Raw genomic sequence first — 115,343 nt, 5'->3', positions numbered from 1 at the left:
CGACGCGGATCAGGCGCAGGTCTGCGGGAACCTTGTCGCCGGCCTCGAGGACGACGAGATCGCCGGGTACGAGGTCGTCCGACGGCAGGGTCTGCTGGCGTCCACCGCGGATCACGCGTGTCTGTGTGCGCACCATGGACCGGAGTGCGTCGAGCGCCGCTTCGGCCTTGGACTCCTGGACGAAGCCGACGGTGGCGTTGACCAGGACGACCGCGAGGATGACGGCCGAGTCGACGTATTCGTCGAGCCACAGCGTGATCGCCGCTGCGGACAGCAGCACATAGATGAGGGGATTGTGGAACTGGCGCAGAATCCGCCGCAGCAACCCGTGGCCCGAGGCCGCCGGCAGCACGTTGGGCCCGAATCGTTCCAGCCTGCGGGTGGCCTCGTCCGCGTCGAGGCCGCGATGCGGATCGGTCTCGTGCAGGAGGACGACCTCGTGGACCGACAGGTCGTGGTGCGTATTGACGGGCGACGGATCGACGGGCAGGACCATGATGCGACCTCCGGCATCGGTTGCGGGCGCGACGGGGGCAGGAACGGGATCAGTCCGGCACGCGCCGGATGCAGAGCAGTCGGTCGTCGGCTCCGATGGTGGCGGCCTCCGGTGATCCGACGTGCAGCCGCCGGCCGTCACGGACGATCCCGAGCACGATGTCGGTCAGGTGGCGGGGGGATTCGCCGATCTCGGCGGCCTCGGCCGCCCGTTCGGTGATGGCGAACCCGGCCTCGGGGGTGAGCAGGTCTTCGACCATCTGCACCACGCCGGGTGTGGCCGTCGCGACGCCCAGCAGCCGCCCGGCGGTTTCGGAGGAGACGACCACGGTGTCGGCCCCGGACCGGCGGAGGACGTGGGTGTTTTCGGACTCGCGAACGGCGGCGACGATCTTCGCAGCGGGCGCGAGTTCGCGGGCGGTGAGGGTGACGAGCACTGCGGTGTCGTCGCGATCGGCGGCAACGACGATCGAGGTGCAGTGCGGATCCCCGGCCAGGCGCAGCACGTCCGATCTCGTGGCCGAGCCCTGCACCGTCACCAGACCCTGTCCGGCGGTGGCCTCGAGTATCAGTGGGTCGGTGTCGACGACCACGATCTCGGACGGCGGGACGCCGTCCCCGAGCATCGCGTCCACTGCGGCACGGCCCTTGGTGCCGTAACCCACGACGACCGTGTGGTTGCGCGCCCGGCGTCGCCACTGCTGGATACGGAACGCCTGCCGCGAGCTCTCGGTCAGAGCCGAGAGCGTGGTGCCGACCAGGACGATGAGGAAGAAGACCCGTAGCGGAGTGATGATCAGGATGTTGACCAGGCGAGCCTGTTCGGTGATCGGAGCGATGTCGCCGTAGCCGGTGGTCGACAGCGACACCGTCGCGTAGTAGATGCAGTCCAGCAGGGACAGCTCGTCGTCCTGGTTGTCGGTGTAGCCGTCGCGGTCCAGGTAGACGACGAGCACCACCAGGGCCAGGGCGATCAGGGCGTAGCCGATCCGGCGGACGATGGCCCGGCCGGGACTGGTCTGCGACTGCGGGACCCGCAGGACGCCCACCAGCGCGAAGCCCGGGCGTTCGGTGAGCACGTCGGCGCCCGTCAACCGAGCACGCCACCTAGCCGGCATCGTGAAACCTGTGCATGCGTGGTCGCGCGATGTTCGATGTGCTCATCCGCCGAGTACCCGGCTCGGAACCCGACCTGCGAACGAATCCTGGTCCACGGTGCCCTCCCTGGTCGTGAAATGCGAACGCCACTCGCCGACCAGACTTCCCGGCACTCCGGGCATCACCCTATCGTGCGGGCGGTCCGGATCGACGGGACTTCGGCCCCTTGGGGAGTCCTAGTGCACGAGGGCGAGCCGGCGCCACGACCACAGCGTCAGGCCCGCCGAGACGGCAGGAACGACGAGGGCGAGCGCGAGTTGCGGACCGGTGACGGAACCGGCCTGCGGTCCCGCCGCCCACAGGCCCGGAGCCGAGAACGGGAACCAGCCGCCCGCTCCGGCCATGACCGCCATCTGGGCGACGACCACCACGGCGATGATCGTCCCGACCGCGGGCAGGTATCCCCGCGCAACGGTGGCGACCCAGGCGCAGGGGAATGCGAGCCCCGCGGTGAGCAGGGCGACGGCGAGGAATCTGCCCACGAGCGCCGGCGTCCCCGGGTCGAGGGGCTCGTCGTCGACGAGCGTTCCCGCCACCACCGCCAGTGCGGCGCCCAGCGCGAGGCTGGTGGCGGCCGCCCACGACAGCAGGATCAGCAGCTTTGCGGCGGCGAGGGCCGGGCGGGAGACCGGCGCGGCCCACAGACCGGTGATCGTTCCGTCGGTGAACTCGCGGCCGAAGACCCAGCCGATGACCACACCGAATCCGAGAAGCCCGCCCACCGAGACGATGGTGTCGGCTGCGGCGAACAGTCCCGCTCGGCCGCCGTCGCCGACGATGGTCTGCGCCTTACCCGCCATCACCGCGTTGGCACCGTGCACGGACTGCAGGGTCAGCACGCACATGGTCACCACCCCCGTCGTGAGAAGGGCGGGGGTGACCCATACGGGGCGTGCCCGCCGGAACTTGGCCCACTCGACCGTCAGCGCGGCCCGGATCTGCTCGGAGGTGGTCATCGTCGCGCCTCGCTGTCGCGGTACACCAGGTCGAAGAACTGCCGCTCGAGATCGATTCCGTCCGGGTCGAGGGAGCCGACGACGCGTCCCTCGTTGACGGCTGTGATGCGGTCGGCCACGCGGGCGACCTCGTCGAGATGGTGGCTGGACACCAGCGTCGCCGCGCCGCGCTCCCGGCTGCGCTGCAGCAGCGTGCGCAGCAGCATGATCCCGGCCGGATCGAGCGCATTGGTCGGCTCGTCCAGGATCAGCACATCCGGGTCCGCGATCAGCGCCGCGGCCAGACCCAGCCGCTGCCGGTTGCCGAGGGAGAGTTTCCGTGCGCTGGTCCGCGCCCACCGGGACAGGACCAGTTCCTCGATCCACCGGTCGGCCGCGGCGGTGGCGCCCGCCGCGGACAGGCCGGCGAGGCGGCCCGCGATGCGCAGGTTCTGCGCGACGGTCAGTTCGGGATAGGCCAGCGGTGTTTCGACCAGGTGCCCGACGCCCGTCCAGTGCCGCGCCGGCATCGTCGACGGCGCCAGGCCCCGCACGCGCACGATTCCGTCGTCGGGCTCGATCATGCCGAGGAACAGGCGCATCAACGTCGTCTTTCCCGCCCCGTTGAGGCCCACGAACGCGTGTACCTCGCCCGCCCGCACCTCGGTGGTGACGCCCTCGAGTACCGGCGCGGAGCCGTAGCGTTTGCACACGTTCCGGCACTCGAGCACGACGTCGCCGACCTCGGTCACGGCACCTCCCGTGGCTGCCGTGAGGGACGGGCCTCCGGTGCGAGCTGGTGCAGGGCCGACGCAATCCGGTTGCCGAGAGCCTCGTCGCCGGTTTCTGCCCAGTCCGTCAGCGCCGCCATGAGTGCGCCCATGCAGGCCCCGGCGGCCACTGCGGCCTCGAGTCGTCGTGTCCCCGGTTCGGCGAGCGCGGCGGCGACGGCCTCCTGGGTGCGCAGGGTGTTCTCCCACATCCGCGCGCGCAGCCGGGGGTGTGCCGCGACGATCCGCAGGCGAGTGCGCACGTCCCCGAGATCCGTCTCGGGAATCAGCGCCCAGGCGTCGAGGATCCCCCGGCACGCCCGTTCCAGCGGGCTCCGGTCCGCCGGCTGCGCGGCCACGGCGTCCGCAATGACAGGGTCGTAGGGATCATCAAGCAGAACAGCGTCTTTGGATGGAAAGTACCGGAAGAAGGTCATGTGCGACACCCCGGCGGCGGAGGCGATCCGGTCGACGGTGACGGCGTCGTAGCCGTCCTCGGTGAACAGCTGCACCGCCGTTGCCTGGATGCGCTGCCGGGTCCGCTCGGACTTGGACACCCCATAATGTTAGCCACTAACAGTTCGGGCGATCAAGGGGTGTGCCGCCACTGCCCGGTCCACCCGGCGGGTTCTCACGTACTCACGACGTCGCGCTTCCGGAACGCGGCCAGCCCTGCCGCCGTGACGAGCGCGGTGAGAACGACGAGAGCGACGAAGGAGCCCGCGGCGAACGGTTCGAGCGGCATCTGCCGGACATGGTTCAGCGGGGAGAGGACGCCGGCGCTGTCGGGCAGGTCGAGGATCGGTCCGAAACTGCCCACCAGGTAGCCGTAGACGACCAGCACCCAGACCAGATCGAAGGCGCGGGGGGCGAGACCGAACAGCGCCGCTCCGATCGCCGCGATGCCGAGGACGGCGGGGGCGTATCCGAGATGCGCCCATACCGATGCGGGCACCCGAGTCGGCTCCCCGGTGGACGCCGCGGCCCCGAGCCCGGTCCCCACGCCGGCGAGTGCGAGGAGTGCCACCACGCCCAGAGCGGTCACGGACAGCCCCGCTGCCATCCATCCGGCACGGCTCGTAGCTGTCGCCAAAACGGGCTCGATCCGGCCCGACTGCTCCTCGCCCCGCAGGCGGCGGACGGACAGGATCGCGAAGCAGGAGGCGAGGAAGGCCGTCGTGTATCCGGTCAGGCCCAGGAAGCCGTCGACGAGATTCGCGGCCGAACCACCCATGAGCGCAAGAATGTCCTCGGGCAGGTTCGCAAAGCTCTCGGCGATCGAGCCGGTCAGGGAGCCGTAGAACGACCCCATCAGCGCCAGGCCCGCGCCCCACCCGGCGATGCTGCCGCGCTGCTGCCGTAGCGCCAGGGCGAACGGGTTCGCCAGCGCCGGTGCCGCCTCGGCCCGGCCCGGCCGTGGCGGCACCAGTCCGGCCCCGAGGTCGCGACGGTCCACGACACGGTACGCGGCCGCCGCGGCGGCCGCCGCGAACCCCAACGACAGGGCCAGCGGGCCCCATCGCGGATCGACGAATGCTCGCGTCTGCTGCGACCAGGCGACGGGGGACAGCCAGGACACCGCGCTGCCGTGCCGCTCCAGGACGTCGCCGACGCCCCGCACGACGAAGGCCGTTCCCAGCGCCGCTGCGGCCAGTCCTGTGGCGGTGCGCCCGTGTTCGCGCACCTGGCACACCAGGGCGGTGAGCGCGGCGAAGAACAGCCCCAGCGCCGCGAACCCGGCCGTGAACAGCACCGCCCCGCCGGCGTCCACCCCGGTGGCCGTCATTGCCGCGCTGCCCGCCACGACGAGGGCGGCGTTCGCGACGACTGCGGTCGCCAGGGCCGCGGTCAGCGGGGCGCGCCGGCCCACCGCGCCGGCCAGGACGAGTTCGGTGCGACCGTTCTCCTCCTCGCCCCGTGTGTGCCGGACGACGAGGAGAATGTTCATGAACGCGGCGGCGACCAGCAGGTACAGCCCGTACTGGTTCGCGACGAACGCCTCGAGCGTGGGGTCGTCCATGCCGTAGCCGGGACCCGACATCATCACCCCTGCCGGGTTGTCGGCGAAACCGGCCACGCCGCGGAGGTCCTCGGCGGCCGGATACGCCAGCTGCAGGGCGGCGACGAAGTACGCCGCCAGGGCCGAGATGCCGATCACCCACAGCGGCAGCTTGATTCGATCCCGGCGCAGGTCGAAGCGGACGAGGGACGCGGTCCCGGTGAAGGTGTTCATCGCACGCCGCCCACGCCGGCGATCTGTCGATCGCTGCCGTAGTGGCGCACGAACAGCTCCTCGAGCGACGGCGGTGCGCTCTCGAGGCTGCGGACGCCGTACTCCGCGAGCCGGCGGACCACCTCGTCGAGGTGAGCGTTATCGACCTCGAACACGGTGTGCCCGTGCTCGTTTCGCAGCGCGTGCACGCCCTCGGCCTGCGCCAGGCCGGACGTGTCGAGGTCGGTGCGGACCGTGATCGTCGACCGGGTGAGATGCCGCAGCTGGGCCAGCGACCCGGATTCCACGGTACGTCCGTCCCGGATGATGGTCACGGTGTCGCAGAGCTTTTCCACCTCGGCGAGGATGTGACTCGACAGCAACACCGACGAGCCGCGCTGCTTCGCTTCGGCAACACAGTCCTGAAACACCCGTTCCATCAACGGGTCGAGGCCGGACGTCGGTTCGTCGAGGACGAGGAGCTCCACGTCCGAGGCGAGTGCCGAGATCAGCGCCACCTTCTGGCGGTTGCCCTTGGAATAGGCGCGGCACTTCTTGCGAGGGTCGAGTTCGAAGCGTTCGACCAGCTCGGTGCGGCGCGCACGGTCGGCCCCTCCCCGCAGGCGGCACAGGAAGTCGATGGCCTCGCCGCCGGTGAGCGACGGCCACAGGTCGACGTCGCCCGGGACGTACGCGAGGTGCCGGTGCACTTCGACGGCGTCGCGCCACGGATCGAACCCGAGCACGGATGCGGAGCCGCCGTCGGCGCGCAGAAGCCCGAGCAGGATCCGGATGGTCGTGGACTTGCCGGCACCGTTGGGGCCGAGGAAGCCGGCCACTTCACCGCGGCCGACGTGCAGGCTGAGACCGTCCAGCGCGGTCGTGGCGCCGAACGTCTTGGTGAGGTCGTGGACCTCGACGATCGTGTTCATGATTGTGTCCTGGGGTAGGCGGGTTCCGGATCAGGAAGGGGGAGCCGCGGATTCGCCGCCCCCGGCGCCCGCCGGCGGGTCCGGGACGTACATCAGGTAGTCGTCGAGCAGCTTGCGGCTGGTGAGCAGACCCTCGGAATACAGCTCGAGGGCCGGTGCGGTGACGGTCTCGGTCAGGTGCCGGAAGAACCCGGTGAAGTCCCCGCCCCGCAGGAGTTCCGGGTGCAGGGTCATCTGCAGCAGCATCGACCCCACGCTCATGCCGGTGAGCAGGCGGGCCCGGGCGCGGTTGTCCCGGGAGGGCCGGATCAGCCCGTTGCGTTCGCCCTCTGCGAGGTAGTCGACCACGTCGTCGACCAGGTGATCGAAGAACTCCGCCGCGCTTTCGCCGCCGGCCTGGAAGGTGCGGGCGACGTAGACGGCGAGCGGGGCGTACTGCTCGGCCCGCCCGAGTTGCGCCAGCCACGGACCGGAGTCGCCGGTGGCGAGGGTCGTCCGCTTGGAATCGCGGATCTGTCCCAGGACCCACTCGTCGCACGCACGTCGCAGGTCCTTCTTGGACCCGAAATGGTGCACGATCAACGCCCCGCTCACCTCCGCGTCCGCGGCGATGGTCCGCAGGCTCGCGTCGAAGCCGTCGCGAGCGAAACGGAGGATTGCGGCCTCCCGGATGCGCGCCGCGGACGTGAGGTCCCGGCGATCGGCTGCCGAGAGGCGACCCGGCGTTGAACGCATGGTCAGTATATTAACCGCGTGTTCAATCGTCGGCAAGAGCCGGGAGGAGGCCCGCCCCGACGCGCCTACGGCGGACCCTTCACGCGGGCGTTGTCGAGCATGCGCATCACCCTCGTCGCGCTCACCCCGTGCACGAGGACGGAGAGGACGACGGTGAAGGCGACGGCGGCCCACAGCTCCTGCTCCTGCGCGATGTCGAGCTCCGCCGCCGCGTACGCGAGGTAGTAGACGGAGCCGATCCCGCGCACGCCGAAGAAGGCCGTGACGCGGCGTTCGCGGACATCCATCTCGTCACAGCCCAGGAGCGAGACCCAGCCGACCACCGGCCGGATCACGAGGACCAGGGCGGCGCCGACGAGAACCGACCCCCACGACAACTCGGCGAGCAGGCCGGTGGTGAGGCCCGCCCCCAGCAGGAGCAGGACCGCCAGCGTGAGGACGTGCTCGAGCTGCTCGATCAGGCTGTGCATCTCGGCGTGGTACTCGTGTGCGCGTTCGATGCGCCGCATGGCCACGGCACACACGAACACGGCCAGGAAGCCGTAGCCGCCGACCAGTTCGGCGATTCCGTACACCGCGAACGTGGCGGCGAGCGCGACGATCGGTTCGCCCCGGTCGGCCAGCCGGACGTGCTCGACGGGGAAGTGGAACACCGCCCGCCCGACGAGATGGCCCGCCAGCCCTCCCACCACGGCGCCCAGGACGATCTTGCCGAGCAGCTCCCACAGCACCCAGGAGATGATCCAGTCCTCGATCGGTCCCTTCGTGAACAGGAACAGCGCGAGGTAGACGAACGGGAACGCCAGCGCATCGTTGAGGCCGGCCTCGGAGGTGAGCGCGAACCGCACTTCGTCGTCTTCGCGGTGGGAACCCTCCCCGGACGTGGGGCCCTCGACCTGCACGTCGGACGCCAGCACGGGATCGGTGGGAGCCAGGGCGGCCCCGAGCAGTACCGCGGCCGCGGGGGTGAGGGCCGCGGCCCACCAGCCCAGCACCGCGACGGCCGCGATGCCGAGGGGCATCGCGATCAGCAGCAGCCGCCGGGTGGACTTCCACGACCGCCACCCGAGGGGACGGTCGATCGCGAGGCCCACGCCCATGAGCGCGACGATCACGCAGACCTCGCTGAGGTACTCCGCCACGGCCGGGTGCCCGCCGGGAGTGAGGGCTTCGGCGTTGTCGAACAACAGCCCCAGCACCGCGCCGGCCACCAGCACGATCATGGGTGCCGAGATCGCCCGGTTGTGGAACAGCCGCGGCACGGTGACGGCGAGAAGCAGCGCGAGCCCGGCGGAAACGTAGATGATCGCGGTGTCCAGTGCCGTGGCCTTCGTTCGCTGCGACGTGGTCGGCGCAAGGATGCCCAGGCGACCGTCGTCCGAAACGCGCGCCCCCGCGCCACCGGGTCCCGGTCAGATGTCGAAGAACACGGTCTCGATCCCGCCTTCCGGGGTGTCCTGCAGACGCACGTCGAAGGTGTAGACCACCTTGCCGTCGCGTTCGGAGCGCTTCGCGATCAGCGTGTCGCGGCGGACCTCCCACTCGATCCCGTCGAGTACGGGGTCGGCGGCGTTGGCGTCGGCCTCGTCGTCGAAGTAGACCCGGGTGTGCAGGCCGATGTTGATGCCCCGTGCGAACAGCACCATGAGGATGTGCGGGGCCTGGAACCCGCCGACGTTCGCCGGCACCGGTCCCGGTTTGATCGTCTCGAAGGTGTAGACGCCGGTGTCGAAGTCGCCGCCCGTGCGGCCCCAGCCGCGGAAGGTCGGATCGATCGCCCTGTCCTGGGCGTGTCCGTCCTGGGTGTCGCCGGGGTGGGCGTACCTGCCCGCGGCGTTGGCCTGCCAGATCTCGATCAGCACGTCGCGCACGGGCGTGCCGGTGCCGTCGAAGACGCGGCCCTCGAGGGTGATGTGCTCGCCCTTCGTCTCCGGGGCGGTCAGCACGTTGCCGAAGTTGTTGTCGAAGATGTCGAACCCGGCCTGCTGCGGTGCGAGCCCGATGTGGACGTACGGGCCGCCGGTCTGCGAGGGGGTCTCCGGGCGGCGCTCGATCATGCTGTGCGGGGAAAGGCTCATCGGGGGGCTCCGGGGAGGTTGGCGTTGTCGAAGAAGGTGGCGCGGCGGCCGCGCAGGGTGAGGTCGAAGCGGTAGGTACGCGCGTCGAAGGGGGCGTTGTTGGCGGGATCCTCCTGCGCGATCAGGCTGCGCAGCTGGTCCAGCGTCGGGATGGTCTTCGCGATGGGGCAGCGCTCGATGAGCGGGTCGCCCTCGAAGTACATCTGGGTGATCAAGCGCTGCGCCCAGCCGGTGCCGTGGATCGAGAAGTGGATGTGGGCGGGCCGCCAGGCGTTGGTGCTGTTGGCCCACGGGTACGGCCCGGGCTTGATGGTGCGGAAGAAGTAGTAGCCGTTGTCGTCGGTGATCATGCGGCCGCAACCGCCGAAGTTCGGGTCGATCGGCGCGAGGTAGCGGTCCTTCTTGTGGCGGTAGCGTCCGCCGGCGTTGGCCTGCCACGCCTCGACCAGGGCGCCCTTCACCGGGTTGCCGAACTCGTCGCGGACGTAGCCGTGCACGATCAGGCGCTCGCCGATCGGCAGGCCGTCCTTGGCGAAGTTGAGGATGAGGTCGTTGTCCTTCTCGCCCAGCTCGCGACGGTCGAAGACCGGCCCGGTCGTCTCCGAGAGCGTGTTGCGCGGCGCGATCAGGGCATTGCGCGGGGAGCGCAGCACCGACGTGCGGTATCCGGGGGTGAGGGCGGGCGGGTGCTGAGTGTGGTCGCGTTCGACGAATTCGCCGGACGCGGCGCCGGGGGCGGCGATGATCATGAGGCGGTACTCCTGGGGGGCTGTCGCACTGCGACGGACTGGATGTGATCCACGTTATGGGTGAGCATGAGTCATGTAAATTGACGGTTTCGGCCGAATTTCATAACCTGCAGTGATGGAACGCGGTTTCGTGCCCCCGGTCGACCGGGCGTCGCGGCTCCTGGATCGCATCCGGTTGCGCCACCTCACGTGCTTCGTCGCCGTCGCCCAGGAGGGCAACCTCGGCCGGGCCGCCGGCCGGCTGCATCTGAGCCAGCCGGCGGTCACCAAGACCCTCAACGAACTCGAATCCCTGGCCGGCCTGCGCCTGGTGGACCGCGGGCGGCACGGCGCCCGGCTCACCCCCGCCGGCGAGGAGTTCCTGGGCCACGCCGTCGAGGTCACGGACGCGTTGGCGTCCGCCGCCCGTGCCCTCTCCGGGACCGGGCAGCCGGCCGTCGCCCCCGTGCGGGTCGGCGCCCTGCCCACCGTCGCGAGCACCCTGCTGCCCGGTGCGGTCACCCGGCTGCGGGACCGGCGTCCGCACGTCGGCGTGCAGATCCGCACGGCCCCGAACGCCGCACTTCTGGGCGCGGTGCGCGCCGGCGAGCTCGACTTCGTCCTCGGCCGGATGGCCGACCCGGAGACCATGCAAGGGCTCTCGTTCGAACTGCTGTACGCCGAGTCGCTGGCCCTGATCGTGCGCCCGGGGCATCCGCTGGCCGGGGGTCCGGTATCGGTGCCGGCGGTGCTGAACCACCCCCTCGTCGTCGCCACCGCCGGAACCGTGCCGCGGCACCACACCGAGGGCTTCCTCGCCCGGCACGGCCTGCGGCTGCCGTCCGGCAGCGTCGAGACCCTCGACGTCTCGGTCGCGCGCGGGCTGGTGCGCGCCGGCGACGCGGTGTGGCTGACACCCGAGCGAGTGCCGCAGGACGACCTCGACGACGGCACGCTCGTGCGGCTGCCGGTACCGACCCCGGGCACCGCCGAACCCGTCGGACTGCTGCGCCGCAGCAGCGCGGACACCCCCGTCGTCGCGGACGAGCTCATCGGGATCCTGCGCGAACTGGCCGTCGGGTGATCATGGCAGGATCTCCCGCATGGCTGAACAGACTTCCGACACGCCGACGACCGAACTGTGGGTCGAGCGCACCGGCACCCGCCGCTACACGGGCCGCAGCTCCCGAGGTGCCGAGGTCCTGATCGGGTCGGAGACCGTCGAGGGTGTCTTCACCCCCGGCGAGCTGTTGAAGATCGCGCTGGCGGCCTGTTCGGGGATGAGCTCGGACTTCCCGCTGTCGCGCCGGCTCGGCGACACCTACGACGTCACGATCCGTGTCTCCGGCGCCGCGGACCGGGAGAACGAGGTGTACCCGCACCTCGTCGAGGAGATGGCGCTGGACCTGAGCGAACTCGACGAGGAGGCGCAGCAGCGCCTCGTCGCGCTCGTCGAGCGATCCGTCGACAAGGTGTGCACCGTCGGCCGTACGCTCGAGGCCGGCACCGAGGTGACGCTGAAGATCGTTCCGGACGCGTGAGCGGTGGATCTCGGCAGGGAGGGCGGATGATTCGTACAGCGGCCGGACTCGCGCTCGCCGTGGGGTTCCTGGCGGGCGGGGCGCCGGCGACGGCCGCGCCCGCTCCGGCGGACTGCGCGCCGTGGCGGGTGGACGTCGTCGCGTCCGGGCTCGGCGTGCTCGAGAATCTCGCGTTCGACGGTCGCGGCCGGCTGCTGGCCTCGGCGTCCACCCCGGCCGGCGGCGGGTCGCTGCTGGCGCTCACGCCCGAGGGACGGGCCGACGCCGTGGTGGCCGAGGTCCCGGCGCCCGGCGGCATCGTCGTCGACGACGGCACGGCGTACTTCACGACCGGCAACGGCACCGTCTCCGGACTGCTCGGCCGCACCGACGGCACCCTGGAGGCCGTCGACCTCGACACCGGGACGCGGCGCACCGTCGCGTCGGGTCTGACCATGCCCAACGGTCTCGTCCGCCTGCCCGACGGGGACTTCCTCGTCAGCCGGAACCTGGGCAGCCCCCCGGGCCTGACGCGCGTCCCGGTCGAGGGTGGGGCCCCGGAAACGATCCGCACCGACCTCGGCTCCGTCAACGGACTCGCGGTCGACGGCGAAACCGTTTATGCGGCTACGACTTTCGATCCGACTACCCGAATTCACGCGTTGAACGCCGGCGACCTCACCGGTCCGGTCCGGACCCTGGACCCGTCCGGGCCCGGGCCCCTCGAGACCGCCGACGATCTCGACGTCGGACCCGACGGCGCGTTGTACGTCCCGCTCAACGTGGCCGGGAAGATCCTGCGGGTCGACCCGGTCACCGGCACCGGCTGCACGGTCGCCACGGGGGTGCCCTTCGTCTCCGCGGTCGCATTCGGCGAGGGCCCCGGCTGGGACCCGGACGTCCTCTACACCACCGGCTTCGACGGCGCCGTCCACGCCGTCCGTCCGGTCCGCAGTTCGGGGGAGCAGCCATGACGCAGTCGCCGCCGGACGCCGTCCGGCTCACCGCCTGGGTGCACGGGCGCGTGCAGGGTGTGGGGTTCCGCTGGTGGACGCGGTCGCGAGCCCTCGAACTCGGCCTCGCCGGTCACGCCACCAACCATCCCGACGGGCGCGTGCTCGTCATCGCCGAGGGCCCCCGCGACGCCCTCGAACGACTCCTCGCCGCGCTGCGCTCGGGCGAGACCCCGGGAGAGGTGCGGCTCGTGGTGGAGAGCTGGGAGCCGACGCGCGGTGACCTGACCGGCTTCGTCGAGCGGTGACGGCCCGCCGGTAAGGTTTTCGCACATGTATTTGAAGGGTCTGACGCTCAAGGGCTTCAAGTCTTTCGCGTCCGCGACGACTCTGCGGTTCGAACCGGGCATCACGTGTGTCGTGGGGCCGAACGGTTCCGGCAAGTCCAACGTCGTCGACGCCCTCACCTGGGTGATGGGGGAGCAGGGCGCCAAGGCGCTGCGCGGCGGCAAGATGCAGGACGTCATCTTCGCCGGGACCGCCGGCCGGCAACCCCTCGGCCGTGCCGAGGTCACCCTCACCATCGACAACTCGGACGGCGCGCTGCCCATCGAATACTCCGAGGTGTCCATCACCCGGCGGATGTTCCGCGACGGGGCCGGCGAATACGAGATCAACGGGAACTCGTGCCGGCTGATGGACGTGCAGGAACTGCTGTCCGACTCCGGCATCGGCCGCGAGATGCACGTCATCGTCGGTCAGGGCCGCCTCTCCGCCATCCTCGAGTCCCGGCCGGAGGACCGCCGCGCATTCATCGAGGAAGCCGCCGGAGTCCTCAAGCACCGCAAGCGCAAGGAGAAGGCGGTCCGCAAGCTCGACGCGATGCAGGCCAACCTCGCGCGCCTGACCGACCTCACCGCCGAGCTGCGCCGGCAGCTCAAGCCGCTCGGCCGCCAGGCCGAGGTGGCGCGCCGCGCCCAGACCATCCAGGCGGACCTGCGCGACGCCCGGCTGCGGCTCGCCGCCGACGACCTCGTGACCCGGCGCTCCGAGTTCGCCGACCAGGACGAGCAGGAACGCGTCCTGCGCGAGCGACTCGACCACGTCTCCGCCGAGCTCGACGACGCCAACGCCGAACTCGCACGCCACGAGGAGGCGGTCGCGCGACTCACTCCCGGCGCCGAGGCCGCGTCACAGACCTGGTTCCGGCTCTCCGCGCTCGCCGAACGTCTCGGCGCCACCGTGCGCATCGCCCAGGAACGCGCCCGCCACCTCGACACCGCCCCGGCGGTCCGCGACGGCCAGGACCCGGACGAGATGGAGGCCCGCGCCGACCGCATCGCCGAAGAGGAGGCCGAACTCCTCGAGGCCGTCGAGGTCGCCCACGGCACCCTCGAGGCCGCGAAGGAGCAGCTCGCCGTCCAGGAGGAGGCCGCCGCGGCCGCCGAGCGGGCGCACCTGGCCGCAGTGCGGGCCGTCGCCGACCGGCGGGAGGGACTCGCGCGCCTGGCCGGACAGGTCGACACCGTGCGCACCCGCGCCGAGTCCATCGACGCGGAGGTGGCCCGGCTGACCGTCGCCATCGAAGAGGCCCGGCTGCGCGGTGTCGCCGCCCAGGCCGAGTTCGAGACGGCCCAGGCCCGCATCGACGACCTCGACGCCGGCGAGATCGACGCCGACGCACAGCACGAACGCGCCCTCGAGGCGCTGCGACTCGCCGACGCCCGCCTGAAGGAACTGCAGGACGCCGAGCGCGCGGCCGGCAAGGAGGTCGCCTCCCTCGGGGCGCGCATCGAGGCGCTGGCGATGGGTCTCGAACGCAAGGACGGCGCCGCCTGGCTTCTCGAGCACCGCCCCGACCTGGGATTGTCGGGTCCCCTCGCGGAACGCGTCCGGGTCGAGGCCGGCTACGAGGTCGCCGTCGCAGCGGCGATGGGCCCGGCCGCGGACGCGCTGGCCGCGGATTCGGTCCCGGCGGCGGCCGCGGCCGTCGCCGCGCTGGTGGACGCCGACCAGGGCCGGGTCGCGTTCGTCGCCGGGGGCACCACCGCGCCGGCCGAGCCGGCGAGCCTGCCCGACGGGACGCGCTGGGTGCGGGACGTGATCGACTGCCCGCCGGAACTGCGCGGCGGACTCGACGCGCTGCTGGCGCGCACCGTCGTCGTGGACGACCTGCGCTCCGCGATCGAACTGTGCCACGTGCGCCCCGAACTGCGGGCAGTGACCCGGAGCGGTGACCTCGCCGGCTCGGGCTGGGTCGTCGGTGGATCCGGGCGCGCGCCGAGCACCCTCGAGGTCCAGGCCGCGATCGACGCGTCCCGCGCCGACCTCGACCGCGCGGTCCGGCGCTCCGAGGAACTCTCGGCGGCTCTCGCCGGCGCCCTGGCCGAACAGGCGGCCCGCGCCGAGGTGGCCGAACAGACCCTCGCGGCCCTCAACGAATCCGACGCCGCGATGTCCGCGGTGTACGAGCAGCTCGGCCGGCTCGGGCAGGCCGCGCGCGCCGCCCACGCCGAGTCCGAGCGCCTCGCGGCGCAGCGCACCAACGCCGAGACGGAGCGTGACACGGCCCGCCGCGAGGTCGTCGAGCTCGAGGAGCGGCTGCGACTGGCCGAACAGGAACAGAGCGACGCGGGCGCCGATCCGGGCACCGACTCGACGGCAGTCGACCGAGAGGTCGCCGCCGCTGCCCTCGCCGAGGTCCGGGCCGTCGAGATGGAGGCGAGGCTCGCGGCCCGCACCGCGGAGGAGCGCGCCCAGGCGCTGCGCGGCAAGGCGGACTCGCTGCGCCGCGCAGCCCAGGCCGAGCGCGAGGCGCGGGCCCGGGCCGAACGGGCACAGCGCGCCCGCAAGCAGGCCGCGGCCGTCGCCGCGGCCGTGGCCGAGTCCGGCGCCCGGGTCGCGGCCCACCTGGACGAGGTGGTCGCCGCGGCCTCCGCCCACCGGGACGAGCTGACCCGTCAGCGCGCCGAGCGGGCCGAACAGCTCGACAAGGTCAAGGAGCGGGTGCGCGACCTCTCCGCGCAGCGGGCCCAGCTCACCGACGCGGTGCACCGGGACGAGGTCGCCCGCGCGCAGGCCGCGCTGCGGATCGAACAGCTCGAGCAGGCCGTCGTCGAGCAGTACGCCATCGCGCCCGACGATCTGGTCGCCGAGTACGGCCCCGAGGTGCCGCTGCCACCGTCCGACCTCGAGATCGCCGAGTTCGAACAGGCGCGGGAACGCGGAGAACAGGTCGTCGCGCCGCAGCCGCAGCCGTACGACCGCGCCACCCAGGAGCGGCGCGCCAAGCGCGCGGAGAAGGACCTGACGACCCTCGGCAAGGTCAACCCGCTGGCGCTCGAGGAGTTCGCCGCGCTCGAGGAGCGGTACAACTTCCTCGCCACGCAGCTCGAGGACGTCAAGAACGCCCGCAAGGACCTGCTCGGCGTGGTCGCCGACGTCGACGCCCGCATCCTGCAGGTGTTCACCGAGGCGTACGCGGACGTCGAGCGCGAGTTCGAGCAGGTGTTCGCCAAGCTCTTCCCCGGCGGCGAAGGCCGCCTCGTGCTGACCGATCCGTCGGACATGCTCACCACCGGCATCGAGGTCGAGGCCCGGCCGCCGGGCAAGAAGGTCAAGCGGCTGTCGCTGCTCTCCGGCGGCGAGAAGTCGCTGACGGCGGTGGCCATGCTCGTCGCCATCTTCCGGGCCCGGCCGTCCCCGTTCTACGTCATGGACGAGGTGGAGGCCGCTCTCGACGACACCAACCTGCGCCGGCTCATCGGGCTGTTCGAGCAGCTTCGGGAGAAGTCCCAGCTCATCGTCATCACCCACCAGAAGCCGACGATGGAGATCGCCGACGCCCTGTACGGGGTCAGCATGCGCGGCGACGGCATCACCCGCGTCATCTCGCAGCGGATGCGTGGTCAGGATCTTTCTCGCCCAGAGCTGAGCGCGGCCGTTGCGCCTGACAGTATGGGGGCGTGAGTACCGGAGCCTGGATAGCCATCGCGGCGGCACTTGCCGTCCTCCTCGTCGCGCTCGTCGTCGGCCTGACCCTGTACCGGAGACGGCGGGTGTCGCTGACGGCCGAGCAGACGCCGCAGCTCGGCACCGCCGAGCAGAAGGATCGTTCCGGCGGTTACAAGGCCGCGGGCGGCTTCAGCTTCACCCAGGGGGCGACCGCGACCGCGCCGCCCCAGCCGGTCGAGCGGCCGGTTCCGAGACCGCCGGTGGTCCCGGAACCGCCCGCGTCCCCCAAACCGCCGGTCGCTCCGGAATCGACGGTGGTGCCGGAACCGAAGGTCGTGCCGGAACCGAAGGTCGTGCCGGAACCGAAGGTCGTGTCACTGCCCCAGGAGGTGTCGGAGGCTCCGGCGCCGACGGTCGAACCCCGGGTGGAGCCCGAGCGGGCCCCGGAGGCCGGCGCCGCCCCCACCGTGGAACCGGCCCCCAGGGTCGAGCCCGTCCCGGGCATCGAGCCGGAGACCGCCCCGGCGCCGTCCGAGGTCGTCCCGCCGGTCGAGGAAGTTGCGCCGGTCGAGGAAGTTGCGCCGGTCGAGGTCGTCCCGCCGGTCGAGGAAGCTCCGCCGGCACCCGCCGTCGAACCCGAGGTGGCCCCGCCGCCGACCGCCGAGCCCGAGGTAGCGGCTGTCCCGCTCGTTCCCCCGATCGAGGAGATCGCCCCGACCGAGGGCCGGCTGGACCGGTTGCGCGGCCGACTTGCCCGGTCGCAGTCGGCGGTGGGCAAGAGCCTGCTCGGCCTGCTCGGCGGCGGCGACCTCGACGAGGACTCGTGGGAGGAGATCGAGGACACCCTGCTGATCGCCGACCTCGGTGCCGCCACCACCACCCAGATCGTCGAGCGGCTGCGGGTGCAGATGGCCGCCCGCAGTGTGCGCACCGAGGCCGAGGCCAGGGCCGTCCTGCGGGACGTGCTGGTCGAGGCGCTGCACCCGGAGCTGGACCGGTCGATCAGGGCGCTGCCGCACCAGGATCACCCGGCGGTGCTGCTCGTCGTCGGGGTCAACGGCACCGGTAAGACCACCACCACCGGCAAGCTCGCCCGGGTCCTCGTCGCCGACGGCCGCCGCGTCCTGCTGGGCGCTGCCGACACCTTCCGTGCGGCCGCCGCCGACCAGTTGCAGACGTGGGCCGAGCGGGTCGGCGCCGAGGTCGTGCGCGGCAAGGAGGGAGGCGACCCGGCCGCGATCGCCTTCGACGCCGTCGCCAGGGGCACCGATCAGGGTGTGGACGCCGTGCTCATCGACACCGCCGGCCGGCTGCACACCAAGACCGGTCTGATGGACGAGCTCGGCAAGGTCAAGCGGGTCGTGGAGAAGAAGGCCGCGGTCGACGAGGTGCTGCTCGTGCTCGACGCGACGATCGGGCAGAACGGCCTGATGCAGGCGCGCGTGTTCGCCGAGGTCGTGGACATCACCGGCGTGGTGCTGACCAAGCTCGACGGCACGGCCAAGGGCGGGATCGTCTTCCAGGTCCAGCACGAGCTCGGGGTCCCCGTGAAACTCGTCGGTCTCGGTGAGGGCGCGGACGACCTCGCGCCGTTCGAGCCGGGCGCATTCGTCGACGCCCTGCTGGGCTGATCCACCGCACCACCGCCAGCTCACCACCGGCCACCCGGCCTCCGACCGGGTGGCCGGTTTTGGTCACGGAAAGGTCACAAATCGTCACTCGGTTCCCATCTGCCACTCCGGTTCGGTAGAAACAGGTGCCGGACGGATCCCGCGGGGCGGGTGGCGACGGGGAAGCAGCGACGAGAGGCTCCTGCGGGAGCTCGCCGCGCTGGCCACCCGGCCCCGCCGGGTCCGTCCCGGCTCGGGTCGCGATCCGTCCCGATCCACCCCCTCCCGGCTCGCGGGAGCACCGCCGCGAAACGCCGTGCGAGGGACCCGGTTCGGCCGCCGGCGCCGGTGGATGCGCCGCGAAACAGGAACGAAACACATGTCCGATTTGCGTTCACTCCGCCGAAACAGCGCGGCGCTCCGGCCGAAACATCACCACAGCATTCTTCTCTCGACGACGCGCTGACCGGCGCGGCCAACAGGGAGGTTGCAGTGGAGGAAGTGGTGAACACCGGCGACGCGGCATGGATGCTGATATCGGCGTCCCTGGTGCTGTTGATGACGCCCGGTCTGGCGTTCTTCTACGGCGGCATGTCGCGCACCAAGGCCGTCCTGAACATGATGATGATGTCCTTCGGGGCAATGGCGGTCATCGCGGTGATCTACGTGCTGTGGGGCTGGTCGATGTCCTACGGCACCGAGGACATCGGGGGCATCTTCGCCAACCCGTTCCAGATGTTCGGTCTGCAGGGTGCCATCTACGACGACGCCGGTGAGTTCCTGCCCGGCCTCGGCGACTACCCGCAGATCATCGACATCGGCTTCCAGGTCACGTTCGCGGTCATCACCACCGCTCTCATCAGCGGTGCCCTCTCCGAACGCGTGAAGTTCGGCACCTGGCTGGCCTTCTCCGGAATCTGGGTCACCCTCGCGTACTTCCCCCTCGCCCACATGGTGTGGGGCGGCGGCCTGCTCTCCGGCTCCGCGGACGGCCTCGCCGCCAAGATCTTCGGCACCTCCGACGACGGAGAAGGCGGGCTCGTCGCGACCGTGGCGCCCATCGACTTCGCCGGCGGCACCGTCGTGCACATCAACGCCGGCATTGCCGCGCTCGTCCTGGCGCTGATCATCGGCAAGCGCGCGGGCTTCGGCCGCACCGCCTTCCGTCCGCACAACCTGCCGTTCGTCATGCTCGGTGCCGCCCTGCTGTGGTTCGGCTGGTTCGGCTTCAACGCCGGTTCCGCGTTCGCCGCCGACGGTGTGGCCGGCCTGGCCTGGGTCAACACCACCACCGCCGCGGCCGCCGCGATCCTCGGCTGGCTCCTCACCGAGCGCATCCGCGACGGCAAGGGCACCAGCCTCGGTGCCGCCTCGGGTGCCGTCGCCGGCCTCGTCGCCATCACTCCGGCCGCCGGTGCGCTCAGCCCGGTCGGTTCGATCGTGCTCGGCGCGATCGCCGGCGTCCTGTCCGCCCTGGCGGTCGGCCTGAAATACAAGTTCGGCTACGACGACTCGCTCGACGTCGTCGGCGTGCACCTCGTCGCGGGCCTGTGGGGCACCATCGCGATCGGGTTCCTCGGCACCGAGACGGGCCTGTTCTACGGCGGCGACTACAAGCAGCTCGTGATCCAGATCGTCATCGCAGTCTTCGCCCTGGTCTACACCGGCATCATCACCGCGATCGTCGCCTTCGCGCTCAAGCCGCTCGGCTGGCGGGTGTCGGAGGAGGAAGAGGCGCGCGGCATCGACGAGGCCGAGCATGCGGAGTCGGCATACGACTTCGCCGCCGCCCTCAAGTGATAAGAAGACATCAGGGCACTGGAGACTGGGAAGGGATGAGGATATGAAGCTGATCACGGCAATTGTCAAGCCGTTCACCCTCGAGGACGTCAAGGCAGGCCTCGAGCAGGCGGGTGTGCTTGGCATGACCGTCAGCGAGGTGCAGGGATACGGTCGCCAGAAGGGCCACACCGAGGTCTACCGCGGAGCCGAGTACTCCGTCGACTTCGTTCCCAAGGTCCGCGTCGAGGTCGTCGTCGACGATGCCGCCGTCGACAAGGTGGTCGAGACCATCGTCGAGGCCTCCCGCACCGGCAAGATCGGCGACGGCAAGGTGTGGGTCACCCCGGTCGAAACGGTCGTCCGAGTGCGCACCGGTGAACGAGGCGCCGATGCACTCTGACCCGAAGGGGTCCGGAACTCGCGGCCCTGGTCCCGCTGCCTCCGCGGCGGGATCGGGGCCGCCGGTGTCTCCGGGGCCGGCCGGATCCGGCACCGCCGCCACCGACCTCGCCCGGGCTCGTACCCAGTTGCTCGCCGGCGGCACCCGCAACCGCCGGCTCGACGCCCCCGCCCTCCGTCACGCCCTCGTCGATCTCCACGAGTTCTGGCTCGTCACCAAGGGAACCGAACTCGGAATCAAGCCCGACTGCGGCTTCGCCATCGTCGCCGTCGGCGGCCTCGGCCGCCGCGAGATGCTCCCCTACTCCGACCTGGATCTGGTCCTGCTGCACGACGACATGGACCCCGCTGTCGTGTCCCGGGTCGCCGACCGGCTCTGGTATCCGCTATGGGACGCGCACATCAAGCTCGACCACAGCGTCCGGACCGTCCCGCAGGCCCTGCAGGTCGCCGCGTCCGACCTGACCGCCGCGCTCGGCCTGCTCGAAGCCCGGCACATCGCCGGCGACCTCGAATTGAGCAATCTGCTGATCGGCGGCGTGCGGCGGCAGTGGCGCACCGGCATCCGCAGCCGGTTCGAGGAGCTCATCGCCCTGACCGAGGCCCGGTGGGAACGCAGCGGGCAGATCGCGCACCGGGCCGAACCCGACCTCAAGAGCGGCCGCGGCGGGCTGCGGGACGTGCAACTGCTCAACGCACTGTCCGTCGCGCAGCTCACCGACGGCATGCCCGGGCTCGGGCCCGACGTTCCCGGCGGCGGGCTCGCGGCCGCGCACCGCCGCCTGCTGGACGTTCGCACCGAGCTGCACCGCGTCGCCGGCCGGGCCCGCGACCAGCTGCGCGCCCAGGATGCCGACGAGATCGGCGCCGCCCTGCGCATCGGGGACCGGTTCGACCTGGCCCGCGTGCTGACCGAGGCGGCCCGGACCGTGAGCTACTCGGTGGAGGTCGGGGTACGCACGGCAGGAAACTCGCTGCCCCGCAAGGGCCTGTCCCGGCTGCGCCGCGTCCCCGTCCGGCGCCCGCTCGACGAGGGTGTGGTGGAACACGGCGGCGAAGTGACGCTGGCCCGCGACGCGCACCCGCGCAAGGACCCCGGCCTGATCACGCGGGTCGCCGCGGCCGCAGCGCAGCACGATCTGCCGATCTCCGCGTCCACCCTCGGCCGCCTGGCCGACAGCGCCCCCGAACTGCGGGAACCGTGGCCGCGCACCGCGCTGAACGACCTGCTCGTGCTGCTCGGCTCGGGAACCCGCGCGATCGACCCGATCGAGGCGCTCGACCGGACGGGACTGTGGGGCCGGCTGCTCCCCGAATGGGGGGCGGTGCGGGATCTGCCCCCGCGTGATGCCGTGCACACCTGGACGGTGGACCGGCACCTGGTGGAGACCGCGGTGTACGCCGGCGGGCTGACCACCCGCGTCGCACGCCCCGACCTGCTGGTGCTCGGGGCGTTGCTGCACGACATCGGCAAGGGTCGCGGCGGCGACCACAGCGTCGTCGGCGCGGAACTCGCCACCCAGATCGGCCGCCGGATGGGCCTGTGGCCGTCCGACGTCGCCGTGCTGTCCGCGCTGGTCCGCCACCATCTGCTGCTTCCGCACACCGCGACCCGCCGTGACCTCGACGACCCCGCCACGGTGGAGTCCGTCGTCGAGGCCATCGACGGCGACCCGGTGCTGCTCGAGCTGCTGCACGCCCTCGCCGAGGCGGACTCGCTCGCGACGGGCCCGGGGGTGTGGGGCGACTGGAAGGCGGCGCTCATCCGGGAGCTGGTCCGGCGCTGCCGGCTGGTGATGGCGGGGGAGGAGCTGCCGAGACCGGACCCGATCGACCCCCAGCTCGCCGAGCAGGCGGAACAGGGCGGCATCCACGTCGAGCTCCAACCCGGCGAGAACCCGCACGCCTACACGGTGACGGTGGTCGCGCCCGACGAGCCGGGCCTGCTGTCCGACGCCGCCGGGGTGCTGGCCCTGCACGGCCTGCGCGTGCTGTCCGCCTCGGTGGGCAGCCACGCCGGTAGTGCCGTCAACAGCTTCGCCGTCGCGCCGCTGTTCGGGGCCCCGCCGCCGGCGGGTCTGCTGCGGCAGGAACTCATCCGGGCCCGCGCCGGGGACCTCGACCTGCTCGCCACGCTCGACGCGAAGGAGCAGGCGGCGAGGGAGGCGCAGCTGCCCGAACGCCCGGAGCGGGCCGTGCCGGGCACCTACGCGCAGGCGCCGCCGCACCTGATCTGGATCGACGCCCCGGATCCGGGGCAGGCGATCCTCGAGCTGCGCGCCGAGGACCGGCTGGGCATGCTGTGCCGGCTCGCGGACGCGTTCGAACGGTGCGGCACCGACGTGCGCTGGGCCCGGGTTTCCACCCTCGGCCGCACCGTCGTGGACGCGTTCTGCATCGATCTGGGAGGTTCCGACACCCGGGAGAACCGGGAGCGGGTCGAGCGGGCGGTGCTCGCCGTGGTGCCCGCTCCGGAGCCGAAGAATCCCGAGGACAAGGGCTGAGGGCGGGGCGGCCGCTCGTGCACGTGCGAGAACTCGTGCCGCGAGCGGCTACCCTGGAGCGCAGAACTGTCCGCATCTTCGCCAGACCCAGGAGCGCATTCGGTGTTCGAATCCCTTTCCGACAGGTTGACCGGAGCCCTCAAGGACCTGCGCGGCAAGGGGCGCCTCTCCGACGCCGACATCGACGCGACCGCCCGGGAGATCCGCCTGGCGCTGCTCGAGGCCGACGTCGCCCTGCCCGTGGTGCGCTCGTTCATCGCCAAGATCAAGGAACGAGCCAAGGGCGCCGAGGTACACGGCGCGCTGAACCCCGCCCAGCAGGTCGTCAAGATCGTCAACGAGGAGCTCGTCGGGATCCTCGGCGGCGAGACCCGGCGGCTGCAGTTCGCCAAGACCCCGCCCACGGTGATCATGCTCGCCGGCCTGCAGGGTTCCGGTAAGACCACCCTCGCCGGCAAGCTCGCCAAGTGGCTCAAGGACCAGGGCCACACCCCGCTGCTGGTCGCCTGTGACCTGCAGCGGCCCGGCGCGGTCACCCAGCTGCAGATCGTCGGTGAACGCGCCGGTGCGTCCGTGTTCGCCCCGCACCCCGGCACCTCCATCGGCGGCGGCGAGAACCCGCTCGGCATCACCGCCGCCGACCCGGTGAACGTCGCCCGCGACGGCGTCGCCGAGGCCCGCGCCAAGCACTACGACGTGGTCATCGTCGACACCGCCGGCCGCCTCGGCATCGACGAGGAGCTGATGGCCCAGGCCGCCGGCATCCGCGACGCCGTGCAGCCCGACGAGACGCTGTTCGTGCTCGACGCGATGATCGGCCAGGACGCCGTGAGCACCGCCGAGGCGTTCCGCGCCGGTGTCGGCTTCACCGGCGTGGTGCTCACCAAGCTCGACGGCGACGCCCGCGGCGGTGCCGCGCTCAGCGTCCGCGAGCTGACCGGTCAGCCGATCCTGTTCGCGTCGACCGGTGAGAAGCTGGAGGACTTCGACGTCTTCCACCCCGAGCGCATGGCCAGCCGCATCCTCGGCATGGGCGACGTGCTCACCCTCATCGAGCAGGCCGAGCAGGTCTTCGACGCCGAGCAGGCCGAGGCCACCGCCGCGAAGATCGGCTCCGGTGAACTCACCCTCGAGGACTTCCTCGAGCAGATGATGGCCGTACGGAAGATGGGCCCGATCGCGAACCTGCTCGGCATGTTGCCGGGTGCGGGACAGATGAAGGACGCCCTCGCGAACGTCGACGAGAAGCAGCTCGACCGGATCCAGGCGATCATCCGCGGCATGACGCCGGCGGAACGCGCCAACCCGAAGATCATCAACGCCTCCCGGCGGCTGCGCATCGCCAACGGCTCCGGCGTCAAGGTCTCCGACGTCAACCAGCTCGTCGACCGGTTCTTCGAAGCCCGCAAGATGATGGCCGCGATGGCCGGGCGCATGGGCATGCCCGGGTCCCGCAAGCCGCAGCGCGCGAAGAAGGGCAAGAAGGGCAAGAAGGGCGGCCGCGGGCCGACCCCGCCGAAGATCAAGGGCGGATTCCCCGGTGGCATGCCCGCCGGCATGCCCGGCATGGGCGGGATGCCCGCCGGGTTCCCGGACCTGTCGAAGATGCCGAAGGGCCTCGACGAGCTGCCGCCCGGTCTCGAGAACTTCGACCTCTCGCAGCTGAAGTTGCCGAAGAAGTAGTCCGCCGTGGCGTTCACCCTGCGCGGACGGTCCCTGCCGGACGGCGAACCGATCGAGCTGTGGATCGGCGACGACGGCACGTTCGCCGGCGAGCCGATCCCCGGGGCCGAGCTGCTCACCGCCGACGGCTGGATCCTGCCCGGTCTCGTCGACGCCCACTGCCACGTCGGGATCCGCTTCGGCGGCGGCGCGGAGGACGCGGACGGGCTGATCGCGCAGGCCGTCACCGAGCGCGACGCCGGGGTGCTGCTGCTGCGCGACGCGGGATCCCCGGTCGACACCCGGCACCTCGACGAGCGGGCCGACCTGCCGCGGATCGTGCGCGCGGGACGGCACATCGCCGCCCCCAAGCGCTACATCCGCGGGCTGCCCGTCGACCTCGAAGACGAATCGCAGCTGCCGGACGAGGTGGTTCGCCAGGCCCGCGCGGGGGACGGCTGGGTCAAGCTCATCGGCGACTGGATCGACCGCGGCACCGGCGATCTCGCGCCGCTGTGGTCGGACGGGATCCTCGTCGAGGCGATCGCCGCGGCCCACCGCGCGGGAGCGCGCGTGACCGCCCATGTGTTCGGGGAGGACGCGCTGCCCGGCCTGCTCGCCGCCGGCATCGACTGCCTCGAACACGGCACCGGGCTGACGGACGACACGATCGCCACCATGGCCGCGCAGGGCACGGTCCTCGTGCCGACCCTGGTCAACATCGAGAACTTTCCCGAGATCGCCGACTCGGCCACCCGGTTCCCGGTCTACGCGGCGCACATGCGGGACCTGCACGCCCGTGTCGCGGACACCGTCGGCGCCGCCCACGACGCCGGGATCCCGATCTACGCCGGCACCGATGCCGGCGGCTCGGTGCGGCACGGTCGCATCGCCGACGAGGTCGCCGCCCTCGGCAAGGTGGGGCTGACCCCGACCGAGGCGCTCGGCGCCGCCAGCTGGACGGCCCGGGCCTGGCTGGGGCATCCGAGCCTCGAGCCGGGCGCCCCCGCCGACCTGACGGTGTACGAGCTGGATCCGCGGACCGGGCCGGACGTGCTGGCCCGGCCGGGCCTGGTGATGCTCCGGGGTGCCGTCGTCACCCGCCGCGCCGCCTTCGCATGACCGTCCCCGAGCCACCCGACCCGGAGACCGCTGCGGCCCCGCCCCGGCCCGCGCCCTCGCCCCCCGCGCACCGGTGGGGCCTCCCGGCCGCGCTGGTGGTGCTGGCCGTGAACCTCGCCGGCTTCACGCTGGGACCGGTCCTGGCCGGGGAGGGCTTCGTCGCCGAGACATACGTGCTCGCCATCATGGCCCCCACCCTGCTCGCGGGGGCGGCGGCCGTGGCGTTCAGCGTGTGGCGTGGCTGCGGACCCGTCGCCGACTTCGGACTGCCGCGGTCGTGGCCCGAGTTCCGCAACCAGCTCGGAATCGGTCTGCTCGGCGGGGGAATCGCGCTGCTCGGCGCGCTGATCCTGGCAGCGATCCTCGTCGTCGCCCTCGGCATCGACGCCGCCGATTCCCCGCTCACCGCCCTGGTCGGGTTGCCCACGGTGTGGAAACTGCTGCTCGTGGCCTGGGTGTGGTTCGGCGCCCCGCTCGGCGAGGAGCTGATGTTCCGCGGCATGCTCTGGGGGGCGCTCGAACGCCGGCCCGAGCGATGGTGGGGACGCCCGATCGGCGTCCTGACGATCACCACCGTCGTGTTCGCCATGTGGCATCAGGAGTGGTGGCGGCTGCCGGTCCTGTTGTGGGGCGGAGCGGCGATGGGGTTCGCGCGGCTGCGCGGCGGGTCGGTGTTCTCCTCCTGGGTGGCGCACTCGCTCAACAACACCCTGCCCGCGCTGAGCCTGCTGTTTCTGCTCTGACCTCCCGTTTTCGTCCCGGCGGGCGGATCTGGCAGAATGGATCGCTGTCGTCGCATCCGGTTACGTACCGCGCGGCGGTCACAGGATAGAGGCAAAACCGGACGTGCCAGAAGGGCACGTCGTCCGAATTGCACGTGACAGGCGTATTTCGCATGCGCCGAAGGAGATTCACAGCAGTGGCTGTCAAGATCAAGCTCACCCGTCTCGGCAAGATCCGCAACCCGCAGTACCGCATCGTGGTTGCCGATTCGCGCACCCGCCGCAACGGCCGCGCCATCGAGACCATCGGCAAGTACCACCCGAAGGAAGAGCCCTCGCTGATCGAGATCGACTCGGAGCGGGCCCAGTACTGGCTCGGCGTCGGTGCGCAGCCGACCGAGCCGGTCGAGAACCTCCTCAAGATCACCGGCGACTGGCAGAAGTACAAGGGTCTCCCCGGCACCGAGGGCACCCTGCGTAAGGCCGAGCCGAAGCCGTCCAAGCTCGAGCTGTTCCAGGCCGCCCTCGCGCAGGCCGAGAACGCGCCGGCTGCCGAGGCCGTCACGCCCAAGAAGAAGAAGGCCGCCAAGGAAGACACCGCGGAGGAGTCCTCCGTGTCCACCGAGGCTGCCGAGTAATGAGCACCGTTGTCGCCGATGCCGTCGAGCATCTCGTCCGTGGGATCGTCGCCAACCCCGACGACGTGCGCGTCGAGCTGATCACGGGCCGTCGGGGGCGCACCGTCGAGGTGCACGTGCACCCCGACGATCTCGGCAAGGTCATCGGCCGCGGCGGCCGCACCGCGACCGCCCTGCGGACCCTCGTCTCCGGCATCGGGGGCCGTGGGATCCGCGTCGACGTCGTCGACACCGACCAGTAGGCGCGCCGCGGTGGAGCTCGTGGTGGGCCGTGTCGCCAAGTCGCACGGCATCAAGGGTGAGGTGGTCGTCGAGGTTCGCACCGACGAACCCGAGGAGCGCTTCGCCGTCGGCGCCGTGCTGCACGGCCGCAAGCCCCGCGAGCAGACCCTGCAGACGTACACGGTGGAAGCCGCCCGGGAACACTCCGGGCGGCTTCTGCTGCGCCTGCGGGGGATCGCCGACCGCAGCGCCGCCGACGCCCTGCGCGGCACCCTGTTCCTCGTCGACAGCGCCGACCTGCCGCCGTCCGACGACCCGGACGAGTTCTACGACCACGAGCTCGAGGGCCTGGCCGTACGCATCGTCGCGGGACGGCCCGACGCCGGCACCGAGATCGGTACCGTTCGCGAGGTGCTGCACACCGCCGCCGGCGAACTGCTCGCCGTCCGCCCGGCCGGCGACGAACGGCGCGAACTGCTGATCCCGTTCGTCACCGCGATCGTGCCGACGGTGTCGCTCGCGGGCGGCGTCATCGAGATCGACCCGCCGGAGGGTCTGCTCGACCCCGACTTCGGCTCGGAGACATAACCTCCCGTGCGATTCGACGTCGTCACCATCTTCCCCGAATACCTCGAGCCGCTGCGCGTCGCGCTGCTCGGCAAGGCCATCGACAAGGGCCTCGTCTCCGTCGGGATCCACAACCTGCGGGACTGGACCCACGACGTGCACAAGGCCGTCGACGACTCCCCGTACGGCGGGGGACCGGGCATGGTCATGAAGCCCACGGTGTGGGGGCCCGCCCTCGACGACGTGCTCGCCGGCCCCGACGGCGAACCCGACCCCGACGTGCTGCTCGTCGTCCCCACCCCGGCCGGCGTGCCGTTCGACCAGGCCACCGCGCAGCGCTGGGCCGGCGAGAAGCGCATCGTGTTCGCCTGCGGCCGCTACGAGGGCATCGACCAGCGCGTCTTCGACGACGCCGCCCGCCGGGTCCGGGTCGAAGAGGTCAGCATCGGCGACTACGTCCTCATCGGCGGCGAGGTCGCCGTCCTCGTCATGACCGAGGCCGTCGTGCGACTGCTGCCCGGCGTTCTCGGCAATCAGCAGTCCCACCAGGAGGACTCCTTCTCCGACGGCCTCCTCGAGGGCCCCAGCTACACCCGCCCCGTCAGCTGGCGCGGCCTCGAGGTGCCGCCGGTGCTGCTGTCCGGGGACCACGCCAAGGTCGCCGCATGGCGCCGGGAGCGGGCGCTCGAGCGCACCCGCGAACGCCGACCCGACCTGCTCGCCGACTGACCGGTCACGGTCAGTGCGCGCCGGCGCCGCCGAACACCGTGCGGACCACCTCGGTGACCGTGTCCCGCGCGTGCTGCGCACTCGCATCCCCGGTCACGTCGAACAGCGCCGTGTCCGGCAGATCGGCCCACCGGTCGTCGCCGTCGTCGTAATGCACGAGCTCGCGGGCGAGCACCACCAGCACATACCGCTCGTCCTCGCCGACGAACCCCGTGGACAGGTGGATCCAGCGCCCGTCGAGGCAGCACATCCAGCCCTGCTTCACGCCGAGTCCCGTCGTGTCGACCAGCCCGTCCGGCAACCCGAAATGCTGGTCGTACCCGTCGGCGCCGACCGGAGCGGCGGCCCGCAGGTGCCCGACGATCGTCGCGCGGCCCCACTCGTCCAGCCCGCCCGTGCCGTCGAGCAGGTCCGCGTACCAGGTGAGCAGGTCCGACGCGGTGGTGACGGTGTTCCACCACAGCCCGTCCGCGGGCGCGACGGTGCCGGTGAACGCGTGCCGTGCGGCGGTGCGCTCGACGATCTCCGAGTCGCCGTGCCGGAACCACAGGTCGTTCGCCGCCGAGTCGTCCGACGACTCGAGCATCGCGGTGATCCGGTCGTAGTCACTGCCGCCGAGCGGCAACTCGCCGGTCGCCGCCCGGTACAGCAGGTCGTCGGCGATGAACAGCTTGGCCACCGACGCGGTCTCGATCGGCGCGTCGACGCCCCCGACGACCCGGCGCCCGGTCCGACGATCGAGCGCGGCGATCGTCACGTCGGCGCCGCGTCCGGCGGCGGTCGCCGCCGCGGCCGTCATCCGGTCGGGCAGCGAACCGAACGGTTCCAGCGGGCCCGGGGACTCGACGGCGGCGGACGGCAGGGCGACCGGCGACACGACCGGCTCCGGGCCGCACGCACCCACCGTCGCCGCCGTCAGCAACGACAGCGCCAGCACCGCCCAGCGGCCGCCGCGCACCCGGGACATTCCCACGCTCCTGTAGTCGATTGTCCGGCGAGCTCGCCCCACCGTCCACCTCGGAGACGGGCGCGCCCACGCGCGTCACCGAGGGCGGAGGAAGGATAACGGTAGGGTCGACCGCTGTGACGACCGCTCTCAAGACCGTGAATCAGCGCATCGCCGAGGAACTCGACGTCCGGGAAGGTCAGGTCGCCGCGGCGGTCGACCTGCTCGACGGCGGCGCAACGGTGCCGTTCATCGCGCGCTACCGCAAGGAGGTCACCGGCGCGCTCGACGACGCCCAGCTCCGGCAGCTCGAGGAACGCCTGCGATACCTGCGTGAGCTCGACGAGCGCCGCACCGCGGTGCTCGAATCCATCGAGTCGCAGGGCAAGCTCGACGACGAGCTGCGCACGCAGATCCTCCTCGCCGACACCAAGGCCCGGCTCGAGGACATCTACCTGCCGTTCAAGCCGAAGCGGCGCACCAAGGCGCAGATCGCGCGGGAGGCCGGCCACGAGCCCGTCGCCGACGCCCTGATCGGCGACCCCACCACCGATCCCGCGCAGTACAGCGCCGAACAGCTCGACGGCGCCCGCGCCATCCTCGTCGAACGCTTCGCCGAGGACGCCGACCTCGTCGGCGAACTGCGTGACGCGATGTGGACCCGCGGACAGCTGAAGTGCACCGTGCGTCCCGGCAAGGAAACCGAGGGCGCCAAGTTCGCCGACTACTTCGACTTCTCCGAGCCCTTCACCGACCTGCCCTCGCACCGCATCCTCGCGGTGCTGCGCGGCGAGAAGGAGGAGGTACTCAGCCTGTCGCTCGAGCCGGACACCGAGGAACCCGAGCCCGGGCAGCGCACCTACTTCGAAGGCCGCATAGCCGCCCGCTTCGGCATCGCCGACGAGGGCCGGCCCGCCGACAAGTGGCTCCTCGACACCGTCCGCTGGGCGTGGCGCACCAAGCTGCTGGTCTCCCTGGCCCTCGACACCCGTATGCGGCTGCGGCAGTCCGCCGAGAAGGACGCCGTCGACGTGTTCGCCGCCAACCTGCGCGACCTGCTGCTCGCCGCCCCCGCCGGCACCCGGCCGACGATGGGACTCGACCCCGGCTTCCGCACCGGCACCAAGGTCGCCGTCGTCGACGCCACCGGTAAGGTCGTCGCGCACGACACGATCTACCCGCACCAGCCGCACAACAAGTGGGACCAGGCCCTGGCCACCCTCGCGCGGCTCGTCGCGCAGCACGGGGTGGAACTGATCGCGATCGGGAACGGCACCGCCTCCCGCGAAACCGATGCCCTCGCCACCGAGCTGATCGCCAAGTCCGGCGCCACGAATCTCACCAAGATCGTGGTGTCCGAGGCCGGCGCGTCCGTGTACTCGGCGTCGGCGTACGCGTCGAAGGAACTGCCGGATCTCGACGTGTCGATCCGCGGTGCGGTGTCCATCGCCCGGCGCCTGCAGGACCCGCTCGCCGAGCTCGTCAAGATCGATCCCAAGTCCATCGGCGTCGGCCAGTACCAGCACGACGTGTCCGAGACGATGCTCGCCCGCTCCCTCGGCGCGGTCGTCGAGGACGCGGTGAACGCCGTCGGCGTGGACGTCAACACCGCCTCGGTGCCGTTGCTCGCCCGGGTGTCGGGCATCGCCTCGTCCCTCGCGGAGAGCATCGTCGCCCATCGAGACCAGCACGGCCCGTTCCGCACCCGCAAGGCCCTCACGGACGTGCCGCGCCTCGGTCCGAAGGCGTTCGAGCAGTGCGCCGGCTTCCTGCGGATTCCCAACGGCGACGACCCGCTCGACACCTCGAGCGTGCACCCCGAGGCGTACCCGGTGGTGCGGCGCATCGTCGAACGGAACGGCGGCGACGTGCGCGAGCTCATCGGCAACACCGCGGTGCTGCGCCGGCTGCGGCCGGCGGAGTTCGTCGACGACCGCTTCGGCCTGCCCACCGTCACCGACATCATCGCCGAGCTCGAGAAGCCGGGCCGCGACCCGCGCCCGGAGTTCAAGACCGCGACGTTCGCCGCCGGCGTGGAGAAGGTCGCCGACCTGAAGCCCGGCATGGTGCTCGAGGGTGTGGTCACCAACGTCGCGGCGTTCGGCGCGTTCGTCGACGTCGGGGTGCATCAGGACGGCCTCGTGCACGTGTCCGCGATGTCCCGCAGCTTCGTCCAGGACCCGCACGACGTCGTGAAGTCCGGCGAGGTGGTCAAGGTCAAGGTGCTCGACGTGGACGTGCCCCGGCAGCGGATCAGCCTGACGCTGCGCCTCGACGACGAGATCCCCGCCCCCGGTGCCCCCGCCGGCGGTGCCGACCCGGGCGGTCCGCAGGACCGCGGCGGGCGCCGGCCCGGCGGCCAGCGGCAGGGTGGGAAGCGGCAGGGCGGACAGCGGCAGGGGCAGGGCGGCCGCCGCGGGGACCGTCGCCAGGACGCCGCGCCCGCCGCCGGATCGATGGCGGACGCGCTGCGGCGTGCCGGATTCGGCAAGTAGATGCGCCCCGGGCCGCGCCGACTACCGGCGCGGCCCGGTTCCTGACATCCTCGGGAGCATGCAGCCCACGGTGACGACCGGCCGCGCGCCGAAGGACCCGCTCCGCCTCGTCGACGGCGTTCCGAGGGCGATCGCGCGGTGACTGCGGTGACCGAGTGGCTGCAGCGCGAGATCATCGAGCGCGGGCGGCTGCCGCTGCTGTTCTTCCTGCTCGGCTTCCTCCTCGCGTTCCTCTTCATCCGATTCAGCGTCCGCATGATCCGCGCCCAGGTGCGCTGGTGGCCCGGCAATGTCACCCCCGGCGGACACCACGTGCACCACGTGGTGTTCGGCGTGGTCACCATGGTGATCGCGGGCGGGTCCCTGATCGCGGTCTACGAGGACGGCACGCAGACCACCGGAGCGGCCCTGGCCACGCTCTTCGGCATCGGGACCGCGCTCGTGCTCGACGAGTTCGCCCTGATCTTCTATCTCAACGACGTGTACTGGGAGCAGGAGGGACGCGTCTCGGTGGATGCGGTCTTCGTCGCGATCGCCGTCACCGGCCTGGTGTTGCTCGGCCTGCAGCCCCTCGAGTTCGCCGACGTCACCAACTTCCGGGAGGACCCGTCGTGGGTCACCCGCACGCTGATCGCCCTCTCCGCGCTCGCAAATCTCGCCCTCGCGGCGGTCGTGCTGGCCAAGGGCAAGATCTGGACGGGCCTGATCGGCCTGTTCGTCTTCCCGCTGCTGCTGATCGGCGCGGTGCGCCTGTCGCGGCCCGGCGCCCCCTGGGCGCGGTGGCGCTACAGCGGCAAGGTCCGCAAGATGCGCCGCGCGATCGAGCGGGAGAGGCGCTATCGGCGCCCGGTGATCCGGGCGAAGATCTTCGTGCAGGACCTCGTCGCGGGCAAACCGACGATGGACACCGTGCACGGGGCCGTCGAGCACTCCCGCGTCGCCGCCGAAGCCGAACTGGCCCGCAAGGTGCACGCCGCGCCCCCGCCGATTTCCGCCACCCCGGCACCGTCTGGCACAATTGACGGGTTGCCCGGCTCGGGCACGCATACCTGACCTGGGCACGAACCAGTCGAGCACCGCCTTCCGGCGGCTGCCGCTCGGTTCCTCTGCTCATGCGAACAAGCGAGGATGACAACCGATGAACACCCTGGACTTCCTGGACGCCAAGTCCCTGCGCGACGACATTCCGGACTTCCGTGCCGGCGACACCCTGAACGTGCACGTGAAGGTCATCGAGGGCTCCAAGGAGCGCGTGCAGGTCTTCAAGGGCGTCGTGATCCGTCGCCAGAACGGTGGCATCCGCGAGACCTTCACCGTGCGCAAGGTGTCGTTCGGCGTCGGCGTCGAGCGGACCTTCCCGGTGCACAGCCCCAACCTCGCCAAGATCGAGGTCGTCACCCGCGGTGACGTGCGTCGCGCCAAGCTGTACTACCTGCGCGAGCTGCGTGGCAAGGCCGCCAAGATCAAGGAAAAGCGCTGACCTCGTCGCGCTGACCGCCAGGCCCCGAGTAGCCCGGTCCGGATTCGTTCCGGGCCGGGCTACTCTGATTCGGTGGCAGATTCATCGCGAGACCCGGCCGTGCCGGAGATGCAGCAGCGCAGCACCGACGACACGCCCGAACGCGATCGGAAACAGGACAAGAAGGAGAAGTCGTTCCTGCGGGAACTGCCCGTCCTGATCCTCGTCGCACTCGTGCTGAGCTTCCTGCTCCAGACCTTCGTCGCGCGGGTCTACCTCATCCCCTCGGAGTCGATGGAACCCACGCTGCACGGCTGCCCCGGCTGCACCGGCGACCGGATCGTCGTCGAGAAGATCGGCTATCGCTTCGGCGACCCCCGGCCCGGCGACGTCGTGGTCTTCCGTGGCCCCGACTCCTGGTCCACCGGCTACGTCTCCACCCGCTCCGACAACGTCGTGATCCGCGGCGTGCAGGAGGTCGGATCCCTCGTCGGACTCGTCCCGCCCGACGAGAACGACCTCGTCAAGCGTGTGATCGCCGTCGGCGGGCAGACCGTCGAATGCTGCGACGACCAGGGCCGCGTCCTCGTCGACGGCAAGCCCCTCGACGAGCCGTACATCGAGATGGACTTCCCGTTCACACCCGGCGTGGTCACCTGCGAGACCGAGGTGCGCTCGGGCCGGTGCTTCGGGCCGGTCACCGTGCCGGACGGTCACCTCTGGGTCATGGGCGACAACCGCTCGAACTCCGCGGACTCCCGTTACCACGTCGCCGACGAGAACCAGGGCACCATCCCGATCGACAACGTGATCGGCAAGGCCCGGTTCATCGTCCTGCCGCCGTCGCGGTGGGGCACCATCGATTCCCCGGAGATCCAGCAACCGTGACGTCGTGGCCGCCGCGTGCCGTGATCCGCAGGTCCGCGGGCCTGCGCACCATGGAGTCGACGCTCGTGCGGTGCGGGCTCGGGCCGGTCGCGGGTGTCGACGAGGCCGGGCGCGGCGCCTGCGCCGGGCCGCTGGTCGTCGCCGCCTGCATCCTCGATCCCAAACCGCACCCGTCGCTCGCGCGCCTCGACGACTCCAAGAGGCTCACCGAGAAGACCCGCGAGGAGTTGTTCCCGATCATCCGCCGTCGCGCGGTGGCGTGGAGCGTGGTGATCGTGCCGGCGGCCGAGATCGACGTCATCGGCGTGCACGTGGCCAACATCGAGGGCATGCGCCGCGCGGTGATGCGGCTGTCCGTCGCGCCCGGGTACGTCCTCACCGACGGCTTCCGCGTGCCCGGCCTGCCGGCGCCGTCGTTGCCGGTCATCGGCGGCGACGCCGCGGCGGCCTGCATCGCGGCGGCGAGCGTGCTCGCCAAGGTCACCCGGGACCGGATCATGGTCGACCTCGACGGCGAGCTGCCCGGCTACGGCTTCGCCGTCCACAAGGGCTACAGCACCCCCGCGCACATGGCGGCATTGCGGGAGCTCGGCCCCAGCCGGGAGCATCGGCTGCGGTACGCCAACGTTGCCGCCCTCCTCGGCGACGACGCCGGCCCCGGCCGATTCGGCTCCGACGAGGCGGATGCGGGATGATGGATCAACACACCAGAACGGGAGGACACCGAGACCGATGAGTGCCGAGGATCTCGAGAAGTACGAAACCGAGATGGAGCTCTCGCTGTACCGGGAGTACCGGGACATCGTCGGTCAGTTCGCGTACGTCGTGGAGACCGAGCGACGGTTCTATCTCGCCAATGCGGTCGAGCTGCTGCCGCACAACTCCGGCGGCGAGGTGTACTTCGAAGTGCGCATGTCCGATGCGTGGGTGTGGGATATGTACCGCCCCGCCCGCTTCGTCAAGCACGTCCGGGTCATCACCTTCAAGGACGTCAACATCGAAGAGCTCGACAAGCCGGACCTGCGCCTGCCCGACAAGCTGGGGTAGCGCCCCTACGACCTCCCGTACGTGGCCGAATGTCACATTCCTTCGATCTGGGCGGTTTCAGGCGGCCGATGCGACAAGCTCGGTGAACGCTTCGGTTGGCGTGCGCCAGCGTAGCGTCTGCCGGGGGCGGCCGTTGAACTCGTCCTGGACCTGCTGCAGGTCCTCGGGCGTGTACACCGACAGGTCGGTGCCCTTGGGGAAGTACTGCCGGAGCAGACCGTTGGTGTTCTCGTTGGTGCCGCGCTGCCACGGCGAGTGCGGATCGCAGAAGTAGACAGCGACGTCGGTGGCCATGGTGATCTGGGCATGAGCACGCATCTCGTGGCCCTGATCCCAGGTCACCGACCGCTGCATCACCTCCGGCAACGACCGCATCGCGGCGATCATCGCATCGCGGACGCCGGACACGTCGCGGACCTTCGGCAGGTGCAGCAACACCACGTACCGGGTGGTGCGCTCGACCAGGGTGCCGATCGCCGAGCGGTTGCGCGCCCCCATGATCAGATCTCCCTCCCAGTGCCCGGGCACCGCCCGGTCCTCGACCTCGGCGGGCCGCTGGGAGATGAGGATCTTGTCGGGAATATGGCGGGCACTGCTCGGCACTCGCCCCTGCGGCACCCGACGGGTGTGCCGGCGCCGCAGATACTCCGAAAGCTCTTTTCGCAGTTCGCCTTTCAGTTGCACATACACGGCCTGGTAGATGGTTTCGTGGGACACCCGCATCTCCGCTCGGTCGGGGAAGTCGACCACCAGCCTGGCCGAGATCTGCTGCGGGGACCAGCGCAGCTTCAGCCTGGCGACGACATACGCGCGCAACTCGGGTGCGGCCATCAGCTTGGCGACTTTCGGTCGCAGTGCTCGGGTCCAGGCCCGCGCGTGGGCCGACACGGCGCGGTAGCTACCGTCGCGGTTGCTGTTGCGTTCGATCTCCCGGTAGATCACCGACCGGTGCCGGCCCAGGTGCGCGGCGATCGTCTGGACCGACTCGTTGCGGGCGAGTCCGAGGGCGACAAGCTCCCGCTCGCCCAGGGACAACGACCGTCCGCCGTGCTCCCAGTGCGGGGCACGGCGGACGGTGCCGTTGGCCTCGTCCTCCCACCGGTAGCCGGTTTGTCGGCTGACACCGACCGCGGCTGCGGCCTTGGCGATCGACACCTTCGTCATGCGCATGGCGAAGAACCTAGCCTTCTTCGCCTCTCGTGCTGCTCGACCCACTGACATCTCCCCTGGTCAGGGAGCGTGTCGCATGGACCACCTGAGTCAGCCCTGATCGAAGCGGTGTGACATTCGGCCACGTGCCGTTCCGGGCCTCCTCCGCGTCGGCCGAAGTTGTCCACACCCGGCGAGTTCATCCACAGATTTCGTGATCCGGCCCGGTGCGGACCGCGGAGGACCTTCGCGTGGCGCACAGTGGTCGCCACACAGGGAGGGACGGGGATGGGACGCAATCAGCAGGTGGGGGCGCTGGGGGAGGACCTGGCGGCCGAGTTTCTCGAGTCGGCGGGCATGGTGGTGCTCGCGCGCAACTGGCGCAGCCGGTACGGGGAACTCGATCTGATCGCCGAGGACGGCGACACGGTGGTGTTCGTGGAGGTCAAGACCCGCACCGGCCTCGGATACGGCACGCCCGCCGAGGCGGTGACCGCGGTGAAGGCGGACCGGATCCGCCGACTGGCCGCGTTGTGGTTGTCCGGCCGGCAGCAACGGTGGCGGCGGGTGCGGGTCGACGTGGTCACGGTGCTGCTTCCACAGCGGGGCGAACCCTTGATCACCCACCGGCGGCAGGTGCTGTGATGGCGCTGGGGAAGGCGTACTCGGTGGCCGTCACGGGGGTGGACGGGCAGGTCGTGGAAGTCGAGGCCGACATCGGCCGCGGCCTGCCGGGAGTGAAGATGGTGGGCCTGCCCGACACCGCGCTGCAGGAGTCCCGGGATCGGGTGCGCGCGGCGGTGACGAATTCCGGTGGTGAATGGCCGGATTCGCGCGTGGTGCTGGCCCTGTCGCCGGCGACGCTGCCGAAGGTGGGCAGCGTGTACGACCTCGCCCTCGCGTGTGCGGTGCTCAACGCCGCCAAGTCGATTCCGCCCGAGGGTGTTTCGCGGACGGTTCTGCTCGGAGAGCTGGCGCTCGACGGCCGGGTGCGGTCGGTGCGCGGGGTACTGCCGGCGGTGCTGTCCGCCAAACGCGCCGGGTGGGAGCGGGTGGTGGTCCCGGCCTCCACGATGTCCGAGGCCGGGCTGGTCGACGGCATCGACATCTACGGGGCGGACACCCTCACCGAGGTGGTGCTGTGGCTGCGCGGAGACGGCCCCCTCGAGCGGCCCGGTCCCCGGCCGGTGGGGGAGCGGCCGGGGCGGGCGGACATGAGCGAGGTGGTCGGTCAGCACGAGGCGCGACGGGCCATCGAGATCGCCGCCGCCGGCGCGCACCACCTGATGCTCACCGGCCCACCCGGAATCGGGAAGACGATGCTCGCCCAGCGGCTTCCCGGCGTGCTGCCGGCGCTGACGGAGGAACAGGCGCTCGAGGTGACCGCGATCCACTCCGTCGCCGGAACCCTGTCGGCGGACCGGCCGCTCGTCACCGACCCGCCGTTCATCGCTCCACACCACACCGCCTCGGTCAGTTCGCTCGTCGGTGGGGGCAGCGGCATGGCCAAACCCGGCGCGGTCAGCCGTGCACACCGGGGCGTGCTGTTCCTCGACGAGGTCGCCGAGATGGGCACCAAGGCGCTCGAGGCGCTGCGGACCCCGCTCGAGGACGGCGAGGTGCGGATCGCCCGCCGCGACGGCGTCGCGCGCTATCCGGCGCGGTTCCAGCTGATCCTCGCCGCCAATCCGTGCCCGTGTGCCCCGCCGCGCGACGCCGACTGCGTGTGCCCGCCCACCGCCCGACGTCGCTACCTGGGCAGGCTGTCGGGTCCGCTGCTGGACCGGGTGGACCTGCGGGTCCGGATGGAGACGGTGGCCACCGGCGCCCTCATGGGGGAGGCGGGGGAGAGCACCGAGGACGTCCGCGCCCGAGTGGCCCGCGCCCGGGCCGCGGCGGCCGAGCGGTGGGGGGTCCACGGCTGGAGCACCAACGCCGAGGTGCCCGGCCCTGCACTCCGGCAGAAGTTCCGCCTGCCCGCCGCGGCGCTCAAGCCGGTCGAATGGGCGCTGCGGAAGGGCGCGATCACCGCCCGCGGGGCCGATCGGGCGTTGCGCGTCGCCTGGACGTTGGCGGACCTGGCCGAACTGGACGCACCGGGTGAGGTGCAGGTGGCGGCGGCGCTGGATTTCCGGGATCGGGGGACGGCGTGAGCGCGGCGGAGCCGCGCCGGCTGGCGTGGGCGTACCTGTCGACGGTCGCCCAGGGTGCGTCGCGGATGCTGAATGCTGCGATCGAGGCGGACGGCCCGGAGGCGGTCGCCGCGGCCGTGCGCGACGGCTCGATCGGCGGCGCGTTACGCCGTCGCACCCTCGCACGTGCCCATCTCGACTCGGCGGCGCAGGATCTCGAGCTCGTCGCGCGGCTGGGTGGACGGTTGGTGACGCCGGACGACGCGGAGTGGCCGGCGTGGCAGTTGCTGGCGTTCGACGGCCTCGACGGCGCGGACACCGATGCGGCGCCGGTGGCGCTGTGGGTGGTGGGTCGGCGGCGCATCGACGAGCTGGTCGAGCGGTCCGTCGCCGTGGTCGGCACGCGTGCGGCGAGCGGCTACGGGGAGAACGTGACCGCGGAGATCGCCGGGGACCTGGCGATGGACGGGTGGGCGGTGCTGTCGGGGGCGGCTTTCGGGGTCGATGCCGCGGCGCATCGGGCGGCGCTGGGGGTCGGCGGCGCGACGATGGCGGTGCTCGCGTGCGGGGTGGACCGGGCGTATCCGGCGGCGCACACCGGGTTGCTGCGGCAGATCGCCGAGCACGGGGCGGTGGTCAGCGAGTATCCGCCCGGGACGGTGCCGGCGCGGTTCCGGTTCCTGGCCCGCAATCGGCTGGTCGCCGCGCTCGGCGGAGGTGTGCTGGTGGTGGAGGCGGGGTGGCGCAGCGGGGCGCGGAACACGGCGGCGTGGGGCCGGCGGCTGGGGCGTCCGGTGCTGGCGGTGCCGGGGCCTGTGACATCGGCGGCGTCGCAGGGCTGTCATCGGATGATCCGGGAGCAGGAGGCGCGGCTGGTGGGCACCGCGCGCGAAGTCGTCGAGGAGATCGGCCAGATGGGCGTGAGCGACGACGGCGACGGGCGGTGGGCGCGTGCGCTCGACGGGCTCTCGGGCGACATGGCGTCCGTGTACGAGGCCCTGCCGGCGGTGGGGGCGGTGTCGGTGCAGCAGCTGTCGGAGGCGTCGGGGCTGCTCGTGGAGCGGGTGCGGGCGGCGTTGCCGCTGCTCGAGCTGGAGGGACACGTGCAGCGGGAGGGGGCCGGCTGGGCGCGCAGCGTGTGACGGTCAGGACTGCTCGTGCCCGCGCAGCTCCTCGGCCTTGGACAGGATTGGCTTGTAGTACCTGTCGCCGAGTACCTTCGTCACCTGGGCCGCGAGCTCGGTCTCTCCGGTCTGGAGCAGGACGTACTCGAGTTCGGCCAGCTGTGCGCCGATCGTTTCGCGCCGGCGGTCGGTGTCCTCGAGGGCGCCGACCAGGCTGGTCAGGTACTGCGACGTGACGGTGTTCATCGTTTCTCGCATACCGCAACGATGGCGGAATTCCGTCGTGATTTCGGCGGATCGGGCGATCCCGGTGGTGCCACGGCGAGGCGGTGCTGTGGCTGCGGCCGGACCGCACGCGTAGGCTGCCATGGTTAGGTAAGCCTGAGCAAATATGGAGGTGGGCGTGGCCCCGAAGACCCCGCGATCGACGACCCTGACAGTGACGGGCAGCGAACGCCTGACCCCGCACCTGGTGCGGGTCCACTTCGGCGGTCCCGGATTCGACGAGTTCGAACCCGGCCCGTACACCGACTCGTACGTCAAACTCGAACTGGAGGCGGGCGGCGGGACGGTCCTGCGCACCTACACGGTGCGAGCAGTGAACCCGCGGTCCAGGCAGATCGCGATCGACTTCGTCGTCCACGGCGATCACGGTGTCGCCGGACCCTGGGCGGCATCCGTCCGGCCGGGGCAGACCGTCGTGGTCCGCGGGCCGGGCGGCGCCTACCGGCCCGATCCGGAGGCCGACTGGCACCTGCTCGCCGGTGACGACACCGCGATACCGGCCGTCGCTGCGGCGCTCGAGGCGCTGGCGCCGGACGCAGTGGGCCGGGTGTTCCTCGAGGTCACCGACGCCGCCGACGCGATCGACCTCGCGGCGCCCCCCGGCGTCGAGGTCACCTGGCTGCACCGCGGCTCCGGTGCCGGGGCCGTCGGGCCGGACCTCTCCGGCGCGAACGCGCCGCTCGTCGCCGCGGTGACCGGCGCCGAGTGGCTTCCGGGAGATCCGCACGTGTTCATCCACGGCGAGGCGGAGACCGTCATGCACCACCTGCGGCCGTACATCCGCAAGACCCGCGGGGTTCCGGCGGCACGCGCGTCGATCTCCGGGTACTGGCGGCGCGGCCGCAGCGAGGAGGGCTTCCGGGAGTGGAAGCGCGAACTCGCGACGGTCGAGGCGCGGTGACGGTGCTCAGGCGCGCTCGCGGGTGAGGGTGAGCAGCGCGGTCATGGAGAGCGCGGCCGAGATCGCTATCGCCAGCGCCATCGGCAGCGCGGTGTCCTCCCCGCCGAGCCCGACCAGCGGCGACACCAGGGCGGCCAGGCCGAACTGGGACGCGCCCATGACCGCGGAACCGGTGCCCGCGGCCTTCGGTACCTGCCCCTGCGCCAGCGCCGTCGCGTTGCCCATGACGAAGCCCAGGCTGGAGACGACGAGGAACAGCAGCGGCAGCACCAACCAGCGGTTCGTGTCGGCCACCAGGACGGCGAGCACCAGCAGCACCCCGGCGGTCAGCATCTGGGTCACGCCGTAGCGCAACAGGTCCCGCACCTCGAAGCGGCCGATGAGCCGGGTGTTGACGATGTTGCCTGCGACGAGGCCCACCGAGTTGGCGGCGAAGATCAGGGAGAACTGTCCCGGCGTCATGCCCAGGACCTCCTGGACCACGAACGGTGACGCGGAGATGTACGAGAACATCGCGCCGAAGCCGAGCGCGAACGTCGCGGCATAGCCCACGAACCGTCGGTTGCCGATCACCGTGCCGAAGTTGCGGGCGAGCATCGCCAGGCCCCCGCTGTGGCGTCGCTCGGGCGGCAGGGTCTCCGGGACGACCGTGAGCACCGCGACGATCATCAGCACGGCCAGGCCCGTCAGGACCCAGAAGATGCCGCGCCAGCCGATGGGCCCCAGGAGGACGCCGCCCAGCAGGGGCGCGACGATCGGTGCCACACCGCCGATGATCATCATGACGCTGAACAGGCGGGCGGCCTCGTTGCCGCGGGCGCGGTCCGCGATCACCGCGCGCGCCAGCACGATTCCTGTGCCGCCGCTGAAGCCCTGGATCAACCGGGCCGCGATGAGCACCTCCACCGTCGGTGCCGTCGCGCACAGGGCGCTGCTCAGGGCCAGGACGACGGTGCCCGCCAGCAGCAGGCGGCGCCGGCCCCACCCGTCGGAGAGCGGGCCCACGATCAGCTGCCCGACACCCAGGCCGGCCATGAACGTGGTGAGAGTGAGCTGGATACCGACCGTGCTGGTGCCGAGGCTCTCCGACATGACCGGCAGTCCGGGCAGATACATGTCGGTGGCCAGAGGCGCGGTGGCGGAGAGCAATGCCAGTCCGAACAGCATCGGCAACGGAATCGTTTTACTCACGAACTAACCTTAGTGTGCCCTCGGTCGGCGTGTTCGGTTGCGTGGGCGGTGCCCACGGCGCACGGTGACGGCCATGGACACCGCGCTGCCGCCGCCCCTCGCCGTGCACCTCGAGGAGTTCGTCGAGCACCTCGACCTGCAGGGCGGCCGGTCGGCCCACACGATCCGCGCGTACACCACCGACATCCGCACCCTCCTCGCTCACCTCGAGGCCGGCCACCCGGATGCGCGGATCGCCGACCTCACTCTCGAGGTGCTCCGCTCCTGGCTCGCCGGCCAGGTGACGAGTGGCGCCGCCCGCACGACCCTGGCGCGGCGCACCTCGTCCGCCCGCACCTTCTGCGCGTGGCTGGCTCGCACGGGCCGGCTCGACCACGATCCCGCGGCGCGGCTGGCATCGGCCCGCACCCATCGCACTCTCCCGCCGGTACTGCGTGCCGACCAGGCCTGTGAGGTGATGACCGCTGCGGAAGCCGGTGCGCGCGAGATGGAGCCGGTGGCACTGCGGGATCGGCTCGTGCTGGAACTGCTGTATGCGACGGGTATCCGGGTCGGTGAGCTGTGCGGACTCGACGTCGACGACGTCGACACCGAGCGCAGGGCGCTGCGCGTGGTCGGCAAGGGCAACAGGGAACGGACCGTGCCGTACGGGGCGCCCGCGGCCGCCGCGCTCGACGCGTGGCTGCGCACCGGGCGGCCCGCCCTCGCGCGCCCGGATTCGGGGCCCGCCCTGCTGCTCGGCAAACGCGGCGGTCGGCTGGGCCCGCGCCAGGTCCGTACCGTGGTCCACGAGACCGTGGCCGCCGTCCCTGGCGCGCCGGATCTCGCGCCGCACGGGCTGCGGCACAGCGCCGCAACACACCTGCTCGAGGGGGGCGCCGACCTGCGGGTGGTGCAGGAGCTGCTGGGGCACTCGAGCCTGGCGACGACCCAGCTCTACACCCATGTCTCGGTAGCACGGCTGCGTGCGGCACACGAACAGGCGCATCCGCGGGCGTGACCTGTACGCGGCGACGGCCGCGGCGCGGTTTGGTACGGTCGCCGCCGCATCTGCTGTGCAATCCGGGGGGATAAGTGGCATACGACGAGTCGACGCACGCTCTGCCGGCCTGGCTTCGGGACGAGCCGGCGCCCGACCCGGCGCCGACCGGTCGCCGGGGCAGGCGACGGGGGAGTGACCGGACGGTCGGGGGGCCCGTCGAGGCCGAGCCGCCCGTGCAGCCGCCGGCGGCTGCCGAGCCCGTTCGCCTCCCGGCTCCGGTGCCGTCGATTCCGTTCGGCATGCCACCACGACGCCGTCCCGACTCCGTGCCCGAATCGCCGGTCGTCGAACCCGCGATTCCCGAACCCGCGATTCCCGAGCCGGCGACGACCGAGCCGGCGACGACCGATCCGGCGGCGACGGAACCGGTGGTCGCCGAACCACCGGTAGCCGAAGCCGCGGTCACCGGGCCGGTAGCCGCCGAGGGTCCGGAAGAGGCCGTGCCGCCGAGTGATCCGGCGGGGCGTCGCCCCGCCGAGCCCGTGCCGGCTTCGCCGGAGTCCGGCTCGGAACCCGACGAGGTGCACCCGCGAATGTCGGAAGATGATGCGGGGCAGCGTTGGTCGACCATATCCGCGTCGTCCCGAGGGGTCTCGTCGGAGCTCGACGCGTCGGAGCCGCGGCCGTCGAACCTGGACCTGACCTCCGGTGCGCTCGTCCGGCGGTCCCGTCGCACCCCGGTGACCGGCTGGCGGCGCGGCGTGCACCGGCTCACCGGGGGAATCCTCGCGCCCGGCGAATCGGCCGACGAGGCACACAGGCGCGAGCTCGTCGACCGGGTCCGGCAGCCGATCAGCGGCGACAACCGGATCGCCGTGCTCTCCCTCAAGGGCGGTGTCGGAAAGACGACGACCACCGTCGGGCTCGGCGCCACGTTCGCCTCGTTGCGGGGCGACTGCGTGATCGCGGTGGACGCGAATCCCGACTTCGGCACGCTCGCACAGCGGGTGCCGCAGCAGACCGAGTCCACGGTGCGCGACCTGCTCGCCGCGGCCCCGCGGATCTCCCGCTACTCCGATGTCCGCGCGCACACTTCCCAGGCACCGAGCCGCCTCGAGGTGCTTGCGAGTGAACGCGACCCGGCCGTGTCGGAGGCGTTCAGCGAGGACGACTACCGCCGGGTCGTGGACATCCTGCGGGTGTACTACAACGTCGTCCTCACCGATTGCGGCACGGGCATCATGCATTCGGCCATGCGTGGTGTGCTCGCCCTCGCCCACGCCCTTGTGCTGGTCGCGTCCCCGGCGATCGACGGCGCCCGGAGCGCCGCGGCGACCCTCGACTGGCTGCAGCACCACGGGTTCGGGGCGCTCGTCGAACGCACCGTCGTGGTGATCAGCGCCGCCCGGCCCGGGGCCACCAACATCGACATGGAGGCTGTGACGGGCCACTTCCTCGCGCGGTGCCGGGCCGTGCAGGTGGTGCCGTTCGACGAGCACCTCGCCGAGGGGGCCGAGATCGACCTCGGCCTGCTCCGCCCGGCCACCCGCCGGGCCTTCCTCGAGCTCGCCGCCATGGTCGCCGACGACTTCGCGACGGTGTCGGGGCGTCACGCCGCCGGCCGTCGCGCGTAGCGGAGCGGAGCCGCGACCTGATCGGCCGTCGCGCGTAGCGGAGCCGCGGCCTACGGGAAACCGGCTGGAGACGGATCACCGACCGCACGAGCGGCAGAGGGTCGAGGTAGTCGTCGCGGTCCCGGCGCAGACCCCAGTGCAGGCAGGCCGGGGCGCGGCAGCCCTCGTGGCCCGGTTCGAGGGTGCCGAGCGGATCACCCCGTTCCACGCGCCGGCCGGCCGTCACCGTCGCGGTCACCGGCTCGTAGGTGGTGCGCAGCCCGCCGGCGTGCGCCACCGAGACGACGGGTTTGCCGGCGACGGTCCCGGCGAACACCACCACCCCGGCGCCGGCGGCGAGCACCGGCTGACCGGGCCGGCCGGTGAGGTCGGCGCCGCGGTGTCCGGGAAGCCAGTCGTGCTCGGGACCGTCGAAGGGGCGGGCCAAGGTCGGCCGTGGATGCAGCGGCCAGCCGAACTCGCGCGGGGCGGCCGCGGCGGGAACCGAACCCGCGAGCGCGGTGAGCGCGGTCAGGACGGCGATCCCGGCGATCTTCATCCGCCCAGCGTGCCGGGCGGCGCCGGCGTGCGACAGGGCCTCGTCGACATTGTGGACAACCACCCGATCCATCCACAGATCGGCCGAACCGGCCTGCTGATCAGGCAGTTGTGGTTCCCGCGGGGCAAGGCCGTACACTGTTCGAGCGGTCTGTGTTCGCAGATCGACTTCGCGCGTCCGCGCGCTGATCGCCGCCCGGTGTGCCGGGCGCCATCGGAAAATGGCCGTCGGCCGGTCCCGCAAGGGTCCGACGGGCATGCGGACGCCAGGGCGGGGATCACCCGATCTCCCGCGGCAACCGAACCGAAAGAGAGAACAGCCATGGCTGTCGTAACAATGAAGCAGCTGCTCGACAGCGGCGCCCACTTCGGCCACCAGACCCGTCGCTGGAACCCGAAGATGAAGCGGTTCATCTTCACCGACCGCAACGGCATCTACATCATCGACCTGCAGCAGACCCTGACGTACATCGACAAGGCGTACGAGTTCATCAAGGAGACGGTCGCCCACGGTGGCACCGTGCTGTTCGTCGGCACCAAGAAGCAGGCGCAGGAGTCCATCGCGGAAGAGGCCACCCGGGTCGGGATGCCTTACGTGAACCAGCGCTGGCTCGGCGGCATGCTCACCAACTTCTCCACCGTCCACAAGCGCCTGCAGCGCCTGAAGGAGCTGGAGTCGATGGAGCAGACCGGTGGCTTCGAGGGTCGCACCAAGAAGGAAATTCTCATGCTCACGCGTGAGAAGACCAAGCTCGAGCGCACCCTCGGCGGCATCCGCGACATGGCCAAGGTGCCGTCGGCGATCTGGGTCGTCGACACCAACAAGGAGCACATCGCCGTCGGCGAGGCCCGCAAGCTGAACATCCCGGTCGTTGCGATCCTCGACACCAACTGCGATCCCGACGTCGTCGACTACCCGATCCCGGGCAACGACGACGCGATCCGGTCGGCCGCGCTGCTGACCAAGGTCGTCGCCTCCGCCGTCGCCGAGGGCGTGCAGGCCCGTGCCGGCCAGAGCGCCGACAAGGACGCCAAGCCGGAGTCCGGCGCCGGCGAGCCGCTCGCCGAGTGGGAGCAGGAGCTGCTCGCGCAGGCCACCCCCGCCGCCGAGGCCGAGGCTCCGGCCGCCGAGGCCGAGGCCCCCGCCGCCGACGCGGCGCCCTCCGCCGACGCGGCGCCCTCCGCCGAAGCCTGATCCGATGCGCGGCCCCGACCGGTAGATCCTGAGATCATGGTCGGGGCCGTCGCACGCGACCGCGCCGCATCAGTGCACACGCACGCGACCGAGCCGCATCAGAGGAAACTCCCGCGCGAGCACCCATCGCGCACAACAGACACAGGAGGCTCGCTTCCCATGGCGAACTACACCGCCGCCGACGTCAAGCGTCTGCGTGAGCTCACCGGCTCCGGAATGCTGGCGTGCAAGAACGCGCTCGCCGACAACGACGGCGACTTCGACAAGGCCGTCGAGCAGCTGCGCATCAAGGGCGCCAAGGACGTGGGCAAGCGCGCCGAGCGCTCCACCGCCGAGGGCCTGGTCGCCGCGAAGAACGGCGTGCTCATCGAGCTCAACTCCGAGACCGACTTCGTCGCCAAGAACGACGAGTTCCAGGCTCTCGCCGAGAAGATCGTCACCGCTGCGGCCGAGGCCAAGCCCGCCGACCTCGAGGCCCTCAAGGCTGTCGAGGTGGACGGCAAGACCGTCGACACCCTGGTGCAGGAGCTCTCCGCCAAGATCGGCGAGAAGCTCGAACTGCGCCGCCTCGCCGTGTTCGACGGCCCCGTCGCCGTGTACCTGCACAAGCGTGCGTCCGACCTGCCGCCGGCCGTCGGCGTGCTCGTCGAGTACTCCGGTGAGGGCGACGCCGCCGCCGAGGCCGCCCGCGCCGCCGCGATGCAGGTCGCCGCGCTGAAGGCGAAGTACCTCACCCGCGACGAGGTCCCGGCCGACACGGTCGAGAACGAGCGCCGCATCGCGGAGGAGACCGCCAAGAACGAGGGCAAGCCGGAGGCCGCCCTGCCGAAGATCGTCGAGGGCCGTCTCAACGGCTTCTTCAAGGACGTCGTGCTGCTCGAGCAGGCCTCGGTCACGGACTCGAAGAAGACCGTCAAGGCGCTGCTCGACGAGGCCGGCGCCACCGTCTCGCGCTTCGTGCGTTTCGAGGTCGGCGCCAGCTAGATCTCTCGTTTCCTCGACCCCGTCGGCGCTCGCCGGCGGGGTCGAGGCGCGTCGGCGGCTCGATATCCGGGCCGATCGGACACTCGCGCCCCCGTCTCGGTTCCACGGGGTCGGATGAGGCAGGATGAAAGGGCCGATCCACCGCTCGACCCGAGGAGAACCATGTCCGAACACGCCCAGGAACGTCCCGGTTTCCGTCGGGTGCTGCTCAAGCTCGGCGGGGAGATGTTCGGCGGGGGCAAGGTCGGTCTCGACCCGGACGTGGTGACGACCGTGGCCGAGGAGATCGCCGAGGTCGTCCGCTCCGGGGTGGAGGTGGCTGTGGTCATCGGCGGCGGCAACTTCTTCCGCGGCGCGGAACTGCAGCAGCGCGGCCTCGACCGCGCCCGCTCCGACTACATGGGCATGCTCGGCACGGTGATGAACTCTCTTGCGCTGCAGGACTTCCTGGAGAAGCAGGGCGTGGACACCCGGGTCCAGACCGCCATCACGATGGGGCAGGTCGCCGAGCCGTACCTGCCGCTGCGGGCCCGCCGGCACCTCGAGAAGGGCCGCGTGGTGATCTTCGGCGCCGGCATGGGCATGCCCTACTTCTCCACCGACACCACGGCCGCGCAGCGCGCCCTCGAGATCGGCGCCGAGGTGGTCCTGATGGCCAAGGCCGTCGACGGTGTCTACTCGGCCGATCCGCGGATCGACCCCGACGCGACCCTGTTCACCGAGATCACCCACCGCGAGGTCATCGAGAAGGGGCTCAAGGTGGCGGACGCGACCGCGTTCAGCCTCTGCATGGACAACGACATGCCGATCATGGTCTTCAACCTGCTCACCGAGGGGAATATCGCTCGGGCCGTCGCCGGTGAGAAGATCGGAACACTCGTACGGTCATGAACGGACAACGGAACATGGAGGAACTGCCGTGATCGATGAAGCTCTCTTCGAGGCCGAGGAGAAGATGGAGAAGGCCGTCACGGTGGCTAAGGACGATCTCGGATCCGTCCGCACCGGCCGCGCGAATCCCGGCATGTTCTCCAGGATCGTCGTCGACTACTACGGCGCGCCCACCCCGGTCACGCAGATGGCCAGCATCAACGTCCCCGAGGCGCGCATGGTGGTCGTCAAGCCCTACGAGGCATCGCAGCTCGGTCCGATCGAGACCGCGATCCGCAACTCCGACCTGGGCGTCAATCCGACCAACGACGGGTCCCTGATCCGCATCTCCATCCCGCAGCTCACCGAGGAACGCCGCCGCGAGCTGGTCAAGCAGGCCAAGGCCAAGGGCGAGGACGCCAAGGTGTCCGTGCGCAACGTGCGACGCAAGGCGATGGAGGAGCTGCACCGCATCCAGAAGGACGGCGAGGCCGGCGAGGACGACGTCACCCGCGCGGAGAAGGAACTCGACAAGACCACGGCGAAGTACGTGGCGCAGATCGACGAACTGGTCAAGCACAAGGAAGCCGAGTTGCTGGAGGTTTAACCGTGGGTACAGCCGCCGGGTCGTCCGACCCGCAGCTCCCCTTGGGCGTCACCGACGCCGACTCGGCGGCCGAGGCCGCGAAGGCGGACCCCGAGGTCCCGCCGGTGCGGCCCGATGCCACCCCCACCGCGGAGCCGGCGAAGAAGTCCTCCCGGGCGGGCCGGAACCTGCCCGCGGCCGTGGGCGTCGGCGCCGGTCTCGGCGCCCTCGTCATCGTGGTGCTCGCATTCGCTCCCAAGGCGTGGCTCGTCGTCGTCGCGGTGGCCATCGCGATCGCCACGTGGGAGGTCACCAAGCGCCTGCGTGAGGCGGACGTCCTGGTTCCCCGGATCCCGCTCCTGGTCGGGGGGCAGGCGATGATCTGGCTCGGCTGGCCCTACGGCACCACCGGTGTGCTCGGCGCCTTCGCCGGCACCACGGTCGTGTCGATGCTGTGGCGGTTGTTCGACCGTGGACTGCGCGGCCGGCCCCGCAACTACCTGCGCGACACCGCGGTCACCGTCTTCACCGCGGCGTGGGTGCCGTTCCTCGCGTCGTTCGCGACGCTGATGGTCCTCGACGACAACGGCGCCGCACGCGTGTTCTGCCTGATGATCGTGTGCGTCGCGTCCGACGTCGGCGGGTATGCGGCGGGGGTGCTGTTCGGCAAGCACCCGATGGCGCCCGCGATCAGCCCGAAGAAGTCCTGGGAGGGCTTCGGTGGCTCGGTCCTCGCCTGCACCGTCGCCGGAATCCTCACGGTGACCCTGCTGCTCGACGCCGCCTGGTGGATCGGTGCGCTCCTCGGCGTCGTCCTCGCCGCCACGGCCACGGCGAGCGACCTGATCGAGTCACAGGTCAAGCGCGACCTCGGCATCAAGGACATGGGCACCCTGCTGCCCGGCCACGGCGGCATCATGGACCGGCTGGACTCGATCCTGCCGTCCGCGTTCGTCACCTGGCTCGTCCTCGGCGCCTTCGTCTAGGCCGGTGGCGAGGAGACAGCGGTCCGACGCGCACGGGGTGGTCCCCAGCCCCAACATCTGGCACTGGCCGGAGGTCTACGAGGAAGAGAACCGCGCCCAGGACGTCCACGGCGTGGTGTACGCGGCGCTGCGCGAGGCGTGCGACTGGGCCGGTCGCGACGTCCTCGACGTGGGCTGCGGCACCGGCTTCCACCTGCCGATGTTCGCGGCCACCGCGCGCACCGTGACCGGCATCGAACCGCACCCGCCGCTGGTGGAGCTGGCCCGCCGACGTGTGCGGGACCAGCCGGGCGTCCGGGTGGAGGCCGGTTCGGCCGAGCAGTTGCCGCTTCCGGACGGCACCGTCGACGTCGTGCACGCGCGCACCGCCTACTTCTTCGGGCCCGGGTGCGGGGCGGGCATCGCCGAGGCCATGCGCGTGCTGCGGCCCGGCGGCGCGCTCGCGATCGTCGACCTCGACGCGACCGCCCATCCGTACGGCGAATGGATGCGCGCGGACCTGCCGCACTACGACCCGGCGGCGGTGGAGGCGTTCTTCGCCGCCCAGGGCTTCGACCTGCGCCGGGTCGACACCGAATGGCGCTTCCCGGACCGTGCGACCCTCGAGCGCGTACTCGGCATCGAGTTCGGCCCGCGCGTCGCCGAGCGAGCGGTGCACGGCACCCCGGGCACCACCCTCACGGTGCGCTACCGGCTGCATGTGCGCCGCAAGCCCCGGGGCCTGGAGATCCCCTGAGCGTGCGGCGCGTGCCGCGTACCTAGCGGTGGTGGTGGGTGCCGCGGATGCGGAACACCCGCGCCAGTTCGCTGATCCTCTTCGCCTTGGCCAGGCGGGGCAGGTCGCTGCCGTCGCGCACCCCGCGGCCGTCCTCGCCGAGCGTGTCGATCACCTCGTGTGCCCAGCCGACCTCGTCGGAGCTGGGGCTGAGGGCGGCGTTGACGAACGGTGCCCGGGCCGGAGTCATGCACAGCTTCCCGGTCATTCCCATCGAGGCGGTCAGCTTCGCCTCCCGCTCGAGGACCTCGGGGTCGTCGGTCAGCGACGGCCCGTCGACGGGACCGGGCAGGCGGGCCGCCCGGCTCGACACCACCAGGCGGGAACGCGGGTAGGCCATGGCGAGGGGGGAGTCGTCCATCCCGGTGTCGCGGCGGAAGTCGCCGCTGCCGAACGCCAGCCGGAACGTACCGTCGGCGCGGGCGATCTCGGGTGTGGCCTCGAGGCCCACCGCCGATTCGATGAGCACGAGGATGCGGGTGCCGGCCGGCAGCTGAGCGGCCGTGGCGTCGACCTGCTGGCCGCTCTCGGTCTTGGCGAGCATCACGCCCTGCAGGCCGGGCACCCCGGCGAGCGCGGCGAGATCGTCGGCCCAGTGCACAGTGGTGGCGTCGTTGATCCGCACCCAGGCACGGCCACCACCGCGCAACCATTCGACGACGTCATCGCGCGCGGCGGCCTTACCGGCCGCCGGTACGGCGTCCTCGAGGTCGAGGATCACGGCGTCGGCCGGGGACGCGGCGGCCGCGGCGAACCGCTCCGGGGCGTTGCCCGGAACGAGCAGCCAGGATCGGGCGAGCTCGGGTGCGACGGTGGCGGAGGCGGGGGCATCCAGGTGGGCGGTCACGTCAGGCTCCTCGGGTGAAGGTCTTGTCTCCAGGGTGCCCTGTTGTCGCCGCCTTGGGGAAATTGGGTGCGTTGTGTTCGTCACCCGCCGCCGGGCGGCACGGTGTTACCGCCGCTGCGCGGCGCGGTGTTACCGCCGCTGCGCGGCGCGGTGTTACCGCCGCTTCGCGGCGCGTTGTTACCGCCGCTTCGCGGCGCGTTTGATCTGCAGGATCCGCACACCGCCCGCCAGTGCCATGACGAGGGCCCCGGCGATGGCCGACAGGAGCAGGCTCACCCCGAGCGGCAGGGTGAACTCCCACACGAACATTTCCATGGTGACCGGGTCGAGGTTCTGCAGGATGAACACGAGCAGCAGGATCAGCACCAGAACACCGATGACCAGGCCGGTCCACGTGGAGGCCGCCCGGCTGCGGTCGAGGGGAATCTCCGGTGCCGGGCGGACGTTGGACTCGGGCGTGGCCTTCGTCGCCCCCTGAGGCTCGAGCTGGCCCCGGACCGGAAGGTCCGGTGGCGGTTCGGGGAGATCCGCAGGGCGTTCGGTCATGGCTCGATCATCTCGCTCCGGCCGCCGGTGCACACCGCATTCGGCGAGGAAAACCGGCGTTGCCGCCCTGATGGATAATGGTTCATTATGCCCTCCTCTCTTCCCCTGGTTTTCGACGCGCCCAAACGCGGCATGCCGCCGCGCCACCTCGCCGATCTCGATGCCGAGCAGCGCCGCGAGGCCGTGCGCGAACTCGGCCTGCCGGCCTTCCGCGCCGATCAGTTGGCCCGGCACTACTACGGGCGCCTCGAGGCCGATCCGGAGAAGATGACGGATCTGCCGGCGAAGGTGCGCGAGCAGGTCGGGGCCGCGTTCTTTCCCGCGTTGCTGACCCCGGTCAAGCACGTGGCCTGCGACGGCGGCGAGACCCGCAAGACGCTGTGGCGCGCCGGGGACGGCACCCTCCTCGAGAGCGTGCTCATGCGCTACCCCGACCGTGCCACGCTGTGCATCTCGAGCCAGGCCGGCTGCGGTATGGCCTGCCCGTTCTGCGCGACGGGCCAGGGCGGCCTGAACCGGAACCTGTCGACCGCCGAGATCGTCGACCAGGTGCGCGCCGCCGCCGCGGCCCTGCGCGACGGTGACGTCGCCGGGGGACCGGGCCGGCTGTCCAACGTGGTGTTCATGGGCATGGGGGAGCCGCTGGCGAACTACAAGCGTGTGGTGGCCGCCGTGCGGCGCATCACCGCGCCGCCCCCGGAGGGACTGGGCCTGTCGCAGCGGTCGGTCACCGTCTCCACCGTCGGCCTCGCTCCGGCCATCCGCCGGCTGGCCGACGAGGATCTGAGCGTGACGCTCGCCGTGTCGCTGCACACCCCGGACGACGAACTGCGCGACACGCTGGTGCCGGTCAACAACCGCTGGCCCGTCGCCGAGGTGCTCGACGCCGCGCGCTACTACGCCGACCGGACCGGTCGCCGCGTCTCCGTCGAGTACGCCCTGATCCGCGACGTCAACGACCAGCCGTGGCGGGCGGACATGCTGGGCAAGAAGCTGCACAAGGCGCTCGGCCCGCTGGTGCACGTGAACCTGATCCCGCTCAATCCGACGCCGGGCAGCGAATGGGACGCCAGCCCGAAGCCGGTCGAGCGCGAATTCGTCCGTCGCGTCCAGGCGCAGGGGGTCTCGTGCACCGTGCGGGACACCCGGGGGCAGGAGATCGCGGCCGCGTGCGGTCAGCTCGCCGCCGAGAACTGAGCGCCACCCCCCCGGGACGCGAAGGGCCCGTCCGGACGAACCGGGCGGGCCCTTCGACGCTGCTGCGGGGGTGCGGCTACCGCCGGCGCCGCCGCTGGACGATGTCGCGCACCAGGATGGCGACGAGCGCCGCGGCGAAGCCGATCAGGAACCAGTTCTCGACGTTGCCGTTGTGGTTGCCGATGATCATCGCCAGCAGGAACAGTGCGACGAGCCAGCCCATGACGCGGAACAGGCGGGGGGCTTCGCCACTCCAACCCCACTCCGCCGACGGCACCTCGGCCGTGTCGACGCCAGTGGTCTTCAACTCGGTACCGGCCACCGCTTGTCCTCCTGCTCGCAAAGATCTTCGCTGTTGGGCCAATCGTGACATACGACCGTCCGTCGTACGAAGTGGGGGCGCTCTCGCGCGCGCCGGACGGGTGATTCAGCATCCCCTCAGGACGGTCGGGGACAATGTCGGCGTGGTCGACTCGCAACCCAGCTCCCGCACCCGTGTCCTGCTGCTCGGCAGCACCGGCTCCATCGGCACCCAGGCCCTCGAGGTGATCGCCGCCAACCCCGACCGGTTCGAGGTGGTCGGTCTCGCCGCCGGTGGCGGCAACATCGATCTGCTCGCCGAGCAGATCCGCGTCACCGGTGTCGCCGAGGTGGCCGTCGCGAACGCGCAGGCCGCCGCGCGGCTCGACGTCCCGGGTCTGCAGGTGCGCAGCGGGCCCGACGCGGTCACGCGGCTGGTGCGCGACGTCGAGGCCGACGTGGTGCTCAACGCCCTCGTCGGGTCCCTCGGCCTGGAGCCGACGCTGGCCGCATTGGCGACGGGCGCGCGCCTGGCGCTGGCCAACAAGGAATCGCTCGTCGCCGGCGGCGCGCTGGTCACCGCGGCCGCGGCCCCGGGCCAGATCGTGCCCGTCGACTCGGAGCACTCGGCGCTGGCCCAGTGCCTGCGCGGCGGCAGCCCCGACGAGGTGGCCCGGCTCGTGCTCACCGCCTCGGGCGGACCGTTCCGCGGTTGGCCGGCCGAGCGGCTCGAGTCGGTCACCCCCGAGCAGGCCGGCGCCCATCCCACCTGGTCGATGGGCCCGATGAACACCCTGAACTCGGCGACGCTGGTGAACAAGGGCCTGGAGCTGATCGAGACGCACCTGCTGTTCGGCATCGGTTACGACCGGATCGACGTCACCGTGCACCCGCAGTCGATCGTGCACTCGATGGTCACCTTCACCGACGGCTCCACCCTGGCCCAGGCGTCACCGCCGTCGATGAAGCTGCCCATCGCACTCGCGCTGGGCTGGCCGCACCGGATCGCGGACGCGGCGCCGGCCCTCGACTTCGCGACCGCCTCGACCTGGGAGTTCGAACCGGTGGCGCACGAGGTGTTCCCCGCGATCGAACTGGCGCGGGCCGCCGGGGTGGGCGGCGGATGCCTGACCGCGGTGTACAACGCCGCCAACGAGGTGGCCGCGGAGGCCTTCCTCGCCGGCGCCCTGCCGTTCCCGGGGATCGTGCGCACGGTGGCGGCGGTCCTGTCCGACGCCGACGACTGGTCCGCGGCACCCGCTACCGTGGAAGATGTGCTCGCCGCCGACGGCTGGGCTCGGGACCGAGCCCGCGCGCTCGTGAAGTAGGAGGACCGGCCACCGATGATGTTCGTTCTGGGCGTCGTGCTGTTCGCCCTCGGCATCGCCGTATCCATCGCCCTGCACGAGGCCGGGCACATGTGGACCGCGCAGCGCCTCGGGATGAAGGTGCGGCGCTACTACATCGGGTTCGGGCCGCGGCTGTACTCGTTCCGTCGCGGCGAGACCGAGTACGGCCTCAAGGCGATCCCTGCGGGCGGCTTCTGCGACATCGCGGGCATGACGGCGCTCGACGAACTGGCCCCCGACGAGCACGAGCGCGCCATGTACAAGCAGAAGGCGTGGAAGCGCGTCGTGGTGATGTCCGGCGGCATCGCGATGAACTTCGTCCTCGGCATGGTGCTGATCTTCGGGCTCGCCGTGGCGTGGGGTCTGCCCCGTCTGGGGGAGACCCCGGCGGAGATCGGGGAGCTCTCGTGCGTCGCACCGACTCAGGCCGGTGAGGCCGGGGGCTACGAGCTGGCGCCGTGCAGCGGGCCGGGTCCCGCCGCGGCCGCGGGCCTCGAGGTCGGGGACGTCGTGGTCTCCGTCGGCGGCACCGAGGTAGCGACGTTCGGGGACCTGGTCGAGGCCACCCGCGCCGCGACCGGGACGGTGGATTTCGTCGTCGAACGCGACGACCGCACGCTGACGATCCCGGTGCCGGTCGAGTCCGCCCAGCGGTGGGTGCAGGATCCCGAGACGGGCGAGATCACCTCGGAGACCGTCAGCGCAATCGGCGTCGCTGCACCGCCGTCCGTCACCGAGTACACCGCGTTCACCGCGGTGGGTGGCACGCTGCGGTTCACCGGTGACATGTTCGTCCTGACCGCGCAGGCCCTCGCCGACCTGCCGAGCAAGGTGGGGGCGCTGTGGGAGTCGGTGACGGGCGGCGAACGCGATCCCGACACCCCGATCAGCGTCGTCGGCGCGTCCGTCATCGGCGGGCAGGTCGCCGAGCGGGGCATCTGGCAGATGTTCGTCCTGCTGCTCGCGCAGCTCAACTTCTTCCTGGGCATGTTCAACCTGCTCCCGCTGCTGCCGCTCGACGGCGGCCACATCGCCGTGGTCGCGTACGAGAAGGTCCGCAACTGGATCCGGGGGCTGCGCGGGCTGCCGGTCGGGGGTCCGGTCGACTACACGAAGCTGCTGCCCGTCACCTACGTGTTCGTTCTCATCGGCGGCGCGTTCATGCTGTTGACACTCACCGCGGACATCGTCAACCCCATCCAGCTGTTCTGACCCGCATCGCTAGAATTGCCGCGTAGCTACGAAAGAAGGCGAAACGTGACCAGCCCCGTCGGTTTGGGCATGCCCGAAGTCCCCGCCGTCCTTGCGCCCCGGCGCAAGACCCGTCAGCTGATGGTCGGCGACGTCGGCGTAGGCAGCGACCACCCGGTGTCGGTGCAGTCGATGTGCACCACCAAGACGCACGACATCAACGCGACGTTGCAGCAGATCGCCGAGCTCACCGCGTCCGGCTGCGACATCGTCCGCGTCGCATGCCCGCGGCAGGAGGACGCCGACGCGCTCGCCGCGATCGCGAAGAAGAGCCAGATCCCGGTCATCGCGGACATCCACTTCCAGCCGCGCTACATCTTCGCCGCCATCGATGCCGGGTGCGCCGCCGTGCGCGTCAACCCCGGCAACATCAAGGAGTTCGACGGCCGCGTCAAGGAGGTCGCCAAGGCGGCCGGCGAGGCAGGCATCCCGATCCGTATCGGCGTCAATGCCGGCTCGCTGGATCCGCGCATCCTGAGCAAGTACGGCAAGGCCACGCCGGAAGCGCTCGTCGAGTCCGCGCTGTGGGAGGCGAGCCTGTTCGAGGAGCACGGCTTCGGCGACATCAAGATCTCGGTCAAGCACAACGACCCGGTCGTGATGGTCGAGGCCTACCGCCAGCTCGCCGCGCAGTGCGACTACCCGCTGCACCTGGGCGTGACCGAGGCCGGGCCCGCCTTCCAGGGCACGATCAAGTCGGCCGTCGCGTTCGGTGCGCTGCTGAGCGAGGGCATCGGCGACACCATCCGGGTGTCGCTGTCGGCGCCGCCGGCCGAGGAGATCAAGGTCGGCACCCAGATCCTGCAGTCGCTGAACCTGCGGCCCCGCAAGCTCGAGATCGTCTCGTGCCCGTCGTGCGGCCGGGCGCAGGTCGACGTGTACACCCTGGCCAACGAGGTCACCGCCGGCCTCGAGGGCATGGAGGTGCCCCTGCGGGTCGCGGTCATGGGGTGCGTCGTCAACGGCCCCGGTGAGGCCCGCGAAGCCGACCTCGGTGTCGCCTCCGGCAACGGCAAGGGCCAGATCTTCGTCAAGGGCAAGGTCGTCAAGACCGTCCCCGAGGCCCAGATCGTCGAGACGCTGATCGAGGAGGCCATGCGCATCGCCGAGGAGATGGAGGGTGACGCCGGCACCGGAAACCCGGTGGTCTCCGTCGGCTGAACCGGTTCGGCGGGCGCAGGACTCCCGCGCGGCCCCGGCTTCTGGCAGTCTGATTGCGTATCCGCAGTCGACAGGTGGTGGGACGTGCTCAAGCTTCTGGGAGTCCGGTCTCTCGGTGGCCGTGACACCGCACACGTGTTGCGGGTGCTGGCCCGCGATCCGGTGGCGGCGTGCATGGTGGCCGGCCGGATCGAGGAGTACGGCCTCGATTCCCGCGCCGTCGGCGGCGACATGTGGAGCCGGGGCGGGCCCGACGACTCGTTGTGCTTCTCGGGGGCGAACCTCGTTCCGCTGCTCGGCGACCGCGACGATCTGCACGCCTTCGCGGACCGCGCCGCCCGCGGCCCCCGCCTGTGCTCGTCGCTCGTCGGCCGGGCCGAACTCGCGTTGCCGATGTGGGAGGTCCTCCAGCCGGAATGGGGTCCCGCGCGCGAGGTGCGGGCCGAGCAGCCGCTGCTGGTACTCGACCGGGAACCGTGCGTCGTCCCCGACCCGCTGGTGCGCCGCGTGCGGCCGGAGGAGATCGACGCCTACATGCCGGCCGCGATCGCGATGTTCCGTGAGGAGGTCGGCGTCGACCCGTGCGCGGGCGACGGGGGCTCGGGCTACCGCCGCCGGGTGCAGAGCCTGATCGCCACCGGACGGGCGTGGGCCCGCTTCGAGCACGGCCGGGTCGTGTTCAAGGCCGAGATCGGCTCCCAGTCCTCGTCGGTGGGGCAGATCCAGGGCGTGTGGGTGGATCCCGGCAGGCGCGACGCCGGCCTCGGCTCGACCGGCACCGCGGCCGTCGCCGCCGCCGTCACCGCCGGCGGCCGGCTGCCGAGCCTGTACGTCAACAGCTTCAACCACCGGGCCCGCGCGGCCTACGCCCGCATCGGTTTCCGTCAGGTCGCGACGTTCTGCACCGTGCTGCTGGACTGAGGGGCCGCTCCGCCCGGCCCGTGTCGCCTCCCCGATCCGCGTGGCCGCCGGTCCTACGATGACGGCGATGAGAACTCGATCCGCCCGCGTCTCGGCCCCGCTCGTCCCGGCACCGCGTCGACTGCTGCGGCGCGGGGCGGTCCTGGTGGCCGCCGTCGCGCTGGCCGGCGGTGTCGTCGCGTGTACCCCGAAGCCGGCCGGCCCCGAGCCCGCCGCACAGGAGTTCCTCACCGACTTCGCCGACCGGGACTTCGCCGCGGCCGCCGCCCTGACCGACCGTCCCGAGCCGGCCGAGGAGGCGCTGGCGGAGACGTGGGCCGGACTACAGGCGGAGACGCTGGCGGTGGACACCGACGGCGTGCGGATCGACGGGGACACTGCGACGGTCACCTACGTCTACGAATGGGGCCTGCCCGGTGAGCGCGTGTGGCGGTACTCCGGCGAGATGAACATGGGCCGCAGCGGGAACGACTGGGTGGTCCGCTGGACCCGGTCGAACCTGCATCCCCAGCTCGGCGATCGGCAGCGGATGCAGCTGCGGACCAATCCCGCCCCCCGCGCGCGCGTCAACGAGCATTCCGGCTCGGATGTGCTCGTTCCGGGCATCGTCTACGGTGTCGGTTTCGACGCCACGGCGGCCGGCGACGTCCGGGGTGCGGCGCGGGCGTTGTCGGCGGCGCTGACACAGTTCGACCCGTCGCTGACCGCGCAGTCGATCGCCGAGACCGCGACCGCCGCCGAGGGCGCCCACTCGGTGGTGCGGCTGCGTGAGGAGGACTACGAACGCGTCGCCGGCACCCTCGCGGCGATTCCCGGCGTCACGATCACCGAGCAGGCCGACCTCGTCTCCACCGACCGCAGCTTCGCCCCCGATCTGGTCGGCCAGATCAAGAAGACCGTGATCGACGAGGTGGACGGCAAGGCCGGGTGGAGCGTGGTCGCCGTCAACCAGAACGGCGTCGACACCGGTGTGCTCACCGAGACCCCGCCCGAGCCGGCGCCGTCGTTCTCCATCAGCCTGGACCGTCCCATCCAGGTGGCGGCGCAGGCCGCCGTCGACGCCCGCGCGGAACAGGCGATGATGGTGGTGATCGAGGCGTCCACCGGCGCGGTCCTCGCCGTCGCCCAGAACGAGGCGGCCGACCGCGACGGACCGGTCGCGCTGGCGGGGCAGTACCCTCCCGGCTCCACCTTCAAGATCATCACCTCGGGCGCCGCCATCTCCAGCGGTCTCGCCACGCCCGGCACCATGGTGGCCTGCCCGGGACGGATCACGATCGGCGAGCGCAGCGTCCCCAACTACAACGAATTCTCGGTCGGCACCGTGCCGATGGCGACGGCGTTCGCGCGCTCGTGCAACACCTCGTTCGCCAAACTCGCCTCCGAGATGGCGCCCGACGCCCTCACCGTCGCGGCCGCGCAGTTCGGCATCGGACCCGAGTACGAGGTGGTGGGCATGCCCACGTTCTCCGGGTCGGTGCCGCCGGCCGAGGACCTGGTCCAGCGCGCCGAGGACGGCTTCGGTCAGGGCAAGGTCGTCGTCAGCCCGCTCGGGATGGCCCTGGCCGCCGCGACCGTCGCGCACGGCAGCGCACCCGTGCCCTACCTGTTGCAGGGACGCGAGACCGCCGTCACCGGCGACCGGCCGCCCGTCACCCCGGAGATGATCGACGGCCTGCGCGGCATGATGCGGCTGGTGATCACCAGCGGCACCGCCGACCGCATCCGCGACCAGGGCGAGGTCTACGGCAAGACGGGTGAGGCCGAGGTCGAGGGTGGCTCCCACGCGTGGTTCGTCGGCTACCGCGGCGACCTGGCCTTCGCCACGCTCGTCGTGCGCGGCGGCAGCTCCGACAACGCCGTCGCCGTCACCCGCGACATGTTCGCGGCCCTCCCGGAGGGGTACTGACCGGCCCGGGCGGGGGTTGCCGGCCGGCACCCGGACGAGCCACCGGCCGGGTCGCTCAGGGCAGCAGACCCAGGCGCCGCGCGGACACCACCGCCTCGTGCCGGGTGTGGGCGTCGAGCTTGCCCATCGCGCTGCGCAGGTAGCTCTTGACCGTCTCCGGGCCGACCGACAGCCGGTCGGCGATCTCGGCATTGGTGCATCCCAGTGCCACGTGCGCGAGCACGTCGGTCTCGCGCGGCGAGAGCACCACGTCGGTCGGTTGCGGGGCCGGGCCGCCGAGCGCCCCGGCCAGCCGGTCCGACAGCGCCCGCAGCTTGCGCTGCAGGCCGGCGTCCTCCACGGACTGGGCGAGGCCGCGCAGTTCCGCGTGCACGTCCCGGATCTGGGCCGCCGCGACCGGGTTCTCGGACGGCCGATCGAGGGAGCCGAGCAGCGCCAGCCGCCGGTCCACCTCGTCCCGGATGGCGATCTCGCTGCTGAGCCGGCGCGCCGCCTGCACGAACGCCCCCACCGCGCGATCGCCGAGCGGTGAGCACTCACGGATCGCGCCGTAGAGGACGGCGCGGGCCGCCCCTCCCACCATCACCGGCACCGCGAGGATCGACCGCAGCCCCTCGCTGAGCACGGGCCGGTCGAAGTGGTGGGTGATCGACGACGACCGGCCGTAGTCGGGCACCGTCGCCGGCCGGGCCCGGTCCACCACGAGGCCACCCAGGCCCGCCCGCGGCGGCACCACGACCCCCTCGAGGCCGTTCGTGCGGGTGCCGAAGAACTCGGTCAGGTGCAGGTTTCCGTCGCGGACCTCCCCGGCGAACACGACGGGAATCAGTGCCTCCGCCGCGGTGCGGCGGAGCTCGCCGCGTAGTGCGTCGCTGTCACGGGGACGAAGGAGAGGCGAGGTGCCGGCCGGCGCCATCGGTCACCCCTTTCCGGGGGTATCGGGACGTACTTGTGACTTGGATCATAAAGGAATCGATCCTCGGGACGTTCACCCCGGGGCGCTTCACGAGAGGACGGATTCGATGACCACCGAGACCACCGCGCGTGCGTATTCCGAGCAGGAGGCACGAGTGCGGGAACTGCTGGACCGCTACGACACCGCCGACGCGTGTGCCGCACAGCTGCTGTGCGACGGGCATCCCGCGGACGCCGTCGCGTTCACGGTGGTCGAGGCGGACCTGAGCGCGACCGATCTGACCTTCGGTTACCTGCGCGAGCAGTCCTCCCGCTTCGCCGCGGCCCTGGCCGACCTCGGCGTCGAGCCGGGCGACCACGTCGCCACCCTGATGGGCAAGTCCGCGGACCTGGTCGTGGCGCTGCTCGGCATCTGGCGCCGCGGTGCCGTGCACGTGCCGCTGTTCACCGCGTTCGCACCCCCGGCGATCGGTTTCCGGCTGCAGGCAAGCGGCGCGAAGGTGGTGGTCTCGGACGCCGACCAGGTGGGCAAGCTCGCGCCCGGCGAGGACATCCCCGCCGACGCGCCCTGGCAGATCGTCGTCGCAGGTCACACCGAGGGCGGTGCCGCCGGCATCGGAGTGAGCTTCGCCGACCTGGTGGCCTCGCACGACGCGGACGATCCGCGCGGTGCCGCGGTCGCCGTCGGCGGGCACGGCGGACTCGTGCAGCTGTTCACCTCCGGCACCACCGGCACTCCGAAGGGCGTGCCCGTGCCGGTACGGGCGCTCGCGTCGTTCCACGCCTACCTGGACTTCGGCCTCGACGTGCGTGAGGACGACGTGTTCTGGAACGCCGCCGATCCCGGCTGGGCCTACGGGCTGTACTACGCGCTGCTCGCGCCGCTGGCCGCCGGGGTGCGCAGCCTGCTGCTGCATGCCGGGTTCTCCGCCTCCCTCACCTGGCAGGTGATGGAGAAGTTCGGTGTCACCAACTTCGCGGCCGCGCCCACCGTCTACCGCAGCCTGCGAGCGGACTCGGCGCCCGTGCCGGAGTCGATCTCGCTGCGCCGCGCGTCCTCGGCCGGCGAGCCGCTCACGCCCGACGTCGTGGCGTGGTCGGAGCAGACCCTCGGCGCGGTGGTGCGCGACCACTACGGGCAGACCGAGCACGGCATGTTCGTCGTCAACGCGTGGGCCGACGGGCTGCGCGAGGAGGTGCGGCCCGGGTCGATGGGCAAGCCGCTGCCCGGTTGGTCCTGCGCCGTGCTGTCCGACGACTCCGACGAGATCGCCGCCCCCGGCGTGCCCGGGCGCGTGGCGATCGACACCCACGCCAGCCCCCTGCTGTGGTTCACGGGTTACGTGGACGCCCCGGAGAAGACCGCGCAGCGGTTCACGGAGGATGGCCGCTGGTACCTCACCGGCGACGCCGGGCAGGTCGACGAGGACGGCTTCTTCTACTTCTCGGCCCGCGACGACGACGTGATCATCATGGCGGGCTACCGGATCGGCCCGTTCGACGTCGAGAGCGTGCTGGTGATGCACGAGCACGTCGTCGAGGCCGCCGTCGTCGGCATGCCCGATCAGCTGCGCGGTGAGGTGCTCGAGGCGTTCGTGGTGCTGCGCGACGGTGTCGACGGCACCGACGAGCTCGAGGCGGAGCTGCAGCAGCTGGTCAAGCGCAAGTTCGCGGCGCACGCCTACCCGCGGACCGTGCACTTCGTGCCCCAGCTGCCGAAGACGCCCAGCGGCAAGATCCAGCGCTACATCCTGCGCCAGGGCTGAGCCCCCGGGTGGGGGCGGTGCGGCCGCCGGGCCGCGTCGCCCCCCGCTGCGCGGGGCCTATTCTGGTGGGCATGCCTGTTCGCACCGCACTCGTCCCCGGAACCGTCTCGCCTGTCCGTGCCGTCCCCAACGGGATCGAGCGACCGGAGTACGCGTGGAAGCCGACGGCGAAGGAAGGTCACGAGCCGTGGGTGCAGACCCCGGAGACCATCGAGAAGATGCGGGTCGCCGGCCGCATCGCCGCGCAGGCACTGGCAGAGGCGGGCAAGGCCGTCTCGCCGGGCGTGACCACCGACGAGCTGGACCGCATCGCCCACGAGTACATGTGCGACCACGGCGCGTACCCGTCCACGCTGGGCTACAAGGGCTTCGCCAAGTCGTGCTGCACGTCGCTGAACGAGGTGATCTGCCACGGCATTCCGGATTCGACGGTGATCGAGGACGGGGACATCGTCAACATCGACGTCACCGCCTACATCGGGGGAGTGCACGGCGACACCAACGCCACGTTCCTGGCGGGGAACGTCTCCGAGGAGCACCGCCTGCTGGTCGAGCGGACCCGTGAGGCGACGATGCGGGCGATCAAGGCCGTCAAGCCGGGCCGGGCGCTCAACGTCGTCGGCCGGGTCATCGAGGCCTACGCGAACCGGTTCGGGTACGGGGTGGTGCGCGACTTCACCGGTCACGGCATCGGCGAGACGTTCCACAACGGGCTGGTGATCCTGCACTACGACCAGCCGTCCGTCGACACCGTGCTCGAACCGGGAATGGTGTTCACGATCGAGCCGATGATCAACCTCGGCACGGTGGACTACGAGATCTGGGACGACGGCTGGACCGTGGTCACCAAGGACCGCAAGTGGACCGCCCAGTTCGAGCACACCATCGTGGTCACCGACACCGGGGCGGAAATCCTCACGCTGCCGTGACTCGGCCGGGTGCCGGCGGCGGCGCCGTGTCGCGTACCGTGCTTCGGCATGGAACCGACTGACGTGGCGATCCCGGCCGGCACCTTCACCGTTCGCATCGACGGCCCCGAGAGCCGGCACGCGGTGCTGTTGCTGCCCGGCGCCGGGGAATCCGCCGACGTCTACGACGCGGTGTGCGAGCGGCTGCACCATTCGGATCTACGCACGTTCGTGCCCGAGACCATCGAGGGTCTCGACGTCGCGGGCGTGCACGCCCTGCTCGACGCCCTGAAGCTGCCGTGGGTGCACCTCGTCGGCAGCGGCGCCGGGGCGGAGCTGGCGTGGGCCGTCGCGTCGGGCCGGTTCGGCCGGTTCGCCAGCCTCGTCGTCGCCGACCGGGGCCATCCGGCGGTGCCGGACGCCGAGGGCGTCGTGCGGGACGCGAACGCCGCCCCCGCCGAGGTGCCCACCACCGTGCTCGTGGGCAGCGCGGCGCGGCGCGCGGAGGCCGACGCCTCGATGCGGTACGTCCTGTCGGAGTTCCGCGTCGTCGAGCTGAGCGGGGTGGGCAACATCCCGGCCGAGGCGCCGGCGGAGCTGGCCAGCGCGATCGCCCTGCGCACCGGCAGCTGGTAGCAGCGGGCGGCTTCGCCGCCGGTGTGTCCTTCGGGAGGCCGGAACCGCCCGAAGGACGCACGCGGCCTACAGACCCAGCAGCGCGTTCTCGACCAGTTCCGGCAGGGCCGGGTGGATCCAGTACTGGCCGGTGGCCGTCTCCCGCGCGGTGAGACCGAAGCTCATCGCCTGGATCAGCGGCTGGATCACCGACGACGCCTGGGCGCCCAGGATGTGCGCGCCGAGCAGCTTGCCCGTGGCGCGGTCGGCGATCACCTTGCAGAAGCCCTCGGTGTCCTCCATCGCCCAGCCGTAGGCGACGTCGCCGTAGTACTGGATCTTCACCGCGACGTCGTAGCCCTGGGCGCGGGCCTGCTCCTCGGTCAGCCCGACCGTCGCGATCTGCGGGTCGGTGAACACCGCGGACGGCACGAAACGGTGGTCCGAGCGGCGCAGCGCGGAGGTGTCCCCGCCCCACGCGTCGTGGAGCAGGTTGTGCTGCACGACCCGGGCCTCGTGGTTCGCGACGTGCTTGAGCTGGTGCGACGACGAGACGTCACCGAGCGCGAAGACCCCGCGCGCGGTGGTCCGCTGGAACTCGTCCACGACGATCCGGCCGTCCTCGTGCAGCGCGATCCCGCCGGCGGCGGCGTCCAGTGCGTCCCCGTTGGGCGTGCGTCCCACCGCGACGAGCAGCGCGTCGCCGCTGACGGTGGTGCCGTCGGCCAGGTCCACCTCGACGCCGTCGCCGACGGCGCGGAAGGCGGTCGCGGGGTTGGACAGGTGCACGTCCCACCGGTCGGTGGCCAGACCGGTGAAGTGCTCGGCGAGGTCGTGGTCGAGGTGCCGCAGCAGCCGACCGGTGCGGGCCAGCACCGACACCCGGGTGCCGAGGGCGGAGAAGACGTGGGCGAACTCCATCGCGATGAACCCGGAGCCGAGGATCACGAGCGACTCGGGCAACTTCGGCAGCCGCATGATGTCGTCGTTGGTGTAGTAACGCACCCCGCCGTCGAGTACCTCCTGCGGGATCACGGGCCGCGCGCCCGCCGCGACGACGACCTGGTCGGCGGTGATGATCTCCCCGGTGCCGGTGTCGAGGGTGCGCTCGCCGACGAACCGGGCGTGCCCGCGGTGGACGGTGACGTTCGCGCAGTCCTCCGTGCGGTAGCGCTCTCCGCCTGCCGCGATCGGGTCGATCCGGCCGAACACGCGGTCGACGATGTCGTTCCACCGGACCCCGTCGACCGTCGCGTCCACCCCGTACTTCGCGGCCTTGCGCACGGTCTGCGCGACCTCCGCCGCGTAGACGTACATCTTGGTGGGGATGCAGCCGACGTTGAGGCAGGTGCCGCCGAAGGTGCCCTGCTCGAGGATGGCCACCTTCTTGCCGTCGTATCGCTCGTCGACGATCGAGTTTCCGGATCCGGTGCCGATGATGGCCAGGTCGTAGTGGCTCACTGTTCTCCCGTAGTCAGGTTCGCGCGGACGGTCACAGGGTTCTGCTGTGACCGTCCAACCAGTCCAGCCACAGATCCAATTCCCGGAATGCCACCTCGAGGACCTCCGGTGTGGAGAGGAACACATCGTGGCGGGCACCGGTGATCGGGACGATCGTCGTGCGGTCGCCCAGGCACCCGGCCCAGCGGGCGATCTGCTTGACGTCGAGGACCGCGTCGGCGGTGTCCACCGCGGGGTCGTACGCCGGGGCCCAGCGCGTGTCCTTCGACCGCAGTATCAGCGACGGGACCCCGACGTCGAGGCCGCGGTGCAGCCGCGCGTGGCCGCGACGGACCGCGCGGAGCCAGCCGAACGTGACGGGGAACCCGGCCAGCGGCTTCCAGTCCAGGTCGTACTCCCACTGGCCGTTGGCGTTCCTGTGCAGGCTCATCCCGTAGGTGTCCAGGCTCTGCCCCGGGATGACGGCTCGGCTGCGGACCCGGCCGACGGTGTCGACGGCGACGGTGCCGAGGCTGCGCAGGATCGAGGGCCCCTGCAGGTCGAACCACGGGCTGTTGAGGATCAGGCCCTGGATCCCGGCGCCGCCTGTGCCGCCGGGCCGGCGGTTCAGCCGGTCGAGCCACAGCGGCAGGACCAGCCCGCCGGTGGAATGCGCCACGAGGAGGATGCCGCCGCCGACCTCGCTGCGGACGACCCGCAGCGCCTCCTCGAGCTCGGCGTCGTAGTAGGTCAGGTCGGTGACGAAGTGCGGCGTCTGCTCCGGTTGCCGGGAGCGGCCGCACTTGCGCAGGTCCAGGGCGAAGAAGCGGTACCCCTGGGCCGCGAAGTGCTCGGCGAGGTGCTGCTGGAAGAAGTAGTCGGTGAATCCGTGCACGTAGATCACGGCACGGTCCGGGGCGGACTCGCCGCCGGGGTAGACGGACGGCTGATAGCGGACGAGGGTGGCGGTGACCTCGCCCTCGCCGTCCGGATCGGGGCCGAGAGGCAGCGTGAGCTGCTCGTATCCGTCGCCGAGGATATCGGGCATCCAAGTAGTCACGATCACACTGTATTGGTCACTACGCGGACCTGTCGTGGGGGCACAATTGGGTGAAGACAAACGCCGGACAACGCGCGGGTAACCTGTTCGTCGCAGTCGGCGCGGCCGCGACGTCGCCGGGATCCGCGAGTGCAGCGAGACCCGGCCGACGAGCACGGACGTGCACGGGACACTCACGCGGAGCAGTGCGGAACGCAACGGCGCGTGCGAACAGACAAGGAAGTCGATCCTCCAGTGTCAGAGAACGTGGTAGAGGCCAAGACCGATGTAGTGCTCGTGGGTGCGGGCATCATGAGCGCGACGCTCGGCGCAATCCTGCGCCGGCTGCAGCCCGACTGGTCCATCACCGCCTTCGAGCGGCTCGACGCCGCCGCGGCGGAGAGCAGCGATCCCTGGAACAACGCAGGCACCGGTCACTCGGCGCTGTGCGAGCTGAACTACACGCCCGCCAAGCCGGGCGGTGGCGTGGACATCACCAAGGCGATCAACGTCAACGAGCAGTTCCAGGTCTCGCGCCAGTTCTGGGCGTTCGCGGTGGACAACGGCATCCTCACCGATCCCAAGAACTTCATCAATCCCGTTCCGCACGTCAGCTTCGTCCACGGCGCCGACAACGTGAAGTACCTGCGTGCCCGCTACGACGCGCTGGCCGGGCACCCGCTCTTCGCCGGCATGGAGTACTCGGAGAGCCCCGAGTACTTCTCCGAGCGGTTGCCGCTGATGGCGCAGGGCCGTGACTTCTCCGAGCCCATCGCGCTGAACTGGACCCAGGACGGCACCGACGTCGACTTCGGTGCCCTCACCAAGCAGCTGCTCAACAACGTCGCCGCGTCGGGCGGCACCGTGCACTTCGGCCACGACGTGACCGACCTGGACAAGCAGTCCGACGGCAGCTGGATCGTCAAGGTCCGCAACCGCCGCACCGGCCAGGCCCGCAAGGTGCATGCCCGGTTCGTGTTCGTCGGTGCCGGCGGCGGAGCGCTGCACCTGCTGCAGAAGTCGGGTATCGCGGAGGCCAAGGGCTTCGGCGGTTTCCCCGTCTCCGGCCAGTTCCTGCGCTGCACCAACCCGGAGCTGATCGCCATGCACAGCGCGAAGGTGTACGGCAAGGCGGCCGTGGGTGCGCCGCCGATGTCGGTCCCGCACCTCGACACCCGCGTGATCGGCGGCAAGCAGGGCCTGCTGTTCGGCCCGTACGCCGGCTGGTCCCCGAAGTTCCTCAAGAACGGCAAGCTCACCGACCTGCCCGGCTCGGTCAAGCCCAACAACCTGCTGTCGATGATCGGCGTCGGCCTTACCGAGATGGGTCTGACCAAGTACCTGATCGGTGAGCTGATGCAGTCGCCGCGCGACCGCATCGGCACCCTCGGCGAGTTCGTGCCGCGGGCCCGCATGGCGGACTGGGAGCTCATCACCGCCGGTCAGCGGGTGCAGGTGATCCGCCGCAAGGGTGCGGGTGGAGTGCTCGAGTTCGGCACCGCTGTGGTCAATGCCGGCGACGGTACGATCGCCGGTCTGCTCGGCGCGTCCCCCGGCGCCTCGACCGCCGTTCCGGCGATGCTCGACGTCCTCGAGCGCTGCTTCCCCGACCGGTGGACGGCGTGGCAGGACACCCTCAAGGAGATGGTGCCGTCCCTCGGGGTCAAGCTCTCGGACGATACCGCGCTGTTCGACAAGGTCTGGCGCTGGGGCACCAAGTCCCTGCAGCTCGATGTCGCCTCCGCGGTGGAGGCCACCGCCCCGGCGGAGCCGGCGACGGTCTGACCGCCCGTCCTCCGATGCGGCCTGCGAGGGTCTCGGCCGGGTCCGGCCCTCGCGGGCCGCGCCGTCCGCCGGAACGCCGTGGCGCCCGCGCCCCGGCGGGATACCCTGATCCCAGTCGCTGAGAGGGGCGGGGCTGTGGGCACCGGTATGGAACGGATCTGGCTCGACAGCTACGCCGAGGGGGTGCCGTCGGACATCGCACCCCCCGAGCACTCGCTGGTCGACATGCTGGAGGCGTCGGTCGCTCGGTTCGGGCCACGTCCGGCGCTCGAGTTCTTCGGCGCGGAACTGACCTATTCGCAACTCGGCGACCGGGTGCACCGTGCCGCGGAGGGGCTGCGACGGCTCGGCGTGCGCCCCGGCGACCGGGTGGCGCTCGTCCTGCCGAACTGTCCGGAGCACGTGATCGCGTTCTATGCGGTCCTGCGGATCGGCGGCGTGGTGGTCGAGCACAATCCGCTCTACACCGGCGAGGAGATGGCCCACCAGTTCGCGGATCACGGCGCCACGGTGGCGATCGCCTGGGACAAGGTCTGTCCGCTGCTGCAGCGGATCGCCGGGGACACGGCCGTCGAGCACATCGTGGCGGTGAACATCACTCGTTCGATGCCGTGGTCCAAGCGGCTCGCGCTCACCCTCCCCGTCCCGAGAGCGCGCACGTTGCGGGACGCGCTGACGGGGCCGGCGCCGGGAACGATTCCGTGGCAGCGGTTGCTGGCCGACGGACCCCTCGACCCGGAGCATCCGCGCCCCTCCGTCGGCGATCTGGCGGTCGTCCAGTACACGAGCGGCACCACCGGCACCCCGAAGGGCGCGATGCTCACGCACTCGAACCTCGGCGCCAACGCCGCGCAGGGCCGCGCCTGGGTGCCGGGGCTGGTCGACGGCGCAGAGGTCGTCTACGCGGTGCTGCCGATGTTCCACGCCTACGGGCTCACCCTGTGTGTGACCTTCGCGATGAGCATCGGCGCCCGTCTGGTGCTGTTCCCCAAGTTCGACGTGGATCTGGTGCTCGCCGCCGCGAAGAAGCACCCACCCACGTTCATGCCCGCGGTGCCGCCGATCTACGAGCGCCTCGCCCGCGCGGCCCGGGAGCGGTCGGTGGATCTGACGTCGGCGCGCTGGTCGATTTCCGGGGCGATGCCCTTGCCGACGGAGACACTGGAACTGTGGGAGGCGGTCACCGGGGGCGTGCTGGTCGAGGGGTACGGGCTGACCGAGACGTCGCCGGTCGCGGTCGGCAATCCCATCGGACTCGCCCGCCGGCCCGGTGCCGTCGGAGTTCCCTTCCCGAGCACCGAGATCCGGGTGGTCGATCCGGCCGACCCTGAGCGCGACGTCGAACCCGGGCAGCGGGGAGAGCTGCTGATCCGCGGACCGCAGGTGTTCTCCGGATACTGGAACAAGCCCGAACAGACGGCGGAGGCGCTGCTCGACGGCGGCTGGTTCCGGACCGGTGACATCGTCCAGGTCGACCGCGACGGATTCGTCACGGTCGTGGACCGGATCAAGGAACTGATCATCACCGGTGGCTTCAACGTCATGCCGTCCGAGGTCGAAGCGGCGCTGCGGCTGTTCCCGGGAGTAGTCGACGCCGCCGTGGTCGGTCTGCCGACCCCTGACGGCAGCGAGGAGGTGGTGGCGGCGGTGCTGGTCTCGGGCGACGACTTCGACCCCGAGGCGGCGCGGGAGCACTGCCGTTCGCGCCTGGCCGCCTACAAGGTCCCGCGGCGTGTGGTGGTGGTGGACGACCTGCCGCGGTCCCTGATCGGGAAGGTGCTCCGCCGGCAGGTCCGCGAGTCCCTCCTCGTCGGCTGAGTCCTTCGGACGCCGTGCGTGCCGGGCCTGCGGCGTCCCTCACGATGTTCGTACGGCGGATGGCGCCGCGATCGGCCCGGCCCGTAGTGTTTGTGCGTTCCCCGCAGCGTGATGCGCGTTGCACAGTGCCGAAAGATGGGAAGTGCCGGTGTCCAGTGCTGCCGATGACGAGACCAACTACCTGGTCGGGCTCAATTTGCGGGGCCGGCGAGTAGTGGTGGTCGGGGGCGGTACCGTCGCACAGCGACGGCTCGGTCTGCTCGTGGCCGCCGGTGCCCACGTGCACGTGATCACCCGTGCGGCGACGCCCGCGGTCGAGGGCATGGCCACCGCCGGGCAGGTCACCCTGGAACTGCGCGACTACCGTGACGGGGATCTCGACGGCGCCTGGTACGCCATCGCCTGCACCGACGAACCGGACACCAACGCCGCGATCGTCGCCGAGGCCGAACGTCACCGCATCTTCTGCGTCCGGGCCGACAACGCCCGCCGCGGCACGGCCGTCACCCCGGCCACCGCCCACTACGACGGGATGACCGTCGGTGTGCTGGCCGGCGGCGACCACCGCCGCTCCGCGGCCGTGCGCACCGCGATCCGCGAGGCCCTGCAGTCCGGTGCCGTCGTCGCCGACGCCGAGCCCGCCCGCCCCGGGGTCGCGCTGGTCGGTGGCGGCCCGGGCGATCCCGACCTGATCACGGTCCGCGGGCGGCGCCTGCTGGGTCGCGCCGACGTCGTCGTCGCCGACCGGCTGGCCCCGCCGGAACTGCTCGCCGAGCTCGGCCCGCACGTCGAGGTGATCGACGCCGCCAAGATCCCCTACGGCCGGGCGATGGCGCAGGAGGCCATCAACCAGGCGCTGATCGACGGCGCCAAGGCCGGAAAGTTCGTCGTCCGGCTCAAGGGCGGCGACCCGTACGTGTTCGGCCGCGGCTACGAGGAACTCGAGGCGTGCGTCGCCGCCGGAGTGCCCGTGACCGTCGTCCCCGGCATCACCAGCGCCATCTCGGTGCCGTCCGCGGCCGGGATCCCCGTCACCCACCGCGGCGTCACTCACGAGTTCGTCGTGGTCAGCGGCCACGTGGCGCCCGACCACCCGGATTCGCTCACCGACTGGGGTGCGCTCGCCCGCCTGCGCGGCACGCTCGTGCTGCTGATGGCGGTCGAGCGGATCGAGCAGTTCGCCGCCGCCCTGCTCGAGGGCGGCCGGCCCGCGCAGACCCCGGTCACCGTGATCCAGGAGGGCACGCTGCGCACCCAGCGGGTGCTGCGCGCCGACCTGAAGACCGTCGCCGCCCGCGTCCGGGAGGAGCAGATCCGCCCGCCGGCCATCATCGTGATCGGGCCGGTGGCCGGGTTCGACATCGGGCCGGTGGCCGGGGTCGCCCCGGGCGCTCGGTAACGTTGATCCACATGGCCGAAACCTCCTCGCCCGTGAGCTACCCCGTCACCACGCGTGCGCTGGGCCTGGCGATCATCGTCCTCAGCGGTCTGCAGTTGATGGTCGTGCTCGACGGCACGGTCGCCAATCTCGCGCTGGCGCCGCTGCAGGAGGACCTCGGTCTGAGTGACGCGGGCCGCAACTGGGTGCTCACGTCGTACGCCCTGAGCTACGGGGGGCTGATGCTCCTCGGCGGACGTCTCGGCGACGCCTTCGGCCGCAAACGCATGTTCATCGCCGGCGTCGGCCTGTTCACCGTCGCGTCGCTGCTGTGCGGCCTCGCCGTCAACGAGGGCACCCTCGTCGCGGCCCGCGCGCTGCAGGGCGTCGGCGCCGCCGTGGCCTCGCCCACGGCCCTGGCGCTGGTCGCCACCACCTTCGCGCCCGGACCGGCACGCAACCAGGCGATCGCCATCTTCGCGGCCATGACGGGCGTCGGATCGATCGCGGGGCTGATCATCGGCGGCGCCCTCACCGAGGTGTCCTGGCGCTGGATCTTCCTGATCAACGTGCCGATCGGGATGCTGATCGTGAGCCTGGCGGTGGTCGCGCTGCGCGAGACCGCGGCCGAGCGGCTGCCGCTGGACGTGCCGGGCGCGGTGCTCGCCACACTCGGCTGCACCGGTCTCGTCTTCGGGCTCACCGAGGGCCCGGAGATGGGGTGGACCAGTCCTGCGGTGGTCGGCGCGCTGATCACCGGTACCGCGCTGCTCGCGGTGTTCCTCGTCGTCGAGCGCCGCGCCGAGAACCCGCTGCTGCCGTTCGTGCTGTTCCGCAACCCGGACCGGGTCGCGACGTTCGTGTCCATCTTCTTCGCCGGTGCCGTCATGTTCAGCCTCGCCGCGTTCGTCGCCCTGTTCGTGCAGGACATCCTCGGCTATTCGCCGCTGCAGGCCGGCCTGGCGTTCGTGCCCTTCGCCTTCGGCCTGGGCGCCGCCGCGGCGGTCGCGTCGAAGCTGGCGGTGCGGGTGCGGCCCCGCTGGCTGGTCGTCACCGGGGCGCTGATCATGGCGGTCAGCCTCCTGTACGGCTCGACGATGTCGCACACCGTCGCCTACCTGCCGACGCTGTTCGTCCTGGTGCTCGTCGTCGGGTTCGGGGTGGGCCTGGCCGTGGTGCCGCTGCCGCTGTGCGCGATCGCCGGCGTCGGCTCGCACGAGATCGGCCCGCTCGCGGCGATCGCCCAGGTGGCGCAGACCCTCGGCGGCCCGATCGGCCTGGCCGTGATCGGCGCGATGGCCACGTCGCGGACCCTGTCGCTGGGCGGCACGTCCGGCGCCGTCGCCGACATGGATCCCGGCCAGCTCTACGCGCTGGGGGAGGGCTACCTCTTCGCCCTCGTCGGCTGTGCGGTGTGCGCCGTGATCGCGGGTGCCGCGGCGCTGTTCATCCGCTTCACCCCCGAGCAGGTGGCGCAGGCCCAGGTGGCGGAGAAGGCGGCGCAGGGCGCGTAGCCCCGTACCGGCCCTGCCGCCGAGGTGTGCCCGGCCCCAGCGGCGGGGTAGCCGACGGACATGTTGTCGACCATCACCGAGTGGATGCGGTTCCCGGCGACGTGGACCGCACGCGCGGTACGCGTGCGCGGGCACGAGCGGTACGTCGCCGCGCAGGCGCTGAAGTCGGCCCTCGCGGCGGTCCTCGCGTGGCTCGTCGCCGCCGAGTGGCTGACGCTGCCGCAGGCCTTCCTCGCCCCCTACGTCGCAGTGTTCCTCGTCGAGACCACGGTGTTCCGGTCCCTCCGGCAGGCGGTGGTGCAGATCGGAACGGTCGTCGCCGGCGTGCTGCTCGCGGCAACGGCGGAATGGCTGGTGCCGGGGCAGACGGCGGCGATCGGCGTCGTGGTGCTCGTCGGCTGGTTCGTCGGCCGCTGGCGGCGGTTCGGTTCGAACGGGATCTGGGTGGCGATCACCGCGTTGCTGGTGATCGCGACGGGCGCCGCCGGCAGCCCCGTGATGCTGGGGGAGCGGCTGCTCGAGACGGCGATCGGGGCAGCGTGCGGACTCGTGGTGACCGCGGCGCTGTTCCCGCCGGTCTACCCGGTCGGGGACGAACTCGGGGTACTCGCCCGTGAGGCCCGATCCCTGCTGTGTGACATGGCCGCCGGGCTGGGCCACGAGGCGGGTCCGGGGCCCGGGGGCTGGGTGCGTCGCACGGGGGAGATCGACCGGATGGTGGACCGCGCGGCGGAGTCGTCGCAGTGGGCACGAGAGAGTGTGCGGCTCAATCCGCGCCCGATCGCGGCCCGGGTCCGGGATCAGGCCTCGGCCTCCGACGACGTCCTCGACCGGCTGTGGTACGCCGTGCCGGCGCTCCGCGAACTCGCCCGCGTGGCGGAGGCGGCGTCGGACGGCGTTCTCGACGGGGCGGACGACGCGGCGCGCTGCTCGGTGCCTGCTCTCCTGACAGCCCTGGCCGAGCTCGTGGACCGGATCGGGGACACCGCTGCCGACCCCGTCCGATTCGCCGAACCCGTCCGATTCGACGACGCCTGCGGCGAGTGCGCCGACCGGCTGGCCGAACTGCAGCGATCGGCCGCCGGGTCCGCCGATCCTCGGGTGGCGGCCGTGCTCGGTAGCTTCTGGCACCCGGCGCACCGGTTCCTCACCGCGGTGCAGGACACCCGGCGCGTGCCGCAGTCAGGTCAGGATCACCAGTTCGGTGGCTGACGCCACCTCGACCCGCAGGCCCGCCCGGGCCGCGACGCGGGCGGCACCGTCGACGTCGGCCGGCTCCGCGCGGGTCAGTACGAGCGCGCGGGCCAGCAGGCCCTTGTGGTGCTTGTTGAAGTGACTGACCACCTTGCGGCTCCCGTCGGGCTGCTCGGTGAGCACGGTCGCGGTGACCGCGCCGGGGACGGGCCCGAGCTGCCGGTACACCCCCGACCGCAGGTCCACCACGAGCTGCCCGGCGGCCTCGGCGGCCAGGGCGCCGCTCAGCTCCGGCCGCCACAGCGACGCGAGGGTCCCGACGCCGGGCAGCTTCGATCCGCCCGACAGGCGATAGGCCGGGATGGGATCGCCCGCGCGCACCGCGCCGAACAGGGCCGATCCGATCGCGAGTCGCCGGTGGGCCTTCTCCCGCTGCGCCCGGGTGAACGAGCCGGCGTCGAGGGCGTCGAACAGCACCCCGGTGTAGCGCGCGAGAGCCGGCCGGGTGGGCGAGACCCACAGCTTGGCGTTGCGTTCGATCTCGTCCGCCTGCGTGGGACCCAGGCCCAGGGCGAGGCTCGACGCCTCCGGATCCGCGGCCAGGTCGACGAGCGCCTGCACCAGCTCCTCGCGGGTCGCGGTCAGTTGCGGCATCGACAGCTCGCCCAGGTCGAGGGGCGCACCGTCGCCGCCGTCGGACTTGGTTTCGGAGGGAGGCAGAAGCACCAGCACAAGCGGTAACCGTACCGAGGTCGGTTCCGGGGCGGCAGGTAGGCTGCTCTCCCGTGATCACCCGCATGTCGCACCTGTTTCTCCGCACCCTCCGCGACGACCCGGCCGACGCCGAGGTCGCCAGCCACAAGCTGCTCGTGCGCGCCGGCTACGTCCGCCGCATCGCCCCGGGGGTGTACTCGTGGCTGCCGCTGGGTCTGCGGGTACTGCGGCAGGTCGAGCGTGTCGTGCGCGAGGAGATGAACGCGATCGGTGGGCAGGAGATCTCGCTGCCGGCGCTGCTGCCGCGCGACCCCTACGAGACCACGAACCGGTGGACCGAGTACGGCGACGGGTTGTTCCGGCTCCAGGACCGCAAGGGCGCCGACTACCTGCTCGGCCCCACCCACGAGGAGATGTTCGCGCTCACCGTCAAGGGTGAATACAACTCGTACAAGGATTTTCCGGTCACCCTGTACCAGATCCAGACGAAGTACCGCGACGAGGAACGTCCCCGTGCCGGCATCCTCCGCGGCCGCGAGTTCGTGATGAAGGACTCCTACAGCTTCGACCTCACCGACGAGGGCCTGGCCGAGTCGTACCGGGCGCATCGTGACGCCTACGAGCGGATCTTCGCCCGACTCGGCGTGAAGTACGTGATCGTCTCCGCGACGTCGGGCGCCATGGGCGGCAGCGCGTCGGAGGAATTCCTCGCCGAGAGCGACGCCGGCGAGGACACGTACGTGCGCTGCCTCGAGTCGGGCTACGCCGCGAACGTCGAGGCCGTCGAGACCCTGGCCCCCGAGCCGGTTCCGTTCGACGGGCTGCCCGAGGCGGTGGTGCACGACACCCCGGACACCCCGACCATCGACACTCTCGTCGAGTGGGCCAACGGTGCGCTCGACCGCCCGGTGACCGCCGCCGACACCCTCAAGAACATCCTCGTCAAGACGCGGCGACCCGGCGGGGAGTGGGAACTGCTCGGCATCGGCATCCCCGGCGACCGGGAGGTCGACGACAAGCGGCTCGGCGCGTCGCTCGAGCCGGCCGAGTACGAGCTGCTCACGGACGCCGACTTCGCGGCCAACCCGTTCCTCGTCAAGGGGTATATCGGTCCGAAAGCGTTGCTCGACAACGGAGTTCGTTACCTCGTCGATCCGCGTGTCGGAAACGGCACGTCGTGGATCACCGGCGCCGACGAGCCCGGCAGGCACGTCGTCGGACTCGTCGCCGGGCGCGACTTCACCCCGGACGGGACCATCGAGGCCGCCGAGGTGCGCGACGGTGACCCGTCCCCGGACGGTGCGGGCCCGCTCGTGTCGGCGCGCGGCATCGAGATCGGCCACGTGTTCCAGCTCGGCCGCAAGTACACCGACGCCTTCGCCGTCGACGTGCTCGGCGAGAACGGCAAGCCGGTGCGCCCGACCATGGGTTCCTACGGCGTCGGTGTCTCCCGGCTCGTCGCCGTGATCGCCGAGCAGCAGCACGACGACAAGGGCCTGCGGTGGCCCGCCGAGGTCGCCCCGTTCGGGGTGCACCTGGTGATCGCGAACAAGGACGAGGCGGCCCGGGAGGGTGCCGAGAATCTGGCCGCCGAGCTCGACAAGGCGGGCGTCGAGGTGCTGCTCGACGATCGCAAGGCCTCGCCCGGCGTGAAGTTCAAGGACTCCGAGCTGCTCGGCGTGCCGCTGGTCGTCGTCGTCGGCCGCGGCTGGGCCGACGGCAAGGTCGAGCTGCGCGACCGGTTCAGCGGCGAGTCCCGCGAGGTGCCGGCCGATGCGGCCCTGAAGGAGATCCTCGGCGCGTAGTAGCACCCCCGTTGGCCCTCGGGATCGCGTGCGGGCCACCGGGGCACCACACTGATGCCATGGACGACTGGGAGCGCACCGACGCCTACCTGACCGACACCCTGATCGGGGCCGACCCTCAGCTCGAGGACGCGCTCGCGGCGAACGCCGCGGCGGGCCTGCCGCCGATCGACGTCGCACCCGTGCAGGGCAAGTTCCTGCATCTGCTGGCGCGGATCCGCGGTGCGCGGCGCATCCTCGAGATCGGCACGCTCGGCGGGTACTCCACCATCTGGCTCGCGCGGGCCGTCGGCGACGACGGGCGCGTGGTCACCCTCGAGTACGAGCCCCGGCACGCCGAGGTCGCGCGCGCCAACCTCGATCGCGCCGGCGTGGGGGAGCGGGTCGACATCCGGGTGGGCGCCGCCCTCGACACCCTGCCGTCCCTCGAGGGCGGGGCCCCGTTCGACCTGGTGTTCGTCGATGCGGACAAGGAGAACAACCCGCACTACGTGCGGTGGGCGCTGCGGCTCGGCCGCCCCGGCACCGTCATCGTCGTCGACAACGTGATCCGCGGCGGTTCGGTCACCAACGCCGATCTCGACGACGAGCGGGTGCGCGGCGCCCGAGAGGTGCTGGAACTCATGGCCACCGACCCCCGGCTCGACGCGACCGCGCTGCAGACCGTCGGCGCAAAGGGCTGGGACGGCTTCGCGATAGCGGTCGTGACCGACTGAGCATTTCGCCCGCGGCGGTCGGCGCGAGCGGATGCCGCGGCGTCCCGGTCGAGGTCAGGGCTGCCCGGGCAGCGCGACGGACGGCGGGACGACCCCGAGGTTCGCGCGCCACCGGGCCGCCCGCATCGCGGACTCGGTGAGCGCCTCGATCGCCGCCCCGCGGGTGTGCTCGCTGCGTGCCCGCTCGACGACGGAGCGCCACGCCACCGCGACATCGGTCTCGATCTGCACCGCCAACTGTGCGGCGGAAACCGCGTCGGTCACCGGGAAGGGCGTCGTGTACCCGGCGGCCGCGGTGGGCGGGGTGACGGCGGCGGCCCGCAGCGCGTCCGTGGTGGCGTCGCGCCGGGCCCGGTGGGCGGCGGTGTCCGCCGACACCTCGGCCGCGCGGGCGGGATTGGAGAACGCGGCGACGATGCCGTAGCCGAACACCGCGGCGTACTCGGCGTTCAACGCGTCCACGAGGGCCTGCTGCTCGACGCCCAGCGACTGTGAACTCACGGCAGCAGCACCCCCTTGTGCACGGCGCACGCGGCGCTGATCGAGGCGAGCATGCCCGCCCGGTAGCCCTGCAGGGTGCGGGCCAGGTCCGCGGCGGCCCGCTGGGAGCCGTTCAGTCGCTCGCGCAGCAGGTCGAGGGTGGGTGGATCCGCGGCCGGGGCCACGGTCGTCGTCGTGGTGGTCGACGCCGTGGTGGTCGACGCCGGGTCGGCCCCGGCGAGCCGGGCCACCTCGGCGTCGAGGACCTGGGCGTGGGTCGTGCGCTCGGCGCCGACGGCATTCAGGGCGCCCGCCCGGTCGGGGAGCAGCGCGACGAGCAGACCGGCGGTCGCGGCGTCGACGCGCGCCCGCTCGGCCTGGGCGATCAGGGGATCGACCTCCCCGGCGCCGTCGTCCGTGCCGGCGCCGCACCCGGCGACGGCGAGCGCACCGACGCCGCCGAGCGCGGCGCCGGACCAGCGCAGCACGGTGCGTCGGGACACGGGTGGTGAGGATGCGGGCGTCGGCACCGCACCATCGTGCCAGCCCGGTCCGGGCGGATCCGACGGTGGTCGGGCCGCGGGGGGTTGGTCACGGGAGCGCCGGATGCGCGATACCCTTGAATACCTGCCGGTCCGCTCGTGCGCCGGCATGACGTCCGCTGCGATCACAACTGAACGAGGAGCCTGTCGCGATGCCGGTGCCGCCCCCGGAGAGAATTGCCGAACTCGTCTCCGGCCCGATCGAGCGCGAGGGATACGACCTCGAGGACGTGGTGATCACGTCTGCGGGCAAGCACAGCACGGTGCGGCTGTTCGTCGACAGCGACGCCGGGTTGAGCCTCGACGAGGCCGCCCGCCTGAGCACCCTGGTCTCCGAGGCGTTCGACGCCGTCTCCGATTTCGGCGAGTCGCCCTACGTGCTCGAGGTGACCAGCCCCGGCATCGGCCGCCCGCTCACCCGCGAGCGGCACTGGCGCCGGTCCCAGGCCCGCAAGGCCCGGATCGAACTGGACGACGAGACGATCGTCGGCCGCATCGGCGAGCTCGTCGGGGACGAGGTCCGGATCGTCGTTCCCGGCCGCAGCGGGCCCTCGGTGCGGGCGATCCCGCTCGCGGAGGTGCGCCGCGCCGTCGTCGAGGTGGAGTTCAACGCGCCGAATCCGCGCGAACTCGAGCTCGCGGGCGGCCTGCCGGACGGCCGGGTGCGTGCCGGCGAGATCGCCGAGGGCGACGGCGACGACCCGGACGACGAGAGCGGCACGGACTACAACGGCACGGACGAAGTGAAGGTGGACAAGTGAATATCGACATCGCAGCCCTGAAGGTCCTCGAGGCCGACAAGAACATCCCGTTCGATGCGCTGATCGAGACGATCCAGACGGCCCTGCTCACGGCCTACCGGCATACCGACGGGCACCAGCCGCACGCGAGTGTCGACGTGGACCGCCGGACCGGTGCCGTGCGGGTGATGGCGCAGGAGTTCGACGCGGACGGCAACCTCGTCTCCGAGTGGGACGACACCCCGGAGGGCTTCGGTCGCATCGCGGCGACCACCGCCCGCCAGGTGATCATGCAGCGCATCCGCGATGCCGAGCACGAGCAGCGGTTCGGGGAGTTCGCGACACACGAGGGCGAGGTCGTCGCCGGTGTGGTCCAGCGCGACACCCGCGCCAACGCCCGCGGCATGGTCGTGGTGAAGATCGGCGCCGAGACCACCGGCACCGAAGGGCTGATCCCGCCGGCCGAGCAGGTGCCCGGCGAGACGTACGAGCACGGCGACCGGATCCGGTGCTACGTCGTCGGGGTGTCGCGGGGGCAGCGCGGCCCGCAGATCACCCTGTCGCGGACGCACCCCAACCTGGTGCGCAAGCTCTTCGCCCTCGAGGTGCCGGAGATCGCGGACGGGTCGGTGGAGATCGTCGCCGTCGCGCGGGAGGCCGGCCATCGCTCCAAGATCGCCGTCCACTCGCGGGTGCCGGGATTGAACGCCAAGGGCGCGTGCATCGGCCCGATGGGGCAGCGGGTGCGCAACGTCATGCGCGAACTCGGTGACGAGAAGATCGACATCATCGACTTCGACGAGGATCCGGCGAAGTTCGTCGGTAACGCGCTGTCCCCCTCGAAGGTGGTATCCGTCACAGTCGTCGACCCCGACGCGCGCGCCGCGCGGGTCGTCGTTCCCGACTACCAGCTGTCCCTCGCGATCGGCAAGGAAGGGCAGAATGCCCGGCTGGCCGCGCGGCTGACCGGGTGGCGGATCGACATCCGCAGCGATGCCGCGGCCGGCGGTCCGGCGTCGGCGGGATCGCCCGCGACAGGCAGATAGGCGTGGAATGCACGGTTCCGGCCCGATCAGCGGTAGAGTGGTCGATGGCTCAGCATGAGCTGCCCTCGGTCGACCGAGAGCGCACCGGTCCGGTGCGCACCTGTGTCGGGTGTCGGCAGCGGGTGCTGGCTGCCGATCTGCTGAGGGTTGTGGCGCGGGCGACGGAGCCGTCAGGCTTCGTGCTGGTGCCGGACCCGGGGCGGAGGATGCCCGGTCGGGGCGCGTGGATGCACCCCGATCCGGAATGCCTCGGTCAGGCGGAACGGCGTCGAGCATTCGGCAGAGCGCTGCGGGTGTCGGGAACAATCGACCCGTCTGCGCTTGTTCAGCTGGTCGGGGTCCGGAACGAGGAGGACTCGGCGTAGCGATACGCGCCGGACCGGGGACACCAACTCTGAGAAGAACAGGTACAAGCACTCATGAGCACACCGTGAAGCACCAGCGATGAACGTCCATCGGAGATAACCCGAGGTCGTGCGGGCACCAGCCGCTCGACCTCATCAGTGAGGAGAGCAGTGGCAGGCAAGGCCCGTGTACACGAGTTGGCCAAGGAACTCGGTGTCACCAGTAAGGAACTTCTCGCCCGTTTGAAGGAACAGGGCGAATTCGTGAAGTCGGCGTCCTCGACGGTCGAGCCGCCGGTCGCGCGTCGACTGCGCGAATCTTTCGCGAAGGCGAACGGCGACGGCGCAGCTCCGTCGGCGGCAGCCCCCAAGCCCGGGGCGCCGCGCCCCGGTCCCCGTCCGGCAGCGCCCGCCCAGGCCGCGCCGGCACCCGCCCCGGCCCCGAAGTCCGAGGCCGCAACCCCCGCGCCGAGTCCGGCTCCGGCTTCGCGCCCCGCCGCACCCGGCCCCAAGCCCGGCGCTCCGCGCCCGGCTGCCCCGAAGCCGGCCACCCCGCAGGCTCCGGCCGCGCAGGCCGCGCCGCAGGCTCCGGCCCGCAGGCTCCGGCCCCGCAGGCTCCGGCTCCGCAGGCTCCGAGCGCCGGCCCCAAGCCGGGCGGTCCCCGTCCCGGCCCGAAGCCGCGCGCGTCGGCAACAATCCGTACTCGTCCGCACCCGCGGAGCGGCCCGCGCCGCGTCCGGGCGCGCCGCGTCCGGTTCCCGGTCAGGGTCGCCCCGCGGCCGGTCCCGGCGGTGCCCGTCCGGCTCCCGGTCAGGGTCGCCCCGCAGCCGGTCCCGGCGGTGCCCGTCCGGCTCCCGGTCAGGGTCGCCCCGCGGCCGGTCCCGGCGGTCCCCGTCCGGCTCCCGGCCAGGGCGGTCCCCGGCCGTCCCCCGGCTCGATGCCCCCGCGTCCGAACCCGGCCGCGATGCCGCAGCGTGCTGCGCGTCCCGGCCCGACCGGTCGTCCCGGCCGTCCCGGCGCGCCCGGCGGACGTCCGGCCGGCGCTGGTGGCGGCGGCGGTTACCGCGGTGGCGGTGGCGGTGCTCCCGGCGCCGGTGCCGGTGCCGGTGCCGCCGGTGGTTTCCGCGGTCGTCCCGGTGGCGGTGGCGGTGGCGCCGGCCGTGGTGGCCGCGGCGGAACCGCGGGTGCCTTCGGTCGTCCCGGTGGCGCTCCGCGCCGTGGCCGCAAGTCGAAGCGGCAGAAGCGGCAGGAATACGATTCGATGCAGGCACCGTCGGTCGGTGGTGTGCGGCTGCCGCGCGGCAACGGCGAGACCATCCGTCTCGCCCGTGGCGCGTCGCTGTCCGACTTCGCGGAGAAGATCGACGCGAACCCGTCGGCCCTGGTCCAGGCGCTGTTCAACCTCGGTGAGATGGTCACGGCCACTCAGTCGGTGAACGACGAGACCCTCGAGCTGCTCGGCTCGGAGATGAACTACAACGTTCAGGTCGTCAGCCCCGAGGACGAGGACCGCGAGCTGCTCGAGTCGTTCGACATCACCTACGGCGAGGACGAGGGCACCGAGGAAGACCTCGTGCAGCGTCCGCCGGTGGTGACCGTCATGGGTCACGTCGACCACGGCAAGACCCGCCTGCTCGACACGATCCGCAAGGCCAACGTCCGCGAGGGCGAGGCCGGCGGCATCACCCAGCACATCGGCGCCTACCAGGTGATGACCCACCTCAACGGCGAAGACCGGCTGATCACCTTCATCGACACCCCGGGTCACGAGGCGTTCACCGCCATGCGTGCCCGCGGCGCGAAGTCGACCGACATCGCGATCCTCGTGGTCGCGGCCGACGACGGCGTCATGCCGCAGACGGTGGAGGCGATCAACCACGCGCAGGCTGCGGACGTGCCGATCGTGGTCGCGGTGAACAAGATCGACAAGGAGGGTGCGAACCCCCAGAAGATCCGCCAGCAGCTCACCGAGTACGGACTGGTCACCGAGGAGTACGGCGGCGACACCATGTTCGTCGACATCTCGGCGAAGCAGGGCCTGAACATCGACCAGCTGCTCGAGGCCGTGCTGCTCACCGCGGACGCGTCCCTCGACCTGCGGGCCAACCCGGACATGGAGGCGCAGGGCGTCGCGATCGAGGCGCACCTCGACCGCGGCCGCGGCCCCGTGGCCACCGTCCTGGTCCAGCGCGGCACGCTGCGCGTGGGCGACTCGATCGTCGCGGGCGACGCGTACGGCCGTGTCCGCCGAATGGTGGACGAGCACGGCGACGACGTCCTCGAGGCGTTCCCCTCGCGTCCGGTCCAGGTCATCGGCTTCACGTCGGTGCCCGGCGCCGGTGACAACCTCGTCGTCGTCGAGGAGGACCGCATCGCACGGCAGATCGCGGACCGCCGCAATGCGCGCAAGCGCAACGCGCTGGCCGCCAAGAGCCGCAAGCGGATCAGCCTCGAGGACCTCGATGCCGCGCTCAAGGAGCACAACGAGCTCAACCTCATCCTCAAGGGCGACAACGCCGGTACGGTCGAAGCCCTCGAGGAGGCCCTCATGGGCATCGAGGTCGGCGACGAGGTGCGCCTGCGGGTCATCGACCGCGGTGTCGGTGGTGTCACCGAGACCAACGTCAACCTGGCCGCCGCGTCGAACGCCGTGATCATCGGCTTCAACGTCCGCGCCGAGGGCAAGGCCACCGAGCTCGCCAACCGCGAGGGCGTCGACATCCGCTACTACTCGATCATCTACCAGGCGATCGACGAGGTGGAGAAGGCCCTCAAGGGCATGCTCAAGCCGATCTACGAGGAGGTCGAGCTCGGCCGCGCCGAGATCCGGGCGATCTTCAAGTCGTCCAAGGTCGGCAACATCGCGGGCTGCATGGTCCAGTCGGGTGTCGTCAAGCGCAACGCGAAGGCCCGTCTGCTCCGCGACAACAACGTGGTCGCCGAGACGGTCACCATCTCGTCGCTGCGGCGCGAGAAGGACGATGTGACCGAGGTGCGGGAAGGCTTCGAGTGCGGTCTGACGGTCACCTACTCCGACATCAAGATCGGTGACGTGATCGAGGCGTACGAGCTGCGCGAGAAGCCGCGCGACTGACGCAGCCGGACACAACCGACGGCCTCGTCGGCGGCGGTGGGCGAGATGATCGCCCGCCGCCGTCGGCGTGCCGGAGGACCGGCACCGGACGACACCGGAGGGTGGATGTATCTCGGGGCACTGGAACTGGACGTCCTGCTCGGTGACGTGCGCTCGCTCAAGCAGAAGCGGTCCGTGATCCGGCCCGTCCTCGCCGAGCTGCGGCGGATGGCGGTCAGCGCCGCCGAGACCGGCGACCAGGACCTCTACCGTCGCGCCGAGATCGGCGTGGCGGTGGCCGCATCGGCGGTGCCCTATCTCAACGAGGTGCTCGACACGTGCGAGCGGCTCGTCGCCGGCCGCCCGGAGTTGCAGCTGCTCTCCGTGCGGCGAAGAATTTTCGGTCCGGAGGACTGACCGGACCGGTGGAACAAACATGTGGTCGCCGCCGGCGGCCGGGGAGAGGAACCGACTGACATGGCCGATCCAGCACGGGCACGTCGACTGGCCAAGCGCATCGCCACGATCGTCGCCACGGCCATCGATCACGAGATCAAGGATCCGCGGCTGGCGTTCGTCACCGTGACCGATGCGAAGGTCACCGCAGATCTGCACGACGCCACCGTCTACTACACGGTCCGCGGCGAGGACCTGGACACCGAACCCGACCTGGCCGCGGCCGCCGCAGGCCTGGAGAAGGCCAAGGGCGTGCTGCGCTCGAAGGTCGGGGCGGGCACCGGGGTGCGGTTCACCCCCACCCTGACCTTCGTCACCGACACCGTGCCGGACACCGCCCGGCACATGGAGGAACTCCTCGAACGGGCACGGGCCGCCGACGAGGAACTCGCCAAGGCCCGCGAGGGCGCCGCTCCCGCCGGCGAGCCGGATCCCTACAAGGAACCACGGGTGCGTCCCGACGACGGTGACGACCTGTAGCGCACCGATGGCCGAGTCGATCCAGGCCGCCACGGCGGTCGATCTGCGCGACGCCGTCGCGCTCCTCGGGGACGCCACCTCGGTGACGATCCTCTGCCACGTCCAGCCCGACGCCGACACCTTCGCCAGCGGCCTGGCACTCGGCACGGTGCTCGAGCGGCGCGGCATTCCGGTGCAGGTGGCGTTCGCGTCGCCGACCGCCGTCCCGGCGTCGATGCGCGACCTGCCCGGCGGGCACCTGCGGGTGCCCGCCGGGCAGGTGCGCCGCGAGGTCGACCTGCTCGTCACCGTGGACTGCGGCACGGCCGGCCGGCTCGGGCATCTCGCGGACCGGCTGGCAGGCGCGAAGCACACCCTGGTGATCGACCACCACCGCTCCAACACCCGGTTCGGCACCCACAATCTGATCGACGAGGCCGCCGAATCCACCACCGCCGTGCTCGCCGAGCTGTTCGACGAGTGGGGCGTGGAGATCGACGCGGACCTCGCCCACTGCCTGTACGCGGGGCTGGTCACCGACACCGGCTCGTTCCGGTGGGGACGCGCCGGGGGACACCGTCTGGCCGAGCGCCTGCTGGCCACCGGCATCGACGGGGCCGCCATCACGCGACGGCTCCTCGACACGCACCCCTTCGGGTGGCTGCCGATGCTGTCGCGGGTGCTCGCGTCGGCGACGCTCGTTCCCGACGCCGCCGGCGGACGCGGACTCGTCCACGCGACGGTGCTGCGCGCCGATTCGGCGCACCTCGGCGCCGAGGAGGTCGAAAGCGTCATCGACATCGTCCGGACCACCGCCGAAGCGGAGGTCGCCGCCGTGTTCAAGGAGTGCGGCCCGGACGTGTGGACGGTATCGCTGCGCTCGAAGAACGCCGTCGACGTCTCCGTCGCCGCCACCGCCCTCGGCGGAGGTGGGCATCGGTTCGCATCCGGATACACCGCGTACGGCGACCGCGACCGGGTCGTCACGGCGCTGCGCGCGGCCCTGGACTGACGGTGCCGGCGCCGCAACCGCGGGACACCGCCGGCCCGGAACCGGACGCGCCCCCGCACGTCGTCCCCGAGGCCACCGCCCGGCGCATCCTCGGGCTCGCGGTGCCGGCCCTCGGGGTGCTCGCCGCCGAGCCGCTGTACCTCCTGTTCGACATCGCCGTCGTCGGCCGGCTCGGCGCGCTCGCGCTCGCGGGCCTCGCCATCGGCGGCCTCGTCCTCGCCCAGGTCAGCACCCAGCTGACCTTCCTGTCCTACGGGACCACGGCCCGCGCCGCCCGCCTCCACGGCGCCGGCCGGCGTGACGCCGCCGTCGCCGAGGGTGTGCAGGCCACCTGGCTCGCGCTCGGTGTCGGCACCGCGATCCTGCTCGTCGGGCAGGTACTGGCGGAACCGGTGGCCGCGCTGATCGCCGGGGACCCGGAGATCGCCGACGCCGCGGTGTCGTGGCTGCGGGTCGCCCTGTTCGGCGCACCGCTGATCCTCGTCGGGCTCGCCGGCAACGGCTGGATGCGAGGCGTGCAGGACACCGCCCGCCCGCTGCGGTACGTGCTCGCCGGGCTCGCGCTCTCGGCGGTGCTGTGCCCGGTGCTCGTGCACGGCCTGCTCGGCGCCCCCCGCTGGGAACTCGCCGGTTCCGCCGTCGCCAACGTCGCCGGACAGGGTGTCTGCGCGGCCCTGTTCGTCGGGGCACTGCTCCGGGCCGGTGTGCCGCTGCGGCCTCGTCGCGCGGTGATCGTGGCGCAGTTGCGCCTCGGCCGCGATCTGATCGCCCGCAGCCTCGCCTTCCAGGCGTGCTTCCTGTCCGCGGCCGCGGTGGCGGCCCGCTTCGGTGCCGCGGCCGTCGCGGCGCACCAGGTGGTGCTGCAGCTGTGGAACTTCGTCGCGCTCACCCTCGACTCGCTCGCCGTCGCCGCGCAGGCCCTGGTGGGTGCGGCGCTCGGGGCGGGGGCCCGGTCCGGCGCGAAGCGCCTGGCCTGGCGGATCACCGCCTGGTCCACGGTGTTCGCCACCGGCCTGGCCCTGGCGTTCCTGCTCGGCGGCGACGTGATCCCGGCGCTGTTCACCGACGACCCGGCGGTCCTCGAGCAGATCGACGTCGCCTGGTGGTTCTTCGTCGCGCTCATGCCCGCCGCCGGAGTGGTGTTCGCGCTCGACGGGGTGCTGCTCGGCGCCGGTGACGCCGCCTTCCTGCGCACCGCCACGCTCGCGTCCGCGCTGTTCGGCTTCCTGCCCGTCGTCTGGTGCTCGCTGGTGTGGGGCTGGGGGCTCGCGGGTATCTGGACGGGGCTTACGGTGTTCATCGTGTTCCGCATGGCGGCCGTGGTCTGGCGGACCCGGTCGGGGCGGTGGGCCGTCGCCGGTGCGGACCGGCAGATCCGGCGCGAGACGGTACGGGACGAGACAGAAGGGCAGGACCGGTGACGGGGAAACTCTGGGCGGTCAGCGACATCCACGTCGGGCATCGAGGCAATCGCCCCGTCACCGAGGATCTGCACCCCGAATCCCCGGACGACTGGTTGATCGTCGCCGGCGACGTCGCCGAGAAGTCCGACGACATCCGCTGGGCGCTGTCGCTGCTGCGCAGCCGTTTCGCCAAGGTGATCTGGGTTCCCGGCAACCACGAGCTGTGGACCACCGCCAAGGACCCGGTGCAGATGCACGGCGCCGCCCGGTACGACTACCTCGTGACGATGTGCCGCGAACTCGACGTGCTCACCCCGGAGGACCCGTATCCCGTGTGGCACGGGGAGGGTGGGCCGGTGACGCTCGTGCCGATGTTCCTGCTCTACGACTACTCGTTCCTGCCCGAGGGCACCACGACGAAGGCCGAGGGCCTGGCGCTCGCCCGCGAACGCAACGTCGTCGCCACCGACGAGTTCCTCCTCTCACCCGACCCGTACGTCACCCGCGACGTGTGGTGCCGCGTGCGGCTCGACGACACCCGCAAGCGCCTCGACGCCCTCGACCCGGCGCTGCCGACGGTGCTGATCAACCACTTCCCACTGGTCCGCGAACCCACCCGGATGCTGTTCTACCCGGAGTTCTCCCTCTGGTGTGGCACCACCGAGACCGCCGATTGGCACCTGCGCTACCGCGCGTTGTGCGCCGTGTACGGACACCTGCACATCCCGCGCACCACGTACTACGACGGCGTCCGCTTCGAGGAGGTCTCCCTCGGCTACCCACGGGAATGGCAGCGCCGGGGTCTGCCCGAGCCGCTGCTGCGCCAGATCCTGCCGGTGCCGGAGTATCCGCCGGGATCGCTGAACAAGTGGGGCGGGCACTTCCGGGTGACCCCCGAGATGGAAGCCGAAGTCGAGAAGATGCGCGCTGAGCGCGCTGCACAGAACACGCGCACTGGGGAGCTGCGATGACCGACCCGACGACCTCGACCCGCACCGGGCTGATCACCCGGATCCTGCCCGACGGCATCGCCGCCGCGGAGTTGTTCGAGGACCCGCCCGGCCTGCGGCCGCACCCGCAGGAGGAGGCGCTCGTCGCCCGTGCGGTGGACAAGCGGCGACGGGAGTTCGCGGGGGCGCGGCACTGCGCGCGGCTCGCCATGCGGCAGCTCGGGATGGAGCCCGGGCCGGTGCTCAAGGGCGACAAGGGGGCGCCCGTATGGCCGCGGGGAGTCGTCGGCAGCCTCACCCACTGCGACGGTTACCGCGGCGCCGTCCTGGCCTACGCGCTGCAGGTGCGGTCGCTGGGGATCGACGCGGAGCCGCACGGTCCCCTGCCCGACGGGGTGCTCGAGGCGGTGTCCCTGCCGCAGGAGCGCACCTGGCTCGCCGGCACCGAGCCGAGCCTGCACTGGGACCGCCTGCTCTTCTGTGCCAAGGAGGCCACCTACAAGGCGTGGTTCCCGCTCACCGGGCGCTGGCTGGGCTTCGAGGACGCCCACATCACGTTCGAGCGCGACGGCGCGGCCGCCGTACCGGGCGCGGCCGCGTCGGGCACGTTCCGTTCCGACCTGCTCGTACCCGGCGACACCCGCGACGGTGCGCCGCTGTCGGCGTTCGACGGGCGGTGGTTGATCGCCGACGGGCTGGTGCTCACCGCGATCGTCGTGCACTGACACCGGGGCCGCCGCGGCAGGTGGCAGAATCGGGCCCCGTGTCTGCCTCCGAGAACCCCGCCCTTGCCCGTGCCGGCCTGCTCGTCGTCGACAAGGACCCGGGTATGACCAGCCACGACGTGGTGGCCCGCTGCCGGCGGCTGCTCGGCACCCGCAAGGTCGGTCATGCCGGCACCCTCGACCCGATGGCGACGGGCGTCCTCGTGCTCGGGGTGGAGCGCGCGACGAAGATGCTGGGCCTGCTCGCCCTCACCACCAAGGCGTATTCGGCGACGATCCGGCTCGGGCAGAGCACCGTCACCGACGACGCCGAGGGTGAGGTGCTCGCGACCACCGACGCCTCCGCCGTCGCGGACGAGGCGATCGCGGCGGCCGTCGCCGCGCTCACGGGGGAGATCTCCCAGGTGCCCGCCAGCGTCAGCGCGATCAAGATCGACGGCAAGCGCGCCTACGCCCGGATGCGCGAGGGGGAGACCGTCGAGCTCGCGGCCCGGCCGGTCACGGTCTCGCGGTTCGAGGTGCTGTCCCGGCGGACCACCTCGGACGGGTTCGTCGATCTCGACGTCGAGGTGGAGTGCTCGTCCGGCACCTACATCCGGGCGCTGGCCCGGGATCTGGGGGCCGCCCTGGGCGTCGGCGCGCACCTGACGGCGCTGCGGCGCACCCGGGTCGGCCCGTTCGGGCTCGAGCACGCCCGCACGCTCGCCCAGCTCGAGGAGAGCCCGACCGTGAGCCTGGACATCGACGCAGCCGTCCGCACCGCGTTCCCGTGCCGCGACGTCACCGCGGCGGAGGCGGAACTGCTGGCGAACGGCCGGTGGCTGGATCCGGTGGGGATTCCCGGCGTGTACGCGGCGATCGACCCGTCCGGCCGGGCCGCGGCGCTGCTGCAGGAGAAGGGCAAGCGGGCCTCGGCAGTGTTCGTCGTGCGCCCGGCCACCATGTAGCGGTGTGTCCTTCGGGCTGCTCCCGCCGCCCGAAGGACACACCGGCGCCGCGGCCGCCTACACCAGCCAGATCGCGTCGGCCGCGGGATGCCCGAGGTCGACCGTGGTGCCGCCGTCGCCGCCGATACGGACCGAGACGGTGCCCGCGAAGTCGCGGCGTTCGACGACCCGGATGTCGGTGTCGAGGGCTATGCCCACGTCGTCGAAGTAGCGCAGCATCGCCGGGTCCGCGTCCGAGATGCGGGCGACGCGGCCGTGCTCGCCGTCGACGAACGCGCTGAGCTGCCGGGCCGGGGGAGTGGGGATCGTGCCGTCGTCCGCCGGAATCGGGTCGCCGTGCGGGTCCCGCTCGGGATGGCCGAGCTTGGCGTCGATGGCGGCGACGAGCCGGTCGGAGACGGCGTGCTCGAGGACCTCGGCCTCGTCGTGCACCTCGTCCCAGCCGTAGCCGAGTTCCTGGACCAGATACGTCTCGAGCAGACGGTGCTTGCGGACCATGGCCACGGCGGCGGCGCGCCCGGAGTCCGTGAGGGAGATCGCGCCGTAGCGGGCGTGGTCGACGAGGCCCTGATCGGCGAGCTTGCGGACGGCCTCGGAGACGGTCGACGCCGACACTCCGAGCTTCTCCGCGAGCAGCTTCGTCGAGACCTTCTCTCCCGACCATTCCCGCACGGTCCAGATGATCTTGAGGTAGTCCTGCGCGACCGGCGTCAGCGTGTCCGCCGTCGCCACCTCGGTCGTCCCGCTTCTCTCGCCCACGGGGACAGCTTAGGCAAGTCTCACCGCGGATTCATCCGCGTCGCGCAGCCGTGCCCGCCGCCGCAGCGCCCCGGTGATCAGTCCCTGGTGCGGCGAGAAGAGGTAGGCCACCGTGAACACGACGGCCTGCGCCAGGACGACGACACCGCCGGTGGAGGCGTCGGTGTAGTAGCTGACGTACACCCCGGCCGCCGATGTCAGCGCGGCCAGGGTGGGGGCGAGCACCAGCATCCGCGACAGCCGTTCGGTGAGCAGGTACGCCGTCGCACCGGGGATGATCAGCATCGCCACGACGAGGATCACCCCGACGGCCTGGATGGCGGCGACGATGGTGACCGCGAGGAGAGCGAGCAACAGGGCGGACAGCCGGGCCGGGGAGATCCCGAGGGCGTGGGCCTGCCCCCGGTCGAACGCGAACAGGGTCAGGTCGCGGCGCTTGGCGATCAGCACGACGAGCACCACCACCGCGAGGGCGGTGACCTGCCACATGTCCTCGGTGGCCAGGCCCAGCAGGTTGCCGAAGAGCACGTGGTGCAGGTCCACCTGGCTCGGGTTCTTGGAGATCAGGACGACGCCGAGGGCGAACAGCGTCGTGAACACCACGCCGATCGCGGCGTCCTCCTTGACCTTGGTGGTGCTGCGCACGAGCCCGATCAGGGCGACGGCGGCCCCGGCGAACAGCAACGCGCCCAGGGCGAACGGTGCCCCCACCAGGTAGGCCAGCACCACCCCCGGCAGCACGGCGTGGGAGACGGCGTCGCCCATCAGCGACCAGCCGATGAGGACGAGCCAGCAGCTGAGCAGGGCACACACGACCGTGGCGGCCACCGCGACGACGAGCGCACGCTGCATGAAGCCGTACTGCAGCGGTTCGACGATCAGTTCGACGAGGTTCACCGCGCCTCCTGGGGAACGTAAGGGGTCGGCACCAGCGGGTCGACGCCGAAGGCGCGGGCGAGGTTCTCCGGCCGGAGCACCTCCTCCGGGGCGCCGTGCACGAGGATGCGACGCTGCAGCAGCGCGGCCTCGTCGCACAGCGTCGACAGCCCGGCGAGGTCGTGGGTGGCGACGAGGACCGTGTGCCCGGAGCCGGCGAGGTCCCGGATCACGCCGGTCAGCGCCGCCTCGGTGCGCTTGTCCACCCCGGCGAACGGCTCGTCGAGCAGCAACAGGGGAGCGCCCTGGGCGATGGCGCGGGCGACGAAGACCCGCTTGCGCTGACCGCCCGAGAGCTGCCCGATCTGCCGCTGCTCGTAGCCGGCCATGTCGACGCGTTCGAGCGCGGCCCGGACCGCGGCGTGGTCGGCAGGCCGCGGCCGGCGCAGCCAGTTCTGGTGGCCGTAGCGGCCCGTCATCACGACTTCGCCCACGCTGATGGGGAAGTCCCAGTCGACGGCCTCGCTCTGCGGCACGTACGCGACGGCTCCGGCCTTGCGGGCGGTGACGGTGTCGGCGCCGCCGATGGACACGGTGCCGGCGCTCGGCCGCACGATGCCCATGATCGCCTTGAAGAGGGTCGACTTGCCCGAGCCGTTGGTGCCGACGAGCCCGCACACCCGGCCGGTGGCGAGGGTCAGGTCGACGCCGTCGAGCGCGGTGACGGTGCGGTAGTGCACGCTCAGGCGGGAGACGGCCAGTGCGGGGGCGGGTGTCGCGGTCATGGGCGCAGCCCTTCGGTGATGGTGCGGACGTCGTGCCGGAGCAGCTCGAGGTAGGTCGGCACGGGGCCGTCCGGCTCGGAGAGCGAGTCGACGTACAGGGTTCCGCCGAACCGGGCACCGGTGTCCTCGGCGACCTGCCGCTGGGCCTTGTCCGAGACGGTGGACTCACAGAACACGGCGGGCACGGCGTTGGCCCGGACGAAGTCGACCGTACGGGCGATCTGCTGGGGGGTGCCCTGCTGGTCGGCGTTGACCGCCCACAGGTACGCCTCGCTCAGGCCGGCGTCGCGGGCCAGGTAGCTGAAGGCGCCCTCGCAGGTGACCAGCGCTCGGTGATTCGGCGGCAGCACGGCCAGGTCGGCGACGAGCTGTTCGTGCACCGCCTGCAGTTCGGCGCGGTACGCCGCGGCGTTGGCGGCGTAGTCGGAGGCGTGCTCGGGGTCGAGCTCGGCGAACGCGGCGGCGATGTTGTCGACGTACGTCTGGGCCGCCAACGGGGACATCCACGCGTGCGGGTTGTGCCGCCCCGCGTAGGCGTCCTCGCCGATCGGCAGCGGCGGCACGCCCTCGCTGAGGACGGCGTGGGCGGCGTCGGTGTCGGCGAGGAACTGTTCGAACCAGCGCTCGAGGCCCAGGCCGTTGTCGAGGACGAGGTCGGCCCGGGTGGCGTAGCGGAGGTCGCCCGGGGTGGGCTCGTAGCCGTGGACCTCGGCACCGACCTTGGTGATCGACTCGACCCGCAGGTGTTCCCCGGCGACGTTGCGGGCCATGTCCGCGAGCACCGTGAAGGTGGTCAGCACCAGGGGGCGGTCGTCGTCGGAACTCTGCGCCGAGCTGCAGCCCGCCAGGATCGCCGTGGCCGCGAACGCCACGGCGATTTTGCGGAGTCCAACGAAAATGTTCGGCATACCGAAATTATGGCGGTGTGCCGTCGGCGTTGTCCATGCGACGCCCCGGGCGAGCCGGAGATGACCGTCCGGCCGCCGGGTCGTAGGCTGCGCTTGTGCAGAGATGGCGAGGTCTCGACGAAATTCCCGCGGATTGGGGTCGTTGTGTCCTGACGATCGGGGTGTTCGACGGTGTGCACCGCGGGCACCAGCAGCTGATCGCGCGGGCGGTGAAGTCGGCGAAGGAGCGCGGCACAGCCAGCGTCCTGATGACGTTCGACCCGCACCCGATGGAGGTCGTGCGGCCGGGCAGTCACCCGGCGCAGCTCACGACCCTCGCGCGGCGGGCAGAACTGGCCGAGGAGCTCGGCATCGACGTCTTCTGCGTCATGCCGTTCACCCCCGAGTTCATGAAGCTGTCCCCGGAGCGGTACGCCCACGAGATCCTCGTCGAGCGGCTCCACGTCGCCGAGGTCGTCGTGGGCGAGAACTTCACCTTCGGCAAGAAGGCCGCCGGCAACGTCGACCTGCTGCGTACCATCGGCGAGCGCTTCGGCTTCGCCGTTCAGGGCCTGACCTTGCTCAGCGAACATGCGGTGACGTTCTCCTCCACCTACATCCGCTCGTGCGTCGACGCCGGCGACGTCGCCGCCGCGGCCGACGCGCTGGGCCGCCCGCACCGCGTCGAGGGCGTCGTGGTGCACGGGGACGGCCGCGGCCGCGATCTCGGCTTCCCCACCGCGAACGTCGCGCCGCCGATGTACTCGGCCATTCCCGCGGACGGCGTCTACGCCTGCTGGTTCACCGTCCTCGGCCCGGGCACCGGGGGGCTCGGCACCGTCACGCCGGGGGAGCGGTACCTCGCGGCGGTGTCGGTGGGCACCAATCCGACCTTCTCCGGGCGCACCCGCACCGTGGAGGCGTTCGTCCTCGACGAGGAGGCCGACCTGTACGGCCAGCACGTCGCGGTCGACTTCGTCGAGCGGCTGCGCGGCATGGAGCGGTTCGAATCGGTGGAGGCCCTCATCTCGGCGATGCACCGCGACGCCGAGCGGGCCCGCGAGGTGCTCGAGCGCACTCGCGGCTAGGGCCGTTCCGGTCCGGGCCCCGCCCGGATCGGGGACAATTCCCGGTGTGTCGATACGTCAGTGGCGACACGCGCGCCTGACCTGGGCGGACGCCGCGAACTATCACGAGTCGAAATCGGACCGGCCGACCGACTGGTCCGCCTTCGTCGTGTTCGACGAGCGGGACGGTGCGATCCGCGGCCCCGGGGACGCGTCCGCTCACCTGCGCTCCCGGGCGCATCTGCTGACCGTGCTGGACCGGCGGATCGTCGAGGCGCCCGGCCGGCTGGACTATCCGTACTGGGTGCGGGCGCAGCTGCCGCCCGAGGAGCGCATCGAGTACCACGAGTGGGCCGGCGGCTCGTTCACCGCGTGCATCGACGCCATCGCGGACCTGTGCGCGGACCCGCTGGACGTCCGGCGGCGCGCGTGGTGCCTGCACGTCTTCGTCGCGGTGGCCGACCCGGACGATCCGGGCGCGACCGTGACGGTCGTCGTGCTGCAGGTCAGTCACGCCGTGATGGCAGGCTCGGCGCTGCCCGCCTTCCTCGGCGCGCTGTTCGGCGCGGACGGGCAACCGCTGCGCGTTCCCGGCCTGCCGCCGGCCGCGGCGCGACCGCAGCACATCACCGCGGCGGTCTCGGGTGTGGCGCGCTTCGCCCGCTGGTACCTGCGGCTCGGCTACCTGACGCTCGGCGCGGTCCTGGTGCGGCGCGCGGCGTCGGCGCGGTCCGCGGACGCCCCGACGGTCCCGTCCCCGGCGGCGCGGCCCGCAGCGGTGCTCGCCGGGGCGCCCGGCCCCGACCGGGTGATCCGGATCGTGCGGCCCGACCTGGGCAGTCTCGTCGGCCGGACCTACACCGTGACGGCCATGGGCCTGGCAGCGGTGTCCCTCGCGATGCAGCGCTACTTCGGCGAGCGCGGCCGGCCCGTCGTCGGCGCCCACGTCGCGGTTCCGGTCGCGGTCGGCGCGGCCGGTGCCGCGCTGGGCGTCAATCGGCTGACCGCCGCGATCGTTCCGTTGTGTACCGAGGTCGCCGATCCCCGCGACCGGGTGGCGGCCGTGGCCGACGCGCTCGCCGGCGAACGGCGGGTCGCGACGTCCCCCGAGGTGCTGCACCGCCTCGCGGGTGCGGGCGCGGTGCCGTATCCGCTGTACCGCCGGGCGGCGGACCGGCGCGACCGTGCGGCGGCGGCGGGCGGGTTCGCGGCACCCGCCGAGACCGCGGTCACCAGTGTCGACTGTGGCGCCGACACCGGCTGGACCTACCACGGCGGAACGTTCCGTTTCGTCGCGGGCATCCAGTCCCTCCGCCCGGGGATGGGTCTGGTGCACTCCTTCAGCCGGGCCGGCGAAGCGTTCGCCGTCACGGTCATGAGCTCGCCGCTGCTGATGCCGGATCTCGATCGGTACGCGACCCTCCTCGAGGAGGCGTTCGCCGAGGTGATCGAGGCCACCGGAGGCCGCCGATCCGGCACCGGATCCCGCGGCTGAGGGTGGCCGGGGCCGGCACCTGCCCCTCTGGTACGCTCATCCGCTGGTGTGTGCTGCGGTTCGCGGTGGCCGCACCGACGGGCATCGGCCCGTTCCACGAAGCGCGCGGACGTCATCGATCAGGAGTATCCCAGTGGCATTGACCACCGAGCAGAAGAAGCAGATCCTCGGCGAGTACGGCCTCCACGAGACCGACACCGGATCGCCCGAGGCGCAGGTCGCGATGCTCACCAAGCGCATCCAGGACCTGACCGAGCACCTGAAGCAGCACAAGCACGACCACCACTCCCGCCGCGGCCTGCTGCTGCTGGTCGGTCGTCGTCGCCGGCTGCTCAAGTACGTCGAGAAGGTCGACGTCAACCGCTACCGTTCGCTGATCCAGCGTCTGGGTCTGCGCCGATAGGAGCGCGGCGAAGCGACGACGCGATCTGCGTTCGCTGATCTTTCCGATAGCCAACGAGGCAATGCTTAGACTGAGCCTCGTTGGCTATCGGTGTTTGGCCGCTGCGCGGCCGGAGGTGGGTGACGTGCCCACCGGACACCGGCAGCGGCACCCGCGGACGGCGACACCGCCCGCGGAACCGTATGCACCGACGGTGTCGGTCTTCGGTAGTGACCTTCCGGACCCGGTCCGGACGGTTTCGATCGACGACCGCCTCCGCACGCTCGGCCCGTGAGACGCGGGCACGGGCGATCGGTGCGCAGCCGCAGCCACGAGGGTTGTGGCGCCCGCGCGGGTACGGCGAAGACGAGAGGGAAGAGAAGAGTAGAGATGACCAGCAATTCAGCAGTCGAGGTCGACGAGGGCGTGTTCGAGTCCGTCGCAGTCCTCGACAACGGGTCCTTCGGCACCCGCCAGATTCGTTTCGAGACCGGCCGCCTCGCCCAGCAGGCCGCCGGCTCCGTCGTCGCGTACCTCGACGACGAGACCATGCTGCTGTCGGCGACGAGCGCCAGCAAGCAGCCCAAGGAGCACTTCGACTTCTTCCCGCTGACGGTGGACGTCGAGGAGCGCATGTACGCCGCGGGCCGCATCCCCGGCTCGTTCTTCCGTCGCGAGGGCCGGCCCTCCACCGACGCGATCCTGACCTGTCGCCTCATCGACCGGCCGCTGCGCCCGTCCTTCGTCGACGGCCTGCGCAACGAGATCCAGGTCGTGGTGACGGTGCTCAGCCTGAACCCGAACGACCTGTACGACGTCGTCGCGATCAACGCCGCGTCGGCGTCCACCCAGATCGCCGGCCTGCCGTTCTCCGGGCCGGTCGGCGGCGTGCGGGTCGCGCTGATCACCTCCGAGGAGAACAAGACCGGCCAGTGGGTCGCGTTCCCGACGGTCGAGCAGCTCGAGAACGCCGTGTTCGACATGGTGGTCGCGGGTCGCATCGTGGGTGGCGGCGACAACCCCGACACCGCCGACGTCGCGATCATGATGGTCGAGGCCGAGGCCACCGAGAACGTCGTCGAGCTGGTCGCCGGCGGTGCGCAGGCGCCGACCGAGACCGTCGTCGCCGAGGGTCTCGAGGCCGCCAAGCCGTTCATCGCGCGGCTGTGCGTCGCCCAGCAGCAGCTCGCCGCCGCGGCCGCGAAGCCCACCGGTGACTTCCCGCTGTTCCCGGCCTACGAAGCCGACGTGTACGAGGCCGTCGAGGCCGCCGCGTCGACCAAGCTGGCCGAGGCGCTGACCATCGCCGGCAAGCAGGAGCGCGACGAGCGGACCGACGAGGTCAAGGTCGAGGTCCTCGAGCAGGTGGCCCCCAACTTCGAGGGCCGTGAGAAGGAGATCGGCGCGGCGTTCCGCTCGCTCACCAAGAAGCTGGTCCGCCAGCGGATCCTGCGGGACAAGTTCCGCATCGACGGCCGCGGCATCACGGACATCCGCGCCCTGTCCGCCGAGGTCGCGATCGTGCCCCGGGCCCACGGCTCGGCGCTGTTCGAGCGTGGCGAGACCCAGATCATGGGTGTCACCACGCTGGACATGGTGAAGATGGCGCAGCAGATCGATTCGCTCGGTCCCGAGACCAGCAAGCGGTACATGCACCACTACAACTTCCCGCCGTACTCCACCGGTGAGACCGGCCGCGTCGGCTCGCCGAAGCGCCGCGAGATCGGCCACGGCGCCCTCGCCGAGCGGGCCCTGATCCCGGTCCTGCCCAGCCAGGAGGAGTTCCCCTACGCGATCCGTCAGGTCTCCGAGGCGCTCAGCTCGAACGGCTCCACCTCGATGGGCTCGGTGTGTGCCTCGACGCTGTCGCTGCTCAACGCCGGTGTGCCGCTCAAGGCCCCGGTCGCGGGCATCGCGATGGGCCTGGTCTCCGACGAGGTCGACGGGGAGACCCGCTACGTCGCGCTGACCGACATCCTCGGCGCCGAGGACGCGTTCGGTGACATGGACTTCAAGGTGGCCGGCACGAAGGATTTCGTCACCGCGCTGCAGCTCGACACCAAGCTCGACGGGATCCCGTCGCAGGTGCTCGCCGGGGCGCTGTCGCAGGCGCACGACGCCCGCGCCACCATCCTCGAGGTGATGGCCGAGGCCATCGAGACCCCGGACGAGATGAGCCCGTTCGCGCCCCGGATCACCACCATCAAGGTCCCGGTCGACAAGATCGGCGAGGTCATCGGCCCCAAGGGCAAGATGATCAACTCGATCACCGAGGAGACCGGCGCGAACATCTCCATCGAGGACGACGGCACGGTGTACGTCGGTGCCGCCGACGGCCCGTCCGCGCAGGCCGCGATCGACAAGATCAACGCCATCGCGAACCCGCAACTGCCGAAGGTGGGCGAACGCTTCCTGGGCACCGTGGTCAAGACCACGGCGTTCGGCGCGTTCGTCTCGCTGCTGCCGGGCCGCGACGGCCTGGTGCACATCAGCAAGCTCGGCAACGGCAAGCGCATCGCCAAGGTCGAGGACGTCGTCAACGTGGGCTCGAAGATCCGCGTGGAGATCGCCGACATCGACAACCGGGGCAAGATCAGCCTGGTGCCGGTGCCCGACGAGGACACCGCCGACGCTTCGGGCGAGACACCCGAGGCTCCCGCGGCCGAGGACACGCAGCAGTAGTCCGGCCTCCGAGTCGCACCGCGGCCCCGCACCCTCGGAAGGTGCGGGGCCGCGGCCGTGTTTCCGGGGGAAGGCACGCGTCGGGCATCGGCCGGGTCGCGCCCCGGGGTCCGGGACATTCGCCCCGGCGTGACCGGATCGTTGTACTGTGTTGACGCACAATGTGTTCGGTGACTCCACGTGCCGTATTCCGGGGCGGAACCGTTCGCATGTCCCCACCGCCGGCCCGCCATGCACCTTTTCCCTCAAAGCGGCTCGCTCGTTGCCTGAGGGTGGTTCTCTGGGGACGTGAACACCGCAACGGAGCGTGTCCCCGGTTCCGGCCGGGGACTGAACCTGGCGCTGGCCACCTGGGTTTCCGCCATCAATTTCTGGGCCTGGAACATGATCGGCCCGCTGTCCACCACCTACGCGGGTGAGCTGTCCCTCAGCAGCTCGCAGGCGTCGATGCTGGTCGCGACGCCGATCCTGGTCGGTTCGCTCGGCCGCATCGCCGTCGGTTCGCTCACCGACCGCCACGGCGGACGGATCATGTTCATCGCGATCTCCCTCCTGTCGATCCTGCCCGTGATCGCAGTGGGTTTCGCGGCCGAGGCCGGGTCGTACCCGCTCCTGCTGGTCTGCGGGTTCTTCCTCGGCATCGCGGGCACGATCTTCGCGGTCGGAATCCCGTTCGCGAACAACTGGTACGAACCCGCCCGCCGCGGCTTCGCCACGGGTGTTTTCGGCGCCGGCATGGTCGGCACCGCGCTCTCGGCATTCTTCACCCCACGCTTCGTGAACTGGTTCGGGCTCCTCGCGACGCATGTCATCGTCGCGGCCGCCCTCGCCGTCACCGCCGGCGTGTGCGTCCTCGTGATGCGCAACTCCCCGGACTTCCACCCGAACACCGACCCTGTCGGACCGAAACTTGCTGCGGCACTGAAACTGCGGGTCACGTGGGAGATGTCGTTCCTCTACGCCGTGGTGTTCGGCGGATTCGTGGCCTTCAGCAACTACCTGCCCACCTACATCAAGACCGTCTACGGCTTCTCCGCCGTCGACGCGGGCGCCCGCACCGCGGCGTTCGCCCTCGCCGCGGTGATCGCGCGGCCGATCGGCGGTGCCCTGTCCGACCGGATCGGGCCCAAGCCCGTCGTGCTCGTCTCGTTCGCGGGGACCGCGGTGATGGCCGCCATCGCGATCCTGCAGCCGCCGCCGGAGGTGTGGGCGGCCACCGACTTCATCCTGCTCGCGGTCTTCCTCGGCGTCGGCGCCGGCGGTGTCTTCGCCTGGGTCGCACGACGTTCCCCCGCGAAGTCCGTGGGATCGGTCACCGGCATCGTCGCCGCGGCCGGGGGGCTCGGCGGCTACTTCCCGCCGCTGGTCATGGGCGCGACCTACGACCCCGCCGACAACGACTACACGGTGGGACTGGCGCTGCTCGTCGTCACCGCCCTCGTCGCCCTGCTCTACACCGCGGTCAAGCTGAGGGCCCACGAGAACGCCGCGCGCGACACACCCGGGGCCGGCACGACCACCACGACGCGACCCGAAGGGAGATGACGTGACAACCCAGCACACCGGCGGTGCCGCCGAAGAGTTGCTGCGCAGCAGCGGACGGTTCTTCACCCCGGGGGAGATCTCCGGAGACGGCCGGACCGTCACCCGCCGCGGCGGACGCGAAGGCGACATCTTCTACCGGGACCGGTGGAGTCACGACAAGGTGGTCCGGTCCACCCACGGCGTCAACTGCACCGGTTCGTGTTCGTGGAAGATCTACGTCAAGGACGGGATCATCACGTGGGAGACGCAGGAAACCGACTACCCCACGGTGGGCCCCGACCGCCCCGAGTACGAACCGCGCGGCTGTCCCCGCGGCGCTGCGTTCTCGTGGTACACGTACTCGCCGACGCGGGTGCGCTACCCGTACGCCCGCGGCGCGCTCGTCGAGATGTACCGCGAGGCCAGGGCGCGGCTCGGCGATCCCGTTCTGGCGTGGGCCGACATCCAGGGCGATCCCGAACGGCGCCGCCGTTACCAGCGGGCCCGCGGCAAGGGCGGCCTGGTCCGGGTGACGTGGGCCGAGGCGACCGAGATGATTGCGGCGGCGCACGTGCACACCGTCCGGGAATACGGACCCGACCGGGTGGCCGGCTTCTCGCCGATCCCCGCGATGTCGATGGTGTCCTTCGCTGCCGGTTCCCGGTTCGTCGAGCTGATCGGCGGCGTCATGACGTCCTTCTACGACTGGTACGCCGACCTTCCCGTCGCCTCTCCGCAGGTGTTCGGGGACCAGACCGACGTGCCCGAATCCGGCGACTGGTGGGACGCGGCCTACCTCATGATGTGGGGATCGAACGTGCCGGTCACGCGCACACCCGACGCGCACTGGATGGCCGAGGTCCGCTACCGCGGCACGAAGGTCGTGACCGTGAGTCCCGACTACGCCGACAACACGAAGTTCGCCGACGAATGGATGCCGTGCGCGGCGGGCACCGACGGCGCGCTGGCGATGGCGATGGGCCACGTGCTGCTGACCGAGTTCTACGTCGAGCAGCGGGTCCCCTTCTTCGTCGACTACGTCCGGCAGTACACCGACCTGCCGTTCCTCGTGAAACTCGAGGAACGCGACGGCCGGCTCGTCCCGGGCAAGAACCTCACCGCGGCCGACCTCGGTCGGGACGTGGAGAACGCGGCGTTCAAGCCGGCGCTGCTCGACGGTGCGACCGACACCGTGGCGGTTCCGCACGGTTCGCTCGGCTACCGGTACGGCGACGACGGCATCGGCAAGTGGAACCTCGATCTGGGCGACCTCGTGCCGGCACTGACCGTCGCGCATCCCGGCGGCATCGCCGGCGAGGACGCGGTGACGGTGCACCTGCCGAGCTTCGACACGGTCGACGGGCACGGGGCGAGCATCGAGCGCGGAGTGCCGGTGCGGCGCGTCGGAGAACACCTGGTGTGCACCGTGTTCGACCTCATGCTTGCGCAGTACGGCGCCTCCCGTCCGGGCCTACCGGGCGTGTGGCCCACCGGCTACGACGATCCCGCCGTCCCCTACACCCCGGCGTGGCAGGAAGGCATCACGGGAGTTCCCGCCGCCCAGGCGATCCGGATCGCGAAGGAGTTCGCGCGCAACGCGGAGGAATCCGGCGGCCGGTCGATGATCATCATGGGTGCCGGCATCTGCCAGTGGTTCCATGGCGACGCGACCTACCGGGCGGTGCTGGCGTTGCTCCTTCTCACCGGGTCGATGGGCCGCAACGGGGGTGGCTGGGCCCACTACGTCGGGCAGGAGAAGTGCCGGCCCGTCACCGGCTGGGCTGCGATGGCGATGGGCACCGACTGGAGCCGGCCGCCGCGGCAGATGGCCGGTACGTCGTACTGGTACGTCCACACCGACCAGTGGCGCTACGACGGGTACCGCGCCGACGCGCTGGCGAGCCCGCTGGGCCGCGGCCGGTTCCGGGACAAGCACACGATGGACGTGATGACCTCCGCGGTCGCGATGGGGTGGACCCCGTTCTACCCGCAGTTCGACCGCAACACCCACGAGATCGCCGACGAGGCGCGGGCCGCGGGCGTGGACATCCCCGCGTACGTCGCCCGGAAACTCGCGAGCGGCGAGGTGAAACTGTCGGTCACCGACCCGGACAACCCGCGCAACTGGCCGCGGGTGCTCAACGTGTGGCGGTCCAACCTGCTCGGCTCGTCCAGCAAGGGCAACGAATACTTCCTGCGGCACCTGCTCGGGACCGACTCGAACATCCAGGGCGTGCCGACCGGTCCGGACCTGCGCCCGCACGACGTCGCCTGGCCGGACGACCTGCCCGAGGGCAAGCTCGACCTGCTGATGTCGATCGACTTCCGGATGACGTCGACCACGCTGTTCTCCGACGTGGTGCTGCCCGCCGCGACGTGGTATGAGAAGGGCGACCTGTCGAGCACCGACATGCACCCCTACATCCACGCCTTCAGTCCCGCGATCGACCCGCCGTGGGAAACGCGTTCCGACTACGATGCCTTCGGCGCCATCGCGAAGGTGTTCAGCGCGCTGGCGGCGAAGCATCTCGGAACCCGCACCGACATCGTGCTCGGCACACTGCAGCACGACACGCCGGGCGCGATGGCGTATCCGTCGGGCACGGAGAAGGATTGGCGCGTCACCGGGGAGGTGCCGGTGCCGGGCCGGACCATGGGCCCGCTCGCGGTGGTCGAACGGGACTACACCGCGATCGCCGACAAATGGTCGACCCTCGGGCCGCTCGTCGACACCCTCGGCCTGACCACCAAGGGCGTCACGACACGTCCGGTGCAGGAGGTCGCGGAGCTCGCCGCGACGTTCGGTGTGATGAATTCCGGTGCCGGGGAAGGCCGCCCGGCGGTCACGAGCGCCGAACGGATGGCCGATGTCATCCTCGCGCTGTCGGGCACCTCGAACGGCCGGCTCGCCGTCGAGGGCTTCCGTGAACTCGAGAAGCGCACCGGCCGCCGGCTCGTGCACCTCGCCGAGGGCAGCGAGGAACGCCGCATCACCTACGCCGACACCCAGGCCCGGCCGGTCCCGGTGATCACCAGCCCGGAATGGTCCGGCAGCGAGACCGGCGGGCGCCGCTACGCGCCGTTCACGGTGAACATCGAGGAACTCAAACCGTTTCACACGCTCACCGGCCGCATGCACTTCTACGTCGATCACGACTGGATCGAGGAACTCGGCGAGCAGTTGCCGACCTACCGTCCGCCGCTGGACATGTCGCGCCTGTTCGGCGAGCCCGCCGTGGGCAGCGGCGACGGCGTCGGACTGACCGTGCGGTACCTCACCCCGCACTCGAAGTGGTCGATCCACTCCGAGTACCAGGACAACCTGTTCATGCTGTCCCTCTCGCGGGGCGGTCCGACCATGTGGATGAGCCCGGGGGACGCGGCGAAGATCTCGGTGCGTGACAACGACTGGGTCGAGGCCGTCAACCGCAACGGCGTCGTGGTGTGCCGCGCGATCGTCTCGCACCGCATGCCCGACGGCGTCGTGTACGTCTACCACGCGCAGGAACGCACCATCGACGTGCCGCTCACCGAGACCACCGGCACCCGCGGCGGCATCCACAACTCGCTCACGAGGATCCTGATCAAGCCCACCCACCTGGCGGGTGGCTACGCGCAGACGTCGTTCGCGTTCAACTACCTCGGCCCCACCGGAAATCAACGCGACGAGGTGACGGTCGTACGCCGCCGGTCGCAGGAGGTCACGTACTGATGTCGACACCCACGACCACGATCCGGGAAGCGAGGCCGGCATGAAGGTGATGGCCCAGATGGCGATGGTCATGAACCTCGACAAGTGCATCGGCTGCCACACGTGCTCGGTCACCTGCAAACAGGCCTGGACCAACCGCTCCGGCACCGAATACGTGTGGTTCAACAACGTCGAGACCCGGCCCGGCCTGGGATATCCCCGTATGTACGAGGACCAGGAACGCTGGCGCGGCGGATGGATCCGCGACCGGAACGGCCGGCTGCGGCTGCGCGACGGCGGCCGGTGGAACAAGCTGTTCCGGATCTTCTCGAACCCGAAGATGCCGGCGATCGGCGACTACTACGAACCGTGGACCTACGACTACGAGAACCTCACCACCGCGCCGCTCGGCGACCAGATCCCCGTGGCGCCGCCGCGCAGCCTGATCAGCGGCAAGCCGATGAAGGTCGAATGGTCGGCGAACTGGGACGACGACCTCGGCGGCTCGCCGGAGATCGTCCCCGCCGACCCGGTGCTGAAGAAGGTCGGCGAGCAGGTCCGGCTCGAACTCGAACAGACCTTCATGTTCTACCTGCCGCGTATCTGCGAGCACTGCCTGAATCCGTCGTGCGTCTCGTCGTGCCCCTCGGGAGCGATGTACAAGCGTGTCGAGGACGGCATCGTTCTCGTCGACCAGGACCGCTGCCGCGGCTGGCGGATGTGCGTGTCCGGCTGCCCCTACAAGAAGGTGTACTTCAACCACAAGACCGGCAAGGCCGAGAAGTGCACGCTGTGCTATCCGCGCGTGGAGGTAGGCCTGCCCACCGTGTGCGCGGAAACCTGCGTGGGCCGGCTGCGGTACATCGGGCTCGTGCTCTACGACGTCGACCGGGTGCTCGAGGCCGCGTCCGTCGAGGACGAGAAGGACCTCTACGAGGCACAGCGGCAGGTGCTGCTCGACCCCCACGACCCGGAGGTGATCGCCGGCGCCCGCGCCGAGGGCATCTCCGACGAGTGGATCGAGGCCGCCCAGCGGTCGCCCGTGTACGCGCTGATCAACACGTATCGGGTTGCGCTGCCGCTGCACCCGGAGTACCGCACGATGCCGATGGTCTGGTACGTGCCGCCGCTCTCGCCGGTCGTCGACGCCGTGACCCGCGACGGCCACGACGGCGAGGACATCGGGAACCTGTTCGGTGCGCTCGAATCGCTGCGCATCCCGATCGAGTACCTGGCGGGACTGTTCACGGCGGGCGACACCGACGCCGTCGAAGCGGTGCTGCACCGGCTCGCCGCGATGCGCTCGTACATGCGCGACATCAACCTGGGCCGGGATACGCGGCCGGACATCCCCGACGCCGTCGGCATGACCGAGGAGCAGATGTACGAGATGTACCGATTGCTCGCCCTTGCCAAGTACGACGAGCGGTACGTGATCCCGACCGCCTACGCGGCCGAAGGCCACCAGCTCGAGGAATCCGCCACCGACTGCGCGTTGTCGTTCGAGGGCGGCCCCGGCATGTACGACTCCGGGCCGTTCGGCGAGGCCAGCGGAGGTCCCGTTCCCGTCGCGGTGGAAACCTTCCACGCGCTCCGGCAGCGGCAGACCTCCGAGGGGATGGCGGCGAACGCGTCGAATCCCTCCCGCGTGAACCTGCTCAACTGGGACGGCAAGGGCGTGCCCCAGGGCCTGTTCCCGGCCGGGCATCGAGTCGAGAACCGGGGGAGCGGGCGATGAGGGGGCTGCTGCGCCGTGGCGCGCGCGACACCGCATCGCGGCACCTGCAGCACCGGCTGATCCGGCAGGCGGCGTCGCTGCTGCTGGCGTACCCCGACGAGCGACTGCCGTCCCGTCTCGCGACCGTCGACCGGCTTCTCGGGCACATCACCGGGGAACCGGCGGAGCTGCTGGGCCGGACCCTCGCCGCCCTGCGCGACGGCGATCCCTTCGCCGCGCAGGCCGACTACGTCGACACGTTCGACATGCGCCGGCGCTCGACGATGTACCTCACGTACTGGACCGGCGGCGACACCCGCAACCGGGGCGCGGCGATCCACGCGTTCGCGCAGGCCTACCGCGACGCCGGCGCGGAGCCGCCGCCCGGGGAGGCGCCCGATCACCTCCCGGTGGTGCTCGAATTCGCCGCGACCGTCGACCCGGACGCGGGGGAGCAGCTGCTCGCCGCGCACCGCATCCCGATCGACGTGCTCCGGGTCGCGCTCGGCGAACGCGATTCCCCGTATGCGGCGGCGATCGAGGCGGTGTGCGCGACGTTGCCCCCGGTCGGCGATCAGGAAGAGCGCCGCGCCCGGCAGCTCGCGGAGGCCGGGCCGCCGGCCGAGGCGATCGGCCTCGAACCGTTCACCCTCACCGTCCCACCGCGCCGGACCGCAACCGTCTCGGCCCAGACCCGAGCCGAAGGAGTCGACTGACCATGTCCGCAGGGGAGATCTTCTGGGACGTCGTCCCGTACGTCACCATCGCCGTGGTGGTCGTCGGCACGTGGTGGCGCTACCGCTACGACAAGTTCGGCTGGACCACCCGCTCGTCGCAGCTCTACGAGAGCAAGCTGCTGCGCATCGCCAGCCCGATGTTCCACTTCGGCATCCTCGTGGTGATCGTGGGTCACGTCATCGGTCTGCTCATCCCGCAGTCGTGGACCGATGCGATCGGTCTGAGCCAGCACGCGTACCACGTGCAGGCGGTGACGCTGGGCACCGTCGCCGGGATCGCCACCCTCGTCGGGATCCTGTTGCTGATCTACCGCCGCCGCACCCGCGGACCGGTCTTCATGGCCACCACCGCCAACGACAAGCTGATGTACGTGGTGCTCGTCGCCGCGATCGTCGCGGGACTCGCCACGACCCTGATGGGCTCGGGTGTGGTGGGGGAGGAGCACAACTACCGCGAGACCGTCTCGCCGTGGTTCCGCTCCATCTGGATCCTGCAGCCGCGCGGCGACCTCATGGTGCAGGCACCCCTGTCGTTCCAGCTCCATGCGCTGATCGCCCTGGCCCTGTTCGCGCTGTGGCCGTTCACCCGCCTGGTGCACGCCTTCAGCGCACCCGTCGGATACCTGTTCCGCCCCTACGTGGTCTACCGCAGCAGGGACGTCGCCCCCAAGGGGCAGCTGGTCGGGTCGCGGCCGCACCGCCGCGGGTGGTGACCGGAAGGGGTGCGCGGCGGCGCGTGTAGTGTGAGATGTTCCGTCCAGCACACCCACTCGCCTGTAGGACCGTCGAACATCTTCATGGCCGCCACCCGCCGCTCCGCCGCCGCTCCGTCCGCCGCCGTTTCGTCCGTCGTCGCCTCCGCGTCGGCACCCACCGAGCCCGACTCCGGGGTTCGGCGCACCCACCTGCCCGGGGGGCTCCGCGTCGTCACCGAGCACGTGCCCGGCGTGCGCTCGGCCGCCGTCGGCGTCTGGGTGGGCGTCGGCTCCCGCGACGAGCAGCCCTCCGTCGCCGGTGCCGCCCACTTCCTCGAGCACCTGCTGTTCAAGGCCACCCCGACCCGGACCGCGCTCGACATCGCCGAACTCGTCGACGGGGTCGGCGGCGAGCTCAACGCGTTCACCGCGAAGGAGCACACCTGCTTCTACGCCCACGTGCTCGACGACGATCTGCCCCTGGCCGTCGACCTCGTCGCCGACGTCGTGCTGCGCGGCCGTTGCCGCAGCGCCGACGTCGACGTCGAACGGCAGGTCGTCCTCGAGGAGATCGCAATGCGCGACGACGATCCCGAGGATCTGCTCGGCGACGCGTTCCTCACCGCCCTGTACGGCGACCACCCGATCGGCCGTCCGATAATCGGCTCGGTCGAATCGATCGAGGCGATGACCCGTACCCAGTTGCACTCGTTCCACGTGCGGCGGTACACGCCGGACCGCATGGTCGTCGCCGTCGCCGGCAATGTCGATCACGACCACACCGTGGAACTGGTCCGTCGCGCGTTCGCCGGGCACCTCGACCCCGCCACGACCGCCGCCCCGCGCCGCGAGGGCAGTCTCCGCCTGCGTACGACGCCGACGCTGAGCATCACCGACCGCGACGGCGAGCAGGCCCACCTGGCGGTCGGCGTGCGATCCTTCGGCCGCCACGACCACCGGCGCTGGGCGCTGTCGGTGCTCAACACCGCCGTCGGCGGCGGCTTGAGCTCACGGCTGTTCCAGGAGATCCGGGAGAAGCGCGGCCTCGCCTACTCGGTGTACTCGGGTGTGGACACCTTCGCCGACACCGGCGCGTTCTCCGTCTACGCCGGCTGCCAGCCCGAGAACCTCGGCGAGGTCGCCGCGCTCGTCCGCGAGGTGCTCGCCGATGTCGCCGAGAACGGCGTCACCGAGGCCGAGTGCGCCCGCGCCAAGGGTTCGCTGCGCGGGGCTCTGGTCCTCGGCCTCGAGGACACCGGGGCCCGGATGAACCGGATCGGACGCAGCGAACTGAGCTACGGCACGCACTGGAGTGTCACCGAGACGCTCGAGCGGATCTCGTCGGTGAGCGCGGCGGAGGTCCGCGCCGTCGCCGCCGAGCTGCTGCACCGGCCGTTCGCCGCGGCCGTCGCCGGACCGTATCGCCGGCCCCGGGACCTGCCCGCCTCGGTGCGCGTCCTCGTCGCGTGACCGCGGGCTGAGCACGGTCGAGGTCGTCCGGTTGCGTAGGCTGCTGCGGGACGGCGATCGGACGAGGAAGCGTGGAGAGTCAAGTGAACGCAGCAGCAATTCGGGTGGGTGTGCTCGGCGCCAAGGGCAAGGTCGGGCAGGCGATCTGCGCGGCCGTCGAGGCGGCCGCCGACCTCGAGCTCGTTGCTGCGGTCGACCGGGGCGACAGCCTCGACGACTTCGTCGCCTCCCGGGCGCAGGTGGTGGTGGACTTCACCCACCCCGATGTGGTGATGGGCAACCTGCAGTTCCTCGTCGAGCACGGCATCCACGCCGTCGTCGGCACTACCGGATTCGACGACGCACGACTGGACCGGGTCCGCGGCTGGCTGGCCGCGCAGCCGGAGGTCGGCGTCCTGATCGCGCCGAACTTCGCGATCGGTGCCGTGCTGTCGATGCGCTTCGCGCAGGCCGCCGCGCGGTTCTTCGACTCCGTCGAGGTCATCGAGCTGCACCACCCCAACAAGGCGGACGCGCCGTCGGGCACGGCCTACCGCACCGCGGCGCTCATCGCGCAGGCCCGCGCCGCGGCCGGTGTGGGCCGCAGCCCCGACGCCACCAGCACCGAACTCGAGGGTGCCCGCGGCGCCGACGTGGAGGGGGTGCGGGTGCACTCCGTGCGTCTGGCCGGGCTCGTCGCACACCAGGAGGTGCTGCTCGGCACCCAGGGCGAGACCCTGACCATCCGCCACGACTCGATCGACCGGTCCTCCTTCGCGCCCGGCGTGCTGCTCGGCGTGCGCGAGATCGGGGACCGGCCCGGCCTCACCGTCGGCATCGACCCCCTCCTCGACCTGTGAGGGGCGACCTGGTCAAGGTCCTCGCGCCGATCGCCTTCATCGTCGTCGCGCTGGGGTTCTACTTCGTGCTGCTCGGCGGGCGCGGGCTCGAACTGGTGCGCTCCGGCAACGCCGCGGCCGTCGGGCTCGGCATCGGCGTGCTGCTGCTGCCGTTGGTGGGCGTGTGGATCGTCTACGCCACCGTGCGGGCCGGTTTCCAGCACCAGCACCTGTCCCGGCGGATCCACGAGGAGGGCCTCGAACTCGACGTGCGCGACCTGCCGCGCCGGCCGTCGGGCCGGATCGACCGCGACGCCGCCGACGCCCTGTTCGAGCGGGTCAAGAAGGAGTGGGAGGCCGACCCGGACAACTGGCGCAACTCCTACCGTCTCGCCCGCGCGTACGACTACGCCGGCGACCGCGGCCGGGCCCGGGAGACCATGCGCCGGGCCGTCGCGCTCGAGAAACTCGAGCGCCCGCAGTCCGCCGACTGATCATGCGCCCCGGCGTCGAGCGAATGTATCGTTCATCTCCTCAGCGGTAGCGGGCGATACATTCGCTCGGTCCACGCCCCGGCCGAAGCCTGATCGCGGTTGCGGTTGTCGTTGCGGGGCAGGGACACCGATCGGTCGGCGACGTACCCTGCAGGGTGTGACCGAGGCCCCCGCCGACGGTGAGCGCACTCTGCTCGTCGTCCACCACACTCCGTCCCCGTCGACCCGCGAACTGCTCGAGGCGGTGCTGGCCGGGGCGCGTGACCCCGACATCGTGGGCGTGCGGGTGCGGACGGTGCCGGCGCTGGGCGCGACCGTGCCGGACGTGCTCGCCGCCGACGGTTACGTGTTCGGCACCACCGCGAACTTCGGATACATGTCGGGGGCACTCAAGCACTTCTTCGACACCGTCTACTACCCGTGCCTCGACGCCGTCGCGGGCCGGCCGTACGGGTTGTGGGTACACGGCAACAACGACACCGCGGGCGCCGTCGCCTCGGTGCGCAAACTCGTCACCGGACTCGCCTTGGCGCAGGTCACGGAGGATCTCGAGATCACCGGGCCGATCGACGCAAAGGTCCGTGAACGCTGCTACGAACTCGGGGCGACCGTCGCGGTGTCCGTGTCGGAGGAGTGCTGACCGACCGGGACGTCGCAGGCACCGGACACCGCGCGGTGCGTCAGAGCTGCTGCTCGACGAACTTCGTCAGGCCCCGCTCGGCGGTCTCCATCGCCATCTTCTGCGCCTTCTTGACCATGAAGCCGGGCAGCGGGATCTTCGGATCGATCGTGAGGGTGAAGTCGACGCGGGTGCCGCTCTCGGTGGCGGTGAGGGTGTAGGTGCCGTCCTGCTGGTGCTGCTGGTGGCTCTCGACCAGGGTCCAGGACATCGATTCGTCGCCGTTCCAGTAGTAGTCCACCACCTGCTCGTCGTGGAGACCGATGATGGAGACGGTCATGCGCACGCGGTGCGGGCGGCCGTCCGGGTGGGTGGTCTCGACGACGACGGTCTTGTGGGGCCCGGACCACTCCGGCAGCCGGTCGACCGCGGCGATTCCCGCCATCACGCGACCCGGGTCGGCCTTGATCTCGAAACTGCTGGAACTGCTGACGGCCATGGGCTCACTTCCTCGTCTTTCGGGTGACGTGCGTCGGCAATGTACCGCACGGCCTCCCGCTCAACCGTCCTCGCGCTCGGACGGTTCCGACGTAGCGGACGGGCCGGGCCCGGTCTCCTCGGCGCGACGCGTCGCGGCGCGCTCGTCGGCGCGGCGCTGATACCGCATCTGCTCGCGCAGCGCCCCCTGGACGGCCTGCGACACCCACGAGTTCAGTGACACGCCGTTCTGGGCCGCCGCCTCCTCGGCGCGTGCCTTGATCTGCTCGACGAGGCGCAGCGTCACCCGGCTGATGTCCCCGGTGACGTCCTCGAAAGTCGTTGCGGTGCCTGTGGTTTCGGTGGGCGCATCCGTGTGCACCTCGAGCACCGCCGCGCTGCCGTCGAGACGCACGGTGACCACCCGGTCGCCGAGCTCCTTCGAGACCTCCGCCGCCATGTCCGACAGTGCCCGCAGCACGGCCAGGCGGGCGGGCGCGGCGACCGCTGTGGCGAGGGCTGCCGCGGTCCGGCGGGTCTGTTCGTCGCCGAGCTCCGCGGCGGCGACGAGGGACTCGGTGATCGCGTCCAGGTACGGGTCCAGGTTCATGACGCCATACTGATGTCAACGATGATGTCAGTCAAGACGTCAACACGCGGCCCGCGTCCGGTGCCGCCCGCGGCGGCGCTACGGTTCGACTGGATCGACAACCTGGAGGAGAACCGATGGCGCCCGAGCCCGTCACGCTGAAGGTCAGGCTGGTGGCCAAGACCGAGTTCGTCCCGCCCGCCGACGTGCCCTGGGAGACCGACGCCGACGGCGGGGAGGCACTCGCCGAGTTCGCCGGCCGGGCCTGCTACCAGAGCTGGTCCAAGCCCAACCCGCGCACGGCCACGAACGCCGGGTACCTACGCCACCTGCTCACCGTCGGGCACCTGTCCGTGCTCGAGCACGGTTCGGTGAGCTTCTACATCACCGGCATCTCCCGGTCGTGCACCCACGAACTCATCCGGCACCGGCACTTCTCCTATTCCCAGCTGTCCCAGCGGTTCGTCCGCGGCAGCGACGCGCCGGTCGTGGTCCCGCCGGCCGTGGCGGGGGATCCGCGGCTCGAGGAACTGTTCCTCGCCGCCGCCGAGTCCAGCCGGGCCGCGTACATCGAACTGCTCGACGCGCTCGACGCGAAACTGTCCCACCTGCCCGAGGGGCCGATCCGCGCGAAACAGGCCCGCGAGGCCGCGCGATCGGTGCTGCCCAACGCCACCGAGACCCGCGTCGTCGTCACCGGCAACTACCGGTCCTGGCGGCACTTCGTGGCCATGCGCGCGACCGAGCACGCCGACGTCGAGATCCGCCGCCTCGCCGTCGAGTGCCTGCGTCAGCTGCAGGACGCCGCGCCGAACATCTTCGGCGACTTCACCATCACCCGCCTGCCCGACGGCTCCGAGGTCGCCGCCAGCGCCTTCGCCGCCGACACCTGACCGGCAGGTGTGTGTGGAACAGCCCCCGTCACGCGGTAGCCTTCTGACCATGACCAACGGTGATTCCGCTTCTGCTGTCGAGCTTCCGTTCGGCACCATCGCCACAGCGATGGTGACCCCGTTCACCGCCGACGGCAAGCTCGACGTGGACGCGGGTGTGCGTCTTGCCGCCTACCTGGTCGACGGCGGCTGCGATGCGCTGGTTCTCGCGGGCACCACCGGCGAATCGCCGACCACCACCGAGAACGAGAAGCTCGAGCTGATGCGCGCCGTGCTCGCCGCGGTGGGGGACCGCGCGAAGATCATCGCCGGCGCCGGCAGCAACGACACCGCCCACAGCGTCGAACTCGCCCGCGACGCCGCGCGGGCCGGCGCCCACGGCCTGCTCGTCGTCACTCCGTACTACTCGCGGCCGCCGCAGGCCGGGCTCTACGCCCACTTCACGGCCGTCGCGAACGCCACCGACCTGCCGGTCATGCTCTACGACATCCCACCGCGCTCGGTCGTGCCGATCGAAACGGAGACGCTGCGCCGGCTCGCGGAGCATCCGCGCATCGTGGCGGTCAAGGACGCCAAGGGCGACCTCAACGCCGGTGCCGAGCTCATCGGCACCACCGACCTGAAGTTCTACTCCGGCGACGACCCGCTGAACCTGCCGTGGCTGTCCGTCGGCGCCGTCGGATTCGTCAGTGTCATCGGGCATCTCGTTCCCGGCCGGCTGCGCGAGCTGTACGACGCCTTCCAGGCCGGCGACCTCGTCCGCGCCCGCGCGGTCAACCTGAGCCTCATGCCGATCCTGCGCGCCGTCTCCCGCCTCGGCGGGGTGAGCGCGTCGAAGGCAGGTCTGCGGTTGATGGGTCTCGACGTCGGCGAGCCGCGCCTGCCCCAGGTGGCGCCGACCTCTGCGCAGATCGACGCGCTCGCCGCGGATCTGCACGCCGCGGGGGTGCTCGCGTGAGCCGCCCGTCGCGCGGCCGGGGCCGCGCCACCCGCAACGCCGGACCGCCCAGCGGCCGGCCCGCGCGCCGGACCGTGCAGACCTCGGCCAACACCCAGCGGCCCGATCCGCGCAAGGTGGCGGACATGTCGGGGCGCCTCGGCACCCCGCCGAAGGCGCCGCCGAAGGGCCTGCGCGTCGTCGCGCTCGGCGGCATCGGCGAGATCGGCCGCAACATGACGGTCTTCGAGCATCAGGGCCGGCTCCTCGTCATCGACTGCGGCGTGCTCTTCCCCGAGGACCAGCAGCCCGGCGTCGACCTGATCCTGCCGGACTTCCGGCACATCGAGGACCGCATGGACGACGTCGAAGCCGTCGTCCTCACCCACGGCCACGAGGATCACATCGGGGCGGTGCCGTTCCTGCTGCGCCTGCGTCCCGACATCCCGGTCGTGGGCTCGAAGTTCACCCTCGCGCTCGTCGCCGCGAAATGCCGCGAGCACCGGCTGCGGCCCAACCTCGTCGAAGTCGTCGAGGGGGACAAGACCACGCACGGCCCGTTCGAGTGCGAGTACTTCGCCGTCAACCACTCGATCCCGGACGCGCTCGCCGTCGCCGTCCGCACCGAGGCCGGGCTCGTGCTGCACACCGGCGACATCAAGCTCGACCAGTTGCCGCTCGACGGCCGCCTCACCGACCTCGCCGGATTCTCCCGGCTCGGCGACGAGGGCGTCGACCTGTTCCTCGTCGACTCCACCAACGCCGAGGTGCCGGGCTTCGTGATGCCCGAACGCGAGATCGGCGGCGTCCTGGACAACGTCATCGGCAAGGCCACCCAGCGCGTGATCGTCGCGTCCTTCGCCAGCCACGTGCACCGCATCCAGCAGGTCGTCGACGTCGCCGGGCGGTACAACCGCCGCATCGCCTTCGTCGGACGGTCGATGGTGCGCAACATGCAGATCGCGCAGGACCTCGGCTACCTGCGGGTGCCGGACGGGCTCGTCGTCGATCTCGACACCGCCGCGACATTGCCCGACAACCGGCTCGTGCTGATCTCCACCGGCTCGCAGGGTGAACCGCTGTCCGCGCTGTCGCGCATGGCGCGCGGCGAGCACCGCCAGATCAACATCAAGGCCGACGATCTCGTCATCCTGGCTTCCTCCCTGATCCCGGGCAACGAGAATTCGGTGTTCGCGGTCGTCAACGGCCTCGCCAAGCGAGGCGCCACCGTCGTCACCCAGCAGAACGCGAAGGTGCACGTCTCCGGCCACGCCTCCGCGGGCGAGCTGCTGTACCTGTACAACGCGGTGCGCCCGACGAATGCGATGCCGGTGCACGGCGAATGGCGGCACCTGCGGGCCAACGCGGCGCTGGCCGAGGCGACCGGGGTGCCGCGGGACCGGATCGTGCTCGCCGAGGACGGCGTGGTCGTCGACCTCGTCGACGGGCTCGCGGAGATCGTCGGACAGGTACCCGTCGGCCACGTCTACGTCGACGGCCTGTCCGTCGGTGACGTCGGCGAATCGACCCTGTCGGACCGGTTGATCCTCGGCGAGGGCGGCTTCATCTCCATCTCCGTCGCCGTGGACGAGAACGGTCGCGCCGTGAGCACCCCGGGGGTGTCCGGCCGCGGCTTCTCCGACGACCCGGGAGCGCTCTCCGAGGCCGCGCAACTCGTGGACAAGGTCCTCAACGAGCTCGCCGCCGAGGGTATCGACGACGCCCACCGCATCGCCCAGGCGATCCGCCGTGTCGTCGGGCGCTGGGTGTCCGACACCTACCGTCGCCGGCCGATGATCGTGCCGACGGTGATCACCGTCCCGGGCCCGGCGTAGCCGCGCCGGCGCAACCGCACCCTGCCGTGCCGGACGGTCCGGCGCTACCGGACCGG

At 71.4% G+C, this 115,343-nt stretch carries 106 protein-coding genes and 2 pseudogenes (1 of these 108 only partly in view); 77 read left to right on the top strand and 31 right to left on the bottom strand.

Annotation, left to right across the window (positions count from 1 at the left end; all coding sequences use genetic code 11):
• From A4U64_RS13445 to pcaH, 11 genes are all read right to left on the bottom strand, one after another.
• Positions 1–496, bottom strand: partial view of a cation-transporting P-type ATPase gene (locus A4U64_RS13445; protein WP_029543184.1) — the 5' portion only. It extends 2,270 nt beyond the left edge of the window; 496 of the gene's 2,766 nt are visible here — the first part of the coding sequence; its start codon is at positions 494–496; its stop codon lies off the left edge, out of view.
• Positions 497–545: 49 nt separating this feature from the next.
• Positions 546–1,613, bottom strand: coding sequence for a potassium channel family protein (locus A4U64_RS13440; RefSeq protein WP_065922654.1), 1,068 nt, complete (start codon positions 1,611–1,613; stop codon positions 546–548).
• Between the two features lie 216 nt (positions 1,614–1,829).
• Positions 1,830–2,609, bottom strand: a complete 780-nt coding sequence (locus A4U64_RS13435) for an ABC transporter permease (protein ID WP_065922653.1) — start codon at positions 2,607–2,609, stop codon at positions 1,830–1,832.
• A complete protein-coding gene (locus tag A4U64_RS13430) occupies positions 2,606–3,340 on the bottom strand; it encodes an ABC transporter ATP-binding protein (protein WP_006933645.1) in 735 nt (244 codons plus the stop codon). Before A4U64_RS13430 ends, A4U64_RS13435 begins: the two co-directional genes overlap by 4 nt.
• A complete protein-coding gene (locus A4U64_RS13425) occupies positions 3,337–3,915 on the bottom strand; it encodes a TetR family transcriptional regulator (RefSeq protein ID WP_006933647.1) in 579 nt (192 codons plus the stop codon). The genes A4U64_RS13430 and A4U64_RS13425 overlap by 4 nt, the downstream gene beginning before the upstream one ends.
• A gap of 74 nt (positions 3,916–3,989) precedes the next feature.
• A complete protein-coding gene (locus A4U64_RS13420; protein WP_065922652.1) occupies positions 3,990–5,591 on the bottom strand; it encodes an ABC transporter permease in 1,602 nt (533 codons plus the stop codon).
• Positions 5,588–6,502 carry an ABC transporter ATP-binding protein gene (locus tag A4U64_RS13415; protein ID WP_065922651.1) on the bottom strand — a complete coding sequence of 305 codons (915 nt, stop codon included), beginning with the start codon at positions 6,500–6,502 and terminating at the stop codon, positions 5,588–5,590. Before A4U64_RS13415 ends, A4U64_RS13420 begins: the two co-directional genes overlap by 4 nt.
• Positions 6,503–6,532: 30 nt before the next feature.
• The gene (locus tag A4U64_RS13410) at positions 6,533–7,237 is read right to left on the bottom strand and encodes a TetR/AcrR family transcriptional regulator (RefSeq protein WP_065922650.1); all 705 of its coding nucleotides are present in this window, start codon (positions 7,235–7,237) and stop codon (positions 6,533–6,535) included.
• 65 nt (positions 7,238–7,302) lie between these two features.
• Complete coding sequence (locus A4U64_RS13405) at positions 7,303–8,499, bottom strand: cation:proton antiporter (protein ID WP_232334078.1); 1,197 nt, start codon at positions 8,497–8,499, stop codon at positions 7,303–7,305.
• A gap of 150 nt (positions 8,500–8,649) precedes the next feature.
• A complete protein-coding gene (gene pcaG / locus A4U64_RS13400) occupies positions 8,650–9,315 on the bottom strand; it encodes a protocatechuate 3,4-dioxygenase subunit alpha (protein WP_006933660.1) in 666 nt (221 codons plus the stop codon).
• Entirely contained in the window at positions 9,312–10,064 is a 753-nt protein-coding gene (gene pcaH / locus A4U64_RS13395) for a protocatechuate 3,4-dioxygenase subunit beta (protein ID WP_006933662.1), read from the bottom strand. The genes pcaG and pcaH overlap by 4 nt, the downstream gene beginning before the upstream one ends.
• Before the next feature lie 115 nt (positions 10,065–10,179).
• On the opposite strand from pcaH, the gene A4U64_RS13390 reads away from it, so the two are divergent.
• The 16 genes from A4U64_RS13390 (at position 10,180) to trmD (ending at position 28,427) form a co-directional block, all read left to right on the top strand.
• Complete coding sequence (locus A4U64_RS13390; RefSeq protein WP_065922648.1) at positions 10,180–11,127, top strand: LysR substrate-binding domain-containing protein; 948 nt, start codon at positions 10,180–10,182, stop codon at positions 11,125–11,127.
• Between the two features lie 19 nt (positions 11,128–11,146).
• On the top strand, positions 11,147–11,584 hold the full coding sequence (locus tag A4U64_RS13385) for an OsmC family protein (RefSeq protein ID WP_006933666.1): 438 nt from the start codon (positions 11,147–11,149) through the stop codon (positions 11,582–11,584).
• 26 nt (positions 11,585–11,610) lie between these two features.
• Entirely contained in the window at positions 11,611–12,537 is a 927-nt protein-coding gene (locus A4U64_RS13380; protein ID WP_029543201.1) for an SMP-30/gluconolactonase/LRE family protein, read from the top strand.
• Positions 12,534–12,824 (top strand): acylphosphatase, encoded by a 291-nt coding sequence (locus A4U64_RS13375; RefSeq protein WP_006933673.1) that lies wholly within the window; start codon positions 12,534–12,536, stop codon positions 12,822–12,824. Before A4U64_RS13380 ends, A4U64_RS13375 begins: the two co-directional genes overlap by 4 nt.
• A 25-nt stretch (positions 12,825–12,849) precedes the next feature.
• Positions 12,850–16,485: a chromosome segregation protein SMC gene (gene smc / locus A4U64_RS13370; RefSeq protein ID WP_029543202.1), complete on the top strand. Its 3,636-nt coding sequence runs from the start codon at positions 12,850–12,852 to the stop codon at positions 16,483–16,485.
• Positions 16,482–18,101, top strand: a complete 1,620-nt coding sequence (ftsY, locus tag A4U64_RS13365; RefSeq protein ID WP_006933677.1) for a signal recognition particle-docking protein FtsY — start codon at positions 16,482–16,484, stop codon at positions 18,099–18,101. Before smc ends, ftsY begins: the two co-directional genes overlap by 4 nt.
• 471 nt (positions 18,102–18,572) lie before the next feature.
• Positions 18,573–19,880: an ammonium transporter gene (locus A4U64_RS13360; protein WP_029543203.1), complete on the top strand. Its 1,308-nt coding sequence runs from the start codon at positions 18,573–18,575 to the stop codon at positions 19,878–19,880.
• A 43-nt stretch (positions 19,881–19,923) separates the two neighbouring features.
• On the top strand, positions 19,924–20,262 hold the full coding sequence (locus tag A4U64_RS13355; RefSeq protein ID WP_006933679.1) for a P-II family nitrogen regulator: 339 nt from the start codon (positions 19,924–19,926) through the stop codon (positions 20,260–20,262).
• Entirely contained in the window at positions 20,252–22,765 is a 2,514-nt protein-coding gene (locus A4U64_RS13350) for a [protein-PII] uridylyltransferase (protein WP_050036343.1), read from the top strand. The genes A4U64_RS13355 and A4U64_RS13350 overlap by 11 nt, the downstream gene beginning before the upstream one ends.
• A gap of 102 nt (positions 22,766–22,867) precedes the next feature.
• The gene (gene ffh, locus A4U64_RS13345; RefSeq protein WP_006933683.1) at positions 22,868–24,448 is read left to right on the top strand and encodes a signal recognition particle protein; all 1,581 of its coding nucleotides are present in this window, start codon (positions 22,868–22,870) and stop codon (positions 24,446–24,448) included.
• 6 nt (positions 24,449–24,454) lie between these two features.
• The gene (locus A4U64_RS13340) at positions 24,455–25,549 is read left to right on the top strand and encodes an amidohydrolase family protein (RefSeq protein ID WP_065922647.1); all 1,095 of its coding nucleotides are present in this window, start codon (positions 24,455–24,457) and stop codon (positions 25,547–25,549) included.
• Positions 25,546–26,292 (top strand): CPBP family intramembrane glutamic endopeptidase, encoded by a 747-nt coding sequence (locus A4U64_RS13335; RefSeq protein ID WP_006933689.1) that lies wholly within the window; start codon positions 25,546–25,548, stop codon positions 26,290–26,292. Before A4U64_RS13340 ends, A4U64_RS13335 begins: the two co-directional genes overlap by 4 nt.
• Positions 26,293–26,468: 176 nt before the next feature.
• On the top strand, positions 26,469–26,909 hold the full coding sequence (rpsP, locus tag A4U64_RS13330; RefSeq protein ID WP_006933690.1) for a 30S ribosomal protein S16: 441 nt from the start codon (positions 26,469–26,471) through the stop codon (positions 26,907–26,909).
• Entirely contained in the window at positions 26,909–27,151 is a 243-nt protein-coding gene (locus A4U64_RS13325; protein WP_006933693.1) for an RNA-binding protein, read from the top strand. The genes rpsP and A4U64_RS13325 overlap by 1 nt, the downstream gene beginning before the upstream one ends.
• Positions 27,152–27,161: 10 nt before the next feature.
• Positions 27,162–27,719 (top strand): ribosome maturation factor RimM, encoded by a 558-nt coding sequence (gene rimM / locus A4U64_RS13320; RefSeq protein ID WP_029543205.1) that lies wholly within the window; start codon positions 27,162–27,164, stop codon positions 27,717–27,719.
• A 6-nt stretch (positions 27,720–27,725) separates the two neighbouring features.
• Entirely contained in the window at positions 27,726–28,427 is a 702-nt protein-coding gene (gene trmD, locus A4U64_RS13315; RefSeq protein WP_006933695.1) for a tRNA (guanosine(37)-N1)-methyltransferase TrmD, read from the top strand.
• 10 nt (positions 28,428–28,437) lie between these two features.
• On the opposite strand, the gene A4U64_RS13310 is transcribed toward trmD, so the two are convergent.
• On the bottom strand, positions 28,438–29,394 hold the full coding sequence (locus tag A4U64_RS13310) for a hypothetical protein (protein ID WP_006933696.1): 957 nt from the start codon (positions 29,392–29,394) through the stop codon (positions 28,438–28,440).
• Positions 29,395–29,510: 116 nt separating this feature from the next.
• Between A4U64_RS13310 and A4U64_RS13305 the strand changes: the two genes are divergently transcribed.
• From A4U64_RS13305 to A4U64_RS13280, 6 genes are all read left to right on the top strand, one after another.
• Positions 29,511–31,868 (top strand): Tex family protein, encoded by a 2,358-nt coding sequence (locus tag A4U64_RS13305; RefSeq protein WP_050035088.1) that lies wholly within the window; start codon positions 29,511–29,513, stop codon positions 31,866–31,868.
• A gap of 147 nt (positions 31,869–32,015) precedes the next feature.
• On the top strand, positions 32,016–32,921 hold the full coding sequence (locus tag A4U64_RS13300) for a hypothetical protein (protein ID WP_198163295.1): 906 nt from the start codon (positions 32,016–32,018) through the stop codon (positions 32,919–32,921).
• Positions 32,922–33,006: 85 nt separating this feature from the next.
• Positions 33,007–33,348 carry a 50S ribosomal protein L19 gene (gene rplS, locus A4U64_RS13295; protein ID WP_003939017.1) on the top strand — a complete coding sequence of 114 codons (342 nt, stop codon included), beginning with the start codon at positions 33,007–33,009 and terminating at the stop codon, positions 33,346–33,348.
• 108 nt (positions 33,349–33,456) lie between these two features.
• Positions 33,457–34,215 carry a signal peptidase I gene (lepB, locus tag A4U64_RS13290; protein ID WP_044476372.1) on the top strand — a complete coding sequence of 253 codons (759 nt, stop codon included), beginning with the start codon at positions 33,457–33,459 and terminating at the stop codon, positions 34,213–34,215.
• Positions 34,212–34,910, top strand: coding sequence for a ribonuclease HII (locus tag A4U64_RS13285; RefSeq protein WP_065922646.1), 699 nt, complete (start codon positions 34,212–34,214; stop codon positions 34,908–34,910). The genes lepB and A4U64_RS13285 overlap by 4 nt, the downstream gene beginning before the upstream one ends.
• 37 nt (positions 34,911–34,947) lie before the next feature.
• Positions 34,948–35,262: a DUF2469 domain-containing protein gene (locus A4U64_RS13280; RefSeq protein ID WP_003939014.1), complete on the top strand. Its 315-nt coding sequence runs from the start codon at positions 34,948–34,950 to the stop codon at positions 35,260–35,262.
• Between the two features lie 57 nt (positions 35,263–35,319).
• Here the strand turns inward: A4U64_RS13280 and A4U64_RS13275 are convergent, their stop codons facing one another.
• Entirely contained in the window at positions 35,320–36,483 is a 1,164-nt protein-coding gene (locus A4U64_RS13275) for an IS30 family transposase (protein WP_051446190.1), read from the bottom strand.
• Positions 36,484–36,699: 216 nt separating this feature from the next.
• Between A4U64_RS13275 and A4U64_RS13270 the strand changes: the two genes are divergently transcribed.
• Genes A4U64_RS13270 through dprA form a run of 3 tightly spaced genes read left to right on the top strand, consistent with a single transcriptional unit; the run spans position 36,700 to position 39,685 of the window.
• Complete coding sequence (locus A4U64_RS13270) at positions 36,700–37,056, top strand: YraN family protein (protein WP_006937458.1); 357 nt, start codon at positions 36,700–36,702, stop codon at positions 37,054–37,056.
• Positions 37,056–38,564 carry a YifB family Mg chelatase-like AAA ATPase gene (locus A4U64_RS13265; protein WP_006937457.1) on the top strand — a complete coding sequence of 503 codons (1,509 nt, stop codon included), beginning with the start codon at positions 37,056–37,058 and terminating at the stop codon, positions 38,562–38,564. The genes A4U64_RS13270 and A4U64_RS13265 overlap by 1 nt, the downstream gene beginning before the upstream one ends.
• Positions 38,561–39,685 (top strand): DNA-processing protein DprA, encoded by a 1,125-nt coding sequence (gene dprA, locus A4U64_RS13260; RefSeq protein WP_065922645.1) that lies wholly within the window; start codon positions 38,561–38,563, stop codon positions 39,683–39,685. The genes A4U64_RS13265 and dprA overlap by 4 nt, the downstream gene beginning before the upstream one ends.
• Before the next feature lie 3 nt (positions 39,686–39,688).
• Here the strand turns inward: dprA and A4U64_RS13255 are convergent, their stop codons facing one another.
• Positions 39,689–39,925, bottom strand: a complete 237-nt coding sequence (locus A4U64_RS13255; protein ID WP_231385896.1) for a hypothetical protein — start codon at positions 39,923–39,925, stop codon at positions 39,689–39,691.
• 133 nt (positions 39,926–40,058) lie between these two features.
• On the opposite strand from A4U64_RS13255, the gene A4U64_RS13250 reads away from it, so the two are divergent.
• Positions 40,059–40,853 carry a siderophore-interacting protein gene (locus tag A4U64_RS13250; RefSeq protein WP_037200801.1) on the top strand — a complete coding sequence of 265 codons (795 nt, stop codon included), beginning with the start codon at positions 40,059–40,061 and terminating at the stop codon, positions 40,851–40,853.
• A 6-nt stretch (positions 40,854–40,859) separates the two neighbouring features.
• On the opposite strand, the gene A4U64_RS13245 is transcribed toward A4U64_RS13250, so the two are convergent.
• Positions 40,860–42,020 carry a multidrug effflux MFS transporter gene (locus A4U64_RS13245; protein WP_029543234.1) on the bottom strand — a complete coding sequence of 387 codons (1,161 nt, stop codon included), beginning with the start codon at positions 42,018–42,020 and terminating at the stop codon, positions 40,860–40,862.
• 97 nt (positions 42,021–42,117) lie between these two features.
• Between A4U64_RS13245 and A4U64_RS13240 the strand changes: the two genes are divergently transcribed.
• Together A4U64_RS13240 and A4U64_RS13235 are read left to right on the top strand one after the other, a co-directional pair.
• Positions 42,118–43,044, top strand: coding sequence for a tyrosine recombinase XerC (locus tag A4U64_RS13240; RefSeq protein ID WP_006937450.1), 927 nt, complete (start codon positions 42,118–42,120; stop codon positions 43,042–43,044).
• A 575-nt stretch (positions 43,045–43,619) separates the two neighbouring features.
• On the top strand, positions 43,620–44,660 hold the full coding sequence (locus A4U64_RS13235; RefSeq protein ID WP_335740040.1) for a MinD/ParA family ATP-binding protein: 1,041 nt from the start codon (positions 43,620–43,622) through the stop codon (positions 44,658–44,660).
• Positions 44,661–44,715: 55 nt separating this feature from the next.
• Here A4U64_RS13235 and A4U64_RS27740 read toward each other — a convergent pair.
• Positions 44,716–45,198, bottom strand: a pseudogene (locus A4U64_RS27740) (M23 family metallopeptidase); the annotation flags it as partial.
• 321 nt (positions 45,199–45,519) lie between these two features.
• Here A4U64_RS27740 and rpsB point away from each other — a divergent pair.
• The 6 genes from rpsB to A4U64_RS13205 all read left to right on the top strand — a co-directional run bounded on the left by rpsB (position 45,520) and on the right by A4U64_RS13205 (position 50,554).
• Positions 45,520–46,392 carry a 30S ribosomal protein S2 gene (gene rpsB, locus A4U64_RS13230; RefSeq protein ID WP_043800040.1) on the top strand — a complete coding sequence of 291 codons (873 nt, stop codon included), beginning with the start codon at positions 45,520–45,522 and terminating at the stop codon, positions 46,390–46,392.
• A 159-nt stretch (positions 46,393–46,551) separates the two neighbouring features.
• Positions 46,552–47,376, top strand: a complete 825-nt coding sequence (tsf, locus tag A4U64_RS13225; protein ID WP_006937446.1) for a translation elongation factor Ts — start codon at positions 46,552–46,554, stop codon at positions 47,374–47,376.
• A 162-nt stretch (positions 47,377–47,538) separates the two neighbouring features.
• Complete coding sequence (gene pyrH, locus A4U64_RS13220) at positions 47,539–48,267, top strand: UMP kinase (protein WP_006937445.1); 729 nt, start codon at positions 47,539–47,541, stop codon at positions 48,265–48,267.
• A gap of 28 nt (positions 48,268–48,295) precedes the next feature.
• Positions 48,296–48,853: a ribosome recycling factor gene (gene frr, locus A4U64_RS13215; RefSeq protein ID WP_065922644.1), complete on the top strand. Its 558-nt coding sequence runs from the start codon at positions 48,296–48,298 to the stop codon at positions 48,851–48,853.
• 2 nt (positions 48,854–48,855) lie between these two features.
• Positions 48,856–49,818: a phosphatidate cytidylyltransferase gene (locus A4U64_RS13210; protein WP_006937443.1), complete on the top strand. Its 963-nt coding sequence runs from the start codon at positions 48,856–48,858 to the stop codon at positions 49,816–49,818.
• A 37-nt stretch (positions 49,819–49,855) separates the two neighbouring features.
• Entirely contained in the window at positions 49,856–50,554 is a 699-nt protein-coding gene (locus tag A4U64_RS13205) for a class I SAM-dependent methyltransferase (RefSeq protein WP_065922643.1), read from the top strand.
• Positions 50,555–50,576: 22 nt separating this feature from the next.
• Here A4U64_RS13205 and A4U64_RS13200 read toward each other — a convergent pair whose 3' ends face one another.
• Positions 50,577–51,440: an HpcH/HpaI aldolase/citrate lyase family protein gene (locus tag A4U64_RS13200; protein WP_006937439.1), complete on the bottom strand. Its 864-nt coding sequence runs from the start codon at positions 51,438–51,440 to the stop codon at positions 50,577–50,579.
• 177 nt (positions 51,441–51,617) lie between these two features.
• The gene (locus A4U64_RS13195) at positions 51,618–51,986 is read right to left on the bottom strand and encodes a LapA family protein (protein WP_006937437.1); all 369 of its coding nucleotides are present in this window, start codon (positions 51,984–51,986) and stop codon (positions 51,618–51,620) included.
• Positions 51,987–52,073: 87 nt separating this feature from the next.
• Between A4U64_RS13195 and rlmN the strand changes: the two genes are divergently transcribed.
• Complete coding sequence (gene rlmN, locus A4U64_RS13190; RefSeq protein WP_065922642.1) at positions 52,074–53,183, top strand: 23S rRNA (adenine(2503)-C(2))-methyltransferase RlmN; 1,110 nt, start codon at positions 52,074–52,076, stop codon at positions 53,181–53,183.
• Between the two features lie 76 nt (positions 53,184–53,259).
• Here the strand turns inward: rlmN and A4U64_RS13185 are convergent, their stop codons facing one another.
• Positions 53,260–53,505, bottom strand: coding sequence for a DUF2631 domain-containing protein (locus A4U64_RS13185; RefSeq protein ID WP_006937434.1), 246 nt, complete (start codon positions 53,503–53,505; stop codon positions 53,260–53,262).
• Between the two features lie 142 nt (positions 53,506–53,647).
• On the opposite strand from A4U64_RS13185, the gene dxr reads away from it, so the two are divergent.
• The 5 genes from dxr (at position 53,648) to A4U64_RS13160 (ending at position 60,074) form a co-directional block, all read left to right on the top strand.
• Entirely contained in the window at positions 53,648–54,811 is a 1,164-nt protein-coding gene (dxr, locus tag A4U64_RS13180; RefSeq protein WP_065923488.1) for a 1-deoxy-D-xylulose-5-phosphate reductoisomerase, read from the top strand.
• A gap of 15 nt (positions 54,812–54,826) precedes the next feature.
• Positions 54,827–56,044, top strand: a complete 1,218-nt coding sequence (locus tag A4U64_RS13175; protein WP_006937432.1) for a M50 family metallopeptidase — start codon at positions 54,827–54,829, stop codon at positions 56,042–56,044.
• A 45-nt stretch (positions 56,045–56,089) separates the two neighbouring features.
• Positions 56,090–57,244 (top strand): flavodoxin-dependent (E)-4-hydroxy-3-methylbut-2-enyl-diphosphate synthase, encoded by a 1,155-nt coding sequence (ispG, locus tag A4U64_RS13170; protein WP_006937431.1) that lies wholly within the window; start codon positions 56,090–56,092, stop codon positions 57,242–57,244.
• Between the two features lie 84 nt (positions 57,245–57,328).
• Positions 57,329–58,165, top strand: a complete 837-nt coding sequence (locus A4U64_RS13165) for a GNAT family N-acetyltransferase (RefSeq protein ID WP_006937430.1) — start codon at positions 57,329–57,331, stop codon at positions 58,163–58,165.
• A gap of 67 nt (positions 58,166–58,232) precedes the next feature.
• A complete protein-coding gene (locus A4U64_RS13160) occupies positions 58,233–60,074 on the top strand; it encodes a penicillin-binding transpeptidase domain-containing protein (RefSeq protein WP_084648639.1) in 1,842 nt (613 codons plus the stop codon).
• Positions 60,075–60,129: 55 nt separating this feature from the next.
• On the opposite strand, the gene A4U64_RS13155 is transcribed toward A4U64_RS13160, so the two are convergent.
• Positions 60,130–60,990 carry a helix-turn-helix transcriptional regulator gene (locus A4U64_RS13155; protein ID WP_006937428.1) on the bottom strand — a complete coding sequence of 287 codons (861 nt, stop codon included), beginning with the start codon at positions 60,988–60,990 and terminating at the stop codon, positions 60,130–60,132.
• A 106-nt stretch (positions 60,991–61,096) separates the two neighbouring features.
• On the opposite strand from A4U64_RS13155, the gene A4U64_RS13150 reads away from it, so the two are divergent.
• From A4U64_RS13150 to A4U64_RS13140, 3 genes are all read left to right on the top strand, one after another.
• Positions 61,097–62,755: an AMP-binding protein gene (locus A4U64_RS13150; protein WP_065922641.1), complete on the top strand. Its 1,659-nt coding sequence runs from the start codon at positions 61,097–61,099 to the stop codon at positions 62,753–62,755.
• Positions 62,756–62,826: 71 nt separating this feature from the next.
• The gene (gene map / locus A4U64_RS13145) at positions 62,827–63,684 is read left to right on the top strand and encodes a type I methionyl aminopeptidase (RefSeq protein WP_065922640.1); all 858 of its coding nucleotides are present in this window, start codon (positions 62,827–62,829) and stop codon (positions 63,682–63,684) included.
• Positions 63,685–63,732: 48 nt separating this feature from the next.
• The gene (locus A4U64_RS13140) at positions 63,733–64,299 is read left to right on the top strand and encodes an alpha/beta fold hydrolase (RefSeq protein ID WP_029543250.1); all 567 of its coding nucleotides are present in this window, start codon (positions 63,733–63,735) and stop codon (positions 64,297–64,299) included.
• A gap of 66 nt (positions 64,300–64,365) precedes the next feature.
• Here the strand turns inward: A4U64_RS13140 and mtr are convergent, their stop codons facing one another.
• Together mtr and A4U64_RS13130 are read right to left on the bottom strand one after the other, a co-directional pair.
• Positions 64,366–65,739, bottom strand: a complete 1,374-nt coding sequence (gene mtr, locus A4U64_RS13135; protein ID WP_029543253.1) for a mycothione reductase — start codon at positions 65,737–65,739, stop codon at positions 64,366–64,368.
• Between the two features lie 31 nt (positions 65,740–65,770).
• Positions 65,771–66,778: an alpha/beta hydrolase gene (locus A4U64_RS13130; RefSeq protein ID WP_029543255.1), complete on the bottom strand. Its 1,008-nt coding sequence runs from the start codon at positions 66,776–66,778 to the stop codon at positions 65,771–65,773.
• Between the two features lie 291 nt (positions 66,779–67,069).
• Between A4U64_RS13130 and mqo the strand changes: the two genes are divergently transcribed.
• The 5 genes from mqo (at position 67,070) to A4U64_RS13105 (ending at position 74,464) form a co-directional block, all read left to right on the top strand.
• The gene (mqo, locus tag A4U64_RS13125; RefSeq protein ID WP_230304552.1) at positions 67,070–68,542 is read left to right on the top strand and encodes a malate dehydrogenase (quinone); all 1,473 of its coding nucleotides are present in this window, start codon (positions 67,070–67,072) and stop codon (positions 68,540–68,542) included.
• Between the two features lie 135 nt (positions 68,543–68,677).
• Positions 68,678–70,360: a long-chain-fatty-acid--CoA ligase gene (locus tag A4U64_RS13120; RefSeq protein WP_082120233.1), complete on the top strand. Its 1,683-nt coding sequence runs from the start codon at positions 68,678–68,680 to the stop codon at positions 70,358–70,360.
• 142 nt (positions 70,361–70,502) lie between these two features.
• Positions 70,503–71,759 carry a uroporphyrinogen-III C-methyltransferase gene (cobA, locus tag A4U64_RS13115; RefSeq protein ID WP_373566473.1) on the top strand — a complete coding sequence of 419 codons (1,257 nt, stop codon included), beginning with the start codon at positions 70,503–70,505 and terminating at the stop codon, positions 71,757–71,759.
• Between the two features lie 11 nt (positions 71,760–71,770).
• Complete coding sequence (locus A4U64_RS13110) at positions 71,771–73,252, top strand: MFS transporter (protein ID WP_050035096.1); 1,482 nt, start codon at positions 71,771–71,773, stop codon at positions 73,250–73,252.
• Positions 73,253–73,312: 60 nt separating this feature from the next.
• A complete protein-coding gene (locus tag A4U64_RS13105; protein ID WP_050035097.1) occupies positions 73,313–74,464 on the top strand; it encodes an FUSC family protein in 1,152 nt (383 codons plus the stop codon).
• Here the strand turns inward: A4U64_RS13105 and yaaA are convergent.
• Positions 74,435–75,178, bottom strand: a complete 744-nt coding sequence (yaaA, locus tag A4U64_RS13100) for a peroxide stress protein YaaA (protein WP_029543262.1) — start codon at positions 75,176–75,178, stop codon at positions 74,435–74,437. The two genes, A4U64_RS13105 and yaaA, sit on opposite strands and share 30 nt — an antisense overlap.
• A gap of 53 nt (positions 75,179–75,231) precedes the next feature.
• Here yaaA and A4U64_RS13095 point away from each other — a divergent pair, with 53 nt between their 5' ends.
• Positions 75,232–76,965, top strand: coding sequence for a proline--tRNA ligase (locus A4U64_RS13095; protein ID WP_006937413.1), 1,734 nt, complete (start codon positions 75,232–75,234; stop codon positions 76,963–76,965).
• A gap of 59 nt (positions 76,966–77,024) precedes the next feature.
• Positions 77,025–77,681: an O-methyltransferase gene (locus A4U64_RS13090; RefSeq protein ID WP_065922639.1), complete on the top strand. Its 657-nt coding sequence runs from the start codon at positions 77,025–77,027 to the stop codon at positions 77,679–77,681.
• 54 nt (positions 77,682–77,735) lie between these two features.
• On the opposite strand, the gene A4U64_RS13085 is transcribed toward A4U64_RS13090, so the two are convergent.
• Together A4U64_RS13085 and A4U64_RS13080 are read right to left on the bottom strand one after the other, a co-directional pair.
• The gene (locus A4U64_RS13085) at positions 77,736–78,182 is read right to left on the bottom strand and encodes a ferritin-like domain-containing protein (RefSeq protein ID WP_006937411.1); all 447 of its coding nucleotides are present in this window, start codon (positions 78,180–78,182) and stop codon (positions 77,736–77,738) included.
• Positions 78,179–78,691: a conserved transmembrane alanine RICH protein gene (locus A4U64_RS13080; RefSeq protein ID WP_065922638.1), complete on the bottom strand. Its 513-nt coding sequence runs from the start codon at positions 78,689–78,691 to the stop codon at positions 78,179–78,181. Before A4U64_RS13080 ends, A4U64_RS13085 begins: the two co-directional genes overlap by 4 nt.
• Positions 78,692–78,855: 164 nt before the next feature.
• Here A4U64_RS13080 and rimP point away from each other — a divergent pair, with 164 nt between their 5' ends.
• The 11 genes and pseudogenes from rimP (at position 78,856) to truB (ending at position 89,858) form a co-directional block, all read left to right on the top strand.
• Positions 78,856–79,464, top strand: coding sequence for a ribosome maturation factor RimP (gene rimP, locus A4U64_RS13075; RefSeq protein ID WP_006937409.1), 609 nt, complete (start codon positions 78,856–78,858; stop codon positions 79,462–79,464).
• On the top strand, positions 79,461–80,489 hold the full coding sequence (gene nusA / locus A4U64_RS13070) for a transcription termination factor NusA (RefSeq protein WP_006937408.1): 1,029 nt from the start codon (positions 79,461–79,463) through the stop codon (positions 80,487–80,489). Before rimP ends, nusA begins: the two co-directional genes overlap by 4 nt.
• A 44-nt stretch (positions 80,490–80,533) precedes the next feature.
• Positions 80,534–80,854 (top strand): YlxR family protein, encoded by a 321-nt coding sequence (locus tag A4U64_RS27735; protein WP_080688557.1) that lies wholly within the window; start codon positions 80,534–80,536, stop codon positions 80,852–80,854.
• Between the two features lie 150 nt (positions 80,855–81,004).
• A pseudogene (infB, locus tag A4U64_RS29225) lies at positions 81,005–83,927 on the top strand (translation initiation factor IF-2).
• 105 nt (positions 83,928–84,032) lie between these two features.
• A complete protein-coding gene (locus tag A4U64_RS13060; RefSeq protein ID WP_029543284.1) occupies positions 84,033–84,323 on the top strand; it encodes a DUF503 domain-containing protein in 291 nt (96 codons plus the stop codon).
• 60 nt (positions 84,324–84,383) lie between these two features.
• Entirely contained in the window at positions 84,384–84,842 is a 459-nt protein-coding gene (rbfA, locus tag A4U64_RS13055) for a 30S ribosome-binding factor RbfA (protein WP_029543285.1), read from the top strand.
• A gap of 7 nt (positions 84,843–84,849) precedes the next feature.
• Positions 84,850–85,833, top strand: a complete 984-nt coding sequence (locus A4U64_RS13050) for a DHH family phosphoesterase (protein WP_065922637.1) — start codon at positions 84,850–84,852, stop codon at positions 85,831–85,833.
• Between the two features lie 2 nt (positions 85,834–85,835).
• A complete protein-coding gene (locus A4U64_RS13045; protein WP_084648638.1) occupies positions 85,836–87,254 on the top strand; it encodes an MATE family efflux transporter in 1,419 nt (472 codons plus the stop codon).
• Positions 87,251–88,207, top strand: a complete 957-nt coding sequence (locus A4U64_RS13040; RefSeq protein WP_006948334.1) for a metallophosphoesterase family protein — start codon at positions 87,251–87,253, stop codon at positions 88,205–88,207. The genes A4U64_RS13045 and A4U64_RS13040 overlap by 4 nt, the downstream gene beginning before the upstream one ends.
• Positions 88,204–88,911, top strand: a complete 708-nt coding sequence (gene npt, locus A4U64_RS13035) for a 4'-phosphopantetheinyl transferase Npt (RefSeq protein ID WP_006948331.1) — start codon at positions 88,204–88,206, stop codon at positions 88,909–88,911. The genes A4U64_RS13040 and npt overlap by 4 nt, the downstream gene beginning before the upstream one ends.
• Before the next feature lie 38 nt (positions 88,912–88,949).
• A complete protein-coding gene (gene truB, locus A4U64_RS13030) occupies positions 88,950–89,858 on the top strand; it encodes a tRNA pseudouridine(55) synthase TruB (RefSeq protein WP_029543293.1) in 909 nt (302 codons plus the stop codon).
• Positions 89,859–89,915: 57 nt separating this feature from the next.
• Here truB and A4U64_RS13025 read toward each other — a convergent pair whose 3' ends face one another.
• From A4U64_RS13025 to A4U64_RS13010, 4 genes are read right to left on the bottom strand one after another with little or no spacing between them, the layout of a single operon-like run.
• Positions 89,916–90,590: a metal-dependent transcriptional regulator gene (locus A4U64_RS13025; protein WP_029543295.1), complete on the bottom strand. Its 675-nt coding sequence runs from the start codon at positions 90,588–90,590 to the stop codon at positions 89,916–89,918.
• 36 nt (positions 90,591–90,626) lie between these two features.
• Complete coding sequence (locus A4U64_RS13020) at positions 90,627–91,514, bottom strand: metal ABC transporter permease (RefSeq protein WP_006948325.1); 888 nt, start codon at positions 91,512–91,514, stop codon at positions 90,627–90,629.
• Positions 91,511–92,278: a metal ABC transporter ATP-binding protein gene (locus A4U64_RS13015; protein ID WP_006948323.1), complete on the bottom strand. Its 768-nt coding sequence runs from the start codon at positions 92,276–92,278 to the stop codon at positions 91,511–91,513. The genes A4U64_RS13020 and A4U64_RS13015 overlap by 4 nt, the downstream gene beginning before the upstream one ends.
• Entirely contained in the window at positions 92,275–93,186 is a 912-nt protein-coding gene (locus tag A4U64_RS13010; protein WP_006948318.1) for a metal ABC transporter substrate-binding protein, read from the bottom strand. Before A4U64_RS13010 ends, A4U64_RS13015 begins: the two co-directional genes overlap by 4 nt.
• 95 nt (positions 93,187–93,281) lie before the next feature.
• Here A4U64_RS13010 and A4U64_RS13005 point away from each other — a divergent pair, with 95 nt between their 5' ends.
• The 13 genes from A4U64_RS13005 to A4U64_RS12940 all read left to right on the top strand — a co-directional run bounded on the left by A4U64_RS13005 (position 93,282) and on the right by A4U64_RS12940 (position 110,577).
• The gene (locus A4U64_RS13005; RefSeq protein WP_006948316.1) at positions 93,282–94,253 is read left to right on the top strand and encodes a bifunctional riboflavin kinase/FAD synthetase; all 972 of its coding nucleotides are present in this window, start codon (positions 93,282–93,284) and stop codon (positions 94,251–94,253) included.
• Positions 94,254–94,299: 46 nt separating this feature from the next.
• Positions 94,300–95,727: a wax ester/triacylglycerol synthase domain-containing protein gene (locus A4U64_RS13000; protein ID WP_029543301.1), complete on the top strand. Its 1,428-nt coding sequence runs from the start codon at positions 94,300–94,302 to the stop codon at positions 95,725–95,727.
• Between the two features lie 133 nt (positions 95,728–95,860).
• Positions 95,861–96,130, top strand: coding sequence for a 30S ribosomal protein S15 (gene rpsO, locus A4U64_RS12995; protein WP_003935677.1), 270 nt, complete (start codon positions 95,861–95,863; stop codon positions 96,128–96,130).
• Between the two features lie 369 nt (positions 96,131–96,499).
• Positions 96,500–98,791, top strand: a complete 2,292-nt coding sequence (locus tag A4U64_RS12985) for a polyribonucleotide nucleotidyltransferase (protein WP_006948313.1) — start codon at positions 96,500–96,502, stop codon at positions 98,789–98,791.
• A gap of 288 nt (positions 98,792–99,079) precedes the next feature.
• Complete coding sequence (locus A4U64_RS12980) at positions 99,080–100,336, top strand: nitrate/nitrite transporter (protein ID WP_065922635.1); 1,257 nt, start codon at positions 99,080–99,082, stop codon at positions 100,334–100,336.
• A gap of 1 nt (position 100,337) precedes the next feature.
• Positions 100,338–104,027 (top strand): nitrate reductase subunit alpha, encoded by a 3,690-nt coding sequence (locus A4U64_RS12975; RefSeq protein ID WP_050035105.1) that lies wholly within the window; start codon positions 100,338–100,340, stop codon positions 104,025–104,027.
• 40 nt (positions 104,028–104,067) lie between these two features.
• The gene (narH, locus tag A4U64_RS12970) at positions 104,068–105,744 is read left to right on the top strand and encodes a nitrate reductase subunit beta (RefSeq protein ID WP_006948304.1); all 1,677 of its coding nucleotides are present in this window, start codon (positions 104,068–104,070) and stop codon (positions 105,742–105,744) included.
• A complete protein-coding gene (gene narJ / locus A4U64_RS12965; RefSeq protein WP_029543308.1) occupies positions 105,741–106,439 on the top strand; it encodes a nitrate reductase molybdenum cofactor assembly chaperone in 699 nt (232 codons plus the stop codon). Before narH ends, narJ begins: the two co-directional genes overlap by 4 nt.
• A 2-nt stretch (positions 106,440–106,441) precedes the next feature.
• On the top strand, positions 106,442–107,173 hold the full coding sequence (gene narI, locus A4U64_RS12960; protein ID WP_029543309.1) for a respiratory nitrate reductase subunit gamma: 732 nt from the start codon (positions 106,442–106,444) through the stop codon (positions 107,171–107,173).
• A gap of 84 nt (positions 107,174–107,257) precedes the next feature.
• On the top strand, positions 107,258–108,625 hold the full coding sequence (locus A4U64_RS12955) for a M16 family metallopeptidase (protein ID WP_029543310.1): 1,368 nt from the start codon (positions 107,258–107,260) through the stop codon (positions 108,623–108,625).
• 83 nt (positions 108,626–108,708) lie between these two features.
• Positions 108,709–109,464, top strand: a complete 756-nt coding sequence (gene dapB, locus A4U64_RS12950; protein ID WP_029543311.1) for a 4-hydroxy-tetrahydrodipicolinate reductase — start codon at positions 108,709–108,711, stop codon at positions 109,462–109,464.
• Positions 109,461–109,937 (top strand): hypothetical protein, encoded by a 477-nt coding sequence (locus tag A4U64_RS12945; RefSeq protein WP_029543312.1) that lies wholly within the window; start codon positions 109,461–109,463, stop codon positions 109,935–109,937. Before dapB ends, A4U64_RS12945 begins: the two co-directional genes overlap by 4 nt.
• Positions 109,938–110,094: 157 nt before the next feature.
• Positions 110,095–110,577 carry a flavodoxin family protein gene (locus A4U64_RS12940; RefSeq protein ID WP_006948298.1) on the top strand — a complete coding sequence of 161 codons (483 nt, stop codon included), beginning with the start codon at positions 110,095–110,097 and terminating at the stop codon, positions 110,575–110,577.
• 40 nt (positions 110,578–110,617) lie between these two features.
• Here A4U64_RS12940 and A4U64_RS12935 read toward each other — a convergent pair whose 3' ends face one another.
• On the bottom strand, positions 110,618–111,055 hold the full coding sequence (locus tag A4U64_RS12935; protein ID WP_006948297.1) for an SRPBCC family protein: 438 nt from the start codon (positions 111,053–111,055) through the stop codon (positions 110,618–110,620).
• 60 nt (positions 111,056–111,115) lie between these two features.
• Positions 111,116–111,643 (bottom strand): toxin-antitoxin system HicB family antitoxin, encoded by a 528-nt coding sequence (locus A4U64_RS12930; RefSeq protein WP_006948296.1) that lies wholly within the window; start codon positions 111,641–111,643, stop codon positions 111,116–111,118.
• A gap of 116 nt (positions 111,644–111,759) precedes the next feature.
• Between A4U64_RS12930 and thyX the strand changes: the two genes are divergently transcribed.
• From thyX to A4U64_RS12915, 3 genes are read left to right on the top strand one after another with little or no spacing between them, the layout of a single operon-like run.
• Complete coding sequence (thyX, locus tag A4U64_RS12925; RefSeq protein WP_006948294.1) at positions 111,760–112,515, top strand: FAD-dependent thymidylate synthase; 756 nt, start codon at positions 111,760–111,762, stop codon at positions 112,513–112,515.
• Positions 112,516–112,564: 49 nt separating this feature from the next.
• Positions 112,565–113,473 (top strand): 4-hydroxy-tetrahydrodipicolinate synthase, encoded by a 909-nt coding sequence (dapA, locus tag A4U64_RS12920; RefSeq protein WP_006948292.1) that lies wholly within the window; start codon positions 112,565–112,567, stop codon positions 113,471–113,473.
• On the top strand, positions 113,470–115,287 hold the full coding sequence (locus A4U64_RS12915; RefSeq protein WP_006948291.1) for a ribonuclease J: 1,818 nt from the start codon (positions 113,470–113,472) through the stop codon (positions 115,285–115,287). The genes dapA and A4U64_RS12915 overlap by 4 nt, the downstream gene beginning before the upstream one ends.
• Positions 115,288–115,343 lie beyond the last annotated feature (56 nt).

The organism is Rhodococcus sp. WB1 (assembly GCF_001700945.1).
Lineage (GTDB): Bacteria > Actinomycetota > Actinomycetes > Mycobacteriales > Mycobacteriaceae > Rhodococcus > Rhodococcus aetherivorans.
The sequence above is the reverse complement of the archived record's forward strand: the minus strand, read 5'-3'. Positions and strand labels throughout refer to the sequence as shown.

Excerpts from the sequence above, each read along its gene's own strand:
- A4U64_RS13110 (WP_050035096.1), top strand. The coding sequence starts at position 71,771 with ATGGCCGAAACCTCCTCGCCCGTGAGCTACCCCGTCACCACGCGTGCG.
- A4U64_RS13420 (WP_065922652.1), bottom strand. The coding sequence starts at position 5,591 with ATGAACACCTTCACCGGGACCGCGTCCCTCGTCCGCTTCGACCTGCGC.
- A4U64_RS13015 (WP_006948323.1), bottom strand. The coding sequence starts at position 92,278 with ATGACCGCGACACCCGCCCCCGCACTGGCCGTCTCCCGCCTGAGCGTG.
- A4U64_RS12935 (WP_006948297.1), bottom strand. The coding sequence starts at position 111,055 with ATGGCCGTCAGCAGTTCCAGCAGTTTCGAGATCAAGGCCGACCCGGGT.
- A4U64_RS13250 (WP_037200801.1), top strand. The coding sequence starts at position 40,059 with ATGGAGGTGGGCGTGGCCCCGAAGACCCCGCGATCGACGACCCTGACA.
- smc (WP_029543202.1), top strand. The coding sequence starts at position 12,850 with ATGTATTTGAAGGGTCTGACGCTCAAGGGCTTCAAGTCTTTCGCGTCC.
- narJ (WP_029543308.1), top strand. The coding sequence starts at position 105,741 with ATGAGGGGGCTGCTGCGCCGTGGCGCGCGCGACACCGCATCGCGGCAC.
- A4U64_RS13155 (WP_006937428.1), bottom strand. The coding sequence starts at position 60,990 with ATGGCGCCGGCCGGCACCTCGCCTCTCCTTCGTCCCCGTGACAGCGAC.
- A4U64_RS12955 (WP_029543310.1), top strand. The coding sequence starts at position 107,258 with ATGGCCGCCACCCGCCGCTCCGCCGCCGCTCCGTCCGCCGCCGTTTCG.
- A4U64_RS13050 (WP_065922637.1), top strand. The coding sequence starts at position 84,850 with ATGGCCGAGTCGATCCAGGCCGCCACGGCGGTCGATCTGCGCGACGCC.
- pyrH (WP_006937445.1), top strand. The coding sequence starts at position 47,539 with ATGTCCGAACACGCCCAGGAACGTCCCGGTTTCCGTCGGGTGCTGCTC.
- map (WP_065922640.1), top strand. The coding sequence starts at position 62,827 with ATGCCTGTTCGCACCGCACTCGTCCCCGGAACCGTCTCGCCTGTCCGT.
- A4U64_RS12985 (WP_006948313.1), top strand. The coding sequence starts at position 96,500 with ATGACCAGCAATTCAGCAGTCGAGGTCGACGAGGGCGTGTTCGAGTCC.
- A4U64_RS13175 (WP_006937432.1), top strand. The coding sequence starts at position 54,827 with ATGATGTTCGTTCTGGGCGTCGTGCTGTTCGCCCTCGGCATCGCCGTA.
- A4U64_RS13245 (WP_029543234.1), bottom strand. The coding sequence starts at position 42,020 with ATGCTGTTCGGACTGGCATTGCTCTCCGCCACCGCGCCTCTGGCCACC.
- A4U64_RS13435 (WP_065922653.1), bottom strand. The coding sequence starts at position 2,609 with ATGACCACCTCCGAGCAGATCCGGGCCGCGCTGACGGTCGAGTGGGCC.
- A4U64_RS13350 (WP_050036343.1), top strand. The coding sequence starts at position 20,252 with ATGCACTCTGACCCGAAGGGGTCCGGAACTCGCGGCCCTGGTCCCGCT.
- A4U64_RS13275 (WP_051446190.1), bottom strand. The coding sequence starts at position 36,483 with ATGTCAGTGGGTCGAGCAGCACGAGAGGCGAAGAAGGCTAGGTTCTTC.
- A4U64_RS13255 (WP_231385896.1), bottom strand. The coding sequence starts at position 39,925 with ATGCGAGAAACGATGAACACCGTCACGTCGCAGTACCTGACCAGCCTG.
- A4U64_RS13335 (WP_006933689.1), top strand. The coding sequence starts at position 25,546 with ATGACCGTCCCCGAGCCACCCGACCCGGAGACCGCTGCGGCCCCGCCC.
- A4U64_RS13325 (WP_006933693.1), top strand. The coding sequence starts at position 26,909 with ATGAGCACCGTTGTCGCCGATGCCGTCGAGCATCTCGTCCGTGGGATC.
- A4U64_RS27735 (WP_080688557.1), top strand. The coding sequence starts at position 80,534 with ATGGCTCAGCATGAGCTGCCCTCGGTCGACCGAGAGCGCACCGGTCCG.
- A4U64_RS13310 (WP_006933696.1), bottom strand. The coding sequence starts at position 29,394 with ATGTCCCGGGTGCGCGGCGGCCGCTGGGCGGTGCTGGCGCTGTCGTTG.
- A4U64_RS13280 (WP_003939014.1), top strand. The coding sequence starts at position 34,948 with ATGAGTGCCGAGGATCTCGAGAAGTACGAAACCGAGATGGAGCTCTCG.
- A4U64_RS13240 (WP_006937450.1), top strand. The coding sequence starts at position 42,118 with ATGGACACCGCGCTGCCGCCGCCCCTCGCCGTGCACCTCGAGGAGTTC.
- A4U64_RS13385 (WP_006933666.1), top strand. The coding sequence starts at position 11,147 with ATGGCTGAACAGACTTCCGACACGCCGACGACCGAACTGTGGGTCGAG.
- narH (WP_006948304.1), top strand. The coding sequence starts at position 104,068 with ATGAAGGTGATGGCCCAGATGGCGATGGTCATGAACCTCGACAAGTGC.
- A4U64_RS13375 (WP_006933673.1), top strand. The coding sequence starts at position 12,534 with ATGACGCAGTCGCCGCCGGACGCCGTCCGGCTCACCGCCTGGGTGCAC.
- narI (WP_029543309.1), top strand. The coding sequence starts at position 106,442 with ATGTCCGCAGGGGAGATCTTCTGGGACGTCGTCCCGTACGTCACCATC.
- A4U64_RS13140 (WP_029543250.1), top strand. The coding sequence starts at position 63,733 with ATGGAACCGACTGACGTGGCGATCCCGGCCGGCACCTTCACCGTTCGC.
- A4U64_RS13060 (WP_029543284.1), top strand. The coding sequence starts at position 84,033 with ATGTATCTCGGGGCACTGGAACTGGACGTCCTGCTCGGTGACGTGCGC.
- tsf (WP_006937446.1), top strand. The coding sequence starts at position 46,552 with ATGGCGAACTACACCGCCGCCGACGTCAAGCGTCTGCGTGAGCTCACC.
- rplS (WP_003939017.1), top strand. The coding sequence starts at position 33,007 with ATGAACACCCTGGACTTCCTGGACGCCAAGTCCCTGCGCGACGACATT.
- A4U64_RS13160 (WP_084648639.1), top strand. The coding sequence starts at position 58,233 with ATGAGAACTCGATCCGCCCGCGTCTCGGCCCCGCTCGTCCCGGCACCG.
- A4U64_RS13415 (WP_065922651.1), bottom strand. The coding sequence starts at position 6,502 with ATGAACACGATCGTCGAGGTCCACGACCTCACCAAGACGTTCGGCGCC.
- A4U64_RS13150 (WP_065922641.1), top strand. The coding sequence starts at position 61,097 with ATGACCACCGAGACCACCGCGCGTGCGTATTCCGAGCAGGAGGCACGA.
- lepB (WP_044476372.1), top strand. The coding sequence starts at position 33,457 with ATGCAGCAGCGCAGCACCGACGACACGCCCGAACGCGATCGGAAACAG.
- rbfA (WP_029543285.1), top strand. The coding sequence starts at position 84,384 with ATGGCCGATCCAGCACGGGCACGTCGACTGGCCAAGCGCATCGCCACG.
- A4U64_RS13265 (WP_006937457.1), top strand. The coding sequence starts at position 37,056 with ATGGCGCTGGGGAAGGCGTACTCGGTGGCCGTCACGGGGGTGGACGGG.
- A4U64_RS13410 (WP_065922650.1), bottom strand. The coding sequence starts at position 7,237 with ATGCGTTCAACGCCGGGTCGCCTCTCGGCAGCCGATCGCCGGGACCTC.
- A4U64_RS13235 (WP_335740040.1), top strand. The coding sequence starts at position 43,620 with ATGTCGGAAGATGATGCGGGGCAGCGTTGGTCGACCATATCCGCGTCG.
- npt (WP_006948331.1), top strand. The coding sequence starts at position 88,204 with ATGACCGACCCGACGACCTCGACCCGCACCGGGCTGATCACCCGGATC.
- pcaH (WP_006933662.1), bottom strand. The coding sequence starts at position 10,064 with ATGATCATCGCCGCCCCCGGCGCCGCGTCCGGCGAATTCGTCGAACGC.
- A4U64_RS13195 (WP_006937437.1), bottom strand. The coding sequence starts at position 51,986 with ATGACCGAACGCCCTGCGGATCTCCCCGAACCGCCACCGGACCTTCCG.
- pcaG (WP_006933660.1), bottom strand. The coding sequence starts at position 9,315 with ATGAGCCTTTCCCCGCACAGCATGATCGAGCGCCGCCCGGAGACCCCC.
- A4U64_RS13390 (WP_065922648.1), top strand. The coding sequence starts at position 10,180 with ATGGAACGCGGTTTCGTGCCCCCGGTCGACCGGGCGTCGCGGCTCCTG.
- A4U64_RS12930 (WP_006948296.1), bottom strand. The coding sequence starts at position 111,643 with ATGAACCTGGACCCGTACCTGGACGCGATCACCGAGTCCCTCGTCGCC.
- A4U64_RS13440 (WP_065922654.1), bottom strand. The coding sequence starts at position 1,613 with ATGCCGGCTAGGTGGCGTGCTCGGTTGACGGGCGCCGACGTGCTCACC.
- A4U64_RS13270 (WP_006937458.1), top strand. The coding sequence starts at position 36,700 with ATGGGACGCAATCAGCAGGTGGGGGCGCTGGGGGAGGACCTGGCGGCC.
- mqo (WP_230304552.1), top strand. The coding sequence starts at position 67,070 with ATGAGCGCGACGCTCGGCGCAATCCTGCGCCGGCTGCAGCCCGACTGG.
- rimP (WP_006937409.1), top strand. The coding sequence starts at position 78,856 with ATGCCGGTGCCGCCCCCGGAGAGAATTGCCGAACTCGTCTCCGGCCCG.
- A4U64_RS13105 (WP_050035097.1), top strand. The coding sequence starts at position 73,313 with ATGTTGTCGACCATCACCGAGTGGATGCGGTTCCCGGCGACGTGGACC.
- A4U64_RS13090 (WP_065922639.1), top strand. The coding sequence starts at position 77,025 with ATGGACGACTGGGAGCGCACCGACGCCTACCTGACCGACACCCTGATC.
- rpsB (WP_043800040.1), top strand. The coding sequence starts at position 45,520 with ATGGCTGTCGTAACAATGAAGCAGCTGCTCGACAGCGGCGCCCACTTC.
- A4U64_RS13010 (WP_006948318.1), bottom strand. The coding sequence starts at position 93,186 with ATGCCGAACATTTTCGTTGGACTCCGCAAAATCGCCGTGGCGTTCGCG.
- dapA (WP_006948292.1), top strand. The coding sequence starts at position 112,565 with ATGACCAACGGTGATTCCGCTTCTGCTGTCGAGCTTCCGTTCGGCACC.
- rlmN (WP_065922642.1), top strand. The coding sequence starts at position 52,074 with ATGCCCTCCTCTCTTCCCCTGGTTTTCGACGCGCCCAAACGCGGCATG.
- thyX (WP_006948294.1), top strand. The coding sequence starts at position 111,760 with ATGGCGCCCGAGCCCGTCACGCTGAAGGTCAGGCTGGTGGCCAAGACC.
- A4U64_RS13380 (WP_029543201.1), top strand. The coding sequence starts at position 11,611 with ATGATTCGTACAGCGGCCGGACTCGCGCTCGCCGTGGGGTTCCTGGCG.
- A4U64_RS13355 (WP_006933679.1), top strand. The coding sequence starts at position 19,924 with ATGAAGCTGATCACGGCAATTGTCAAGCCGTTCACCCTCGAGGACGTC.